Genomic DNA, 115343 nt, shown 5'->3' on the forward strand with positions numbered 1-115343 from the left:
TTCGGTGGAGGGGGTATCTGAAATTAATTTACCTTTTTGGACATTTAAAATGGCAGGTTTTACATCAGGAGCATGCTCAATGGTGAATTCAGATTGATTTAATAGTGTCAAAGATGAGCGACATTTGTTTTTATCAATTCGCTCGTCCTTCCCTTTGAAATATAACTTGATTAAGTGGGGAACTCCGTCAATTTTTAATCCTAGTTCTGGTGATGAACGAACAGTTATATATTCGCTATACCAATTGGATTTGCCTGGTTCAAACCATTCAACTTCTTTATTTTTAATAAATTTTAAATGTGCTTTAACTGCTTCAAGGTAATTTTTCTGTTTAGCTTCAGAAACCTTTTGAGCAATAGAAAGCAGATAATCATTACTAAATTTGTTCTGATGGAATTTTCGGATACCATCTCGTAAAGGTTTCCAGTAATCAAAAGCAGGATTGTATTCATCTTGATATTTTATTTGTCTAACCATTGAAGTTTTACCAGTAACGCCTTTGAAAGTAAAGTCTGTAAATTGAGTAAGACCGATCGAGACTTTTTTTGAAGACATTCATAACAACTCCTTAATTTGTAAATATTCGATAAAAGAAAGGACCCTTTAGAAGGTTTTACCTATGAATCAATTACAAATTATAGTGTATGACAACTGTCGTGTATTAACGACAGTTCAATTAGCTGATAGTTACAAAATCTAATGTAAAAAGTAATTTCAAAGAATTTCACTCGTAATAAAGATCGCAATAAAGAAGGGAAACATTTGATTCACCTTACTGAAGAGGAGTTAAACTATTTAAAGCCATTTATCAAAATGATAGTGGCTGTCATGATGTTCGGAATGGTGTTTTATCAATTTTAGGGGAAGGGTTTATATGGTGGATGCTATGACAATCCAACAACGAAAGACATTTTACGGAGCTATCGGTGCAATGGAAACAATTCTGATCATAGAAGATTATGACATATCTATATAGAGAGCATAAGACATCTTTCGTAAATTAGAGGCTACTGCCTAGTCAAAACTGGTTTATGTAGAAATGGATAAGATCTTCAATAGTCTTAAACAGTTGGAGGTGTAGAATGTTCAGGTTTAAAAAGAGGGACAAGCTTTTGTTGCAAGAACGGTTAAGTTTCTGTTAATGAGTGGTGGTTCCGATGGAGAAGTAGTTGGTGAACTATCTAAACATGGTTGTGATTCAAAAACAAAAGGAGTTTTGTGTGAAATGTGTGTTAATCGTTATAGTCATTGGTTTACCAATCATATTTCATGCTGGTAATAAAAAGTAAAGCTGCTTAACAGTTTCCTGTTAAACAGCACATGGATAATGTAAATATAAAACATAAAAAGGAAAAAGTCAACAGTTTTTTGCGCTTGCTAATTTTGTCAAGCAGTTCCTAACACCTTTTCTCAGATTGGTGAGCCAATACATTAAGAGTTGCTTGATGGTTAGGCCATATAAGATATGGTGTTAATGCTTAAAGCTGTAGGAAGCACTTAGCGATCTACTCCATGCCCATTTTCAAAATTAAAGATGAATGGCTAATGGTTTTAAAATAGGCAAGGTAAAGCTGCAGTTAATGAATGGTACAAACGTTGAAATAAATATGTACAAAAATGCTTGTTTAACTAAGTACATTTTTGATTTCCTCTGTATATTACAACTTTAAGGGGGTAGCGAGCATGAAAGCTTGACCAGTTAGCCATTGATGTTATTCAGAAAAAGGCCAGGGTTTGAATTTTTGCTATAATAATTGTATTATAATAATTTGTAATTTTAAGTTTCCTTATTTAGGATAAAAGAGGAGGATAATAAGTTCAAATATGGATTAGTTACATAAAAGTGGCTCATCACCATAAGTTGTGGATGACATTTTTAAAAATATATGCACTGTATATTAGTTGATTGGAGTGGAGACTGGGCGACTCCTAGGGGATTAGCGTCACAGATGAGACCCTGGAGCGAGCAACGCGAGTGAAGCGGCTCATCGGACGCCCCCTGGAAAGCGCCCAGTCGGAACGGAAATCAACCACACGTATTTGGTGAAGAGCCTTAAAAGTGTAGAGGGAGGAATTAATTATGAAAGAAGCTAAAGACTTTGTATTTTTCTGGGGAAAGCAAGATGTATTTTCTAACTTTTATTACTCACCATTTAAGCATCAAGGACAACTTTTTAAATGGAGTGAACAAGCTGTAATGTATCGTAAAGCTAAATTGTTCGGTGCTGATAAAATCGCACTACAAATTATAAGAGCGCAAACACCGGACGAATGTAAGAAGCTTGGACGCAGCAGACAAATTCCATTTGATAATAAAGTTTGGGAAGAAAATCGAGAAAAAGTATATTATGAAGTACTAGTTGACAAATTCTCAAATCCAAATTTAAAATCAATACTTACAAATACAGGTAGTAAAACGTTAGTAGAAGCTAGCCCATTCGATAAAATATGGGGAATAGGTATCGACTGTAATCATCCAGATGCAACAAATCCATCTAAATGGAGGGGATTAAATTTGCTAGGTAAAGTTCTTGAAAAAGTTAGAAAGACTATAATTGAAACGGAATAAACTTTAAGTATAAAGAAGTCTACAAAAATCAAAGAAGTTTAAATATTCGTTTAATGGCTCGCTGTTAAATCGATATTCGAAAAGAGAAGAAGATATTTACTGTTTGCAATAGATGATTACATTGGATCAGTCAGAGATTGCTTAGTGTTTGAACAGATAAACACCCAAAAGAAATCATTGAGTGTAAAAAAGGTTATAGACAGAATGTGTCCTTTAACAAATATAAAGGAGTATAATTTTAATGAAGAATAATTTGTTTGGGTGTTTTTTTCTTATTGCAACTCTCTTTATTGAAATTTTATTTTTAAGTATACTAGCTTCAAGTCAAGGAAACCCAATCGTATATCTTGTTATGACTGTCTTAGTGACTATTATTGTTTTAATATTAATAAAACTAAAAAAGAGTGGTATTGCACTATTGCTTGCTTTATTGTTTATAATGTCACTTCCTTTTCCAGTTTTTCTAAAACATAAGGAAGAGATGAAACTAAAGCATGAAGAAAAGTATAACCAAACAGAAACTGTAGACACACATAACACAGATATAAAATAAAGATTAAAACACGCTCAAAAAAATTCATAAAATCCCATATTCATTGGGATGGCCCAGGTAAAGAAACCAAGTAGGGCAATCGGGCCAAGTAAGAAATTATAAACCTTGGTTGGCAAGATTTTCCCGAATAAGCTTTAAAAATCGCTATACATACTACCATAACACAGGTTCTTTTGGGAAATTAGATTAATTATAAAACCTTAAAGCGAGTACAAGTTGCAAAAAAGCACAGTACTCGTTTTCTCTTTTGATCGTTAGCTAGCTACATAAAATGTCTAAACTAATAAAGCAAGGCACTCATGAAAAAAGTAAGTACCTGATGAAAATCCCATTTTTCAGTCGAAAGGTTGATGTGGAAGGGTATAACTTTTAATATGATAATTTGTAAATACATGGTGAAAAGGAAAGTGTTACATATGCGAATAAAGTCCATTTCTTTACAAACTGATCATTTAAAAGCTTTGAAAGAATTTTATATTAATCAATTAGGGTTTCAATTGATAACTGAAAATGAAGAAACCTTTCAAATTCAAACCGGTACTAGTATTTTAGAGTTTACCGATAGAGATACAGAAAGAAACCCCTTTTATCATTTTGCCTTTAATATTCCAGCGAACCAATTTAGAGAAGCGAAATCTTGGTTGAAGAACAAAGTCACGCTTTTAACAGAAGATGGAGAGGATGAGGCAAATTTTTCACATCTGCCAGCACATGCAGTTTACTTTGAGGATCCAGCGGGTAATATTGTTGAATTTATAGCTCGTTATGGTATAAACGAGGAAAGTTCAGAGCCTTTTACTATTAATAGTATTTTAAACATTAGTGAAATTGGTCTTATAGTTGATGATGTGTTAAAGGCTGGAGAAGAATTAAGTAAAGCTCATATATTCGAAAGAGATAACCAACCATTAAATGGTGAATTCTTAAATTTTATGGGAATAAGAGAATTAGGAGTTTTTATAATCCTCGCACATCCCGGAAGAAGATGGATTTTTTCAGACAGATTTTCTACCATTTTTCCTCTCAAGATTTCAGTCGATAACGGAAGAACAATAGTTGTCAATGATAAAGGTAATTTTATGATTAAAGAATGATTTTTTAATTTTTGGTTTCAGCCAATCGAAAATAAAATACGTCTTTGAAGCGGAAATTAAAAAACGGGGGAAGAATAAATTAAAGAATTGTTGGCACTAATCGAATAATTTCATCAATTTACAATGTCCTCATTTTGTATAAACATGTTGAAAAAAGAACATCTGTTTGGTAATATGAGAGTAAATAGTAAATGGGGGGAATATGATGAGTAATTGTAATCTTATACTTCGGAATGTAGTTGAAGATGATCTTCCTGTTTTTTTCAAGCATCAACAAAACCTTGAAGCAAACTATTTGGCTGCCTTTACTAGCAAGGACCCCAGCGATTGGGATAGCTTCATTTTACACTGGAACAAAATTCTTACAAATAAAGATATTATTAAGCAAACGATTATAGTCGAAAATAACGTAGTTGGACATGTTCTATGCTTTGAGCAGTTCGGAGAATCAGAAGTTAGCTACTGGATTGGAAATGAATATTGGGGAAAAGGGATCGCAACCAAAGCTTTACAGGAATTTCTAAAACATGTTACAAACCGTCCCCTTTATGCTCGTGCTGCTAAAGACAATATAGGGTCTCTAAAAGTTTTACAGAGATGTGGATTCACGATTACAGGCGAAGACATCGGTTTTTCCAATGCACGCAATAAAGACGTACAGGAGTTTATACTCACCCTCAATTAAAAATGAAAGTATGTTACTTTTTATTTAATAGGGGTATACGACGGTTACTAAAGAGAATTGGGATGAAGAAGTAGCGAAAAGGCTGCTTCTTTTTAGTTCGTGGATAATTTTTTATATTTTTCAGAAAAGTCTTGACACTATTTTCGCATATATTTATATTATATATAACCGAACAGTTATGTATGAAGTGAGGGATGATCATGCCAAATGTTTATCGAGCATTAGGGGATTCAACGCGACGCCATATTTTAAGTATGCTTAAACAAGGAAGTAAAACTCAAAAGGAGATAGTTGAAGCATTTGATATCTCTCAACCAGCAATTAAGAAGCATTTGAATATTTTATTGGAGGAAGGAATTATTTCAGAGAGCTTGAATGGGAAATATCGTATCTATTCAATAAATCTCGACACACTCCAAATTGCCTATCATGAAATGCTTCAAAACATCGGAGAACTACTTGATGATCAACTCATAAGTCTAAAAAATTATGTTGAAAAAGGAGAGTTTCGAGATGAAGAAAAATGAAAATTCTGTAAAGAGAGAAATTGTTGTTAACGCACCTTTGAATAAAGTTTGGGATGCATTGACTAAGCCTGAGCATTTAAACCTTTGGTATACAAAAAATGCTAACATAGAATTTCGTATAGGCGGAAGAGGTTATATGAATCATGGCTGGGGGGCAACATCTGAGGGTATATTCACAGAAATAGATACAATGAAACGCTTTGTACTTCAGAGCATTGATGGGGATTTTACTACTATTACATCTTTGGAAGAAATTGGGGATGGTATTAAAGTGAGTATTGAATATCAGGCTTCTTTTATTGGTGAAATGAATCAATCTACAAAGGAAAATATGTTATTTGGTACAAGTCAATTTTTAGAAAATCTAAAGAGCGTTTATGAAACTGGTACTGATAATCGTTCAAAGTTTTGGAAAGCATGGATTGGTATTGCACACACAACAAACAAGGGTGAGAGAGGGACAAGGGTTTTACAGGTGAAGGAAGGATCGGTAGCTGCAGCTGCTGGAATTAAACCTGAAGATATTATACTAGAAATAGATGGCGAAGCAATCGAAGGATATGAATCTTTCGAAAGAACATTGAATAATAAAAATGTTAATGGCAATGTTACGTTAACGATAGAAAGTAAAAATGAAAAATCACAGGTAAACTGTCTTGTAGATGCTTATCCTGTCCCTTATTAAATATTTAATTAAAATACGGGAATAGTAATTGCTTTCTTGGGTTCTTTTTTGAACGGCTAAAATAACTTTTGATATTATGGTTATAGGGGAAAAACAGAACAAGACGGTATCGAGGCAAACATTACTATAGGCTGTTGGTGGCGTAGGTGATCTAATTATACAGGAGGCAATTAGACGTTCAAAACCTAGTCGACAAGGTTACTGGTGATAGTGAGGTATAAGTGTATAGCTGGATGCGGGGCGGACGCTCAAAACATTGGATAGGTTAAATTATGGGGTTAAGTCATACACATATTCAAAATATTAAAGATAATATCGTTGAGCAGATGATGGGGTAAGTGATAAGGGGCTAAATTGCCCCTTTTTATACATCGACGGTTTCGATATAAAACTCAGTTATCTCAGTTTTTTCAGCATTTGTTTTAGCTTCGCAAAAAAGTATTATTGGACTTTCTACACCGTCAAACCATAAATATACTTCTGTACTAAAACCGCTATTATCATTATATTTGTATACATTTATGTCCATTTCTTCATCGCTAGGTGGTAAAGTAAGAGTACCTTGCATTTGAAAAACTTCTTTTAAAAACTCCTCATTTTCATCGTTAATTTTATTCTCTTCTTTAAGTTTATCGTAACGAAGGTTTACTAGATCAACGAGTGTTTCTTTAGTTAAATGCATTACTTTTTCTTCTAAAGTCATTAATAATTGTCTCCTAAACTATGAAATATTTAATATCATATTATCATTAATGAGCTACATATTACTACAGTTGCCATACTTCCACAGGGAGTAAGAGATGTTAATTGAAAGGGAGGTCGGACAGGTGAGGTTTAAGTCATTTATAGCAAGATTAAAATTAATGTCTACGGAGGAATGTAGAATGATAGAAGATTATACAATTTTAATTATGAGTGGATTAGCAACTATTAGCCGAGTACCAGCACGACATAAAGATGTAGACTTAGCAACGTTGGGGCTAGACTCTTTTAATTCCTCTGATTCTAAAAAAAATTGTTCCACATCTTGGCCATATACTTGTTCTAATGTCATTTTCTTTTTTTTGAAAATGATTTAATCATTATCATTCTTAATAATTTCCCACATCTTCCGTAACTTCTGTAAATCTTCTTCACGGCTCTTTGATAATTCCTTCTAGCATTTTTAGGGGAGGGCTGCTAGAAAAAGCCTGGAACTCAGCTCCGTATTTTTCAGGTCGTAGAGGAGAGTTCGGCTATTTGATTTATCTTAAAAAAATTTCTCTGTGTCTTCAATTTTAGAAATAAGGTTAGGTATGTCTCTAAATGATAGGTTGTTTAGACAACTTTTCAAAAAGTACGTAGTCTCATTATTTCTTTTATTTAATCTGGAACCTAATCGTGCGTTAATAAAACCAGTCTCTTTAAGAATAGGGTTTTCATCCAAAAATTTTTCTATTTCGTTTGATTTAACCGTATATAGTTTTATATCTTCCATTTGATTAACATACTGACCAATTAAATACCCAACTATAGTTGTACCCTGTGTTATAACGGATGAAATAAAGAAATCACTTAATGGATTACCTTTTTCAACTGAGTATTCTTCTGATGTTAGATTTAATAATTTTATGTAAGAATCTGGATTGGGCAGTACGATTGTTACTCCCTCGAACTCTTCAAACTTCCCTAGTGAATCAATTTCGTCCTGAGTATAGTAAATCTTTTTATCATCTTTTGTAATACCTTCTACTCTAGTAGCAGAAACTTCAGGAGGTCGTAATGTATCAATATTAAATTTTTCACTAATTACTTCAGATATTGCCTCTTGAATACTTTTAACTATTAAAGGTCGGGAGGTGTTGTCCTTTAATAGCACCATTATTGAGGGAGGATTTTATTTATATTGTTAGAAATGATGAATTTGTAATAAACGGAAATAGAGCATTTTGTAAAATACATCCTCAAGAAGAATTATTTCATAGACAATTTGACATAGAAAATCAAGATAAAGCATTTCAATTGTACCGAGAAGAATATGATATAATTTCACCCGATGAAATCAAAAAATTACGTGATAAATATAATTTAAATCAACGTGAATTTTCTCAATTACTTGGATTTGGAGAAATAACAATTTCAAGATATGAACGTGGTTCTCTACCTACATTAGCACAAAACCAAATAATAAAAGATAGTACTGATCCAAATACAATGTTAAAATTATTGGAAAAAAATTCAGAAAAAATTAGTGAAACAAAATCAAACGAATTAAAAATAATCTTAGAAAATTTGTTACAAGAGAACAAATATGAAGAAAGAATAATAAGTACTATTAGAGATATTTTTCACCATGATCCAGATATATATAGTGGGAACAAATCATTTGATTTTAATAAATTTTCTAACATGGTTTGGTTTTTTTCTAAAAAAGATAGACCGTATTTAACTAAATTGAATAAATTAATGTTTTATGCAGATTATTATTTCTTTAAAAAATATAGTGAATCTATAAGTGGAGGAAAGTATATAAGGGATTATTATGGTCCAGTACCTGAGAAATTTCAAACTCTTTATGATAACGTAAAAGACATAGAAATAGTTGAAAACGAACATGGATCTTATATAAATCCTATTAGCGATAAATCCGAAAAAGAAATATTTAATGATCAAGAACTAGAGATTTTGAATTTTGTTTATAAAAAATTTAAAAACATGTATGCAAATGAAATAAAAGATTTTTCGCATGAAGAAAAATGTTGGATTGAAATATCAAATAAAAGTTTAATTCCTTACTCTTATGCTGAAGATTTAGATATGAATAGAAATATAATATAACAGGTGTGTTGATTATCCATTTTTATACACCCCAAGAGGCTGATTTCCGCTACGGGCTACTCGCTTTCCTGCGGGCGAGCGTCGAGCAGCTTCCTCCGCTACGCTCCGTGAAGGTTCTCGCCTGTCTCGCTTTCGCGCGGGAGTCGAGTAGCCCTACGCTACAATCAGTTAAAATGGAAATTTATTGGCAAAACAGTGACGAAAAAACCTTTTATCGTTCAATAATAAACCTATTTTTTCCTAATCAACACGCCTAATAATTTATTAAGTCACGATATAAATATCGTGACTTTTTTTGAGTGCGCCCGGCATGCGCAACAACTTGGTGGTGAAAGTCCACTACAGACTTGGCAGTAGGAACTGTTAGCGAAAGACAAGGGTGTCCATAGTGACATGGAATCTGAAGGAAGTCGGACGCAAAATCTCGAACTGACGAACAGAAATCAGATACAAGGCTGAATTGGGACGGATGAGCTTGCTAAACAAAGTAAAGTCCAATACTGCCCGAATCCCATCCAGTAAATCTGGCAGTTACATGAGAGGAAAGTGGTTGTGATTACCCGGGAGGTCCCTTGAGGGTTATTGAATTAACAATCGCATTAGTGATAATCGGATGAATCAAGAGAAGTCAGCAGAGGTCATAGTAGCTTTCTAATAACCTTCTTCGTAACGCCAAGATTATAAAAGGATTCGGCTTTTCGACAAGCTATTTATTTCAACTTGTCTTTTGCCTCGTATTCCAGCACAAAAGCTGGTTTACCTTGCTTCAAAGTAAAAAAAGTGACCAATATCCAGGAAATGATACGGTTTATCGTTTCCTAAACTATTCGAAATTTGCATGGCGTCGATTTCTCACTCTATTCAGTGCACATACAATTCAAAAAGTGAGTGTGCTTACCAACGCAGACCGACCAAAGGTACTCATTGTAGATGACTCCATGTATGACCGTAATCGTAGTAAAAAGGTAGAACTACTAGCGCGTTGTCGAGACCATTAATCAACTGGTAAACGTTTCTATAAAGGCTTTCGGATGCTTACATTGGGCTGGTCAGATGGTGCCACATTTATGCCAGTTGTCGGGGCAGGGTTTTCTTTATAATGTGAATCGATCAGATTTTCAATTTCTTCTAAAGTGACAATCTGATGTGATTTCAATTCATTAAACTTGAAATTTAATTCATCAACAGAATTTTAGCAGATGCACTTTCAGTATAAAGCGTAAATGAAACAATTAAAGTTAATAAAAATAATAATTTTTTTGCAACTTTCATTAATATAATCTCCTTTTTCAATTATTTAAAAATATCTTGAAATGCTATTATAATCAGAATAAAACAAATGATTATAATAAATGAGAGAATAATTAGATTATATTTTTTAAAATATAATCGCAAGCTAATCAAAAATAAACTAAGAGAAAGTAAAATCAAAAAATATGGGAATACTAATATATTGTCACTAAGTAACATATATAAACCGAGTAAAACCAAAATAATAGTGGATGGTATTTGTAATTTTTTTATTTTTTCCTCAGTCATAAAACGTTGACACCTCCTACAAATCATCCGATTAATTACCGTTATAACATATTTTTGGTAAATTTTGAAATTGAATATCGATATTAATGATTAATTTATTTCAATTCAATTTACTTTATTTAACTATAGTGACAGTACCTAGAGTATAAAGACTGGGCTTTTTTTATTCCCATTAATTTATACTTGTCAAAACACAATCATCTGCTCCGATGTGATAACTTTAATCTATTAATTTAGTAACTGTTAAATTCTTAGTATGGATTAAAACCCATTTTTTAGGTGTGTAACGAGCATCGACCAAACGACCCACCGTTACACAAAAAAGTCACCAAAATCACGAAAAAGTCACATTTCCCTCGAAAACGCATGAAATCAGGCAAAAGGCAAGTCTTTGTACATTCGTGAATAACCTTGATATAATAACATTTGCGAATACATATGAAAGAGGGTAAAAGCATGAACGCTTACGATGAATATATGAAGCAGGTAGTGAAGCCGATGCGTGAGGAGTTAGTGGAGGCTGGTTTTACGGAGTTGACGACTGCTGATGCGGTGAATGAATTTATGGCGGGGGCGAAGGGGACTTCGTTGGTTGTGATTAACTCGGTTTGTGGTTGTGCGGCTGGGTTGGCGCGTCCGGCTGCTCGTGAGGCAGTGGAGGCGGTTAAGCCTGATCATCTTGTGACTGTTTTTGCGGGTCAGGATCCTGAGGCGACTGTTGCGATGCGTAGCTTTTTTGAGGATGTGCCACCAAGTTCACCATCGATGGCAATTTTAAAGGATGGGGAATTGGCTTACTTCATTCCGCGCGAGCAAATTGAAGGGTTCCCTGTGGAGCAGATTGTTACACATTTAACAGGTGTTTTAGAGCAAACATGCGAGAAGTAATAACCATTGTTACGACAGCGGGCAGACCAGACGATTTATCGTTGGCGCTCGCTGCTTTTGCATGTGAACAATTAGATACTTCGTTTGAGCCAAGGAAAAAGCGTTCTGTTCGGAAAATCTCTCAGGAATTGCATGCGCATGTGATAGTTGCTGGGAAAAATCGTTTTGAATATTATGCCTTTGGTGCAGAAGAGCCTTTTTTCTTCCATCCAAATTCTGCAGCTTTTCGCTTAAAGCGTGTGGCTCGTGGGGAAATGGAGCCTTTTTTAGAAGCGGCACAGCTTGAAAAAGGGGATTCGGTACTTGACTGTACGCTGGGACTTGCTGCGGATGCAATGCTGGCGGCTTATACTGTGGGTGAAGCGGGCCAGGTTGTTGGGCTGGAAGCGAATCCTAATGTGGCATTTATTGTTGAGCAGGGGATGCAATCCTATGATACGACTGAGCTGCCGTTAACGGCATGTATGCGCCAAATTGAAGTGGTGAAGACGGAAGCGGTTAGCTATTTGAAGACTTTACCGGACAATAATTTTGATGTTGTGTATATGGATCCGATGTTTGAAGAGATTATTGAAGAAGCGAATAATTTTGAGGCATTACGTGTAGCTGGGGAACATGTAACATTAACGGATGAGTGGGTACATGAAGCGAAACGGGTGGCGAGAAAACGGGTCGTGTTAAAGGCTCATTTTCGCTCAGAATGGTTTGCCAAATATCATTTTCAACAATATAAAAGAACAACTGCGAAATTTCATTACGGTGTTCTGAATGTGTAGAAATATTTTATTACTGAAAGAGGCTTGTTCATTTTGGACTTGCCTCTATTTTTTTATCTAAAATTCAAAATATGGTAATATGAAACAGTATTATACTGTTGATTTATTGGGATGTTCTATTTTCTAAAAATCAGGAAATGTACTACTAATATAGTAGAAAAATTTTAATTAGGGAAGAAGGGGGTGTCTAGATATGTCATTATCAAAAAAAGAAATAAGAACATCATTTGAACTTGATTTACTAAAAAAAGGCACAGTCAATGGAATTTACGAAACCACCTAGTCCGTGGGAACATGAAACGATTATTCCTGCATCTGGCGTATTTGCGTGTGGATGGGATCAAGATGAAAAAGTTGTTCTGATTAGCGGTTCGGGATACAGTATTACAGAGCCAATTACAGGTTCTCGTCTACATAGAGATTATGATGCTAATATGACTTATGACAGTATTAGTGAAGATAATTTATTTTTTAATATACCTTGTACTAAGGAAAAAATAATGATATTTGGCTTTGAAGCTGGCGATGGTATTCATGTAACAAACGATGGGTGGCAGCTTGAAGTCATTTATCCATGGTGGCCTCGAGCAACTGTTATCATCGAAAATGCTTTTAAAGCAAATCACCAATATTTAGAAGGAGTAACTGCAATTGATTTAGGTCGTTTAGATGCCCCGATTAAATGTGGTTTTTCTCCATCAGGTAATCATTTAATGATTATGGGTTCAGGAGGAGCTTTAATCTATTCTAGAAATGCCTGATGTATCTCTAAAAAAAGGATGTGACAAAGTGATTTTCAACTATTACGAAGAAAATAGCGGTTATGTATCGATTTGGGCTGGTAGATTAAAGAATAAAGAACAGCTTAATAACTATCTTGCGACGGTATACCAGCGTGAGGATGAGGCAGATGAAGAATTCTCCAAAAAGCTAGAGCAACTTTTCCTGCCCGAAAATCAAAACCGAGCGTGTGAAGTTGAATTGAAAGAGCTTTATGATGAATTTTACAATCAATTTGAATATGATTTTGGATTCACCTTTGATGAGGATTTTCGTGAGGCTCTTTATTATGAGTCATTTTCTACTAAACTTGATCAATTACTACATGATGATTTTTCTTATTCAGAACAATTTAAAGGTGAATTTATTTCAAAAGTAGGAAATGAACTATCCAAACCATACAATACGATAATTTTGTTATACGATGTTAATTATGATGGGCAAATTTCAACTGTCACCCATGATACAATCCACATCGATTTTCTTGGTACGATTTTTTGCGAGGAGGATAGGGGATAGCCATGAGAATTCTTTTTTGTAGTGATCCTTTAAACAACCGATCTGTTGATGTTGATTATGAATTAGAAATGAATACAGCGAAATCGCTTGGGTTTAAGGTTGATTTAATTCAACTTGAGGATATATTGGATCATAAAATTCAACAGGCACTGCGTCAAATTGAGCCTTCACATACACTGGAAACGGTCATATACCGTGGCTGGATGTTGAGTCCTGAAAATTATGAGAAGTTATATCAAGGATTGTTAAAGAAAAACTTGAAACTCATTAACAGTCCATCGCATTACGCTACATGTCATTATTTTCCGAACGCCTATCATGTTATTAAAGATTATACACCTAAAAGTAAATGGATTGACATAGAGGCTGTTCATCAAGATTACAATACAATCTACGAGGTTGTTGCTGAATTTCATCATCAACCGATCCTAATTAAGGACTATGTGAAATCAAGAAAGCATGAGTGGGAAGATGCGTGTTTTATTCCTGATGCGTCTGATAAAAAACAGCTTGATTTTGTTGTTAAAAATTTTATTGAGAGACAAGGGCAGGATCTCAATGGTGGGCTTGTCTTTCGAGAATTTATTCCATTAGAGAAGGTGGCTGAACACCCTAAGAGTGGTATGCCGTTGTCGAGAGAATATAGATTGATGTTTTACAATCGTCAACTATTACAATTGTTGGATTACTGGGAAGAGGTTACATATGATAATGAACCACCCAGTTTGGACGGATTTATTACGTTAGCTAGTCAGCTAAACAGTAACTTTTTCTCCATCGATATAGGGAAAACCGTTGATGGTAGATGGATAATTATTGAGGTTGGGGATGGGCAAGTGTCAGGGTTGCCTGAAAATGTTGTTGAGGTGGAAAAATTTTATAAATCTTTGAGCAATGAAAATTAAAATTTTAGGGGGATATGTATGAGCCAATTATATGAGGAAATCGAGCTGTTTTTGAAAAATCCATCTGTGGAAGAAGAAAGTTTTTGGGAGAGCGAAGTATTGGTTTGGGTTGATTGGAAAGATTTTGATGATTCTATTGTTGAATATTTTAACAATTTCTTACTTGAAGAAGATCTTATAGAATTTGAGATTATTGAAAATGATCAGCCAAGGGGCGTTGATATTTTTTTGATAAAAGATGAGGTAAAGAAAGCGATCCCGTATGATGAAGAAAGGACGGATAGGGACACAACCTTGAAAGCTGTTCAGGACTTTATTGCTCCGAAATATCAAATTCGTTGGTATATGGATTCACTCGGGGGAGATACTTTGGCTTTTTGTCTGCTACCAACTGAAAAGTGGTTGAAGTTAGAGAAAGAATATGGCGCAGAAAAAGTTACCTATTATTTTGCTTCTATAACACAAGATGCGGTGATGTTTGAGATGGATATAGACGAAATGTCTGATTTGTTGGAAAAGAGAAACAGTGGAGTTTAGAATGAAATGCGATATACAGGTGGCTTAGGCAAAGGTACAACAGTATACGACTGTGAGAACTTTTGTGGTGTGCGCAACATGGGTATCATATTGAATGTTCAAATTTTATACATTGGTAATCTGAAATGAAAGCTTTACTTTTTAAATACATTGTAGTATAATATGTATCGTGCTATTTTAGGTGGCATGTTTCCGTAATCTGGCATTCTGCTTTCTGTTTTTGAGGATACTTATTCACACTGGCGCATGCTTTGGGGCTGCAAGGACGCAAAAGAAGGTTGGGTTTGCGTTGCTTAAGTTAGAAAGCACACAGTGGAATTTTACCGCGGTGATGAAACATATTCTGTTTCAAGATAACATTCCCCAGATGATTGGGTTGAGACTTTACAATTTACGAAAAATGTTACCTATTAAATACTAAAGGGGTGGCTTCGCAAATGCGAGGCTGCCCCTTGTCTAATTTTTCGGGGAGTTTCGCTGAAATGAAAGATAAAATTAGCGAAGTGACGGTTAAAAGGGCTAAAATTACGATATAATCATCAAGAGACATAGATAAGAGCATTCAGTCAGTAGACAGATTTTGTCTACTGTTTTTTGTAAGCTGTCGTATTTAATGTAGTTCTTTTTTACCTGTTTATCGGATGAGCGTTCCGATATATTTGAACATATACGGAAAAATTACTATACTTTGAAACATACGATTCGTTTATAATTACCTTAAGAAATCAAGAACAAGTATTGCAATATGTCGAGAAAATTTTAGGACCGTTAGATATTTCAGACGCTAGAAGTATATTTTTTTCAAAATGGTAATACGTCAAAAAGGGTAAGCTTTTATTTAGAATAAAGAGACTGAAAATTCTTATAAATTTTAAGAGGGTAGGAAAATACTGCTACTATTATAGAAAGTTGTAAAGCTGATAAAAGGGAAAAAGATTGTGGAGGTGTAAATATGACATTAAAACAAACATTAACGATTTTAGATGTATTAGATCAGCATTTGAATAAATTATACGGTTCCATGTCATATCTTCAAACTTTAGGAGTGACTACAAATGAATAAAGTCGGTATATTAACAATCGGAGAATCGCCTCGTTCAGACATTACACCAACATTTAAAGAAATGTTTAAAGGAAATATTAAAATTGTGGAAAGGGGAGCATTAGATTCCTTAGACGAAGCGCAATTACTAAAAGTTATTCCGAAAAAAGAAAAGAATATCTATGTTTCGCGATTGCGTGATGGCAGATCGATAAGAATAAGTAGAAGAAAATTATTACCGTTATTACAAGATGAATTATCAAAGTTAGAACAAGAAGTTGATTGCGTCGTTATACTATGTACAGATGATTTTCCAACTTTAAAAAGTAGTAAGCCTATTTTTTATCCAAATCGAATAGTAACACAAGTTCTTGCTGCAATGGTCAAACATCAGAAGATAGGGTTAATCGTCCCGTTAGAAGAACAGCGGGAAGCGATGCTGGAAAAATGGAAGGATATTACGGATGATATAACTATTACTGTTGCCTCACCATATGATTATGGCAACTTTAAAGCAGCCGCTCAATACCTTAAAGATTACCGGGTCGATCTAATTATTTTAGATTGTATGGGATATAATGAAGGACATAAGCAATTAGTAAAAAAAGAGAGTGGTATTTTAACAATTTTGCCATGTACTTTAGTAGCAAGAATTCTGAGTGAATACTTATGAATCATTATAGCAATAAAGAAAAGTCCATGAGCTATGTAAAGTTCGCGGACTTTTCTTAATAAAATAAATAAAATAAATTAGTCTGTGAAGCATTAATTATATCAGCATAAATATTAATCCACCTAAAAAGCAACACCAGAATCAATTGCTAGTATCCAAGAGTTAGCTCAAGAAGTAAAGAGACAGAGGGAACTTTTGTTTGAGGTTTAAAGTAAAGCTGTCGAGCGTTTAAATTGTAAGTCGATTAAATCATAAAGCGCATAGAGAGGATATATTGTGCGAAGATAAGAAAGGGGTTAATCCCTGAATCATTGTTTAATGACTTTTAGGATAACCCCGAATTTTTCCTGGTTAATGTTGCGGAAGATAGTCTTGGCCGTTTATCGTCACTTTAGAAGCGGAGATAAGGATTTCTTTATTTGCTATAAAATATGGGTTTAAGATATTGTAAAGTGCTTCCCATTTTTCTTTACTTTTTTCTTGTTCTTCTTTTTCATCGAGAGCTAAGATTTCTTCATAAAGCTGTTTTAATTGCTTGCTATCTGCTTCACTCACTTCGAATTCAAAGTCAGCCATGTATTCTTCAAATGTTTGAGGCTTTTCGAACTGATTTAAGAGTCCATAGAATTCTTCGTGTAGTTTATCATACAACTCATTATTTTCATCTTTTAATGCTTTTTGTAAATCCCCATGAAGAGTTTTTAGTTTGGCTAAAGTTTCAGCGGGGATATCTATTAATTCCGTGAATTCCCTATAGCTATCCATAAATTCTTCAAATGTTTCTGGTGTATTTAGCTCGTCTAAATATGGTCCAAGGATTTTATAAAACTCTTTATATTTATCATTAGCCTTTTCTTCCTCGTCACTTTTCTCAAGCTTTATCCATTCTTCGTAGATAGCTTTAAGTTGAGTGTTATCGTTTTCTTTAATAACTATATTTGCCTCATTAAATCCAAAATCTTTCATATACTCTTCAAATGACTGTGGCTGCCAATTAGCTATTATATATGGCTTTCTGATTTTATCCATTTCTTTGTAAATTTTTTCGATTTCTTCATATTTCTTTTCAATCTCTTCTTCAGTCGCTTCTTTTTCTATTTCAGCCGACACTTCTTTTCTTAGCTTTTTGATTTCATTAAACATTTTTTCTAATTTTGTTAAATCTTCTTGTGTTACCTCTTTAGGTAAACCTTTTTTATATACGTCAAACGTGTAGAAGTCTGAATAATCTTCTGCTAAGCTACCTTCTACAGAAATTTCCTGTCCTTCTACTAAGTTCATTTTTTCTAATTGCTCATCTGAAAATTTAATTAAACTGATGAAGTAATTTTTACCATCAATTCCCTTAAGGATCATTCCATCGCTCTCGCTGTAGACTTTTTTAATAGTACCTGTAATTTTTTGTTCTAGTTGAACAGTAATACTGCTGCTTTCTGATGTTTCTACTGATGCAGCTCCTGCTTGAAGTGGTGTTAGCACAGCCATTCCTATTGTAAGTGCTGAAGCAATCATCCAAGTTTTTTTAATTGGTTTTTTCATAATTAGTTCTCCTCGTATTTTAGAAATTAGGTGTTACCAATAACTGGACGATTTACCATATGGGGAAGTTCCTTGTTTTTTAAAAAAAATTATAATGGAGAAATAATGAAAGACCACTCTGTGAAATTGACATATGAAATAGCACGCGTGTTGATTATCCGATTTCTTCCAATGAAAATTATACAAAAAGAGAGATTCTCATGTAAAATGTAAGTTACCACACAAACAATTACGAAATGAGGAATCTCTCTTGAACAAGAATAACACGATTTTTACGCTCATTCAAAACTTTCTTTCAGAGGCAGAATGGCAATCAATCTTAAGCGAATTCGGTTATGTAGAAACAGCACGAAAATGTACGGTTCCCACGCTCATTTCGTATTTAATTGGTGCTGCCACGAACGAGTGGAAAAGTTTACGCCACGCAGCGGATGTGGGTCCAAGTAACGGTCTTGTTTCGGTGAATCATTCATCGCTTTCTAAACATTTAAAGGCACTTGATTATGGCATCATCAAACGAATTTTTGAAGTGATTGTCGGGAAGCTCAACCGTGCAGCTCGTCGTAAATTGAAATTGCCGAAAAGATTATTAGCCGTTGATTCAACTACCATTACAGTAGGCAAAACAAGATTACCTTGGGCTGTCTATCACGGCGAACGTTCAGGAATCAAATTACATGTTAGTTTTACTAATGAAACTGCGATGCCCTTAAAAGTCGTAGAAACAACCGGTTTAAAACATGATGGTCCCATTGGCGAATTCCTTGAAGATAAAAGGTTTATCCTCGTTTGTGACCGTGCCTACTTTTCTATTGATAAAGTCGATCGCTACCTGAAAGAGCATCAACAGTTTGTGTTACGTTTAAAAGACAATGTGCAATTAAATCGTAAAAAATCGCTCCAAGGTAGTCGTACCAACGATTCCAATGTGACAGCTGATTTTACTTGCACGCTTGGGACACCACAAAAACAAAAAAAAACGCCATCGTGTCGTTCAATTCATGGATCATGAAGATAAAGAAATACGTGTCGTGACAAGTTTAATAGATATCACCGCTGAAGAAATTGCCAACATGTATAAGTCACGTTGGGCGATTGATAGTTTTTTCCGTTGGATTAAACAAAACTTGAACGTACCTGTTCTATTTGGAACAACAAAAAATGCTGTATTCAATCAGCTATTCGCAGCCCTTATTGCCTATGTTTGTTTGAAATTTCTTCATACACAAGGGATTAAGAAAAATAATATCAAACCCTTATCATTCGTAGGTTTTACACGGATGTTTCTTTGTGCTGCCCTGCCAATAGAATGGCGAATCAGGGTGAAAGAAATCCTGGTGTTTCATTGGAACATAAATCTTTCAACGACTGTATAATTTTGGTTAATCAACACGTGTGATGGAAAAACACTCTACTTTGGTTGGATTTTTAACATTCGTTGGTAGAATATAAGATTACTGGTATATAATACTGAGATATTATGTTTTTAAAATTGAGTAGGAGGAGAATAATGAAAAAATTATTTATTGTGTTACTAGCAGCATTTGTATTTGCGGTAATAAATCCAACAAAATCAGAGGCTGTCAGGTATGATGGAGCAGAAGTATTTAAAGACCAAACGGGGAAAATGACTTTTACAAAAGATATTAAGATTTATAAGAAAAATGAGGATGGTACATTTGATTCATTAGTGGTGAAACGCAATAATTATTTTAAAACGTATGAAATTGAAAAATATGATGGCAAAACATTTTATCAAATGGGGCCATATCGTGTACAAGCAACAAATCTAGTAGTTTTTAAAGAGATACCGATGAAAATTCGCGCATCTTTCTATCCAAATGTAACGTATATTAATATCAACCGTAATAGCGGCGAATATGGCAAACTCTTTACGGAATGGCGTGATACTTCCATCACGGATATGAATGGTGATCAAATGTTGAGTTATTGTAGGGACACAGGAAATGGGTTAAAGTGCGAAAAGCATTATCCTGGTTCAGATATGAAAGTAGCCGATACAAAATTTAGAAAAACCGGTGTACGTTATGAAGTAACGGAAGACTCTGAAGCGAAAACTTATCCATTAGTAGGTTCTAAAACGGAAAAAGCGATGCCGAAAGGAAGTATGGTTTATTCAGTGAGTGATTCCATTAATGCGTATTTATGTGTAAAGGAAGACTTAGAAGCTAATGATGAACAATGTACTTGGCTTCCAGTAGGTATTTTAAAGCCAATCTACTAAAGCCAGTTGAAGATGTGATAGATTATGAATTATTTAGCTCTCTAATTTATTTGATAGGGGGCTATTTTTTATGGTTTGTTGACCTACAGATAGGATGTTTGTCGATGTCTTAGGTTTAGATGAAAAGACCACTCCGTGATGGGTGGCCTTTTAGTTGTTAAGATAAAATGTAAGCGATAGCTACTATAGATGAAATAGTGTCGCTTTTTATATCTTTATAAGGAGATTTAGATGAATAAACAACAATTAAATGTAACTCTTTCAATACCAATACCAGAAGATATGGTCTTAATCTTGAGGCATTACAACAAGATAGATTGATCGGAGTCTATTGGACAATGGGCGACTTAGAAAATCGCATTGGCAAAAAACAAGTGTGGATCAAAGATAATATACTGTATCCACAAAAATTCAAACGACAGCTAGATGTTTCGCAAGGTGGCTTTGTTTACTATCCAAAAGCAAAAGGTGAAAAATGGAGTTTCTTGGCCTCTAAGATGTCTAGATTTCTTGAAGATAATTTTTATTTAATATTTAGTAAATAATGAAGAAACTCTTTCAACTGTGAAGTGACCTCAATTGTTTGATGGTGTGTCTAACAATTGAGGTCACTTCATATTGAGTGACTTATTTCTTCGTTTCTTCAATTAATCCTAATTCTTGTTTAAGTGTTGTAATCCCTGCAATACCTTTTAATAATTGACTATCAGAAGCTGTAATATCAGATTTTATCTTATCCATCTGAGAAGGAGTAAAGTTACCTTCATCAAACATTTTCATAGCCTTTTCTGCAGCTAATTGCCTTGAAGCAGCTGCATAATTTAACTGACTCATAGCTTCTTTAACGTCTTTTTTCTGTTCCTTACTTAATCCTTCGACTGGCAAAGAATTCTGAAGACTTAACTCTCTATATCCTTCCTTCAAGGCTTTCATATTATCATAAGCTGCATATACATCTTTACTTCCATTTCCTATTGCTTCAAAAGTTGGTTTCCAAATACTATTCCATAATAGGTCATATGTTTTGACCCACTTATCAATAGCTGGTTGAGTGTTTTTGGCGAAATACTCTTTTTGCTTTGTTAATTTTTCTTCTTCTTTTGATTTAGCTTTAGCCTCTTTTCCAGCTTTTTCCTTAGCTTCTTTTTCTTTATCAGCTTGTTCTTCTTTTAATTTCTCTTCTTCCTTCGCTTTCTTTTCAGCTTCTTTTTCTTTAGCTTTATCTAATTCTTCCTGAGTGTTATCTGTTCCTTCTGCTTTTTCTCCAGCACAAGCTGTAAGCAACAATGCAGACATGGCTCCGATGTAGATTAATTTTTTCATTATGAAATCACTCCCTCTATATTTCCATTTTAGGGAATAAGGAGATAAAAGTACATATAAAAAACAAGAACACCCGAATCAATGGGCGTCCTCTTTTTTATTCCACTCTATTTGCATTCCAATGATATCTGCAATTTCTTTAATTTCACTATATTTAATGGTACCACGCGTTAGCTTATTCAGATTTTTCGGCAGGCCTCCTCAAAAATGAGGAAACGTAAAATTTGACGAGTCCACTAATTTTTTTGACCTGTCCAAAATCGAGCGTATATTGCCAGCTGAATTTTCAGCCGCGAGTTTTTATAGTCGAAAATTCGGCAATGAAAAGATGACCACATTTTGGTTATGTATTTGACGGCTCAATTTTGAGGCATGAGATTCACGGTATAAACACAAGTGGAGTTAGAGACAATGAATATGTAGAAAGAAGGGAATGTATTGAAAACCATACCATCTAGTGAAACACAACAACGTATGCATGCTTTCTTCATGAAATTAAAGATCGTTTGGAAGAAGAACAAAAACGTAAAGAAATGGAATCTCAACAAAATACGAATAAAGATAAGTAATAAAATAAGCACTTGCTACGGCGAGTGTTTTTTTCGTCAGGAAAATAGTTAATTAAAGGAAATCCTTTCCTTTTGTCGAAATCAGTAGATAAAGGTAGGTGTCTTTTATGGAAATTATTGAAAATCGACTGAAACGTAATATTTCTATTATTAATAAAAAAAAAACTAGAGTTTATGGATATTCAAACAGGTAAATTAAATGGAAAACAACTGAATTTGTTTGAGATATACGATTTAACTTATCAAATAACGATGGAATTAATTACTTGGATAACAAATAGGGATGATTTGATGTGGGAACACTTCTCTTTATACCAAGTTGAAAAACGTAAGGACCGGAAAAATATGTCCAAAATACTTGGAATACGTCACGCTTTCAATTTGTTTAAACATGACATGGTTATTATAAGCTTAGAGGAAAAAAGGTATAGTCCTTTTATAAAAACAGAGGATGTAGATTGTGTGTTAGTGCAGAATGTGTGGTTGGACATAAAAGATATTCCTTTTGACCCTATATATAAGATTGCTCGTGAAGCATACGTGAAAAATCTTCAAGGGAAAACGTTATATGAAACGTTTCATAGCATTGTTGATTTGTTAAATAGACAATACGGAAAAGTAATTACTAAAAATTAGCACTCTCAATTGAGGGTGCTTTTTTTATATTTCATCACGTACAAAAAAGATTGAAGGAAATAGCTCCAATCTAGGTATTTCATCATCCATACAAACATGCCCACCAAAGCGTTAATAATTAGCCCCGATTAGCCCCAACTCAGCCCCAAATTAATGTTATTTAAAGTGTTTATATGCATTGTTGATAAAAAGTAAAAAGCCTACAGAATATTGATGTAGTAGGCTTTTGGGGAATTATATAGTGCTCTTTGCAAAATAATTTTATTAGTCCGTGAAGCATAAAGATGATAAATAACCTAACATTAATAAAAGACCAATACTCATTGCGATGTCCATGCTTGTACCTCCTTTTAAAAAACGACACATTTTTCCCACATATAACTGGAAGTAAATGCTTTAGTGAGTTTTCACTTTATACATAAATATTGTACAATGAATTATGGAAATATGAAACCTTTTATTGGCTTGTACGTATATATAAGTAGTAGAATTACCAATTTGTACATAAAGAGAAGGTGTTAATTAATGAAAAAGTGGGTTAAAAAGAGTATCGTCATAATGGTTGCGTTTTTAACATTAGGATTAATTACGCCAACACATGAAATATGGGATGCATTCGATCAAAATGCTTCGAATCGTTCATCAATTGATTCATCACCAGGGACAAGCAATGCCGTTGCAGCTAAACCAGTTGAAGATCGGACCGAAATACTTCAGGAACCGATAGACTACGGAGCATTGCTCGTTGATGCAGCTAAAGAGCAATCCTACATAAAGTTCGGCACAAAAATTGGACCGAAAATTAGCAATGAGTTTGACTCCATTATCTTCCCTAAAATGGAAGAAGCAATTGCGATGACTGTAGCGGGCTTAGACGATACATCATTAGCATCCCTATCAATTTCAGAAAAGCCAAGTGGTAACTATGGTGAAAAAATATTTAATATTACTAGCAATGAATCAGGTAAGGATTTAATTCGCTTCCACGTTCGTACAGAAAAAAGACCACAGGAAGGCTATTACTACAACTTCCACTACCACAGTGTCGAGGACGACTTTATAGCACACAACAATTTAGGGGATATTTACTGGGAGAAGAACACACCTCCAAAATGGCTATCCTAATAATCAAAAAACACTCGTTTAAAATACGAGTGTTTTTTTAATTTAAAACATGGATGTATCAATGTTTGAAATGAATTTCTAAATTATTTTTAAAATGCCATTCTTTATTAACTGGGTAATAAGGATAAAATAGGAAAACCTATTCGAAAGAGGTTGGGACATAAGTATATTTTTATAGCAAAGCGCGAGAAATCAACGTTTCTAATATTGCTTTCTCGCGCTTTTAAATTTTTAATCAGGTATGTCCCGGCTTCTTTTAATTTTTTCAGAGCAACTAACAACATAATAGGGGAAATTACAAAACAAATATATGTTGGAGGTGGTTTAGGAGATATGGCTAATTGGGATGAAATTAAACGGGAGTGGGAAACTACAAAAATTACACTGGCAGAACTTGCTAAAAGTATGAGATAAAATTCACTACATTGAAAAGCCGAAAGAGGCGTGAAAAATGGTCGAGAGATACAACTGCTATGGTTGTATCTATTCCTTGCAAGGATGCAACCAGAGAAAAACAGATAGCCCCTAAAGGCAATATTTATGCCGTTGAAAAAAAGGACACACTAATCCTCTAAACTAATTTGGAAAACGGAAATCTGCTGCTGAGAAACACATTTTCTTTTCGGAATATTTAGATAGAAGAAACACTCGAAATCGTGGAAGCAATGAATTAGTGTTCTCTAGCCGATGGTAAGAGTCTTACTGCCCGAAGAAGCCCAATTCTTTCAAATAATAATCAGTGGTGATAAAGTAGATCTCCACTGATTAAAGTTTTACTTTATATAATTTGGCTTACTTACTTTATCAATTAGTAGAATGCCATCATATTGATCGCGTGGAACTAGACTTTCCTCCATGACTCCCCAGCTATATGATAAGCGTGGCTCAAACATCCATGAGTTTCCTCGTTCATTTTGACGGTTTCGTAAGTCGATAAATGTGTATGGTTTATTTGTCGATGAAAGAATATCCTCGATAGATCCTTTTATTGGCGGTAAAACGGTCATAGGTTCACCTATATTATTTGCTGTTTCGCCACCAGCCATATAAAGGCCAAGTACATAGCTATATTTCTTGTAGATATCTGGTAGACGCTCACCCATTAATTTTATCGGATCAGAACCCATTACTTCGGATTGTGCTTTACGAATATGGTCATTATGAGCCCAGACGATAAACTTTTCAGTTGGATAAATTTCTTCTGCTAACCAAAGTAGGTTTTCCATCATCGCCTGGTCACGCCATTCCATTGTCTTTAAATATGAGTCAAATTTATCTTGTTCTAATTCAATAATTGTTTTAATGGATAGTTCTACATATTCGTCTGCTAAACGGATACGGTCAGCTAAAGTACGTTCCATAAGCTTTACAATATGAGGCTCGTTCGGATAAGCTGCTTTTAACTCTTTTTCTTTAAGCGGTACTTGTGATTTTACTTGTTTATATACTGCGATAATGCTTGGTTGTACTTTTTGATAGCCCTTTAAATCATTACTGAAGCTCCATTCTGCCAGTTGCTTCTCTGCATCACTGAACTGTTTCGCAAGCTGACTATTTTGTAGCCAGTCACCGTTTGTAAATGCACCTTGCAGTTGAATATCTAAGCCTGCTAATTTTAATGGTTTATCTGTATTCTGCGTTTTTTTAGTATATTCAAATAACGGTAGTGTTTCTTTCGTCCACCATACACCAAAAATAGCATCCTTCATCGTTTGTTGCGCTGTTTGTTTGTCGATATGTCCTTGGGCATTCATGACATTCCCTAAACCACTTTCAAAGGCAAGAACGTTATAGCCCATTTCTTGGTGTAAAAATTGAATAATACGTGTTTTTGCTAGGTTAAATTCAGCCACACCGTGAGAACTTTCCCCTAAAAAAACGATGCGCTTATCATGCAATAAAGGCTTAAGCATCTCTAAATCTTCAAATTTACTTGATGGAATCTTTTGTTTACTAAATGTTTCAGGTTGAATGGATGTCAAGCTGTAAGCATGGTCGTTTGTCCACTTTTTCCACTCCTGAAGTGTTTTATCGGATGTATGAGCTTGATTTGCTTCCAAATTGTTCTCTAATGCTATGCGCTCTTCTGTTGTCGGAACTGCTGCGGATGCATTTGATACTCCGTTAAACGCAACAAAACTTGTTAGCGCAATACTCCATGATAATAAAACCTTACGTTTCTTACCTTTTGTCATTCTCAATCAGTCCTTCTCTATATGTTAAGACCAATTATAAGCAAGTAAGTTTAAATTTCGCTTAAACTTTGTTTAAATTTGGCTTATTAATATAATTTTGGATTTGTTCTCATTGAGTATCTTTGGAGAAAGGCATGAAAAAACACCTCTATTAAGTGCAATAGGGATGGTAGGTGGATGGCTGTATTTTAATATAAAAACTGTGCTCCAATGCCGAAAAAGATCAATTAACAAAATTAGTAAATACCTATATGAAATAAACTATCAATATGATATACTATTTTTGTTTTACATATTTGGAAATTATTTTAAGGTTTGGAGGGAAAGCATCTTAGGGTGTGGGAGGCATGAAACAATTTTTGGGGAAATTAAATAAAATCGATACATTTTCACCGTATTTCTTTTTACCGTTTATTTTAATGCTCTATTTCTTTACGAGCATGTTTGATTGGCATAAGTTTGAACAGTTCAATATAACTGTTTCCATTTGGCCAGCTGTTATTTTATCGGTTATTTGCTATTACATAGGTGTGTACGTTATAGACAAACTGAAATGGACGATTCCTTCATTTGGTCTATCTTTTTTAAGCAAATATGTCATTCATTTTATTGTGTTTCTGACGTTACTTGGCTTAGGTGCCTTCATACTGATGACTTTTGAAGGCGGTCTTGGAATTTCGGATGAGTCAAATCGAAGAAATCTTGATCCAAAGTTGAACTTCTTTAGTCAATTACTATGGTTTGGCGTTTTATTGCTGCTATCGTATAAAATGATTATGGAAAAGAGTATGTCATGGAAAAAAGCGATTATCTATGGTTCTATCTTTGCAGGAGTCATCCTTTTATTCTTGTTAATGGCCTATCGAACGCCATTAATTATTATGCTATTTACAGGAATCATCATTTTCCACTACGTAGTGAAACGTATTAAATTAACGTGGTTTTTAACAACGCTGTTAGTCATTGGTCTCGCTTTCTCAATGTTTAGTTTTATTCGTGTAATAACGGAGGATCAATCATTAGAATTCAATAAACGAGAACAACCCGATGTAGAGCTGACGGAAGAGGATAAAGAGAAATTATTAACAGCTGAACATAAAGTCAACTTAACGCCTACTTGGATACGCGCTATCAATGAGGAAAGTGTGACTAGTCATATCGTGTTAAGTACAATTATTGAGTATACAAAAGAAAATGGTTATTTACACGGTGAAATCCATAAAGGAATCTTTAGTACAGTATTACCTGGAGAGCAAACTTCACCTCGGATGAAAATAACGGAGGTTGTGAATTCCGTGAGTGTGGAGAAGGGCAAGAATATTACACGTGAAAATCGCACAACGACACCAACCTTTATCGGTCAATTATTTTTAGATGGCGGCTATTTATTAGTGGCAATTGGCTTCTTTTTATACGGAGCTTTAATTTCACTGATCTACAATAAAGTGAAGCAGGAAGGTATTCGTAGCTTCCATACTGTCGCATATGCATTCACTATTACGGTATTTACGGTGTCTATGCATACAGGTCTACTCGATTTGATCATAATTTTAATGCTTGGTTTCGTCATTATTGCATCGTCTATTATGAATATGGAAGACAAAACAGCCTCGGTAAACTTGAAAAAGACGGCGTGGGCTAACAATATGTAGTCTTGAGTCATTGTAATGAAATTAGAAAAGTAGATATCAAAAAGCCTTCCCCGTCATGGAGAAGGCTTATATTTATTGTGTAATGCGCTCGAAAAATGCTTGTGTTTTTTCAATATCCGTTACATGTTGATTGCATTTTTGGCTATCTGCGCAAATGTAATTACTATGATTCGTGAACGTTCCAACGACTTGCCCTTTTACAGAAGTAGTAAATAGGCCAACATCAGAATGGCGGTTACATATTGCACATATTCCTTTAATTATATTGTTAGAGAAAATTCCCTTAATCGCTTTTAATTGTTCATCTTGCTCAATTACGACATATTTTCGATGTGTTCCATGATCATCCCAAGCTAAATAACAAATCTGCTGAAAATCCATATCTTCAAGCTTTGGTAGCTTTAGCTTTTTTTCCTTTTTAAATAGGCTTTTCAGTGTGCTTGCAGTAACTGCTTTGAACGGGATGACATATGGTTTTAATTGCTCTAAATAGTCTTCACCTTTTGCACGATCTGTAACACCGAGAAGTTGTTCGATGAGCTGTGCTTCCGCAGTGGGCAGTGCTAATTTTGCAGTAATTTCGCTATCAACTATGCCACGAACGGCAAGGATGACGCTTTTATCGTTTGTCGTAGCAAGTGTTTGTAAAATTTTATTCATTTGCTGCTCAAGTAAATGATAATTTGCGACCGTTAAAAACGGCTGAATTGTTTGTTTTTCCATATGAAGTCACTCCTGTATATTAGGCTTTAAATAAAGATTTGTGGCCTAAAGAGATCATCCAATTTATGTTATATTAATTAGCTTTTTCTAGACCTCTTTGACCTGTAAAGTGGTAGTTCTAGAGCAAGCATTACAAAAGAATGCATTCATTTAGATTCCTCCTTGTAAAGAAAACTATCATTATCATAGCATTTTTTAGGAAATAAATAAATGAAAAGGGTGTAGAATTTTGCAATTTTTCGAAAAGTTTATCGTGCAATAAATTGGTAAAATTGGTATAATAGTAGTATTGATTTGAAAAGGGGGAATTTTTATGAAACAGGTTATGTATTATAAAAATTTAGTTGTTTGGAGCGGGATAGAAATTTAGGGGATTAACAGGAGGAGCTAAATGCTAAATCAACAAGGATTTAATTTATGGGCTGACGGGTACGATAAAACGGTTCAGTTAAGTGAAGAAAGTAATCAATATCCATTTGCAGGATACAAAACAGTATTAAATACAATTTTTAACGAAGTCATGCACAGTCCAAAATCAACAATATTAGACATTGGCTTTGGCACAGGTGTATTAACGGCAAAGCTTTATGATAATGGCCATGCGATCAACGGATTCGATTTCTCCTCAAAAATGATCGAAATCGCCAAAGAAAAAATGCCAGAAGCAAACTTAATAGAGTGGGATTTGTCAAAGGGGCTGCCAGCAGCGCTTCTTCATCAAAAATATGATGCCATTATTAGCACCTATGCGCTGCATCATTTTACGGATGACATGAAAGTGCAATATATCACAGCATTATTACAGCAATTAACACCACAAGGAAAAATTTTCATTGGCGATGTCGCTTTTGAAACAAGAGCGCAACTTGAAAAATGTCGTCAAGACAGTATTGATTACTGGGACGATGATGAGTTTTACTTTATCAATGAAGAGCTAAGTCTTTTATTAAAAGATCTTTGTCAAATAGATTTTTACCCAATTTCGCATTGTGGTGGGGTTTTTGTTATTTCGAATTAATTATTCTCGATAAATCACAAAAAAGTTTCGATAAATCATATAAATTTCTCGGTAAATACACAATGTTAGTCGATAAATTTAGGATTCTTCTCGATAAGACGAATGAAGGGGCTGTCAGAAGGCAGCCCCTTTTCTTTATGCAAACATCGACATAATATACTTACCTGATATCATAAAAACTGCATAAACTGCGAGAGCGCTCATTATGGAAATGCTAGGTTTAAACCAGTTTGTTAATAAAAATGCCAGAACCGTAAAAAGTAGCATACCGACAGCCCCGAACACAGTATTTTGTAAGACGCTATGGAAAGTATCTTCCTTCATATTTTTCATCTGCATTCCCATATTGATTAGTGTTAGGATAGGCAAGGCTGTAATGATGCCTGATAAAAACAGATATTTTGATTGGCTTAACAGTAATGCTAATACCATGATAGAGCCGCCTACAATAAAATATAGAATATATAACATTTGTAACCCTCAAATTTTTTATATCAGAATAGTGTAATAATACTTTACGAAATACCTACTTACAAGTACCAGTTTTAAGTAATTAGCAAGAAGCTAAGAAAGATAGATTTTTATCAAAAAGAACGAGAATATTTTGGACGAAAATATCTGAAAATATAAACTTTAACTTACCTCTTTTTATATATCGTGTTATACGATATAATCGAATCGAACGATATATTAAAGGAGTAAATTTGATGATTACAGATATAAACAACTATTTTACATCAATTTTCTATCATCTACATACAACACATGAAGAAGTGATTTCACATCAAAGCGTGCGTATTTTGCAGATGATTCAGAAGGAAGATGAAGTAACTGTGCGTGATATTGCAGGCTTACTGAATATTTCTCAAAATACAGCGTCTGAGCATGTCAAAAAACTAGAGCGTAGTGGCTGGGTGAAAAAAGAGCGTTCCAACGATGATCAACGCAAAGTAATTCTTCATTTAACAGCTGAAGGTCTTCAAATCGTTAAGAAAAATACAGAATTGGATGAGGACAAACTACAGCAAGCATTAAATCAGCTATCAGAACAAGAACAACAAACGATTTTACAGGCATTTCGTCTATTATGTGAGGTGTCTAAATGATGTATACACTAGTGAAAATTCTCTGCTCGGCAGCCATAATTGGTATCGTAACAGAGGTTGCTAGAAGATTTCCTTCCTATGGTGGCATGATCGCAGCACTACCACTTGTCAGTATTTTAAGTATCATTTGGCTAACAGTACAAAGTGAGTCGAGTGAGCATATTCAGCGATTTACTTATGGTGTAATCGTTGGACTACCAGCAACTATGTTCATGCTATTTGTTATTTATATGGCGATGAAATCATCGATCCATATCGTTTTTGCCATTGGACTAGGGATTGTTTCGTGGGCAGTATTTCTTGGTATTCAAAAAGCGATTGCAGGTGTATTTAATATTTCTATTTAGGAGATTAATTTATGACAGTCATTCCTATTCAACAATTATCCAAAAATGATGTGTTGCATTTTTTTAAAGAGCATTGGGGAACTACAGAAATGGTCATTTCCAGCGGGGTTTATGACTGCAGCAAATTAGATGGCTTTGCCTATGTAGATGAACAAAACACAATTTTAGGTCTTGTGACGTATATTATTCGTCATAAAGAATGTGAAATTATTTCCCTTGATAGTATTGTAGAAGGAAAAGGGATTGGTTCATTACTTGTACAAGCAGTTGAACAAAAAGCATTCGAACAAAGCTGTACAATGATAACCCTTATTACGACAAATGATAATTTACACGCATTAAAATTTTATCAAAAACGAGGCTATTATTTAGTTGAAGTATTACAGAACGCTGTTGAGCAAGCAAGAGCATATAAGCCTGAAATACCTTTAATCGGCAATGATGGGATTCCAATACGTGATGAAATACGATTAGAAAAGCAATCTGGCTCATAATGAGTCAGGTTGTTTTCTTTTTCAAGGTTTCATCACCTGCCATTTCTCGCTATACTTGATGGAGAGATAGAAAGTGAGGAATTTAAATGAAAAAAATCCTATTTGTTTTATTATTTAGCGTTCTTATGGTGGGAGCGGGTTTCTTCATATATTTAAAAAGCAATCCACCACTTGTTATGAACGGCTTTACGAATCTGACTGATGATTCAACTACAAAAATTGTTGAAATAGAGAATAAAGGACTACAGGAGATAGAGCTTCAGCAAATACTCGTCAATGATAAACTGCCTGAAAATGCCGAGCTTGTCGTGAGTAAGTCTGAACCGTTTGAAGCGGAAACGAAGCTGGAGGATAACCCGAATATTACATATCATAAGTTAAGACAAGTTAATATTTTTCCTAGTCAATACATAGATCGTAAAGCCGTTGGAAAGCAGCCTCAGCATTATGCTGTAAAGGTTGAGGCACCCGATATTAAAACTATAACGATTAAATACAATTATTTGAAATTGCCGTTTACTCTAACAGCAGAGTTACAGACTACAAAATAAAGTGAAACAATAATCAGTGGGGTTCTTATCCCCACTGATTATTTGTCTTCACCAAATATAAGCAAACAACTATCCTATTTGGTGTTCAAACCATTTTTAAGGGAAGTTAATTCTGGATAGTTATAATTTTTAAGTGTCTAATGCACTATATACTAGTTTTTGTCTTATCATTTATGCCCGTGTCATTTCATAAGATTGTTTGGTGAAAAAATACTGTTCCTCCTAAAACGTGGTAATCTGATAGTAACTGTAATTGCAATGTTAGGAGGGACTAAATGGGGTTTGTCGTCATTGGTGCAGGTCTTTTGGTCTGTGTTTTCGCTATGGTTTTAGTGATTATTCGGAAGCATTCGAAGGGTGATGTTATGCTGGCAGTAACATCTACATATGAAGGGAAAAATGAATTAAATCAAGCAGTTATGAAGATATACTTTACGTTTTCAATTGGTAAACTGGCGCATCGTCAAAAAGAAATAATAGGCAGTATTGATTGGTCAGAAGGATGGATGCCCGTTTGCTATAATGTAAAGGAAAATGGAGCCTATCAAGAGAAACGATTACTCCATGCAACAAATGAGAAAACGTATACAACCTTCGAAATAAACGCTACAAATGCTATAGATCATCTTGGACGGGGTGAAGGGTATGTTGTATTAGTTCTAGAGGACCCGATCTTTACAGATAAATCTAGAGCAGGAGTGATTCTTGTGGTAACCGCCAATATGGGGACCTATCAGCTGTCTGATTCAACAAGTTGGAATAATGACTTTGCTGTCTATCATTAAATACTGACAAAAGCTATTCAAAGGGAGGAAATGGACTAATGAATAGTTTTTTTATTTGGCAGGAAAATAAAGGAACCTATTATAGTGAATTTCGTAGAATATAAAAAGAAAGGAGTGTATTTCTTGTATTCATTACTATACTATAAGAAAAATCACTGGGAGATTGAAAATGAAGAGGATTTATACAAATATGCTGCAAGTGTACAAAAGCACATCGCCATCCTAACCTATGGCAATCAGTTAAATAAAGAAGCCTTGGATAAACTTATTGCAACTTATTTAACGGAGGGAAACGGCGATGACCCAAATAAATTCAATATAAGATACGATACATATGATGCCGATGTGAAAAGTGAACATAGAAATAATTGGATTTTTGATATTCAGATGGATGATGGGCAGCTTTTGGAGTTTGAGACGGCTATCCAACGTATACATGGTACGCATGTCAGAATTCACCATAGGAGTAGAGGCCATTATGAAGTGAAAATTGATGACAAACTTTATTCCACAAGGGTTTATCGAACTAGAGATTGCTCGAAGATTTACCGAGAGCCCATAGAGGGGAGATATTTACTTTTTATCGATGAGGAGTCCGAAGATAATGAGTTGTTAAGAAGTAAGATGCATATGATGCCTAAGAAATTGCAATCGCTTTCTCTATCAGTGACAATTCCTCATGAAGAATGGGAAATATATGTACGAGATTGGATCAAACGATTACTCAAAATCATACAAAAGTGATAATCAATCAACAACAAAAAGAAGGTAAAATACTTTGGATATTTTGACAGATAAATTATTAATGATTGCTTTGTTCATTCTCATCATTCATTCGATAGAAACACTTGCGTATGCAGTTCGATTATCAGGTGCACGTGTAAAATTATTAGCCTCTGCTTTATCATTGTTTAATGTCATGGTCATGGTTTCAAGGCTTGCGAATATGATGCAGCAGCCATTTACAGGAAGCTTGACTGACACAGCACCAAAGGAAAACACGCTTGCATTTGTGGAGCAGCAGTTCCGCGTACTTATTGGCGCCGCTTCAATAGGTACATTGGTAGGCATTCTACTATTACCAACATTTGTAGCGATATTTTCAAGAGCCATTATTCATTTATCTGAGGAAAGAGGCTCTATTCCAGCATTATTCAAAAGAGGTTTTAGTATTGGATATGTCAAACGGGGAATAAAACATTTTCATATGCCAAGTTTTTCATACTTAAAGGGTATTAGTTGGCGTGATATACCTATTAAATTATTTATCGTTAATATCGCCATAACGGCCATCTATACAATTGGCGTACTATCTGCACTTTACGCCTCTTTACTAGTTCCTGAAAGATCGACAACTGCTGTGATGTCGTCAGGGCTTATTAATGGTGTAGCAACGATGTTATTGATTATCTTTATTGACCCTAAAATTTCCATTCTAGCTGATGATGTTATCAATCAAAGAGGCAGCTACTTAAATCTTAAGCGAGCTTCTGTGATGATGATGGCTTCAAGGCTGCTAGGCACATTTGTGGCACAGCTATTATTTATTCCTGGGGCAAAATATATTGCTTGGTTTACACAATTTATGACTTAGGAGGGTTTGCATGAATCAAGAATTATATGACCGTCCAACAGATTATTATGATAACCAACTTTTTACTATTGATGAACGATATATTGAAGTTGATAATATCATGATAACTTTCAAGGAAAGGGGAATCGTGTTCTAATGAAAAAATTTTGCTTCCTGATTTTGATGGTTTTTGTGTTAGCTGCTTGTAGTACGGATCAACAAGAAGATGTGCATTACATAGCGAAAAGTGAGCACTGGAAGGCGGTTTATAATAGTAATACTGAGGATGGCTTAAACATTTGCTATCTAGGTGAAAACAAAAACTTAGGTGATTTACAAATTTCGATTGAAGGTGCAAAAAATTCACTAGGGATGTCAGACGTACGCGTGAATACAGAAGGACAATTAACCTTAACGAAAAAAGAAAGTGAGCATATTTTTAAGGGGGACTCTACACCTAGCATTCATATTCAATGGCAGTCTTATGATGAGATTTTAGAAGTGCAGAATAACTAAAGTAATAGGGGAGAAGCCATTATGAGAGAGGAAGAACGAAATGATGTTGTTGTAATTAACGGACTTGAGATAAGTGGATTTATAGATAAAACAAAGAGGTGCTCTATATGTCAAAATCATACTATATATGATGATACTTTCGATGTATAGTTTTGTGCTACATGTAATGACTGGAAAGAAGAAAAATGCAGTGATCCCCATTGCCACTACTGTGTACAAAGACCAGAGCGTTCATTGGCAAGCAAATAGTTATTAAACTGAGTTGGTATATATTTTTTTTGTAAAATACACCATTCTTACAATTTATATTACGAAAAAAAATAAAATTTCAAACGTTGACAATTGCTGGAGCATTCGTTATAGTAAATAACAATTTCAGAAAGCAATGAAATTGGCGATGAGAAGGACACGAGTTTTGATGAACAATTCACAGAGAGGGAGGCATTGGCTGAAAGCTTCCTAATGCAGCAAGCAAAACTTACTACCTTTGAGCAGTGCTTGGAAACTTGCACCGTTTTTGCAACGTTACTGCAAATCAATGAGCCACTAGTGCATCTAGTGGGAATTTGGGTGGAACCACGGGTAATCAACACATGCTCGTCCCTTTATGGGGCGCGAGCATGTGTTTTTTTTATTTGTAACTTCTTTCAGTAGAAGACTCTCACATTTATAGGTTAAAGATGAGTGCGGTTTTAAGTCAATTTTCAGAGTCTGTCCAAACATCAACTGAAAGAAGTTACAGCCTCCGGCGGATGTCACGGAATCGGAAAGGAGTTCGCAAAGGATGTTAGCCTAAAATCATCGCATCCATGCGATAACGGCTAACTGACCTGCATCGTGCAGGCCTAAGCGCAAAGCCGATTCTGGACGCAATTATACCGAGGCATAATTGATAAAAAAGGAGTAGAGAACATGTCAAATCAATTAATTAACATTCAATTTCCAGATGGGAAACAACAAGCATTTTCAAAAGGTGTTACACTAACCGACATTGCACAAGCGATTAGCCCTGCTTTACGTAAAAAAGCAATCGTAGGGAGTGTGAACGGAACCATCATTGATTTGACGCGCCCGATTTTGGAGGATACACAAATTTCCCTGTACGATGCTAGCTCAAAAGAAGGAATTCAGGTTATTCGTCATTCAACAGCCCATTTGTTAGCTCAAGCAATTAAGCGTTTATACCCTGATGCAAAATTTGGGGTTGGGCCAGTAATAGAAAACGGGTTTTATTATGATATCGATACTGCGCATTCATTAGCGCCTATTGATTTACAACAAATTGAAAAAATGATGAAGCAAATTGTTCAAGAAAATATACAAATACAGCGCAAAGAAGTAACACGAGCAAAGGCACAGCAGCTATTTGTTCATGATGCGCTAAAGCTAGAGTTATTAGAGGATATTCCTGAACATGAAGCTGTGACGGTTTATGAACAAGGAGAATTTTACGATCTATGTCGTGGACCGCATGTACCTTCTACAGGAAAATTACAGCACTTTAAATTAATGCATGTATCAGGAGCATACTGGCGTGGAGATAGTGATAATCAAATGCTTCAGCGTATTTATGGTGTAGCATTTGCCTCGAAAGAAGAGCTTGCGGATTACTTTGTTTTCTTAGAGGAAGCAGAGAAGCGGAATCACCGAAAGCTAGGAAAAGAACTAGAGTTATTTATGTTTTCAGAAGAAGCCCCAGGGATGCCATTTTATTTAGCGAATGGTCAAATTATTCGAAATGAACTGGAGTCGTATTTACGTCATTTACAAGCAAAATTTGATTATCAAGAAGTTCGGACTCCGTTGATGATGAACCAGCGTTTATGGGAGCAATCAGGGCATTGGGATCATTACAAAGAAAATATGTATTTTACACACGTAGATGACCAAAGCTTTGCATTAAAGCCTATGAATTGCCCTGGACATATGCTGATTTTTAAAAATGATTTACATTCATACAGAGATTTACCAATTCGTATGGCTGAATTTGGTCAAGTTCATCGACATGAATTTAGTGGCGCATTAAATGGACTTTTACGAGTTCGTACTTTTTGTCAGGATGATGCACATATTTTTGTTACGCCACAGCAAATTGAAGATGAAATTGCACTTGCGCTGAAAATTATTGATGAGGTATACCAAGTTTTTGGCTTCCAATACGATATTGAATTATCGACACGTCCAGCTGATTATATGGGTGAACTTGAACTTTGGCATCAAGCGGAAGCGGCGTTAGAAAACGTACTAACAAATTTGGGCTTTCCTTTTACAATTAATGAAGGTGACGGAGCGTTTTACGGACCAAAAATTGATATTCATATTAAAGATGCCATTCAACGAAGTCATCAATGTGCAACGGTGCAGCTTGACTTCCAACTACCAGAGAAATTCGACTTAACATATGTCAATGAACACAATGAAAAAGTAAGACCTGTCGTTATTCATCGAGCGGTATTCGGTTCTATTGATCGTTTTTTAGGCATATTGATTGAGCATTTTGGAGGGGCGTTCCCAACGTGGCTTGCACCTCAGCAAGTAAAAGTAATTGGCGTTGCAGATGCGCATCAAGAATATGTACAGCAAGTAGTTGATGCTTTAAAAAAGGAACAAATCCGTGTAAGCGTGGACGATCGACAAGAAAAGCTAGGTAAAAAAATTCGGGAAGCTCAAATGAAAAAAATACCTTATATTTTAGTGCTTGGTGATAAAGAAATGGATAATGAAAATGTCACTGTTCGTCAATATGGTGAGCAAGCATTGATTGAAAAACCATTGCAACAGTTTATAGAGGAAATAAAGAAGGAAATACAGCAAAAAACTTTAAGCAATTAAACGATTTAGAAATAGCTCGACTGCTAGGGGCTTAAAAAGTCATTACCCCTAGAGTCGAGCTAAGTCAAGCCATGAAAGTATTGTTACGAAAAACTAATTTTGGGCTCATCATCATTGTATGCCATGTGTATAAGTTAATTGGAGTGGAGACTGGGGGACAGCGTTACTTATGAGACCCTGGAGCGCAAGCGAAGCGCGGCTCATCAAACGCCCCCAGTCGGAACAAAAATCAACCACACATTATGGTGATGATCCTATTTTTTAAAAAATGTTAGTTTTTTCATCGATTTCGCTACTATTAATCAATTTTCAAGCATACAATTAATTAACAAACGAACGAACTATTTAATGAGTTAGATTTAATAAGGGGTGCTATTACTTTGATAATTACTTTCTCCTAAAATGATGGATTGAGTGTCAGCGTCAATGACAAGGTATTTATGATAGATCTCCTGATTTGTTTGCTGATAGGATGCTAAAAAATAAACTTGTCGATTGGGATGAATAAAAGTATGTTGAGAGAGGTCTATTTTTTCACGTATAAAATTTGTTTTTAGATGAAATGTTTCCTCAGCCTTCGGTACGTCCTTAAAGGCTATTTTTTGACGAATGTTCAAGGTAGCATCGTTATATTCCTCGTAGATTGCCCGGTCTAATTGAAGATAAAAGTCGTCCTCAGTACGAAATGTTTTATATTGATTATTAGGATATTTATAAGATGTAGTTTCAGATGGTATGCAAAGTGTAGGTGCTACTGTGTTTTCTACTGAATCTTGAGGCTGCTGTAGTAAAAATCTTGAAACAACGACCAATGTTAAAAGCAATGCCTGCATGATTAGGCCTCCTTATTGTGTTACAAAGTAGAATTCCCAATTTTTTGATATATATACGCATCGTTACAATATCATCAGGATCTGGTGTGGCTTTATAACTGGAACCTAGTACAGGATAAAACTAGTCAAATTATTGAAATATTGGACTGGCTTTATTTGATCGATCGTTTAGTATCTTCAATAAAATGCTCCCTCGCTATTAGGAAGCTTTTGAATATTTATTTAGTAGGACATCTAGTTCTTGACTACAATTTACAACACTAGGATGGGTGAAGCCTAAATCCATTGCTTTTCTATACATAATCCTTCTTTTAACTTCAATCTCCATCTTCAAGAATTGTTTAACTGATATATTTACCAAAATCTTTTCCTCCTAATTTTTTCTCCATATTCTTGAAATACATTGACCTCGATTCAACTTTTTCATTGTATCTCACATAAAATAAAAAATATGTCACATTGTGTATAGGGTGAGAAATTCGTAATTTAGTCACAGAAAAATATCTTTACTCTTAAAAGAGGGGGAAAATAAGAAATTTTAATATTGGATATTTTAACCCATTTTAATTTACTTTTATTGTATTTTTTATATATTCTATTACCCTATAACAAAAATATTAGGGTTTTTTTATTGCTAGTTTTAAAAAAATAAACAGAGAAAGATTTAATAGATTACTAACTTTTTTACTATAAAGATTTATATTTACGTCGATTGAATTTAAAATGAATTTCGTATCTTGTCACAATTTATCAAATAAACTTTTTTGTTGTTTGTTATTGAGGAGATTTTATTTTGGTTGAAAATGTTGAGAATTTTCGAAATATATAGAATAATAGGTAAACGGGTTTCTCGAATCTATTAAATGATAGGGGAGGTATACGATGTTGAAGGTAAGGTTGCCATTATTAAGCGTTATTATCGCGGCTATTTTAATGTTAATAGCATGTTCAGAAGTGACAACAAAAACAGGAGAATCTTCAGAATCAAAAGAAATTACTAACCATTCCGTTCAACACGTGGAAGAATCTAAAACGAAACCTCCAGTTATTGATAGGGATTATGATTTTACATATTTAGAGGAATTGCCAGAGGAAAAACAAGCTTTTTATGAAGAATTCTTAAGCAAAGGGGATAGTAATAGTTTAAAGATTTTTACACCAGAGGAAATAGTGTTAATTATGATGAATTTAATACTTGAGCATAATTTCGATAAACTATATGCAATTACCTACAATAACAATGAGCTTCCAAATAAAGAAACCTTTATCAAAGAATACATCAATTATTTATTAGATGAGCAAATACAGGATTATTTGATGTACAGATACTACGATAATATTTCATTGGATAAAGATACTAGCACCGAAAATGTAGCAGTTGTTAAATTAGAAATTATTTTTGGAAGTTCCCATTTTCTCAAGACATTTGCCTTGCTAAAAGAAAATGGTACGTGGAAAATTGATTTATACAATAATATGAAAGAAAAGAAGGCGAAATCTGAAGAAAAATAGAGGAGATAATAATGACCGTAATATACTTTGTTAGACATGCCCATTCACACTATACAGCTGATGAGTATAATCGACCGCTATCTGACAACGGGTTTAAGGATAGGGATCGTGTCACAAAATTATTCGAAAATAAAATGATTCACGTAATTTATTCAAGTACATATAAAAGGGCCATCCAAACGGTGGAAGGCATTGCGCAAGAACATCATCTACAGGTTAATATCGTGGATACTTTTAAAGAAAGAACATTGTCTAATAAAAAGATAATGGATTTTGACGATGCGATTCGTCAATTATGGAGTCATCCAAACTTTGCATTTGAGGGTGGAGAATCAAATGAAACCGCAATGGAACGAGCTATTACTACCTTGCAAAAGATAGTGCTAGCGCATCCAAATGACAATATAGTGATTGGTACACATGGCAATATAATGGTCTTAATGATGCAATATTTTGATATTCAATATGATTATTCGTTTTGGAAAAAGCTGTCAATTCCAGATGTCTATCAACTTACATTTCAAAACTTCGTGTTAGTTGATGTTCAGAGAATTTGGAAAGAGTAGGAGAAGAGGATTGTACAAGAATTAAGGGAACAAATATTGAAGCTAGAAAAGCAATTAATGCATTATCGGAAAGTGGATTTTGAGAATATCGAGAATTTGGTAGTTCGAGCACAAAGTATGATAAAGTTTTACAATTAAATTCGCTGGAAAACGAAGATGGAATATCCCATTTGTAGCTAGGGATTTTGCGATTCAGCAAGTGGCACCTCATGTCGTCCATACTACATATTGCACAACGTCCATTACAAACGGCAAAAAACCATTAAGAAGCTTCATTTAGGTGTTGCACGACACAGAGTGGAAAATGTATTTTCATCAGGGAACCCCAACTATAAACGCCCGTATGTAATAAGACATACGAGCGTTTTTTGAAATTGGCCGAAGAAGTGACAGCCCATTATTTTGTTTTATTGAGAATCAGCTTTGCCATTCTTCTCGTAATAAACCAAATAAAACTACATCATGAAATTGACCGAAGCGGAAAATCTCATTTCGTAAAATACCTTCTTTTGTAAAGCCACACTTTTCATAGGAACGAATAGCTGCTTTATTAAAGCTAAAAACCTGAAGTTTAACTTTATTAATAGCAATATAATTAAAAATAAAATGAATAAGAGTTTTCATTGCATCCGTTCCAAGTCCTTTACCTTGCCATTGTTCGCCGATTGAAATGCCTACAAAGCAAGTACTATTTTGCCAGTTGATTGAATAGACACCACAGGAGCCGACAAGCTCATTTGATGTTTTTTCAAAAATTCCGAAGATAAACTCCTCTTTTTTCCCACTGATACTTTGAAAGAATGAAGTATGATCCTCAAAGGTATTTGGAAAGGGGATTTCATCATTGGCAAGTAGCAACGATTTCTTTTCACTTTCCATTTTTACAAATGCTTCTAAGTCGATGGAAGTCATTTGCTGTAAAGTAATAGTTTGACCTGTAAGAAATTCTTTAAAATAATTTTCCATTTGTATTCTCCCTCGTTCAAGGGCTGCAGTTAGAGTTACATCCCTTGGATAATTTGTTGTATAAACAAAGCATCTACTGCAATTTTCGCACTCATATGCACAACTCCTTATGTTTAGGTAACTTTATAGTAGCATTTTTTGGAATAAGTAGAAATAAATATTTTTATCAGGTGTGTTGATTAACCATTTTTATCCACCTTAATTAAATTAGAAGGATCTGATTTCCGCTACGGGCTACTCGCTTTGTCGCTGACGCTTCGCTTTCGCACAGATAAAACATTTTGTCGCTGACGCTTCGCTTTCTGCACAGATAAAACATTTGTCGCTGACGCTTCGCTTTCGCACAGATAAAACATTTGTCGCCGACGCTTCGCTTTCGCACAGATAAAACATTTGTCGCTGACGCTTCGCTTTCGCACAGATAAAACATTTGTCGCTGACGCTTCGCTTTCAGCGCAGATAAACAATTTGTCGCTGACGCTTCGCTTTCGCACAGATAAAACAATTTGTCGCTGACGCTTCGCTTTCGCACAAATAAAACAATTTGTCGCTGACGCACAGAGCAAGGCTTTCTGCGAGCGAGCATCGAGTAGCCCTACGCTGCAAGCGCCTTCATCATAACATGTGGTTGATTTCTTTGATAGAAGAGCTTGTTTTTCGATAAAAGCCCAAATAGTTTCGATAAAGAGCGATTTTGTTTCGATAAAAGCCCAAATAGTTTCGATAAAGAACGATTTTGTTTCGATAAATCTTCAAAGTATCCCTATAAAACGAACAAAAGTAGCTTTAGCGATTCTGTTTTGAGGCTCGACACTAAATAGTAACAAGAAAAACCCTTTCATCGATCAATAATAAACCTATTTTTTCCTAATCAACACGCCTTTATTTTTATTATAGTTTTTTTGAAGGGCGCCAATTTGTCTGCTGCTCTACATCTTGTTGTTTCATCCAATCAAGAAAATCTTCTGTGCATTGAGTATCGTAGTCTAACACAGCTTCATAGACATAAATCGAAGGAAGTATTATAGATTTCTTTAGCAGTTCTTCTTTAATTTTCAAAATAACCTTTCGACTATCAATTGTTAGGGAATCGTTCATTAACGATATTAAATCCCTTGATAACGGTCCATTTCGTGTTTCAGAAAACAGCCACATATCAATATTCCAAATTTCTAAAGGCGTATGCTTATATTGAATTTTAAAATAGTAACCATTAAATGGTGATTCTAAATAATTTCGGTATTTTAACTCTAAAACCTTTGGATTGCTAGTTAGATCCGATAAAATCGACATGGCTTCAGTTGCATTAGGGCTGACACTAAAGGTTTCGATATCGATATCTGGATCCACTAGTAAATCATAGGCTGTAGCTCCAACAACATAAGCTTGTCCGATTTTATTCCATTTTTCTAATAACTCCAATTCGTTTAGAATCGTCAGGGCTGTTTCTTTTCGCTCTTGCGCTCTTTTTAATAGTTCCAAAATTTACACCTACCCTTAAATTAATTTCTAAATCATGTTAGAATACATTATATTTGGCAATTGTTCAATACATTATTATGCAATGAAAATAGCTTTCGTGTTCAAACAACAACTCTTAAAACAGAAAGAAGGAAGAATAGATGCGTACTTTTCATCCGTATTTTAGTGGTTTAATGAAATATTTACCTGAAGAGGAGCAGCTTCAATTACAACGTGCAATAGGAGCAACCGAGTCTCAACTTCAAGCATTGCTTAATGTGTTTCCTAACTGTCCAGAGTCACTTATTAATCTACTTAAAGATGTAAATGGAACATATTATTGTAAACATGGTGAAGAAACGATTTGTGTACTAGTGCTCGGCTCAGATCTTGGTGAATATCCGTATTATCTAAAGTCCGTAGAGCAAATTATTGCAGATTTCCGAGTAAAAGATAGTGAAAGTATTTATGAGCGTTATGAGGATTTTTTAGATTATGTGGAAGTGGATGAACGAATTAATATGCATGTACCGTTAAGAGAACGATTATGCTTTTCAGACTGTATGAACAATGGTGGTACATCCCGTTTGTATATTGATTTTAATCCGAATGAAGGTGGTCAAGTAGGGCAAATAATTCGCTACGTTCATGACCCAGATAGCTATGAGGTGATTGCACCGTCCTTTGAAGCATATTTACAAAAGCTTGTTGATACGGAGTATGAATTTACAGCACTTTATGAAGAAGAGGAGATTTGATGAAATTAAAATTTTATGAGGAAAATGATGTTTACTTAATTGATCGATATACCATAACTGAAGACCAGCTTCGATATACGATGTCTCCGAAAGAGAGCATTGAATTAGTGAAGCAGGATACCAACCGTCATGCCATTCTTGTATTAGATGAAGACAAACTCGTAACCTTCTTTGTGTTGCATGAAAATGAGGGGGTCAAGCCATATTCTTCTAATGAACAGGCGATCTTGATCCGCGCCTTTTCGACAGACTATTATGAACAAGGGAAAGGCTATGCAAAAGCGGCATTACAGTTTTTGCCTGACTTTGTTTTAGAGCATTTTCCAACTATCAATGAACTTGTGCTAGGCGTTAATATACCGAACACCGCTGCACAGTCACTTTATAAAAAATGTGGGTTTGCCGATGAAGGAAGGCTGGCAACAGGATTCAATGGTGAGATTAAAGTGATGAGTCGTTACATAAGGTGAGAGCATAATTGAAAAAATGTATCAGGAACGCTCTGCTTGATAATCAATCGCTTAATTATGCAAAAAAAACTGCGAAAAACAGCAACGAACTGTCAAAATAGAACAAAGTATTGCTAACAGGAACTAGTGTTTAATGTACCTCATCGTCATATGGTGTTTACGATCCCGAGGAGCTTCGAAATGTGTTCTTTCAGGATCGAAAATTGCAGGAGTTAAGTCAATTAGTTGCTCAAGTATTTGAATATTACCATCAAAATTGTTCTAAGAAACGTCGGCTAAAGCCTGGAATTATTACAGTCATCCATACATTTGGACGAGATTTAAAATATAATCCGCATTTGCATGTGCTTGTTACAGAGGGAGCGATGGATGCTCAGCGTGAATGGTATCCATTAGATTGGATTCCCTACGAATATTTAAGAAAATCGTGGCAGAAGGTGGTACTAGATTCAATGAAGCGAAGACAGATGATGTGCCAGCCTATGTGATTGGTGAATTTATGGTGGACAAGAAACCAGGAGAAGCTGTGTCACTGGAGTGTCCGTATTGTTCGGGAGAAATGTTTGAAGCTTTTAAACTATATAAATTGCCTTCCGAAGACTTTGTAATGGAGCTATTTATTCCTATTTAAGATTTTGTGAATAACATAATTCGTTGTTGATGTTTTATAGTGGTCTAATAGTAAGCCCATGCTATAATGATAGTAATAAAAAAGAGGTGATGCCTGATGAATCGAAAAGCAATACGAAGAATTCCGTTAGAAAAGCTTTTTGACTTGAAGGTTGATTTTGCCTTCAAGCAAATGTTCGGAAATGAAAAGAATAAAAAAATTACAGTTGTTTTTTTGAATGCGGTACTTAAACTTACAGGACGAGACACTATTAAAGAAGTAACATTCCTTAAACATGAATTGGGCGGTGAATATCAAGACGATAAACAATCCCGACTAGATATTCTTGTGAAAACACAAAATGGTGACTTCATCAATGTGGAAATTCAACTATCTAATCAGCATGATATGACAAAGAGAACGCTATATTATTGGGCAAAAATGTATGAGTCGCAACTAGTTAGAGGGATGGGCTATAGTGAGTTACGCCCAACAATCACGATCAATATTTGCAATTTCACAATGTTTAAAGACAACAAAAATTATCACAATACTTTTCATCTATATGAAGACACAACATTATCAAGACTAATGCCAGAAGAAGATGTGATGGAAATTCACTTTATAGAGATAAACAAGTTTATTTCGCTTTGGTATGAAGGAAAGTTGAATGCTCTTGAGGACCTATTAATTCGATGGTTGTTATTACTTGGTATGGTCGATGGTCGTAATAAGAAAGTATATGCAGAGATATATCGTGAATTGGAGGAGTTAGCGATGAAGGATGAAAACTTACGTGCAGCATTTGATACATGGGAAGAAATCAGTCAATCCCCTGAAACAATTCTTGCTTATCAATCTCGCTTAAAGTATATCCTAGATGAAGAAGCCCGTTATATTGATGGAATAAACAAGGGAAGAGAGCAAGGGAAAGCAGAGGGAATGAAAGAAGGACTAGAGCAAGGACTAGAACAAGGGCGTAAACAAGAGCAAATAGAGTTAGTGAAAAAATTGATGAAACGACATGTAACCGTTGAAGAAATAATGGATTTAGTAGGCTTATCGAGAGAAGAAATTGAAAGAATAAAGGATCTAGATTTACCTCAAGATTAACACATATAAAGCATGACTAAATATTTTGTCTATTCACTTTTCACAATAAAGATAGCTACCTGATGCTTGATTTTATTAAAAGTCAAGTTTTTACGCTGAAACTATTTAAAATAGTGCATTCTTATATAATGTCACACATTATATGTATAAAAATTAAAATTTTGGCTCTTCACCATAACTCGTGGTTGATTTTCTGTTAATTCAATAATTTTACATTTTACTATAGAAAAAAAGCGAAATCTCACGTATCGTAATCATGTTTTGGTGAAGAGTCCTTTTATTTCAATTTTTAATAAGATGTAGGTAGAGTCATGCCAACTTTTGTAATTCGCCATCTATTTTTATATAGATGGTTTTTTTTTGATATGAGGACGTCTTTTAGAGTTTACTGTAAGTACTTTCCGTGACATAAAATTGTAACAATTCAAAAAAATAAAAGTGTTTTAAGGGAAATGATGGCACTTCTTGTAAATGAATGACGTTATTTTTATTGGAAACAAATATTTAGTTTCCCAAATAATACATTGGAGGATTTTACATTGAGTAAAGAAGAATTATTAAACTTGAGTAGTAATTCATTGTTTGTAGCATTTATATTACTACTAATCGCCATCATACCGATTGGGCTTGCCGTGAAATCAAAAGGAAAAATGTTTGGAAAAGTAGGGCTTACACTTACGTATATTGCTTTTATTTTACAGCTAGTTTATTTCATTTTAAGGTGGATTGCGGTTGATCATGCACCTGTAAGTAATATGTACGAGTTTATGACGTTTTTTGGCATCATGCTTACTGGTAGCTATTTGATTATTCATTTTTTATATAAACAAATAGTGGTAGGCTTGTTCACCATTCCTGTGTCATTAATTATTCTCGGTTATGGAAGTGTTTTTACAAAAGAAGTTTCACCACTTGTGCCATCGCTGCAAAGTCATTGGTTAACGATCCACGTTATGACAGTTGCATTTTCAAGTGCCATATTATCGATATCGTTCGCAACAGGTATTATTTATTTATTAAGAACATTAGATGTTTCTAAATTTTCGATTCGTACATTTGCCTTGGAATTTGTGATGTATTGTCTAATTGTCGTAATTGGCTTTATCGGAGTGGCTACTTATTTTAACTTTTCAGGAGATAAACTCGAGGTTCAGTTTGAAAATGTACAAGGTCAGGAAGAAACAGCAGTTTATACGATGAAGCCGCTCATTGTCACGAAAGACGCAGTAACATCTAGTGGGGAACAGGTTGGCGTTTTACAGATTACAAATAAGATAGATGCGAAGAAATTGAATTCTATCGTATGGGCATTTATAGGTGGAACGGTTTTATATGCTGTGATTTTACTCATTGCGAGAAGACCGTTAATTGTTTTATTAAAGCCATTAACAAACCGTGTACAACCAGCATTAATGGATGAAATTTCATATCGAGCTGTTGTCATAGGCTTTCCGCTGTTCGCCTTAGGAGGACTTTTATTTGCCATGATTTGGGCGCAGATTGCGTGGAGTAGATTTTGGGGCTGGGATCCTAAGGAAGTATGGGCACTTATTACATTTTTATTTTATGCTGCTTTCCTTCATTTACGACTATCTAAAGGCTGGGAAGGCGAGAGGACAGCTTGGTTAGCGATTGTTGGATTTGGCATTATCGTTTTTAATCAGGTATTTGTGAATTTAGTAATTGCTGGTTTACATTCTTACGCGTAAGGGGCTATGACTGAATATAATTAACAAATCAAAAAGAGACATCCGCAATTTGGATGTCTCTTGAATTTTGCACTGTTTATTCTAAAGCCGAAATTAAAGCTTTACAACATTAGTTGCTTGTGGTCCGCGGTTACCTTCTTCAACGCCGAATTCCACTTTTTGGCCTTCTTCTAAAGTTTTAAAGCCATCTGATTGAATAGCAGAGAAATGTACAAATACATCATTTCCACCTTCTACCTCGATAAAGCCAAAACCTTTTTCTGCGTTAAACCATTTTACTGTACCTTGTGTCATGTGAACAACCTCCCAAAAAAATTCAACAATCATATTCCTTCAATCGCTCGCAAAAAATCACGTATTCAAAAGCCGTATTACTTTTGAATACGTGATTTTAATGGTTAAGACGAAGTAATGTAATTATTATTGTTTTAATTATATAACAGTTCGAGACATTTATCCAGTATATTCCGTTTTTAGTAAGAAAAATTTACATTGGATTGTTTTTTACTATAATTTACAGGCGTGTTGATTAACTATTTTATCCATTGGGATTAGAAGACGCTGATTTCTGCTACAAGTTACTCGCTTTCCTGCGGGAGTCGAGTAGCCCAATACTACAATCAGTTAATTAATCCATGCTTTCTCTTTAGCGACAATGACTGCCTCTGCACGAGATTCTACATTAAGTTTGACAAAAAGTTTGGATAAATAATTTTCGACGGTGCGTTGAGTAACCCCAATAGCGGAAGCGATTGCTTTATTTGTGCATCCTTGTGATACTAGCTGTAAAATCTCTTGTTCTTTATCACTAAGTAAAATGTCTTGCTGGGTATTTGATAGATTGGTACGTTGTTGTACAAAGTCTAAAAAATCTGCTGAAAGTAAGATTTCACCTCTTAGTGCAGCTTGAATAGTTTGAATAACTTGCTCCTTTGTAGCTAGCTTGGATAGTAGTCCGTCGATTTTTTTCTCAACCAATAGTTCGTAATAATCGGAAAGCTCGTATCCTGTATAGAGTAAAATAAGTGCTTCTGGTTGCTTTTTTTTAATCATTTCTGAAAGCTGGATGCCATTGATTGGTTTCATATTAATATCGATCAAAAATAATTGGAAATTTTGAGCATCCATTCTCGACAGTACAGAAGCACTATCCTGCTCTGTATCTATACGAACGTTTGTTAAATCCTGTAATAATGTTTTTGTACCATCTAAAACGACAGGATGGTCATCTACAATAAGAATATCAATCATATGATTCCACCTCCTCTTGTATTTGAATAAATATATGCATTCCTTCATTTTGACTGGAGGTTAGGGCGATATTTCCATTAAAAGCACGGACACGTTCTCGGATACCGTTAATGCCCATTGAAGTTGAAGATTGCATTAAATCTTCAATATTACAGCCAATACCATTATCGTCGTATTGGAGGATAAAACCACGAGGGATCGCTTGTAGTCTTAGTGAAACCTCGGTTGCCTCAGCATGCTTTATTGCATTATTTAAAAGTTCTTGTACTAAGCGATAAACGACTAAATGTAAGGTTGCATCATGGAATTGAACACGTTCTATTTGAGTAGTTAACATAAAATCTGCCCGTATTTTCACTTTTTGTATCAGTTTTTTTAAGGCCATTTGTAACCCAAATGTATCAAGCAAAGGGGGACTTAGATTCTCGCAATATTCACGTAAATCTTTCGTTGCATTTAGTAATTGCTCCCGGATATCTAATACCTTTTCTTTTTTTATCATCGTTGAGCCAGCTAGGACATCTAACTCTCTCGCTATATGAAGCTGCTCTTGCAATACGGTGTCATGTAATTCCTGTGCTAAAATACTCTTTTCTTTTTCAGTGATAGTCCATAACAATTTATCGAGCCAAGGAAGCTGTGTATCGTTGTTATCCTTCATATGCTGTATTTCACACACTAAATCTTCAATGAGTTTTAAATTAACTATAAACATGGAAACATAGAGTGCAAGTAACTCCAACCAAAGAAGCTCTTCTTTGTGTAGAGCATGTCTAATTATCAAAATAATTTTTTCTTCACCCGTATCGTGTAATAGTAGATTAGTCATTTCAGTCTCTATGCTAACTTCACCTGGGCTGATTGGTACACCTTCGGATATTGTTGTAATGGTAAAAGATGCAGTACCCAGCTTTTCTATTATTTCATATTTAAACAAATTAAGTAATTCCTGCTGATTTTTTGCTTTACTCATGCGGTTAACGGCAGCATATAAATTATGTACATAATTGCCACTAGATGAAAAGATAACTTTTCGATACTTATAATCAAGCTGCTCCTTAATATAGAAACAAGCAATAAAACTAAGGAAAACAAGGATAAAGACACTCGTCATTTTAACAATCGACAATTGGTCTAAAAACACTATAATAATGCCTGAAGTTAATATTAAAGTGCTGAAAAAGGCTAGTGTTGAATAATAACGTAAACGAGATAATTGATATTCAATATCGAATAATCGTTCATTCAGTTGAATGAAGATAAAAGAAAAAGGAATAAACAATAAAAATAATGCAGCTAAATCTGCATTTAATATAGTAGTGTGACCCAGAATTTCAGGGACGACGAAAAAAAGTAAAAACGGTAAGAAAGGCGTGATAAACGCAATAGCGATAAGACGGATCTTAGCCAATTTTGTTCGTAAATAACTTGTTAGTAAAATATAGACGGCATAAAGTACAAGTAAAGCAAACAGACCTAGAGTAATTAAAATGGATATATTTCTAATGTCAAAATTAAATTTTTCAATGAAATAACAGCAAGGTCTAAATAATAGTAATAAATACAGCCATTTGGTATTTATATATGGCCATTTTATATGAAGATAACAGAAATAACATTGTAAAAAGTGAATAAAAAGTACTAAGCATAAAACCATACAATTATTAATTACAAACATTCCAATTGGATTCCCTCTACTTGAGGCTCCCGTACTTATATAGGCCAATGAACATGTTAATAAAAATAATATTAATAATTTTGTGAGTTGATTATCTTTCTTCCTTTGCCATAAATAGATGGCAACGACAAAAGATAATATGAAATAAAACAGTGGAAAGATAATTTGCAAGTATAATTCTTCGGGAATATCTTTATGCTGAACTGTAATATTATGAATTTCGCCATTTGGCTTAGTAATTGTTAGCTCATTCGCACTTCTAGCGAGAGAATGGCGTTGGATTGACCTATTATCTTGTGCTGGTTTGCCATCGAGTTCCAGTAAAATATCACCTTTTTCAATATTTTGTTGCTGTGCCCAGTGAGGATAATAGAAGTCAACAATAACAGGTTGGCCGCTAGTTGTGTCCACTGAAATACTAATAAAAGGTACTCGTATTGCCACGACAAGTACATAAATACCGAGAAGTAGGTATGTTATAAAAATACTATATGTCCATTTACTCATAGTTTTCGCTCATTTATTTGCATGATCATAATGCCCCATTTCATCATTAAGTATGCTTATATTATCCATAATTTTTGGTAATTTTGGAATACCGAAATATGGTGTTTCGGAAAACCACTATTACTTTTTCGGAATAACGAAATAGTTTTTTCGGAGAAGGATGTGATAATGTAAATCTAGCATATGTGACGAAAAGGGGGAGCGTTGCATGAAAAAGAGTGGATTAACACTGATCCTTTTTTTTCTAATCGCTATCATGTCGTACCCAATGGCAACAATCGCTAAAAACTTTGAAAATGATGTGGTGAAAGTAGATATTTGCATTACCGGGGGTGACAATCATTTTATCTATAAGATTCCAAAGCATTTACATAATAATACGCCGTATTATGAAATGAAGAATAACATTGAATCTTCTTTAGCTAGGCATTGGAAGGTCGGAAATGCTCATTATGAAGCCCAACAGTCAGATGTTATATATACTTTTTTTATTAATGATTTAATTCATGAACAACAAGATGGGCAGATGAAAGTAGCAATTCCATATAATATTTTAGTAGGAATGTTTGATAAAAATGAGCCCATTCAATTACGGATTTTGGCTAGCAAATTAACCAACTGGAAAGTCAATGCAAAGGATTGGGCAACTCTCGGCTTTGAGGAACCACTCAATTATTTTAGTGATCAGGAATATGTTTTTGAGGGAGCGGTCAACGAACTATTACAGCAACGGGTAGGACATTTTAATGGTACAGTTATGAAAGGTCAAATGGTGCTGAAAAGTGTAATTTATTTTAACTTTATGATCGCACAGCTTATTGCCTGTATAATTTTATCAAGGCGTTTTAAAAAGAGAATTATTGAAGATCCAGAAACGATGCATCAGTTCCGAAAACTTAACTATATGTATCAAATCATTCCGTTAATGATTATTGTTATGCAAATTGTTTTTTTAGTTATGTCAGGGTTACTGACTGCGTTTAGTCTCTATTTTAACCCAGGCATTGACATATTACTTATTGTTGGCCCCATTATAGTTAATATTATTTTGTTGCCAATGTTTTTCGTCACGACTGAAAGCGAAATTTCAAAGGAGCTAGAATACAATTCCTTTGGCACAGGCATGTAAATATGGAATGATTGTTTTTTATTTTTTGACGACCAAATGTAGTTATTAGATGTTATAATGGTCAACAGCATACTTGAAGGAGCTGTTGAATGACATGACGCATCCAGAAATCGCGTACTTAAACTTACTACAACATATATTAGATAATGGAGTTAAAAGAGAAGATCGTACAGGAACAGGTACATATAGTGTATTTGGCTATCAAATGCGATTTGATTTGAGCAAAGGTTTTCCTCTTTTAACGACCAAACGTGTACCATTCAAGCTTGTAGCAAGTGAGCTACTTTGGTTTATTAAAGGGGATACAAATATTCGTTATCTACTGCAAAACAACAATCATATTTGGGATGAATGGGCTTTTAAAAAATGGGTTGAATCTGATCAGTATACTGGTCCTGATATGACAGATTTTGGTCGCCGTTGCTTAGTGGACGAGTCTTTTAATGCTGTCTATCAAAAAGAGTTAGCATCATTTTGTGAGCGAATTTTAACAGATGATGAATTTGCACGTCAATACGGGGAGCTTGGGAATGTTTACGGTAAGCAGTGGCGTAATTGGACAACATCGACAGGGGAAAATATTGACCAATTACAAGATGTGATCCATCAAATTAAGCACAATCCAGATTCACGACGTATCATCGTCAATGCATGGAATCCTGAAGATGTTATCAATGCTGGCGCAAAGGGCAGTAAAGCTGCATTACCTCCGTGTCATGTAATGTTCCAATTTTATGTCGCAAATGGCAAGTTGAGCTGTCAGCTAATGCAAAGAAGCCTTGATACATTGTTAGGCTGTCCATTTAATATTGCTTCATATGCATTACTGACACATTTAATTGCACATGAATGCGGATTAGAAGTTGGCGAATTTATTCATAGCATTGGGGATGCTCATATATATTCAAATCACGTGGAGCAAGTGAAAGAACAGCTATCACGCGAGCTTAGGGACCTACCAACCTTAAAAATTAATCCGGATAAAACGTCAATTTTTGACATAGAACTCGAAGATCTTTCTATCGAGGGCTATGATCCACATCCAGCAATTAAAGCACCAATTGCCGTGTAAACTAAAACAGCAACCGATTTTGGTTGCTGTTTTTTTTATGTAGGCCGAAGTGATGGATTAAAGAGCTAGAGTGATGGGAAGAAGAGTTAGAGCGATGGATAAAAGGGGCAAAGTGACGGAAGGAAGAGCCAGGGCGATGGATAGAATACAGGGCGATGGATAAAAAGGCCGGAGCGACGGATAGAATTCATAGCGATGGATAAAAGGGCCAAAGCGATGGAAAGAATCAGAGCGACGGATAAAAGAGCCAAAGCGACGGAAAGAATACAGAGTGACGGATAAAAGAGCCAGAGCGACGGATAAAAGGACCAAAGTGACGGATAGAATTCATAGCGATGGATAAAAGGGCCGAAGCGACGAAAAGAAGAATCGAAACGACGGAAAGAAAAGCTAGAGCGACGGATAGAATACAGATCGACGGATAAAAGGGCCAAAGCGACGGAAAGAAGAATCAGAGCGACGGATAAAAAAGCCAGAACGACGGATAGAATACAGAGTGACGGATAAAAGGGCCAAAGCGACGGAAAGAAGAATCGAAACGACGGAAAGAAAAGTTAGAACGACGGATAGAACCGCCAAAAACGTGGATAGAACCGCCAAAGCGACGGATAAAAGGACCAAAGTGACGGATAGAATTCATAGCGATGGATAAAAGGGCCGAAGCGACGGATAGAATCATCAAAAACGTGGATAGAACCGCCAGAAACGTGGATAGAACCGTCAAAAACGTGGATAAAACCGCCAAAACGACGGAAAAACCGCCAAACCGACGGATAGAACCGTCAAAATGCCAGATAGAACCGCCAAAGCAGCCAAAATAGAGATCCATATTTTATAAAGAGCCAAATTTTCTAGCACTTTATATAAAGGATGTTTTAATTTTTGAAATTTCTTCCGATATAAGTTTTAATCTGGAAATTTTAACGAACAGTAGAGGTGAATGATGTGAGGAGATCATTGGTTTTTCTAATAGACGGAAGAGAGCGTGAGCGGCATTTAAGGACGAAATTGCTTACGAATACTCCTCAAATAAAAGTGGAATCTGAGCTACCCCACATCTCTACAAAATTAACACAGGAGCAAATACATATAATGATGCAGGTCATTGAGGAAATTCGCCTTCAACCTTATAAAGAAAGACTATAAATGTAAGCGCCTTCTAAGCTATAATAGCTTAGGAGGTGTTTTATGATGAACGTGATATTTATCGAAGCGTTTTCAGGTACAGAGCTTTTACAAATGGTGTCACATGATGTGGCAGGCATATTAGCAGCGGCACAGGGGGAAAGTGTGACGTTCCCAGTTGGCCATTTTAAGTATGAATTTCATAATTTAGACTTTTATGAGGAAGATGGAGAAATACGACAAGAATTAGTCATTTATTTGAAGAAAGTATAATCATCGTATAGTACTTCTCAAAACGGCAGGGATAAATAGAGCAATTCATTTGCTTATATTTCAATCTGTAACTATAATAGTTACAACAGGTGGTGATACATATGGTGAACAGTCGATTTTCGGTAGCGATCCATATACTTTCGCTCATTGCAACAACATCTGATAAAAGCCAGCTGACATCTGATTATATCGCAGGGAGTGTTAATACAAATCCAGTTGTCGTGCGCCGAATGATCGGGGTATTGAAAAAAGCGGGTTTGCTTTCATCTCAATCAGGTATTGCAGGCTATGACCTATTAGTAGAGCCAAAAGATTTAACGCTATTAGCCATTTACCATGCGATTAATGGGCCACAGCAGCTATTTGCGATTCATGATGAGCCAAATCCAGATTGTACGGTTGGTCGAAAAATCCAATGTACTTTGGAAGATGTTTATACATCTGTCTGGCATGCAATGGAAGAACAGCTTCAAGCACAAACTTTACAGAATGTGTTAGATCAACTTCGTTAAATGACGAAGTCGGTCTTTTGTATCTAACCTGTAACTAAATCGGTTACAACTGAAAAATGGGAGGAATTATGAGTATGAAAATTGCAGTAATTGGCGCAACAGGGAAAGCAGGGCAAAAAATTGTAGAGGAGGCACTACAGCGAGGACATGATGTAACTGCGATTGTCCGTTCAGCTTCGAAAGTAACAACAAATATTCATGTTCTTGAAAAGGATGTTTTTGCATTATCTCAAGAAGATGTGAAAGGCTTTGACGTAGTCGTAAATGCGTTTGGCGCTCCTTTTGGTCAAGAGGAATTACATGCGAAAGCTGGCCGTCATGTAATTGATATTTTCACCGGCATTGATACAAAATTAGTTGTTGTCGGTGGTGCTGGTAGTCTGTTTGTCGATCCAGAGAAAACGATACGCGTAATGGATACACCAGATTTCCCAGAAATGTTTTACGCGACAGCTAAAAACCAAGGTGAAAATTTACATGACTTGCAACAATCCACTATTACTTGGACATTTTTAAGTCCATCTGCTTTCTTTGATCCAGAGGGTCCACGTACAGGTAGCTATACGGCTGGAGAAGATCAATTATTAGTGAACGATGCTGGAGAAAGCTATGTCAGCTATGCAGATTACGCCATTGCGGTATTAGATGAAATTGAAAAACCTAAGCATGTAAACAGCCGATTTACAGTGACTTCTAATAAATAATTAAGAAATCGAGTATAAAGTAAGTGTATTATTAATTATTTCATTATAATAATTTATGTTAAAGACAGAATGACGCATTTATGTTGATTCTGTCTTTTTCCTTTAATACCTATAAATTTTGAGGATGTTATATACTATTTTTAAAAATGGGAAACAAGGGGGAGAATAAACAATGGAGATATGTTTAGTTCGACATGGAGAAACAGATTGGAATAAGGAAGGGAGATTACAAGGGCGTACGAACATTCCTTTAAATCAAGCAGGAGTTGATCAAGCAAATGAATGTGCTAATCATTTGTCGACAACAAATTATGATTTGATTATTACAAGTCCATTACTTCGTGCAAAACAAACAGCTGAAATCATTTCAGAAAAAATGTCAGTACCGATTTTAGAAATGAATCATTTTATTGAGAGAAATTATGGTGATGCAGAAGGATTGACAGTTGTGGAACGTACATCTAAATTTCCTAACAGAAATTACCCTAATCAAGAACCAAGAGATAGCTTAACGAAGCGTGTAATGGAAGCACTACATTTTATTTATCAAAGTGAGAAAGATAAAAGAATTATTTTAGTATCACATGGAGGAGTGATAAATGCTATTTTAGCAGCTATTTCAAATAATGAAATTGGTTCAGGTAAAACAAAGTTAGGAAACGCCTGCTTATCTGAAATTAAATTTGAAAAAGATAAATGGACGATTCAATACTATAATCAAACTAGTCATTTGTCTATGATGAGATAAGTTGTATTAATTAAGCGTTTTGGCACAATTTTCAAGATAGTTGACTAAATTTGGTGCAACTCTCTTGTTATCTTTACTTTAGCTGTTCGAATTAATTGCCGATATTTTTTTGAATTTTCGAGGAAATTCCTTATCTATTCATCAATTCTTCTTTTGAAAGCGATTTTTACTGTATATTAATGTTAATAGTAGCGCTTAGTTTATGAATTTTTCATTTTACAGATAAATGACTGTTTACAACACGGCATTTATTAGCTACTATCAAGTGTGAGTAAAACATCAAAGGAGACGACAATTATGTCCACACAACGTATTGAAAAAGACTTTTTAGGTGAACGTGTATTACCAGGCAATGCTTATTACGGAATTCAAACGCTTCGTGCAACTGAAAATTTCCCAATTACAGGTTACACGATTCACTCTGCTCTTATTAAAGCAATGGGTATTGTAAAAAAAGCAGCTGCATTTGGTAATATGGAGGTACACTTACTTTCAAAAGAAATCGGAGATGCAATTGTCGAAGCTTCACAAGAAGTTATTGATGGCAAGTGGGATGCAGAATTTATCGTAGACCCAATCCAAGGCGGTGCTGGCACATCTATTAATATGAATGCCAACGAAGTCATTGCTAACCGTGCCTTAGAGATTTTAGGTAAGGAAAAAGGGGACTACCATACAATTAGCCCAAACAGCCATGTTAATATGTCACAATCTACAAACGATGCTTTCCCAACAGCTATTCATATTGCTGTGTTGAATTTGATAGATGAATTACTTCTTACAATGGAAAATATGCAAGCGGTGTTCCACCAAAAAGCGGAGCAATTTGCGCATGTTATTAAAATGGGTCGTACGCATTTACAAGATGCTGTGCCGATTCGATTAGGACAAGAATTTGAAGCATACTCTCGTGTTATCAGCCGTGATATTGTTCGCATTCGTCAAACTCGCCCAAATTTATATGATGTGAATATGGGGGCAACTGCTGTTGGTACAGGATTAAATGCATTCCCTGATTATATTCAATCAGTAGATGTTCATCTTGCTGAAATTTCAGGTTTGCCACTTAAAGGCGCTTCCCATCTAGTGGATGCAACACAAAATACAGATGCTTATACAGAAGTATCAGGCGCATTAAAAATCTGTATGATTAACATGTCGAAGATTGCCAATGACCTTCGTTTAATGGCTTCAGGTCCACGTGCTGGCTTAGGGGAAATCATTTTACCAGCTCGTCAACCTGGTTCGTCTATTATGCCAGGGAAAGTAAATCCTGTTATGCCAGAGGTTCTTAACCAAGTTGCTTTCCAAGTAATTGGTAATGATCATACAATTTCATTAGCATCTGAAGCAGGACAATTAGAGTTAAACGTAATGGAGCCTGTACTTGTTTTCAACTTAATTCAATCGATTAGTATTATGAATAATGTTTTCCGAGCATTTACGCAAAATTGCTTAAAGGATATTGAAGCAAACGAAGATCGCATGAAAGAATATGTGGAAAAAAGCGTTGGCGTACTAACAGCAGTAAACCCACATATTGGTTATGAAGTAGCTGCACGACTTGCGCGTGAAGCAATCCTAACTGGTCGTTCTATTCGTGAGCTTTGCCTTGAACAGGGTGTATTAACAAAAGAGCAATTAGATTTAATTCTAGATCCATATGAGATGACACATCCAGGTATTGCAGGATCAAGTATTATGAAATTAAAATAATGTTTATAAAAGCACTTTGTGAGAGCAAAGTGCTTTTTATATGTCTTTCACCTTACAAAAGTTGGACTTTTTTTCTGTTAATTTTAGGATAATTCGACTATAATAAGTACGTTGGAATAATATTATAGTTGGAGGAGATTAGTATGAGTTTACGAAAAAGAAGTGTCATTGGCTTTACTATTTTAAATGTTCTAATGATTGTTATTTTAGTTATAGATCTAACAAATATTAGATCATTAGAATGGCTATCTACTGTTTTAACGATGCTAGGGATTACTATAACAATATCCTATATATTCTATGTAAAATATAAAATTATTAAGCCGATTAATGAATTAGCAGCATCTGCTCAAGCGATAGCTGAGGGGAATTTACATACTGCTCCTATTGAAGTGAATTCCAATGATGAAATTTCAAAGTTAGCTAAAGCGTTTCTAGAGATGGATGAACAAATACATACGATGACTCAAAAAATTGCGAGTAGTTCTACAGACCTATCATCGAGCATCGAGGAGCTATCAGCAAGTACAAATGAAATTACGATTGCCATTGATGAGGTTGACTCACAAGTAGGGAAAACGACAGAAGGTCTTAAGCAAGCTGCACAGTCTGCTAACGAAAGTGCCATTTCTATGCAGGAAACAGCTGACGGCATTGAACGCATTACCGTGGCAACGCAAGACGTATTTGATCATGCAAAAGAAGCAAATGAAATTGCGGGTAACGGAGCGGAAATTTTACACGTAGCTAAAAATCAAATGGAATTTATTTCAACTTCTACTGAAAAAACAAGCGAATTGATGCAACAATTATCTAGCAAAATGACGGATATTAAATCCATGACAGACATGATTACCGCTATTACAGATCAAACGAATTTGCTTGCATTGAATGCAGCGATTGAAGCAGCTCGTGCTGGAGAACATGGTAAAGGCTTTGCAGTGGTAGCGGAGGAAGTTCGGAAATTGGCAGAGCAATCCAAGCATTCGGCTACCCAAATTGTCGAGCTAGTAGTGGGCATTGAAAGCGATACAAAACAAGTAGCAACTTCTGTCGAAGAGGATTTGAAAAACGTTCAACAGGGTGTCTACGTCATTGATGAGGCTACAAAATCATTTGGTACGATCTCTCAGCATGTTAGCAAAATGACAAACCAGCTAGAGGATATTTCTGCCACAGCTGAAGAGCTTTCAGGTAGCGCGAATGAAGTGACAAAATTAGTATCAACGATCGCCAATGGAATGGAAAGTTTGTCTAACTATACAGAAGTCGTTCTGCAATCAGTAGATGAGCAAAGTGCCTCCATGCAAGCGGTCAATACGGTGGTATCAAATGACTTATGTGAACAAGCTGAAAATTTACAAAAACTTACACAGCGATTTAATGGACAATAATGTGTGATGAATGAAATATAAAAAAGGCTATTTTGCAGGGATAGATTATCTGCAAAATAGCCTTAATTGTAATTAAAAATGAGGATTGACAATTTTCTAGAGCAAAAGAGATATTGTCAATCCTTATTTATGTTTAGTTTATTAAAGTTCTTTATACATTATAATATGAAGACCAATAGGAGGATAATCAAAAACTTCACCATATGCTTTAAAACCCAATTTTTTATAATATTCCACTGCTGAGACTCTAGCTTTACACCATATTAAATCAGAATTATGTTCCTTTATAATATTTTCAGCAAATTTTACAATTGAGCTTCCAGCACTTAAATTTCGAAACTCTTCGAGAGTTGCCATTTGTCTTAAGCGATATTGTTTTTTTAGAGAAAAATTTGGATTCTTGTCAATAACAAAGGTTGCAACACTTATTAGTCTTGCTTGATAAAATGCCCCAACATGAAATGCATTTTCTGTATGATCTGTATCATACATTGAATCCTCAACTGGTTGTAATGGTCGTAGAACAGCCTGCCTAATATTGTAAGTCAATTCTGGTTCAATTTTTCTAATATCCAGCATATTCTCCCTCCAATATAACTAAATCATTTCTATATATATTACCATTTAAAATATTTTTCATATAAATATCACACGTGTTGATTAACCAAAATTATACAGTAGTTGAATGATTTATGTTCCAATGAAACACCAGGATTTCTTTCACCCTGATTCGCCATTCTATTGGCAGGGCAGCACAAAGAAACATCCGTGTAAAACCTACGAATGATAAGGGTTTGATATTATTTTTCTTATTCCCTTGTGTATGAAGAAATTTCAAACAAACATAGGCAATAAGGGCTACGAATAGCTGATTGAATACAGCATTTTTTGTTGTTCCGAATAGAACAGGTACGTTCAAGTTTTGTTTAATCCAACGGAAAAAATTTTCAATCGCCCAACGTGACTTATACATGTTGGCAATTTCTTCAGCGGTGATATCCATTAAACTTGTCACGACACGTATTTCTTTATCTTCATGATCTATGAATTGAACGACACGATGGCGTTTTTTCGTTTGTTTTTGTGGCGTCCCAAGCGTACAAGTAAAATCAGCTGTCACATTGGAATCGTTGGTACGACTACCTTGGAGCGATTTTTTGCGATTTAATTGCACATTGTCTTTTAAACGTAACACAAAATGTTGATATTCTTTCAGGTAGCGATCGACTTTATCAATAGAAAAGTAGGCACGGTCACAAACGAGGATAAACCTTTTATCTTCAAGGAATTCGCCAATGGGACCATCATGTTTTAAACCGGTTGTTTCTACGACTTTTAAGGGCATCGCAGTTTCATTAGTAAAACTAACATGTAATTTGATTCCTGAACGTTCGCCGTGATAGACAGCCCAAGGTAATCTTGTTTTGCCTACTGTAATGGTAGTTGAATCAACGGCTAATAATCTTTTCGGCAATTTCAATTTACGACGAGCTGCACGGTTGAGCTTCCCGACAATCACTTCAAAAATTCGTTTGATGATGCCATAATCAAGTGCCTTTAAATGTTTAGAAAGCGATGAATGATTCACCGAAACAAGACCGTTACTTGGACCCACATCCGCTGCGTGGCGTAAACTTTTCCACTCGTTCGTGGCAGCACCAATTAAATACGAAATGAGCGTGGGAACTGTACATTTTCGTGCTGTTTCTACATAACCGAATTCGCTTAAGATTGATTGCCATTCTTCCTCTGAAAGAAAGGTTTGAATGAGTGTAAAAATCGTGTTATTCTTGTTCAAGAGAGATTCCTCATTTCGTAATTGTTTGTGTAGTAACTAACATTTTACATGAGAATCTCTCTTTTTGTATAATTTTTATTGGAAGAAATTAGATAATCAACACGCGTGTATAAATATATTTCTATAAACAAAAAAATAATCCTTCTTCATTTAGTGTTAAATTAACCTGAATTATTCATAGTCATATAAGTTTTGTGGATTTTCATGAGTTTTTTATAGATGTCTCGTTTTTGGTGAATGCAATACGTGTATTCATCTTTTTACTGTAGATGATTGTCAATGATTTGAGAGAAGCCGATTTTTTCGTCAAATTCATGAAAGACAAGATGAGCGGTATCCGAAGAAAACGCACCTCCATCATTAGATAATTTGATAGAACGATTAAAATGTAAGGGAATTTGCGATCATAAGAATCCTTTCTTTGATGTTTGTTTAGTCGCAATAACCTTAACAGAAATGGATTCTTTTTTCATCTTTTAAGTGAAATGGAGAATCCCAGTGAAAAGCCAACAAGTCAGCTTCTCACTGGGATTTTGTGTTGGTTGGTGAATAATCTAGGTTGAATCAAAAAGGCTTTAAGGAGGGGGTGTAAATATTAACATTTATCGTATTATTTAGTCCTTTATATGCAATATTTATTTGGCAATTCAAAGGACTTGTGCACATGAGTTAAATCATACGCACAAGTCCTATTTTGATGGATATGTTGTTCATTCCTGTTTCGGGAGTTGAAAGATACAAAATTGCACCTTTTATTGCACTTGTTGAATCGCTTCATCAGATTTTTTTATCAAATCACCTATTTTTGCAAATATATAAACGAATCCATAGGTAATAGTGAAGTAGATGAATTTATTAGCAATATCACTAAATTGTACAAGTGAAAAATTAGATACCATTAAATCCATATAAAAGAGAAACAAGGTAAATTGAATAATTTGAATCAAAAAATAGATTCCCTTATTTTTCATACCTATATGGAGGGCAAATGATTCTAATACAATGCTTATTGGTATTAAAAGAATAAAACCAATGATGATTCCAATTGATAAAAAAATCGAGCTATATATGCTTGTGAATTTAAAATCTAGAACAAGACTAGCTACATATTGAACGCCCATTAGTAAACTAATAATAATGGCTAACACAGCAACCAAAAAAACAGGAATTAAAAAATAGTCTCTTGTTTTCATAATTTTTAGTCAAACCTTTCTTAGCATTATTTCACGATTGAATTGAAATACTGAAAACTGCGTACGTTTACTTACTTCTCGTAGCAATTAACATTCTAAGTTTGCGTAAGCCTAAACCAAGGAAGTTCCTATGCAAAAAACATATAAATCAATACACCTTTAAGGTTCATAATTACTCCTCGTTATTCCCTTTACTTAACACACTGTAAATTATATCCACAAAGGAATCATAACATAGCAGAGCATTAGTTGGTAGTTTAATGGTAAATTCGCATCTGCAATTGTTGCAAGTGACAGTAGCACCTGTGCGCGTTTAGAATGAAGTAGGGGATTCATTTACACAAGGTTTTCTAATTATTTGCTACAGGAGCGGTTAATATAAAAATAGGACTTGTGTGTAATTTTATGCACAAGCCCTATGGTTGTTGTGTGATGGATTATTGTTGAAAGGTAGTTTCATTATTGGTGCCATTCATATTTATATAACTGATGTAATTCGGATTTATATAATAAAATAATGAAATCATTTCCATTATGGTGTTCACCATAGTAATAATAGTCCCCAACTTCTGCTTCAACATCATATTGATTAAAAATATCAACAATTTCTTTAGAATTTTGACGAATATCAATTGTTTTTTTTATGAATTGCGCTATTTTATTATTTGCATCAGATATTTCATTGGAAGTAAGTTTTACTAAGCCTGTATTACTAAAATCAATCGGTTTTGAATAATCGAATAATGCAAACCATTCCCCATCACCTTGAAAACTAGCGTCTGTTGTTAGTAAATTTTTTTTCTCATCTGCTTTAGGTAAATAAATGTCCCAATTACTTTCGAGTACTTCATATTCATTTGGGAGTAGGCTATTAATTAGTAAAGTACACCCTGAAAACAATAATCCAATTGCTACAAAAAACGTAATTAACCATTTTTTCACAAAATCACCTCGATTTAAAGACGAATGCCTTTTTACATGGTTGCATGCTGTAACTAATGGTAGGCCAATTCCTTTCCTGGTGGCTTATGGAGCTGAATACGAGCGCAAGAAAATGCTACAACTACTTGCGGTTGCCAAAGCACAGGGGAAACATTTAGGCAGATCGTAATTAAACCTTAACTCGTTGACAAAGCAACAACGAGAAGACTTAAAGCTAACTATCATTGCCTGGAAATCGAAAGAATTGTCAGGAGTGTATAATTAATGGGGATCTTAGGACTGAAAAAGAGTTTTTGCTACAAGATTATCAAAGAATGCAAGGAAACAATTCAAAGAGAAACGATTGATTCATGGGGCTTTGCTGTATGTTTACTAAGAATCATTCACACAAGCTATCTAATTTCATTGCTAGAGCCATTTATGAAGCTATGGGAGCTTTTATGAATGCATAACGAAAAGGCTCTGTGTGTAATTTTACGCGCAAGCCTCTTAATTGCTATGTGAAGCGGGGTAAGGAGTGATTGATTATAGCCCCATATCTAATTAGTTGAAATATAACCAACCTTTTCTAGTAATTTCAATGTCGTATAATTTAAATTTGGGAGTTTGTCCAAAGGGAAATATTCTAAATTTTTACTTTCCTCATTTTGTGTAATAATGCCTTTTACAGCAGTTGCTTTAAAAATTGCAGTAGCATTATAAATTTCATCCCCATGTGGAAATTTATAATATAACTCTCTCCCTGAAGCTAAGCCAAGCAATTTCAATTCTTGGGCAATTAAGCCTGTTTCCTCATACAACTCTTTTTGAGCAGTTTCTTCAAAACTATCTCCAATTTCCATTCCACCACCCGGAAGCCCCCAATCATTTGTATCTGAACGTAATTGCAAAAGTATTTCATTCTTTTCGTTTAAAACAATGATTGCGGAACCTGGTGCAATAATAGGACTTGTTCCAACATATTGTCGTAAAGATTTTATATAATTCATGTTTCCTCCAATTGTTCTTTTCTTAACTAAATGAAAAATTCTATCTGTAAAGAATCATAACATAGCGGAATTTTGTTTGGTAGATAAATGGTAAATGTGTGAAGAAGATTAATTTTTACAGCTTGGCGAGACGATAAGATCTAAATAGTTTCAACTTTGAGATAGCTTACATGAGTAACTATTGCGATCTCCTAGAGCCTCTTACAAAGCCTGTGAGGATTGAGAATGATTTAGAAGAAGGTAGTCTATGATTGCTAAGTGTGGAACTAAGGGAGCGTATTGTGTGAAAGTGTTAGTGCATAACAAAAGGACTTTCATATATGAGATTCAATCATACATACAAGTTCTATACTTATTGAAATAAAGCTCCCCGTTTGTAAAAAACTTTTAAAATTATGACTTTCAAAGTCACTGGAATAATCCAATTACCCACACAATTAGGTAAATTGGAATTGCAACTATTAACATACCAGCAATTAAGTACCCCAGGCATTTTAATACAACCTTTATAACATCGTATACTGCACCGGCCAAGTCTTCAATAAACTTTGCGATATGAATCCACCTCTTTACTATCTCTTTTTAAGTGACTACTTTAAAGATATTTTCGTACGTTATAAATAGCATGAAGCCTATAAAACAACTGAGAAGATTTAGGATAAAGTCATGTAACATTGATATGTATATAATAAAAATTCATTTCCAATAAATTTTAAACATCCTTGAAAATTCCTGTCCTTCACTTATTTTACTGAAAATGTTTCGTTAAAAATTGTAACATAGCAGAATAATTGATGATAGAGGAAAAGTAGATGTGTAGATTTAAAGAAGCGCTTAGAGGGAGCTTAGAGACTGTGATCATTGATAGGGGAGTAGAGGAATCACTGACACAGGATGTACCCACGCGTACCAGGAGAATATCCGCGAAATCAGGGCGAATACCCGCGAAGCCAAAGCAAATACCCGCGCGTACTAGGGAAATACCCGCGGAACCAGAGCGAATACCCGCGGAACCAGAGCGAATACCCGCGCGTACCAGAGAAATACCCGCGAAATCAGAGCGAATACCCGCGCGTACCAGGGAAATACCCGCGGAACCAAAGCAAATAACCACACGCTAACATAAAATCCTCGCTAAAAAACAGGACAATGATCTAACAATCACGTCCTGTTTTTTTAATGTGAATTATTTAATGCAATGCATCGCTGCCTCAGCTTCTTCCCATGGAACTGAGTAGCCCTTGCCTTTTGCACAAAAAATACTGGAGGATGTATATTCAGGATCAGCATTTTTATCGTAGCCGATTTGCGTGATAACCTCTTCCGTATTATGGCACGCATCATAACCATCAAATTGCAGGGAGAGTACGCCCTTTCCGTTGGTGTAGGCGGCAAAGGTTGTGCTGTAGCTCATAAATGTTGCAACAGGGGCACGGCCAGTTAAAATCGCATCATTTTCGGTTAGGATTGGTGCGTCAAATGTACCTGACGCTTGCTGAATATCGGTCATCATGCGGCCGATAAAATCACTAGGAGCTTTGAGCTTAAAGCGGTAATAAGGCTCTAGTAATATATTTTCTGCTTGCTCAAGACCTTGCCGTAAAGCACGGAATGTTGCCTCGCGGAAATCGCCACCTTCAGTATGTTTAATATGTGCACGTCCTGTTAAAAGCGTGAAGCGAATATCTGTCACGGGAAAACCTGTTAACAGCCCATGATGATCGCGCTCGAATAAATGCTTTTCAATGAGTCGTTGGTGCCCAACCGATAAATCGTCCGCATGGCATGCATTGACAAATGTATTGCCAGTACCACGTGTATTTGGTTCCATCAATAAATGTACTTCTGCATAATGCTTTAATGGTTCAAAATGACCGTAGCCTGTCACAGTTGTTGAGATTGATTCCATATATAAAATCTGTGGTTCGCCAAATGAAACGTTTAGTGAGAAACGGTTGTTGAGTACTTCGACAAGAACCTCGAGCTGGATGACACCCATAATATGTACATGAATTTCTTGAAATTTTTCATGCCATAGTACACGTAATGATGGTTCCTCTGCTTCAAGCATGCGAAAAATTTTTAAAACTTCTTTAATATGCTGATCGCCTTCATATTGTACTTTTGCCTGCAACGTTGGTACTAACTCGTAGGGCTGCGGGTTGCTTGAACGACCAATGATATCGCCGATGTTTGCTTGACTAATCCCTTTGACTGCGAAAATATCCCCGGCTTTAACCTCCTGCACAGTTTCATAACGGCTGCCATTATATAGTCGAATCTCCGTCACTTTTTCTGTCATATCTCCAAACGAAAATTCATCCCGCACGTGCAACGTTCCTTGTAATGCCTTTAAAAATGTTAAGCGTTGATGTCCATCATGACGAATTTTAAAGACTTCACCTTGAAACGCTTCATTATCGTTAAAATGTGTCTCTGTAAGTAGGGGGAGTTGTGCTAGTAATTCCTGTATCCCAGTATCTTTTAAAGCAGAGCCAGTAAAACATAAAAAGGCCTTTTCTTGTTTAATCATCGCCTGCAGATGAGTAAGGGAGCTAAAGCTATCCAAAGTTTCATTAAGAAAAGCATCGAGAAGCTGTTCATCACGTTCAGCAAGCCACTCCATAATATGATTGGAAACATAATCAGAATGGAGCGGTTCGTCCATTAATAAAACATCCTCAGAGCAATCCTTTTGAAGCTGTGTCATAACGGCTTCTACATTTGCACCTTCACGATCCATTTTGTTGATAAAGAAGAAGGTTGGGACGTGATATTGGCGTAAAAGTTGCCACACTGTTTCGGTATGGCCTTGCACTCCTTCGACGGCACTTATAACAATGATGGCATAATCCATAACACGAATAGCACGTTCCATTTCTGGTGAAAAATCGACGTGCCCAGGTGTATCAATTAACGTATATGTATCATTTCCAATCGTCATACGACCTTGCTCTGCAAAAATTGTAATACCTCGCTGACGCTCTAGCTCATGATTATCTAGAAATGTATCCTGGTGATCCACTCGTCCGCGGGCTTGAATACTTTTTGTATGAAATAGTAACTGCTCAGAAAATGTAGTTTTTCCTGCATCAACGTGAGCGAGTACACCAATTGTTACATGCATAAAAAAATCCCCGTTTCTATTTTTCATCTTTCACCATTGTAACAGAATTACTAGAAAAAGATTTCGTGTAAAATAGTTAGTATTTATGTCGAAATAGTGCTAATATATTCATGATTATGATTTTATGGATTTTTTGTGAGATTGCGACCAAAAATTTCTTTTGCTAGTTTATCAATATCATTGACAACAAAAAATATAACGACTTATTGGTGCAAATGACTTTTATTATTTGCTTAAAAGGGAAATCGGTGCGAATCCGATGCTGTCCCGCAACTGTAAATGGGGAGTCTATACGAGATACCACTGTAGCCATGCTATGGGAAGGTGTATAGATGATGAACCTAAGCCAGGATACCTGCCAATGTGTATTTTTTACTTAAACCACGAGGATGGGGATAGTGAATAGGTTGAAGAACCTTTCTTTCACTATGCTAACCTCTTGGAAACAAGGGGATTTTTTTATGCCCTTTTTAACTTAAATCAGCGAGTGTCATTCAGGTAGCAAAGGAGTCAAAAGATTTCTTTCTATATAGTTAACAGCAAAGGAGAAGAGGACATGAAGAAATGGAAAAGCTTGTGGCTTGTCATTGCGATATCGTTAATCGCTATACTTGGCGCGTGTAATGCAAAGGACAAACCAGAATCAGCAGCACAAGGTGAGAAGGTAGAGCCTTCGCAAGCTGAAACGACAGAAATTACGATTGAAAATAATGGAACAACACAAATATATAAGGAAGCACCAAAAAAAGCGATTAGCTTAAATCAGCATGTCACAGAAATAATGTTAGCGTTAGGCTTGGAAGATTCAATGGTAGGGACGGCATACTTAGATGACAAAATTTATGAGCCCCTACAAGCTGCATACGATAATGTGCCGGTGTTAGCTAAACAGTATCCTTCAAAGGAACAGGTTATTGATGCAGAAGCAGACTTTATATACGGAGGTTGGAAAAGCGCCTTTGGGGAGAAAGGTGTTGGTACACAGGAAGAGCTAGAGGCATTGGGGATTCACACTTATTTACATACAGCCTCAAATATGACGAAACCAACTTTAAAAGATATTTTCACAGATATTCGAAATATCGCAAAAATTTTTCGCGTTGAGGATCGTGGAGAAGCTTTAATTGAACAAATGACGAAGGATGTAGACGCTGTTCGTGCAAAATTACCACAAGATAAGAAAGACCTACGCGTTTTAGTTTATGACAGTGGTGATAAAGATGTCTTAACCACTGGACAAAACTTTATGAATGAGCTTGTGACGATTGCTGGCGGTAAAAATATTTTTGGTGATGTGGAATCAGGATGGACTACGGTATCAAAAGAAGATGCAGTAGAGCGTAATCCAGAAGTCGTTGTTGTCGTTGATTACGGAGAAAAAACGGCGGAAGAAAAAATAAAATTCTTAAAACATGATCCAGCGTTGAAAGAAATGGAAGCAGTTAAAAATGAACGTTTTGTCATCTTACCACTTTCTGCTGCGTCAGAAGGGGTTCGTGCTGCAGAAGCTATTCAAATATTAGCTAAGGGCTTCTATCCTGAGAGCTTTGAAAACTAGAAAAAAATTTGGGGTTAGCAAAACGCTAGCCCCTTTTTTATAAGGAGCGTTAAACAATGAATGCATTCCATACGAATATACCGGACAAAACCTTTGAAAAGTTAAATAACAATGGCGATTTTACTCGTCTTGCAGTAAGCCCCGGTATTATAAATAAGCATTATACTCCTGCACAATTCCAAACAATTGCAAAGGTTGTAGGGAAGACTGGTGCTATCAAATACTCTGCCTCGTATAGCATATTACTATCAATTCCAACAGAAGATGTAGAAGATACGATTGAGGAACTAGAAGACGCTGGCCTGTATGTGGCAAAGCAAGGACCGATTGTGGCGATGAAGGCCTGTGATTTTTGCGATGGAGATAAGATGGAGGCGGCACCGATTACTGAACAGCTATATCATTCATTAGAAGGAATATCTGTACCTACAAGATTACGTATAAACGTAAATGGCTGTGCCTCGGCCTGCTACAATGCGGTGTACGATGATATTGGGCTTGTCTATCAAAAGGATAGCTTTGATGTCTATTTAGGGGCAGTACCAATGGGTGTAAATGCACAAGCGGGTACTCTGTTTGCGAAAAGGGTAGGAGTTGAGCATATTGAAGTTTTTTTAAAGCGGATCATTAGCCTCTATAAGGAACATGCTCGCCCAAATGAACCCTTTTATAAATTTTATCGCAGAACAAATTCGGCTGATTATTGGGAAATGTAAAAAAGGTGATGAGAAAATACTCTGCTTTTGAACATCCTTTCGTATGACAATCACCAAAAATTGTAGATGACATTTGTTAAGAATGTATGCCTGTATATAGGTTGACTTCCGTTACGACTGAAGGCACGCAGGAAAGCGCTTAGGGGGAACGGAATTCAACCACACGTTAAGGTGATGAGCCCTTCGTTTTACAATGGAATATTACGTAAATTAATTTACATTATTAAGTAATTATGTTTGAATTTAAGAGAATAATAAAGAGCGAGGGGGGGAAAATAATGAAAAAATTTTTTACTGTGTTACTAGCAGCTTTAATATTAGCAGTAATTAATCCAACAATATCAAATGCGAAAGTGATATATGATGGAGCAGAAGTTGTAAAAGGACAAACAGGAAAAATGACCTTTAAAAAAGACATCAAGGTATACAAGAGAAATCCAAATGGTACGTTTGATTCGTTAGTGGTTAAGCGAAATAACTTCTTTAAAACGTATGACATTGAAAAATATGATGGCAAAACATTCTACCAGATGGGGCAATATCGGGTACAAGCAACTGATTTAGTAGTATTTAAAGAAGTACCGATAAAAATTCGTGCATCATTCTATAACGATCCAACTTATATTAATATTAATCGTGACCATATTAGTGATTTTAAACGTTATGGAAACTATTATCATAAAGATGATGAGGTCAGTAAAGAAGCGGTCAAAATTTCTTTCTTAAATGACGGACAAGTATTTTCTTATTGTTCTGCTGATTTAGAAGTAGGAGAAAGTTGTGTAGAATATCAAGGTACAGATATTAAAATAGCTGAAACGATAAAAAGAAAAGAAGGCGTGCGTTATGAGCTAACAGAGGATACACGAGCGCAACTTAGTCCAGTAAAAGGATACGTTGTTGATTGGGATAACAGAATGTATTTAAAGGGAACTGTTTTTTCTTCGCTAGGTACTGAAATTAATGGTTATCTATATGTAAAGAATGAATCGGATTCGAAAGTTAGCTGGTTTCCAGTAGAAATATTAAAGCAAGTAGGAGATAAGTGATAGAAAAGGAATTGTATACAACTATATTAAATGAACGATCTATTTAAAGAGGCTAGGATATTAGTATATTTTAAAAGCAAGTTTAAAGATTTCACATCAGGCGTGTTAATTAGGAAAAAATTGGTTTATTATTAATCGATGAAAGGGTTTTTCTTGTTACTATTTAGTGTCGAGCCCCAAAACAGAATCGCTAAAGCTACTTTCGTTCGTTTTATAGGAATACTTTGAAGATTTATCGAAACAAAATCGCTCTTTATCGAAACTTTTTAAGCTTTTATCGAAACAAAATCTCATTTTATCGAAACTATTTGGGCTTTTATCGAAACTACGCTCTTTCTATCAAAGAAATCAACCACATGTTATGATGAAGAGCTTGTAGCGTAGGGCTACTCGACGCTTGCTCGCAGGAAGCCTTGCTCTGTGCGAAAGCGAAGCGTCAGCGACAAATTGTTTTATCTGTGCGAAAGCGAAGCGACAGCGACAAATTGTTTTATCTGTGCGAAAGCGAAGCGACAGCAACAAAGCGAGTAGCCCGTAGCGGAAATCAGATCCTTCTAATTTAATCAAGGTGGATAAAAATGGTTAATCAACACACCTGATTTTACATCAGAAAAGCGCGAGAAATCAACGTTTCTAAAATTGATTTTTCGCGCTTTTTAATATTTTGATCAGTTATGTCCCAGCCTCTTAATATTTATGTTTAGTTGTTTGTATTTCTAATATTGAGTGTCTGATGAAAAGTCTTTAGTCTCGTTCTACATACTTTCCGTCATTTTGGCTGTCATTATCTTTGTATGATACATACGCTTGAATGACTTTACCATTTTCAACTTTATAAACATAAAGTACTGTTGGTTCGTCATCAAATATCACTTTTATTGCGTATCCAAATGATGTTGTTAATAAATCTTCTTTGTCAAAACTAGTTTCCCAAGATGCATTAGGGTATTTCTTTTCTAAATGATCTTCAACCATTTGAGTATATTTATCATATGTTGCGTTCTGTATATGTGGACGAACAGTTAGGAATACTGCATAGCTGATAAGGATAATAACTATAAAGCTATACAAAATTATTTTTCCTCTTTTTTTAAAAAAGAATGAAATTACGAAAAAGAAATAAATAGATCCAATCACAAAAAATAACTCTATTGCATTTGAAGCCATATATTCATCTCCTAATTAAATCTATTTTAATAAGGTTTTTCTATTTTTATTATAGTCTATGTAATAAAACATCGCCCAAAAAGTTGAGGTTACAATAAAATTGTAGGGGATTAAATATTCTCTTGGCCAAATGTTCAACTAATCCTTTCGCGAGTTTTTGTAAAAGTTTCTTTATCGGAAATCAAGCGTACGGTCAACTGCCTCGTGAAACTTTTTCTCACGTCTTTGCAAATAGAGGACAGTATAGGAGAAAAATCTGCCTACCATTTCATAGCTTATGCTTCATTTTTTATTCTGGATCACCTATTGTTTTCTGATTTTTCAGAATAATAATGATAATTTAACTATATTATGATATGGTGATAGAGAAAACGGTTTACGAAAACGTTTTCTCAAAGCATGATCCTATAGTAATAGTAGGTGAAGATTATGAAAAGATGGACCATTAAAGACATAGCGAAAAAAGCCGGTGTTTCTATTACGACTGTTTCGAGGGTGTTGAATCAAAAAGAAGAGGGAATGTCTCAAAAGACACGTGAAAAGATACTTAAAGTGATGGAGGAAGTAGACTTCCAACCTAACCAATTTGCGCGAGGTTTAGTAACAAAGCAATCGAAAACATTTGGATTGATTGTTCCGAATATTTCTAATCCGTATTTTCCAGAATTATGTCGAGGGGTGGAAGATGAAGCGAATGAAAGAGAATATAGCTTAATCATCTGTAATTCTGATGATCAATCTGATAAAGAAAAGCGATATTTACGACTATTAGAAGAACAACAAGTAGATGGTATCATTTTTTCGGCAAAAGATTATTTGGATCCATCCGATGAGGAGCAGTTGTCACGTGCGAAAATTCCTTTTGTTCTCATTGATAGGGGAAAGAATGAAAAAAAACATTCCTGTGTCTTTTTAGATAATGATAAAGGTGGATATTTAGCAGGAAAACATTTAATAGAGCTAGGACATAGAAAGATAGGATGCATTATAGGGCCAAGGTCCATTTCTTTAACTAATGAACGTTTAGAAGGTTTCAAGAGAGCACTGTCTGAATCAGGTGTTGAACTTTTGCCAGCACATATTATTGAAGGCAATTTTCAGATGGAAATGGCATACGATAAGTCCAAAGACCTTCTTATGAAAAAAGAAGTAACGGCTATATTTGCTTTTAATGATGTAATGGCATTCGGTGTTTACCGTATGGCTCATGAGCTTGGTATTCAAATACCAACGGAATTATCCATTGTAGGCTTTGACGACATTCCGTTTGTATCTGTATTAATACCTAAACTTACTACAATTCGTCAGGATACTTATCAGATGGGGCGAGAGGCTGTAAAGCTTTTAATCCAAAAACTTGAAAATGCCGAAACGAAATCCGTTATGTTTAATCCGACTCTGATAGTACGAGAAAGTAGTACCTCACCAAATCTATTACTATAACTCTAACAATGTAGTTTAACTAAAGGAGTGAAATTGATGAAAAAAATACCAGTAATTATTGATTGCGACCCAGGAATTGACGATGTCATGGCACTTTTATTAGCTTTTTCTCGTGATGATCTGGATATTAAGTTAATTACAACGGAGCCGGGAAATCAAACTCAAGATAAAACAATTTACAATGCTAGAGCCTTCACAAGCTATATGAAACAAAATATTGAAATCGCGAGAGGGTTGGACGCTCCTTTTTTCCGTAAACTTGAGGTTGCTGATGAGGTTCATGGGGAAAGTGGGTTAGGAGATGTCATTTTACCGGAGCCGGATTTACTTGAAAGTGATCGAACAGCTATCAATGCTATAACAGATGTTTTAACTAAAAGTGAGGAACCAATCGTTTTAATCGCAACTGGCCCTCTTACAAATATCGGAGCATTGCTGCTTGCTCATCCAGAAGTAAAAGGAAAAATCAGTTATATTTCGTATATGGGTGGCGCAGCTGTTGCCGGCAATATGAGTCCTTTTGCAGAATTTAATGTCTATGTTGATCCGCATGCAGCCGATATCGTTTTTCGTTCAGGAATTCCTATTGTCATGAGCGGACTTGATGTTACTCATAAAGCGTATGTCAATATGGAAGAATTGGATCAAATTGAAAGCATGGGTACAGATTTATCACATAAAATTAGTTCTATGCTTCGTTTTTATATACAAAATGCCAAAAATACTGATTTCCGAGAAACTGATTTTGAAAATGGTATTCGTTTACACGATTTATGTGCTGTTTCATATGTTGTCACTCCAGAACTTTTCAAAGGGGAAGATTGCTTTGTGGCGGTTGAAACAGAAGGGCGTCATACGGCTGGTGCGACCGTTGTCGATTACATGCACCGTTCCGGCAAACCTCATAATGTAAAAGTATTACACTCGGTCAATCATGAAGCTTTTGTCAATCAATTTATAGAAGCGGTTGCAAAAATGAGCCGTCAAATCAGTCAATAATAAAAAAGGTGGGAAACCAAGATGAAACGTAGTTTTAAAGATGACTTTAATATGATGTCTATGCTTCTTATTCCAATTGGTGTAGCAGTTAACATTGTCGGTTTTCAAATTGCTAACGTTTTAAGGCTCCCTATTTTTCTTGATACGATTGGAACCATTTTAATCGGGGTCGTTGCTGGTCCATGGGTAGCATTACTTGCTGGATTAATTACAAACCTTATTAATGGCATTTTCAATCCTACGTATTTTCCGTATGCGATTACATCGATGGCGATTGGTTTAGGAGTAGGGTACTTGGCTAAAGGCGGAATGTTTAAAAATATTCCTAAAACGATTATTTCAGGTATTGTCATTACATTCATTGCTGTTATCGTATCTGCCCCGATTACAGTGCTTGTTTTTGGAGGAGCTACTGGAAGTACAGGATCGCTTCTTACAGCTACATTCCTTGCTTCAGGACAAAAAATTTGGAGTGCCGTATTTGCTTCATCTTTTATCTTTGAAATTGCGGACAAAGTAGTATCTGTTCTAATCGTATACTTTATTGTAAGAAAAATGTCTGATCGCTATTTATCAAAAATGAATTACGGAACGCTATATATGAAACGTGAAAGCAATAACTAATTGTTTCATAAACTCTTTCCGCTCTGCCTGAGCGAAAAAGATTCTACTTTTTCTAAGGAGGGTTCACAGTGCAAAAAAATTTCATTCAGCAGCTGCATCCATTGACTAAATTCTTCTTTGCATTGTTTGTATCAGCTTCCGTTCTTATTATTCCCGGGTTCATATTCTCATTTTTAGTTTTTCCAATGTTACTTCTGATCGCTGTTGCTGCAGGTGTTGCGAAAGAATTTTTTGGAACGGTCATGAAAGCTTTGTTATTTTTACTAATTATCGTTTTCTTCATGCAGCTCTTTTTCTATCCAGGTGATCATTTGATTGGACAATGGGGAATATTTAAATGGACTGAGGAAGGCTTAAATTACGGATTAACGCTTACTTCTCGTATTCTTGCTATGGGCTCTGTCTTCCTATTATTTTTCCGTTTGACAGAAGTTCGTGACTTTGTGAAATCGCTTGAAGACGCTGGTCTACCTCCGATGGGAGCGTATGTTGTTTTATCAACACTACAAATTATTCCTGAAATGCGACGTCAGGCGAACACAATTATGGATGCTCAAAAAACACGTGGGGTCGAAACGGAAGGGTCCATGTTGACTAGAGCGAGAGCATTTATCCCAACCTTAACTCCTCTCATATTATCATCGATATCAAGTACTGAAGAACGAGCAATTACTCTAGAATCGAGAGCGTTTTCTGCGCCAACAAAAAAGACAAGTTTGCATAAGCTGACAAAAAGTACAGCTGATCGAATTCTACCATTCATCTACTTGATTATTTTACTAGGAATGGTGTTATGGAGGATACTTACATGAATTCCATCATTGAAATGAAAAATGTCTCGTATCGATATCCAGTCAGTGATGATTGGATTATAAAAAATGCATCTTTTACAATTGAAAAGGGAAAATTTACAGCCATTATCGGCAATAATGGTTCCGGTAAAACGACTCTTTGTAATATCATTCGTGGATTCATTCCACATTTTTATAAAGGAGTGCTTGAAGGGGACGTTATTGTAGATGATAAAAAAATAATAGAGTATCAATTAGGTCAATTAGGAGAAAAAATTGGCTATGTTTTTCAAAATCCTTTCATCCAAGTATCAGGAGTAAAAGATACGGTTTTTGAGGAAGTAGCATATGGGCTCGAAAATTTAGGGGTAGAAGAAAATGAAATTATAGACCGAGTAAATGAAATATTACAGCTTGTTAAAATCGAGCATTTACGAGAAAAACATCCGATGGGACTCTCTGGTGGTCAACGTCAACGTGTTGCTCTTGCTTCAATCATCGTAATGAATCCCGATATCCTTGTTATTGACGAGCCTACATCTCAGTTAGACCCAATTGGAACGGAGCATGTTTTTGATATCATTCGCCTTATGAAAGAAAAGGGAAAAACAATTATTCTAGTCGAACATAAAATGGACTTAATTGCTGAATATGCAGACAATCTTATCGTCCTCAATGAAGGTGAAATTGTTTTACAAGGTCCGACGCGAGAAGTTTTTGCGGATCCACGATATGGAGACTGTAACATTCAATACCCTCATGTAACCGAGGTCGCTCTAAAATTACAAAAAAATGGTGTTAATTTAAAATATGTCCCAATTCGTAACGAAGAATTACCTGAAAGCATTAGTTGGGCAAGCGTAGGGGAGAGTGTTTATGACTGAACTTCAATTGAAAAACGTTAGTTTCGCTTATCCCGATGGAACAAAAGCGTTAGAAAACTTCACACTTACTGTTCCTGCTGGCCAACGTCTAGCTATTATTGGGCAAAATGGGGCCGGAAAAACGACCGCAGTAAAATTGATGAACGGTCTTTTAAAGCCAACTGAAGGTACGGTTTATGTTGGGGATTGGGATACAAGAGATTATACGACAGCTCAAGTATCCCGAAAGGTCGGCTATGTATTTCAAAACCCGGACGATCAAATTTTCCATAATGAAGTGGAATTAGAAGTTCAGTTTGGGCCAAAAAATATGGGCTTTGATCCAGAACGTGTAGCGCTGCTAACAGATTGGGCGATGGAGTTATGCGGAATTAGTAATGTTTCACACGAAAATCCTTATAATCTCCCATATTCCGTACGTAAATTTGTTACCATTGCTTCCGTTTTGGCAATGGATTCCGATGTAATTATTTTGGATGAGCCGACTGCTGGACAGGATCGGATTGGATTAGATTTATTAAGTAGGCTTTTAGACGAATTGGAGGGCAAAGGAAAGACTGTTATTACAATTACACACGATATGGAATTTGTCACGGAATATTTCTCCCGAATCGTTGTAATGGCAAATCGAAAAATTATTGCAGATGATGATTCAGAACATATTTTTTATAACCATGCGATATTAGAAGAAAGTATGCTGAAACCGCCTGCAGTTGCTAAAATGGCCAACATATTGGGCTTGGAGAAAGGTATTTTGACAAAAGGTCAATTATTATCCGTATTAAAGACAAGAGATTTTAAGAGAGGATGATAATTGGTGGATATTGCATTAGTCGGGAGCATCAATATAGATCTGGTCTATCGTGTTCCTTATATTGTAAATAACGGTGAAACGCTTCACAGTGTTTCCCATAGTGTTCATTTTGGTGGAAAAGGTGCTAACCAAGCTGTAACTGCAAGCCAACTAGGAGCAGATGTTCATTTTATTGGAAAAGTAGGCGAAGATGAATTCGGGGAACATGCGATAAAAAATTTACAAGATAAAGGCGTTTCTGTTGATTCCGTACGTAAGGAAGGGGCTACTGGGCAAGCGATCATCCAAGTGACAGATGTTGGTGATAATGCAATCGTTTTATTTTCCGGTGCAAACTTTTTAGTGACACCTAAACAAATTGAACAGGAAGCTACTATCATTTCTTTAAGTAAGGTCCTCCTTCTTCAGCTTGAAATACCGCTTGATACAGTTGAAAGGGCCGTGGAAATCGCATCTCAACATGGAAAAATCGTTATCCTAAATCCAGCACCTTCACAAAAATTACCGAATTCTTTATTGAAGAATATTACATTTCTAACTCCGAATGAAACAGAACTTGCGCAGTTGACGGGTATTGAAACGACAACGGAAGAAAATATTCGCTCCGCTTGTAGTTTATTGCTGGATAAAGGGGTTGGAACGGTAGTCGTTACACTTGGATCCAAAGGCTCTTTTTATATGAATCGTAAAGAAAGTGGCTGGGTACAAGCGTTGAGCGTTGACACGATCGATACAACTGGTGCGGGAGATGCATTTAATGGAGCATTGGCAGTAGGGCTATGTAGGGGAGATTCACTTCGAAGTTCGATTGAGTTTGCCACGAAAGTTGCCGCTTATGTCGTGACTCAGAAGGGTGCTCAACCACTTATCCCAGATTCAATTTTGGAATAAATGATAACCGTAGCACTTCGTCGGAGTGTGGTTGACAGACCTTTCAGGATGTCTTTAGACATGGCTCAGTCCACCAGCCGATTCCATTTAGTTGTATCAGGGGATAATGGTAGTAAGAAAAAGATTTTGACTATACTTAAGGAGAATTGGGAGCTTTAATTAGGAGGTCTAAATCTTTTAGTCAAAAATTAATAAAATTTGTTGTATTAATAATTAATTTAAAACATGGTGTTTTAGACAGAATTACAAAGATGTGATTCTGTCTTCTTCATTATTTGGTCTCCTAGGGTAAATATTTTACCCAGTATATTCAAGGAAAATAAATACTCGATGTCGAATTATCCTATATAGAAAAGTATATTATTTTGGGTGTTAATTGTGACTATGGTTATTAGGCGTAATAAACGTGATAGGAATGGTTAGAATACTTGCTTTCTGTAGATGTGATTTGCAATATTAAAATTTAGTAAACTGTAAAAGAGAAGATACTTATGAGTGAGGATAAAACTTTGTATTCGTGTATATTCCAAATAACCATAATTATGCATATTTCTTTCTAGAAACAAAAAATAATTTTTTGGGAGGTGTTTGGCACATGGATTCAAAGGAAAAGGAAACACCAGAAGAAAAAAGAGAACGTTTAAGACAAAGTGAATTAAAAAATAATCCTACTGGTTCTCTAAATGATGGAGTAAATAGAGGAATTGGTGGGAATTTAGCTGGTATGGGTTGGAAAGATACAGTGGTATTGATTTTAGTGTTATTTATAGGATATATTGTATACAAATTAATTAATAGGTAAAAATAAATAATTTTCAGAAAATTCATCCTTTTTCGACATCTGTGTGTTGATATAAAGAAAATCAAAGAAAGGATGATAATAATATGTTCAAAAAAATCTTTACTTCTATTTTTGCACTGTCTCTTTTCGGATTTTTGTCAATGGGTACAAGTTATGCAAGAGACGATTTATCAAACTCTAAGTTACTAGATGATGCTCAAGTTAAAGTCAGTATTACTAATGATGAAACGGGAGAAACAATTTTTTAGATCCAATCATTTTAAAAAATAATCTGAACGTTAAATCTTTTAAGCTTGACAATGAATCAGAAGTTTTCGGTTATGATGTTTTTATTCCTATAGAAAATCAGAACTCTCTAAATTTTACTCCTTATGATGTCGGTGGGGGTTTAACAACTGAATCTGGAATCACTGCTAGGTTATACAGTGAATATAATTTAAGATCAAATAACTCAGAGATTAAATTAAATAAAGTATATGGCGGTTGGTCTCCGAGTAACCAAATGTTTAGATTATCAAATAGATCAGTTAACGCACATTCTGGTTCTGCACTTGGTACTAGCCTTCCTGCGAAAAATCCAACGTCAAATAGTTTCAATTATACTACTGGATTTGGATGGAATATGTTTGGGGGTGGAGATGGTAGTCCAAGAGCTTGGTCTTCAGTAAAAGTTTCAATAACTGGAATGACTTCAACATCAACTGTTAAATTGGACATCACATTCCCTAATAAATAACAAGTAAAAGACCTTTTAGATTTTTGAGAACGAGTATAATATTCAAAAGCTAGTATAACAGGAGATTGGGACAAAACTAGTAGATATCCATGGAAAAGAGAAATCGATATTCATTCGATTTCTCTTTTTTCTTAGATTTGATTATTCTATTTTCTATATCCAATTTCGCTGTTAATAGGCGTGTATTTCCGAAGATTTACTGCCTTTAAAGTAAATTAGCCTTCAGGAATCCAAAAACTGGATCGACATCGATTTTCCGATGTCGATAGATAGCACCTATTTTTTCTTCTGAAAGCATTGATGGCGTAGGTGATTTCAATTTCTTGAAGTTTTATTTCTATATCTAGCGGTAAAACAATTTGATTTATTTTATACTTTATAAACAAATATAAGGACACTTCTTCCAATTGGTTATTGTGTGGTAACTTAATTTTATTGAAGATGTCCTTTCTTTTTTATCAAAATTTATATGTTCAAATACAAAGCCCGGAAAACTTTACTGTTCGTAAAATTTCCGAGCATCTTACTATATTTCACTTTTTATTGACGTTTTATCCCAAATCCCTCTGATTTACCTATCTCTTAAAAATAAATATAAGTAGCAATTCACCTGTTGGAATTCTCGCCACTGTTAAATCCTCTCTGAGTAAAAAAAAACTTTCTCCTTAAAAGCAGGAATAATACTTAGGGGATCGAAATAATGTAGTATGTAATGAAATTTCAACACAAAGGGGATAAAAATATGACATTGAAACAAGGGATAAAACCAGAGGATCTATATCAATTAAAATCGGTGGCGGATCCACAAGTATCACCTGATGGAACAGAAGTTGTCTACGTAGAAACATATATTGATGAGAAGAAAAAGGACTATGTGTCTAATTTATTTTACATAAACTTGAATGAAAAAAAGCCTCAACAATGGACATTTGGTGAAGATAAAACGAATTCACCTGTTTGGTCTCCAGATGGCAATAAAATTGCGTTTGTGTCAACGAGAAATGGCAAGCCACAAATTTTTGTTCTTGCTAAAGCAGGTGGGGAAGCGCAACAAGTGACTAATTGTAAAAACGGTGCGACATCACCTACTTGGTCGCCGTGTGGAGAGAAAATTGCCTTCTCTGTCAAGCTTGGTAAAGATGAAAACATTGATGATAAAGCTGAAAAGAATCAGAAAGAAGACAAAGAACTAAAACCTCTTGAAATTGAGAAGATGAAACATAAATCAGATGCAGCTGGATTTTTGGATATGGAGCAATTTTCTCAAATTGCAATCGTCCATCTTGAATCTGGCGAATTAGAGCTAGTGACGGAAGGGAAACATAATTTACAGCTTGGCACATGGTCTCCGAACGGTAAATATCTTTCTTACACTGCAGACTTAACAGAGGATCTAGACTTTTCATTCATAAGTGATATTTACTTATTGGATTTAGAAACGAAACATGGTCGTAAGCTAACGGAAGGAACAGGGGTATTTTATCAAACTTCATGGTCTCCAAACAGCCGTTATATAGCATATGTTGGAAGTGAAAGAGAATTTGAAAATGCGACGCATGCAAAGCTATGGATTTATGATTTGGAAAATAACAATAAGACATGTGTAACGAGTGAATTTGACGTACCTGTTGGTGATTTTGCCATTGGCGATTTCCTTCAAGGCGTAGTTGCTCCGCATGTCCAATGGTTGGAGGATAATAAAAGCTTTTATTTCCAAGTGACTGATCGCGGAAATACAGCTATTTATTTTGGCAATCTATCGGGAGAATTATATCCAGCTATACATGATGATCAGTATGTATACGGTTTTTCGCTTGATCATAAAAATGATAAAGCGGTAGTGGCAATCAGTACGACGACAAATCCTGGTGATCTATTTTACGTAAATTTAAATACAGGTGAAAAGGAACAGCTTACTAAAGTTAATGAAGAATTTTTAAAGACGAGAGAATTGTCTGTTCCGGAAGCAGTTGAATTTGAAGGGGCAGATGGCTGGAAAGTAAGCGGCTGGATGATGAAGCCAGTCGGATATGAGGAAGGGGAAAAATATCCACTTATTCTTGAAATCCACGGTGGTCCGCACGCTATGTATGCCAACACCTATTTTAACGAATTCCAAATCCTTGCTGCACAAGGTTTTGCGGTTCTGTATACGAATCCCCGTGGAAGCCATGGATATGGTCAAAAATTTGTGGATGCAGTCCGTGGTGATTATGGCGGCAATGATTATAATGATTTAATGGCGGCTGTTGATTATGCATTGGAGCATTATGATTTCATTGACCAGGACCGTCTTGGTGTTACAGGTGGGAGCTATGGGGGCTTCATGACAAACTGGATTGTCGGACAGACAAATCGCTTTAAAGCAGCAGTTACGCAACGTTGCATTTCTAACTGGATAAGCTTTTATGGCGTAAGTGATATCGGCTATTATTTCAATGACTGGCAAATCCAGGCGGGACTAGACAATATAGAGAAGCTATGGAATCATTCGCCACTTAAATATGTAGACAATGTGCAGACGCCACTGTTAATTTTACACAGTGAAAAAGACTATCGCTGTCCGATTGAACAGGCAGAGCAATTATTTATCGCCTTAAAACATCGTAAAAAAGAAACAAAATTTGTCCGCTTCCCTGAGTCTAATCATGAACTTTCAAGGAGCGGAAAACCAACGTTAAGAATTAATAGACTTGAATATATTAGGGATTGGTTTGTGGAATATTTATAGGAGAGATATTGGTGGCTTAAGAAGTGAAAATACTTCTTAGGCCACCTTTTTTTCAATCCGAATAAAAACACGTTAAAGAGGTGTAGTTTAGTTATCCTTTCAAATTCAGTTTGTAGAAAGCACAAGATTTTGTCAGTTTGATTCAGACTATAAAGAACTGAAATTCGATTATTGTATATGTTATGGAACTAGATGAGCGGAAACACATTTTTGAGAAACGGTGCTGCGGAATTATTCATTAATAATTCCGTAATATACTATATCCTCGTATTTACCGTCTTTTATGACATGATCCTTTAAAATTCCTTCTTGTTTCATACCAAGCTTCTCCATTACTTTTCCAGAAGCGGGGTTCGATGAAAAATATCGTGCAAATACTTTATGCATTTTCTTTTCTTCAAAGGCAAATTGTAAAATCGACTGTGCTGCCTCTGTTGCATAACCTTTTCCCCAATATTGCTCACCAATCCAATAAGCTATTTCTCCTTGGTTAAAAGGTTTATTGTTCGATAATCCAATTGCTCCATATAAGTCCCCAGTTTCTTTATCTGTGACTGCAAACTCGTATGAAAAATCCTCGATAAAATTATCATAATGGAATTCTATCCATGATAATGCATCATCTAAATTATACGGAAAAGGTAGGTACAACGTGCTTTTATAAATATTATAATTATTGCAAAGTGTCGCAACCGTTTCTGCATCGGATGTTTGAAATAATCTAAGAACGAGCCTTTCTGTTGTAATCATTAATTTTTCAGGAACATATCCCATTCAATCATCTCCATTAATTAATAATTTCGCACTCATCACCAAAAGTTGAGGGTGACATTTGTTAAAACTTATGTCATGTGAGTAGATTATTTAGAGTAGAAACAGGGCGACTCCTTGGGGATTAACATTACAGATGAGACCTTATATCAGAGGAACGAAAAAAACAACACATCCTGTGATAACGCCTTCGTGGCCAACATCCTAATGCCCAAAGTAGATCATCGGACGCCCCTAGGAAAGCGTTCGGTCGAAACGAAAATCAACTTATATAATGGCGATGTGACTATAATTTGTAAATTACATTATATGATAAGTGGGAAATTCAAACAATGACAAGAGAGGGGGTTAGCAAAAATATTTCTCCCAAACAAAAAAAGACAGAATTCTAAGAAAGCAATTCTGTCTTTGTATCATTTAGTTGAGTTTTTCAATAAAAACAACTTTTAAATAATTGAATTCAGGATATTCACGTGGGGCACGGAAATCCTTTGGTAAGCTGAATTCTTCAACAATTTTATAGCCTGTTTTTGTTTGCTTAAATGCTTGGTCAATAAAGCTCTTGAACTTTTTCATCCCAAAGCTTGCGTTGTTCGTTGAGGCAACGATGATACCATTTTTCTCGGTAATGGCGATTGTATCCATGAGTAATTTAGGATAGTCTTTCGCCGTTGAGAATGTTCTTTCCTTCGTACGTGCAAAGCTAGGTGGATCTAACACAACTAGGTCAAATTTTAAATTGTGGCGCTGAGCATATTTAAAATAGTTAAAGACATCCATTACTTTAATATCCTGTGATTCGTAATCAATGCTATTGACGCTAAATTGCTCAATTGTTTTGGCTAAACTACGCTTTGCTACATCCACACTTGTCGTTTTTACTGCTCCTCCAAGTGCCGCCGCAACAGAAAATGCACCAGTATATGAGAACGTATTGAGCATATTTTTACCTTCTGCATAACGTTCACGAATGGCAAGTCTCACTTCTCGTTGATCGAGGAAAATACCTGTCATGGCGCCATCGTTTAAATTAACAGCGTATTTCATATTATTTTCCGATACGATAATTGGAAATTCGCCAGGCGTTCCCATGACAAAATCGTCCTGTTCCATATACTGACCTTTCGTATCGAAACGTTTTTTCTCATAAATGGCTTTGTAGTTTACGGTCTCAGCAAGGGCTTCATATACTTCTTCTTTAAATGAATAAATGCCGGCGCTATACCAGCTTACCATATAGTAAGAGTCGAAAAAGTCAATGGTTAAACCGCCTATGCCATCACCCTCGCCATTAAAGATACGAAAGGCTGTTGTGTGAGGATTGTTGAAAAATGCTTCTCGATTTTGTATGGCCTTTTTAAATTTTTTCATGAAAAAGGCTGTGTCTATATTTTCGTTAGCATCGGTTGTTAGTACCCAACCAATACCTTTGTTTTGCAAGCCATAGTATCCTGTACCGATAAAGCGGTTATGATTATCCATAAGTCTTAATAGTGCGCCTTCCTCTTTTGGAAGATGACGTGCATCAACGGCATCCTTTGAAATAAGAGGATAGCCTTTTCTTAATTGATCGGAAAAGGGATTGTTAATTTGTAAAGCAATTGTTTGTGTCATGTTGTCATCCTTTAAAAAAACATTTTGCTCTATTATCGCACTATTTTATATGGATAGACAAACTTATTTCACGAAATTAGCAATTTTTTCAGTCGTTTCAATAGTTGCTTGTTCGAAAAAATTCATTTTGCTAAAGTAACTATGGATTAAACCGGTCATATTTACATGCTCAACAGTCACTCCTGCATCCGCGAGCTTATGTGCGTAAGCAAGACCTTCATCGTAAAGGACATCTGCTTCTGCTGCAATAATAATCGTTTTTGGTAAAACGCTTAAGTCCTCAATCTGAAGTGGGGAAACATATGGATTTTTATAGTTTTGTCTATCTGCGTAATGACCTGCAAACCATTGCATTCCTTCTTTGTCTAAGCCATAGTTTTCCCCGTAAGCACTGTAGGAAGCCGTTGTAAAATCAACATTGACTACAGGATAAATCAGTGCTTGAGTTTTAATCGCAGGTCCATTTAATGTAGCAGCTAAGTAGGCGACAACAGTTGCTAAGTTTCCACCTGCGCTATCACCAGCTACTGTTAGATTTGCTGTATCTCCGCCAAAATGTTGGATGTTCTCATAAACCCATTTTAAAGCGTCATAGGCATCGTAGAGCGGAGTAGGGAATGGGTATTCTGGTGCTAGGCGATAATCGACCGATACTACGATTGCTTGGGCTTTTTTTGCTAATAGCTGACAGCCTGCATCCGTGGAGTCTAAATTCCCAAAAACCCAACCTCCACCGTGATAATATACAATGACAGGAAGTTTTTTGTCTAAAACAGGTTTATAAATGCGCACATTAATTTGCGCACCATCTCGAACTGATATTTTTCTATTTTCAATTGCCGCAAGCTGTGGGCTATATGGTGACGTCCATTTTGGCACTATTCGAATGGCTCTTACTTCTTGTGGTGTTAAATCATAGTACGGTTTAGAAGAATCACTTGCCTTAATATAACGGATCGCTTCATCTCTTAACTTCGTCATCTTCATCAATCCTTTTAATTTCATTTGGTAATCTTATTATAAACTATTCTTATAATATTACTATGAATTAATGTTGGAAAAGAAAATAATTTAATTTCTAAGCAGAAATAATCTGATTGTAAAGTAAAATTATGTTTATAATATAGAGAACGATAGTATTTGGAGGGACAATATGATTTCTTTAATTGTGGCACATGATAATAATTATGTGATTGGTTATGAAAATGGCATGCCGTGGCATTTGCCTGGAGATTTAAAATATTTTAAGGATAAAACGATGGGGAAGCCAATGATTATGGGGCGTAAAACATTCGAATCCATCGGTAGACCGCTTCCTGGTCGTCGCAATATTGTCATTACTCGTGACGCAAGTTATCATGCGGACGGGATTGAAGTGGTGACAAGTTTAGAGGGTGCCCTCGCCCTTGCTGGAGATGTTCCAGAAATTATGATAATTGGTGGCGAGCAAATTTTCCGTTTATGCATGGATATAGCTGATCGCTTGTACATTACAAAAATTAACCATTCGTTTAATGGGGATACATATTTCCCGAATTATGAACAGAATTTTGAACAAGTATCCTCTGAGGAGCCGGAAACAGCGCCAGAAGGTTACACATTCCAATATCAGATTTTTGAACGTAAGAACTAAATAAAATAGGTACTACGAAGCACGGTGATAAAATGACCGTGCTTTTTTGGCGTTACAAAAAAATAAAGGTTTTTGGAAATATTTGTAGAATAAATGATTGTAAGGCTCATCAGCATTATGAGGGCTTGATTTTCGTTCCAACTGGGCGCTTTAAATTCGATAATCCTATCGTAGTGCCGAATAGAAACATCAAGTGACGGAAAGAAACGCCGGAGTGACGGAATGAACCATCAAAGCGACGGATAGAAATGTCGAAGTGACGGAAAGGACCATCGAAACGACGGAAAGGAACTTCGAAGTGACGGAAGGAGCCCCTGAAGCGACGGATAAAAATGTTGAAGTGACGGAAAGGTCCATCGAAACGACGGAAAAACAATCAAGCGACGGAATGAACCTTCGAAGCGACGAAAAGAGTCATCAAAGCGACTGATAGAAATGTCGAAGTGACGGAAAGGACCATGGAAACGACGGAAGAACGATCAAGCGACGGAAAGAACCGCCGAAGCGACGGAGAGAGTCATCAAAGCGACGGATAGAAATATCGAAGTGACGGAAAGGACCATGGAAACGACGGAAGAACAATCAAGCGACGGAAAGAACCGCCGAAGCGACGGAGAGAGTCATCAAAGCGACAGATAGAAATATCGAAGTGACGGAAAGGACCATCGAAACGACGGATGAACAATCAAGCGACGGAAAGAACCGCCGAAGCGACGGAAAGAGCCATCAAAGCGACGGAAAGAGTCGTCGAAGTGAAGGAAAGAGCTATCGAAACGACGGAAGAACAATCAAGCGACGGAAAGAACCATCAAAGCGACGGAAAGAAACGTTGAAGTGACGGAAAGGACCATCGAAACGACGGAAGAACAATCAAGCGACGGATAGAAATGTCGAAGTGACGGAAAGAATCATCAAAGCGACGGATAGAACCGTCGAAGTGACGGAAAGAGCTATCGAAACGACGGAAGAACAATCAAGCGACGGAAAGAGCTATCAAAGCGACGGATAGAATTATCGAAGTGACGGAAAGGACCATCGAAACGACGGATGAACAATCAAGCGACGGAAAGAACCGCCGAAACGACGGAAAGAGCCATCAAAGCGACGGATAGAACCGTCGAAGTGACGGAAAGGGCCATCGAAACGACGGATGAACAATCAAGCGACGGATAGAACCGCCGAAGCGACGGAGAGAGTCATCAAAGCGACGGATAGAAATGTCGAAGTGAAGGAAAGGACCATCGAAACGACGGAAGAACAATCAAGCGACGGAAAGAACCTTCGAAGCGGCGGAAAGAGCCATCAAAGCGACGGATAGAAATGTCGAAGTGACGGAAAGAGCCATCGAAACGACGGATGAACAATCAAGCGACGGACAGAACCTCCGAAGCGACGGAAAGAACCATCAAAGCGACGGAAAGGAACTTCGAAACGACGGAAGAACAATCAAGCGACGGAAAGAACCGCCGAAGTGACGCACAATGCCCGGTCGAATTCGGTATCGAAATTGCCGATTTAACTCCTAATGCAAAATTAACGATTTTTGAACAGTCTAATCATAACCCGTTTATTGAGGAAGAAGAAGTTTTTAAAGAATTTGTTCAATTGACTTTATAATTTTTACATTTCAATATTAGATTCAATCAGAAGGGGAGCATCTGTGAGAAAAATAACTTTATCAAATGGAAAAACAGTAGAAGTGGAATGTTTGAGCTGTGAAATCACGAGTGGACGCATTGAACCAGATGGAGGCGTGGTGATTGAGACGGACTATTTTCATGCTCATCAAGATGTTGCTTATCCGATAAAGGGATTAATCATTCTAGCTTCTAAGCGCCATATTACATGTTTTGATGAGCTAAACGATGAGGAAAAAATGGATTATATAAATCTATTATCAAAAATCAGAAAAGCTCAAAGGGACGTATTAGGGATAGAGCATGTTTATTATTTTTACAATGAAGATACGACACATCATTTTCATACTTGGATGGTGCCTCGCTATGAATGGATGTATGAATTTGGATGTTCCGTAGAATCAGTTAGACCAGTTCTACTTCATGCGAGGAATAAAATGAATAATAAAGAGAATATGCGTGATGTCATGCATGCATTGAAGGTATTAACGAAGGAGTTAAAAGATTGACCCCTATAACAATATAAAAAATCGCTCCTTTATATGTGAAGAGAGCGATTTTTTGTCAATTTTATAAGTAAAAATAAACACAAGCATACATCGAGCCACAACCAGCTAACACAAAGAGGTGCCAAATTGTATGATTGTAGGGCAGGGATCGCCATGCGTAAAAAATGGCTCCAATTGTATAGAAAAGCCCACCTGCTAACAGTAAAGCAAAACCATTAAAGCCTAAGTAAAGATAAACAGGTTTAATCGCAAAAATAATCAACCAACCCATACCGATGTAAAAAATTAAAGAAAGCTTCTCAAATCGATGAATAAAAAAGCATTTAAAAATAACGCCTAATAACGCAAGTGACCAAATAATACATAGTAAAGTAATACCTAATGTCCCGCCGACCGCAATAAACAGAAACGGTGTATACGTTCCAGCAATTAAAATATAAATTGAAGAATGGTCAAGAATGGCGAAAATGTGTTTATATTTTTTAGGCATACTATGTAGCAGCGTTGACATTAAAAATAAAATAATAACTGAGGCACCAAAAATACTAAACGTTATAATTTGGACCGCACTTCCGGTTTGTACAGCTGCTAAAATAAGTACAACTAGCGCTGGAATACTTGCGATAAATCCAATGCCATGGGTAATGGCATTCCACAATTCTTCTTTCCATGTTTTATAGTCAAATGAATCTAGCATATCGAACACTCCTTTTGTGCATATATTTACTATACGCCAATAATTTTCATCTTGCTATTCACATTTGTCATGTTTTCATTATCAAAATTGTCATAGTGATGGTTAATTGTTTGGAGGTCTTTGTTAGACAAGTACCCGACAAAACGTTATAGTATGCAAGGTAGCGGTTACAAAACAGACTAAATAGGGTGATGTCTAATGACAATTGTCATGTTTACATAATGATTCGTTAGTCTATATAATTAATTTTAATGATGTAAAAGGATGTGTCGAAGTGGGACGAATTCATATAGTAACAGACTCAACTTGTGATTTAACAAAAGAGGAAGTAGCGAAGCATGGTATACATATTGTGCCTTTAACGATTCAAATTGATGGAAAAACATATACAGATGGTGTTGATATAGAGCCACAATCTTTTTTAAGCTCCATGCAGAATACCGAAAATTTGCCTAAAAGCTCGCAACCTGCACCGGGGAAATTTAAAGAATTATATGATGAGCTAGGTAAAAATGGAGATCAAATTTTGTCAATTCATATGACTGGTGGCATGAGTGGAACAGTTGAATCAGCTCGTCAAGCAGCGCAAATGACGGATGCAGATGTAACTGTTATTGATTCACGTTTTATCGCCTTTGGTCTAGCGTTTCAATTACGAGAGGCAATTCAAATGCGTGATGCAGGTGCTACTGTCGAGGAGATTATGGAACGTCTGGACAAGGTGCGAGAAAATACGTATTTGTATGTTGTTGTCGACACACTTGATAATTTAATTAAAGGCGGACGTATTGGGAAAGGTAAAGGTCTAATCGGTTCTTTACTGAATATCAAAGTCATTGCAAACTTAGAAGGTGGCGCATACAATCCCGTAACCAAAGTACGTAGCCATAAACAGGTTGTGAACTACCTATTTAAACAATTCCAAGCAGATACTGCCGGAAAAACAGTAAAGTCAGTTGGGATTTCTCACGCCGATGGAATGGTAACGATGGGGGGACCCTTAAAAGAATTGGTCGAGGGAACAGGTTTTAATGACGTAGGAGTTGCCTTTACTTCACCAATCATTTCGACACATACTGGTCCAGGTGCAATTGGATTTATGTATTTTGCAGAATAATAGATAAGAGCTACTACATAAGTAATTGTAGTGGCTTTTTATTTTCATGTGGAATGGATAAGTGCAAAACGGTATACAATTGGAGAAAAACAACTTAAACGGACACATTTTGAGGAATACTTAGGTATAGTCACTTTTCATTGCAGTATAAACTATTCTATAATAGAAGAAACAGCAAATGATGGAAGGTGGTCAAATGAACATTTGGCGAATACTCGTTTTGTCATGTTTGACCGTCTTAGTACTTAGTAGTTGTGCAATATCAATAGATGAACCGAATCCGCAAGCTGAACCGGGAGGGGAGCAAGCAGGGACGGAGCAAGATAAGAGACAGGATGAGCAACAAACAGAAAATGAGGAAAAAACCTCAAGGAATGTATTTACGCAGATTTTTGAACATTTTTTTGAGCCAACTCCTGAGGATTTACGGCAAATTGATGATGAAAGCGCAAAACAACTAAATTATTTGGCACTCGGCGATTCTTTAACAGCCGGTGTCGGTGATGAGTATAATCAAGACGGTTTTGTAGGTAGATTAACAGATTCATTAACAGCTTGGCCCTCGATCTCTGACGTTGAGGTCGATAATCGAGGGAAAAGAGGAAGACGTAGTGATCAGCTATTAAAATTAGTGGAAAAAGGGCATTATGATGAAGAGTTGCAAGAAGCACAACTCATTTCAATTACAATGGGTGGAAATGATGTTATGAAGATAGTCAGAAAGGATCTGTTGAATTTAAAACGAGATGCTTTTGATAAAGAATTGCTGGCGTTTAAGGAACGCTATAGTAAAATCATTTCCGGTATTCGAGAAAAAAATCCAACAGTGCCCTTAATTCTTATCGGTTTTTATAACCCATTCTCGATCGTGACAAATGAAGCCAATGAATTTGAAACGATTATTAAGGAGTGGAATAAGGTCATTGAAGACATAGCGAATGAAGATGTGAATGCTTGTTATGTATCAGTGGAGGACTTGTTTGATTCGAATAAAGAGCTCGTTTATCATACGGATTTCTTCCACCCAAATGCAAAAGGATATGAAAAAATGACAGAGAGAATTTTAGAAGCAATGGAGAAATGTAGTATGGAACAAAAGATTAACAAGGAAATAGGCTTCGAGGAGTGACAAAATGAATAAATGGAAATTCGCATTTTTTGCCTTGGCGGGCACAGTGCTTTTTGCAATCCTCCTCGTCGTTTATTTAGCAACTAGACCAGTAAATGTAGCAAATTTAGCGGAGAGTTCAGAAGGTGAAAGTGAAGTAAAAGGAAATATTCTCGTTGTCCAAACAACAACGAAGGAATTGGAATCTATATCGAAAAAGTATTTAAAGGATGCTTCTAAAGGATCACCATTACCGTTGGACTTTACCATTGATGATGATATTCAATTAACAAGTAAATTAACGGTGTTCAATACAGACATCGATATTTCTATGAACTTCGATCCTGTTGTCGATAAGAAAGGTAATATTATTTTAAAACAGACAGGAATGAATGTTGGGCTTTTAAATATTCCGCCAGAGACAGCCATGAAAATAATGCGAGACTCGGTGGAATTCCCTTCATGGATTACAATCAATCCAAATAAAGCGGAAATATATATTGACTTATCACGTATTAACATTGATTCAGGAACTCGTGTCCGGGCAAAGGAATTAGACTTATCGAAAGATCAAATTTTACTGGAGATTATCGTTCCTGGTGAATAAGGAGTGAAATGAGTGGCAAAGCAGTATGCAACATTTGCAGGTGGATGTTTTTGGTGTATGGTCAAGCCCTTCGACGAAACACCTGGTATTGAATCGGTGATTTCAGGCTATACAGGTGGACATGTTGTCAATCCAACATATGAACAAGTATGCTCTGAAACGACAGGGCATGTTGAAGCGGTTCAAATTACGTTTGATGATGAGTACTATTCTTATGAGCAATTACTTGCGACATTTTGGACATTAATTGATCCAACTGATGCGGGTGGACAATTTTATGATCGTGGGGAGTCCTACACAACTGCGATTTATTATCACAATGAAGAGCAACGTGAATTAGCAGAACGTTCTAAAGCAGATTTAGAGGAATCAGGTAAGTTCGATAAGCCTATTGCAGTAAAAATTTTACCAGCAAGTACGTTTTATTCAGCTGAAGATTATCATCAATATTATTATAAGAAAAATCCAATGCACTACGAGCGCTATGCTGTCGGTTCTGGTCGCAAGGCGTTTCAGGAGCAACACTGGGGGCTAAAAAATGAATAAGGCACAACGATTAAAAGAACTAACGGACATGCAGTATTATGTGACACAGGAAAATGGCACAGAGCAACCGTTCCGTAATGAATTTGATAAACACTTTGAAGAAGGTATTTATGTAGATATCGTTTCAGGCAAGCCATTGTTTAGTTCCTTTGATAAATTCGATTCAGGTTGTGGTTGGCCAGCGTTTGCAAAGCCAATTGAAAAGGAAGAAGTCACAGAGCATTTCGATACATCACATGGTATGCGTCGCGTAGAGGTTCGCAGTAAAGAAGCTGACTCTCATTTAGGACATGTTTTCCCTGATGGACCGAATGAACTTGGAGGCCTACGCTATTGTATTAACTCCGCTGCTCTCCGCTTTGTTCCGAAAGAGGATTTAGAAAAAGAAGGCTATACAGAATATCTTTCATTATTTAAATAACAACAACTCCTAGCAGGATATATCTTGCTAGGGGTTGTTTGTTTTAAGATGTTTTTTTTGTATCAAGAGCGACGGATAGACTTGTCAAACCGACGGAAAGAACTATCGGACCGACGGAAAGAATAGCTGAAGTGACGGAAAGGGCGATCGAACCGACGGAAGAACAACCAAGCGACGGATAGACTCATCAAACCGACGGATAGAACCATCGAACCGACGGATGAACAATCAAGCGACGGATAGACTTGTCGAACCGACGGAAGAACAACCAAGCGACGGATAGACTCATCAAACCGACGGAAAGAACTATCGGACCGACGGAAAGAACAGCCAAAGTGACGGATAGAACCATCGAACCGACGGAAGAACAATCAAGCGACGGATAGACTTGTCAAACCGACGGAAAGAACAGCCAAAGTGACGGATAGAACCATCGAACTGGCGGAAGAACAACCAAGTGACGGATAGACTTGTCGAACCGACGGAAAGAACTATCGGAACGACGGAAAGAACAGCCAAAGTGACGGATAGAACCATCGAACTGACGGATGAACAACCAAGTGACGGATAGACTTGTCGAACCGAAGGAAAGAACTATCGGAACGACGGAAAGAACAGCCGAAGTGACGGATAGAACCATCGAACCGACGGATGAACAACCAAGCGACGGATAGACTTGTCAAACCGACGGAAAGAACTATCGGAACGACGGAAAGAACAGCCAAAGTGACGGAAAGAACAGCCAAAGTGACGGATAGAACCATCGAACCGACGGAAGAACAACCAAGTGACGGATAGACTTGTCAAACCGAAGGAAAGAACTATCGGAACGACGGAAAGAACAGCCAAAGTGACGGATAGAACCATCGAACCGACGGATGAACAATCAAGCGACGGATAGACTTGTCAAACCGAAGGAAAGAACTATCGGAACGACGGAAAGAATAGATGAAGTGACGGAAAGAACCATCGAACCGACGGAAGAACAATCAAGTGACGGATAGACTTGTCAAACCGAAGGAAAGAACTATCGGAACGACGGAAAGAACAGCCAAAGTGACGGATAGAACCATCGAACCGACGGAAGAACAACCAAGCGACGGATAGACTCATCAAACCGAAGGAAAGAACTATCGGAACGACGGAAAGAACAGCCAAAGTGACGGATAGAACCATCGAACCGACGGATGAACAATCAAGCGACGGATAGACTTGTCGAACCGACGGAAAGAACTATCGGAACGACGGAAAGAATAGCTGAAGTGACGGATAGAACCATCGAACCGACGGAAGAACAACCAAGCGACGGATAGACTCATCAAACCGACGGAAAGAACTATCGGACCGACGGAAAGAACAGCCAAAGTGACGGATAGAACCATCGAACCGACGGATGAACAATCAAGCGAGGGATAGACTTGTCAAACCGACGGAAAGAACTATCGGAACGACGGAAAGAACAGCCAAAGTGACGGATAGAACCATCGAACTGACGGATGAACAATCAAGTGACGGATAGACTTGTCGAACCGACGGAAAGAACTATCGGAACGACGGAAAAAACAGCCGAAGTGACGGATAGAACCATCGAACCGACGGATGAACAATCAAGCGACGGATAGACTTGTCAAACCGACGGAAAGAACTATCGGAACGACGGATAGAAAAGCTGAAGTGACGGATAGAACCATCGAACCGACGGATAGAACTTCATAATTGTTTAGGAATATTAAATGATTGATCGTGCAATTCTAAATCCGATATCATCAATAAAGAAATCAGGCATACTCTTACGTCGACAAGTAGCTCCACATCCACGTTCTTCTTCAGCCCAACTTCCTCCTCGAATTATTCGGTAATTACCAAATATCTCTTCATCGTATAAGTCCCAGCACCACTCCCAAACATTTCCTATCATGTCGTACAAGCCCCATTCATTAGGTATTTTTTCACCAACTTGGTGTACATGTTCATTAGAATTATCTTTATACCAAGCAATTTCATCAATATTACCATACCGATATCCTGTTGATTTTGCTTTACATGCATATTGCCATTCAGAATCTGTTGGTAATCGAAAACCATTAGAACTAGGATTGCATACAACTGATTTACTTTTCTTATCACAATCATAAAACCTATCATAGCCTAGAGCGTCAGACAATGAATTACAAAAATTTACTGCATCTATCCATGAAACATTAACAATTGGTTTATGATCCTGTATTGTTGTTAAAAATTTCTTCCCCGTAATAATCGAATAAAGTTCTTCAGTTACAGTATATTTGGCAAGATAAAATGGCTTTATCTCAACATTCCAAATAACTTCTTTTAAATTTTTTCTTATACCCGGCATTCCAAATTTATAGTTTGAACTAATCCATTTTTGCTCGTTTCGATAATCTCGTAGGTGGATTTCTCCTTCTGGAATATACACCATTAATTCTTTTAAGTAATGATTTAAGTTAGTTTTCATTGTTCTCTCCAAATCTTTAACTATTGTTTTTAGACATTACTTTCATAGTCTCCATCCATGGATTAAGGTAAAATGCTTGTTTATATTAATTACCTATCGTCCATACAATAATGACAAACGATATCTAAAAACTCCAGCGCTAGATCATGTATCTGCTTCATTTATAATGAACATCTTTCCGGACATTAAACTTTAAATTCACTAACAAGATTCCGCAGACTATCTGCTTGTTGAGCAAGCTCTATGGCCGCGGCATTAATTTCCTGCATGGATGCAGTTCCTTGGGTTGCCGTAGCTACAGAAGTGAATGTGTTGGCCGCTGATTGTTCAGCGTAGGCATTCACATGGACAAAATCATTCGCTACAGCGTTGCTATAATCAAGAGTTATTGTAATTTCCTCTACCATAGCAGCGATAATTGTCGTCGTTTCATTAGTATGCGTTAAAATATTGGCTAAAGATTGATTTGTTTCATTCGTTACTTCAACGCCACGAATAACGGACGTGACACCTTCATAGTTTTGAGAGATGATAGATGTCACTTCCTCTTGAATTGACGTTACAATGGATGTGACTTCTTTTGCGGCACTTTGAGATTGCTTTGCTAGCTTTCGAACTTCATCAGCTACAACAGCAAAGCCTTGTCCGTGCTCACCAGCGCGTGCTGCCTCAATTGCAGCATTTAAGGCAAGTAAATTTGTTTGTTCAGAAATCGCTGTAATCGTGCCGATAATGGATGTAATGTCGGCAGATTTTCTACCAAGTGCTTCTACTGTGGTAGTAGTGGAGGCCATCGTTTCTTCAATAGATTGCATCACTAACGAAGATTGTTGAACAGAGCGACTACCTTCATCAGCTGCTTGTCGCATTGACAAAGATGCATGTTGTACAGCTTTTGCTTGCTCATTTAACTTGTGCACAGAATGCTCAAGATCACTCATTTTTTGTTGAGCGCTAGTCATACTAGAAATCGTATTCTCACTATCACTAGCGATGTCAGTAGTGGTATCTGCAATATTCTGTATAGTACGGGCATTTTCATCTGCTAATGACATTAATTCCTGACTACTGCTTGATACATGGTCCGCCAGTCCGCTGACACGTTTAATCAAATTAGAGATTGATACAATTAGTATATTGGTTGAAGCGGCAATAGTTGAGAATTCATCATGATTACGAACGTTAACGCGTCGTGTCAGGTCTCCGCCAGCCTGTGCAATATCGAGAATGGAATGGTTAATAGCTTGTGTATTGTTTTTTAATGATTTAAATAACATATAACCAAAAATAATGATTGCGATAAATCCTATTAGTGAAATGAAGAAGAAAGAAGTAATAGATAGTGTAACCTGCTTGTTAAGCTTATCTAATTTTGTTTTATTTGCATCATCCATAACCGAATTAATAGACTCAATATTTTTATCGATATGCTGCTTCATCGATTCTCCAGTACCGCCCATCATAAGTTTGCGAGCTTGCTCAAGACCGAGTTCATTACGCATTGTCATGACCTTAGTAGAGTATTCAAGATAATTTTTATAATATTGATCGATTGCCTGTATATGACCTAGCTCTAGCTTTCTGTCTGTAAACTGCTTTTCTAGGGCAGTAATTTTTTTATCTATGGAATCAATTTTCATATTGTAAGAAGTAGCATAACTCCCATTCCCACTAATTAAATAGGCCTGTTCTAAATTGGTAAGTAGCGCAATTTCATACGCAAGTTGGTTGACAGTTAGTTGTTCTTGGACGTTTTTCTCAGTGAAATTCTTCATTTGTTTTTGTAAATTCTGTATATTGGCATACGACATTATGCCCATCGTGCCATTAATGATGATAAGGAGAGAAAATATAATAAGCACTTTGCCTCGAATTAAATGGTAAAAACGTTGTCGTTTTTCTTTAGTGAGAGGGAGATTATGCCTACTATCCTCTAAATCATTTCCTTTCATTTTTGAAAAGCTATTTTTAAAGAGAAACAGGCGTTTTTGTACGGAATTGCTGGATTTATGAGAGTTTTTCATCGTCATCACCTTCCTGTTTTTGATAGTTGATTTAAATTTTACCTTATTTTTCTAGGTATTTCTATTGTTTTTTCGCAAAATTCTTATTTCTTGAACTGCAAAGAATAGTTTTTTTGTGTGACGAAAGTCTATAGAGGATAAGAAAATAGTGCTGTTATTTCTAATAGGAGAAAATGCTTAATTGGTTTTGTTTATCTTCATTCAGTAAATGTTTTATGTTGCAAAAGCAAGTAAGGTTGGTGGAAGATTAACTTCCCATAAAAGCCTGATTGTAGAAGACTTAGATGATATTTTTTGATAAACTAGCGAAAAGCAGATGAATAAAGAGGGGAATTCTAAGTATGAAAAAGAGCTTTTATTTGTATGTACTAACTTTCAGAGGAGGGGATTGGTCAGATCCGAAGGTACGATTTGCGGAGGAAGTGTTCAACGAGCATAATTTTCCGAAGCAAAGTACAGACTTTGATGAGCTATCTACTTATATTGAATCGTTCGCCACTGACAATTTAACAACAGAAATGTTTGATGAATTATGGTCTTTATATGTAGAGCAAGGATGAAAATAGCTTAAAACAATATAATTTATTAAAAGTTGCTAGACGTCTAGCGTTGCGAAAATATGAGAAACACAGTATTATTTATAGTGACAACTGACAGAAAAGAGGGATTGCAGTATGAGTATTCATATTAATGCAAAAAAAGGCGAAATCGCTGACACAATTTTACTTCCAGGAGATCCATTACGTGCAAAATACATTGCTGAAACGTTTTTAGAAGATGTTACTTGCTATAACGAAGTTCGTAATATGTTTGGATATACAGGTACGTATAAAGGTAAACGTATTTCTGTACAAGGTACTGGTATGGGTGTGCCTTCAATTTCGATTTACGCTACAGAATTAATGCAAGAATATGATGTTCAAAAATTAATCCGCGTAGGTACTTGTGGTGCAATTCAAAAAGATGTAAAAGTTCGTGACGTTATTTTAGCGCAAGCAGCAACATCTGATACACGTATGAACCAAATCATTTGGGGCGGCGCTATCGACTTCGCACCAATCTCTGACTTTGATTTATTATTAAAAGCGTACAATGCAGGTAAAGATGCTGGTTTAAACTTACAAGTAGGTAATATCTTCACAGCAGATTTGTTCTATTCTGATGAGCACCAAAACGAAAAATTAGCTCAATACGGTGTACTTGCTGTAGAAATGGAATCAGCAGCACTTTACACATTAGCTGCAAAATACGGCCGTAAAGCACTTTCTATCCTAACAGTAAGTGACCACATTCTAACTGGTGAAGTAACAACATCAGAAGAGCGCCAAACAACGTTCAACGACATGATCGTTGTTGCTTTAGAGGCAGCTATTCAAGAATAAGCGTAGCAAGGGTTTGTAGTTTGGAAGAAATTTCAAAGGGACTACACTAAAAATTAATTAGATTTTTTATCCTCAATAGGTGACTCGATAAATGAGAGCCTGTTGAGGTTTATTTGTTTATAAAGAGTTAAAAAGCTCCGTAGCTCCTTTCTTTTGGTCTTGATCAACATGAGAGTACGTATTCAGTGTTTCATGTATTGTAGCATGTCCTAATTGCTCTTGGATGACTTTGCATGTTAACGCCTTTAGAAAGCATGTAAGAAGCAAATGTATGTCACTTTTTGGGTATGTCTATCAAAACCAAGGAACTATCTAAAAATGAGGAAGAACGTAAAGCTCAGCTTGAAGCTTTTGGATTCACTTATGAGCCACCTGAAGTACGAGCAGAACGTGCCAAGCAAAGGGTTGCGAGAAGATTAGAAAAGTAAGGTCTTGATTTGGATTTAGCACCTTTCTTTTGAAGGGTGCTAGATGTGATTATGTGCCTATAAAGTAATGTGACACTTATTTCTTAAAAATTTAAAGCTGTTTTCTTATAGATTGTTGCTATTTGTTATGTGAAACAAGGGAGGAATATTTTTGATTGTATACACTGTTCAACCTGAATATCTTTATAAAAAAATGCGAGAGCAAGGATACTTAGAAGGAGACAAGAAATTTGCTATGTTTCCCGAAGCCTACGAATGGATGGTAGGTCAAATGAAAAAGCGCATAGCTAGTTGTAACATAGAAAATTTTCCCGTGTGGTTATGGCAAAGAAGACCAAGCGGAAATGAAAAAGCGCTTGCAACAAAAGGTGAAAGATGGGTTATTTTAAAATTAGATGTTCCTGAAGATAATATTTTATGGTCATCATTTGATGAATGGCATAGCATTTTAAATAATAGTCCAATAACTTATGATGAAAAAGAATGGGATTATTTCCAAGAGAGAGGATTCCAAAAAGAAGAAGTAATAAATACTTGGGAACGGCTATTTGACCATGAATGGTTAGCTAGTAGACCAATTGATTGGGCTGGAGATTATAAGAAGAATTGGTTTCAAGGTGTTACGCCTAGAATTACTATGGATCAAGTTAAGAAAGTTTCAAGATTTATCGGTAAAGGATAATGAAATGTGATTGAAGGTTTGACTGACAATATCTCTCTTGCGGAAAAACGTCAGATTTTAAATAAAGTGGTTCGCTCAGGTTGATGAAGATTTTAATAATAAGGAGGAGTGATTTACATGTCAAAAAATAGGGATTTGCCCCCGATGAAATTTAAGTTGGGTGATAAGGTTCGATTCACATTCAATGGCAATGAACTGGTTGGAATAGTTGAAATAGCAGACTTTGGCGGTTCGATTAAAAATGATTACCATTCGTATGATATTTTTGCTGAAGGTTGTTTGTATAAGCATATTCCTGAAGAAGTTTGTAGAATTGCTTGCTTTTAATGAGATTGAACAGCGCTCAATGTAATCGAGTATTAGATAGACGTATACTTGGTTGCTTAGATTACGCTCAGGTCGGTTGTTTGATTGGAGCAACAAAGTTAGCAGGAGCGATTGAGGAGCATAACAAAAGGACTTGCGGATATGGAAGTTAATCATAAAAACAAGTCCTATTCTTGATGGCTATGTAGTTAAAATTCGTTCTTGTTTTGAGAATCGACTCTTTAAAAATAGGTGGCTGTTAAATTTGTTTTTTTCTCTTTTTAAAAGCATAAATGCTAATTAGTACTATTCCCGCCAAAATAAACAATGCAGAAGGAATATATAAACTATTGTTTAGGGGAGTCGGTTCACCCATATAAGTTGCTAAATGCCTTACTGCACTACTAACGAGTAAATGTAAAAATAGCATTAAACTTCCTAAACAAAAGAAAATAAGTCCTGTATAATACATCTCTTTCATAATCAATCCTCCAATTAATAACCTGCCCTTTTTCTTGACTAACTGAAAATTATTTCCAAATATAAATTATCAGGTGTGTTGATTAACCATTTTTATACATTCGAAGAGGCTGATTTCCGCTACGGGCTACTCGCTTTCCTGCGGGCGAGCGCCGAGCCGCTTCCTCCGCTTCGCTCCGTACAGGGTCTCGTCTGTCTCGCTTTCCCGCAGGAGTCGAGTAGCCCTACGCTACAATCAGTTAAAATGGAAATATATCAGCAAAATAGTAACAAAAAAATCCATTTACCGCGCAATATTAAACCTATTTTTTCCTAATCAACACGCCTGATAAATTATAACAAAATATAATTTTGTTTGGTAGTTAAATGGCAAATGCACAATGAAGAGGATTGACTGTTACAAGTAAGGAGTAACAACCTCTTAGGAGCATTTAACAAGCCTGTGAGCGTTGAAAGGGAAGTAGAGGATTAATTTACAGAGGTTGTCTAATCATTGCTACAAAGCCTTGAATGGAGCTATAGGGGCTAATGTGAGAGCATAACAAGAGGACTTGCATACATGAAGTTTAATCATGTTCCTATTGGAGGAAAGCACTCGTTAGCCATCCATGTAGCGCTAAAACCAGCGCTACACCACAGAAAATGAAAGATGATTGCGTTCTTTCATGGGAGTTGAGTAGCGAAAAGTATTACTCAATTTTTATGAACAACGTGTAACTGCATGGTCAACATCTTTATTCTTTATTAAAACATTATTATCGTTATCAACTTGATAAATAATTTCTTCAGTATTTAAACATATGAACAAAGATTCCCTCAATTCATCATTCATATTTTCTTGGTGTGCAAATACAACAAATTCATCTTTGTCGACTTTTTGTTGATTACATGCAGTAACAAAACTTAGTAACAACATAAGTGCAATAATTGGTCTAAAGTTTTTCAATTTTCTAGCCTCCTTGAATCTATATATTGGCAAACCTTTTCAACGCTCAAATTTCCCAATAAACAATCTAGAACTCTTTAATAAATGCATTTAGTTTAAGAACCAAAATCGCTAATACAACACAAATATTTACAATGACTATACCAATTTTGTTATCATCTTTATCTTCCTTATGCTGTTGTTTTCTCTTTCTATATAAACCTTGAACCTTTTTTTTGCATTTGGACTTTATCTTGCTTATTTTGGCTCAAACATTTCCCCTCCTTTTTCAGGTCTTTATTCCCAATTGACTGAACATTCCCTCTATAGGGTGATTATAGCATTGTGAAGTATAAATTGGTAGATAAATGGAAAGTGTGCGACGAATGAAATTTACTGTTAAAAGAACCAAGTAGCAAGCTCGCAGCACAGTTTAACGAGCCTGTGAGCGTTGATATTGAAGCAGGGGAATCAATGACAGAAGGTTGTTTGATTGGTGCTACTAAGCTCGTATGCAAAGCTACAGAGCGTTAATATGAGTAAGACATACTCGTATTTGAACGATAAGCAGGTCAAGACTAGCAGAGAGGATAAAGCCTAGATTGACCTTATCAATCAAGCTAAAAAGGCTCATAATGAGAACGCAATCAGAGCGTTACTCACTAAGAGCCAATGGACAACATTCAGAAAGCATTTCAAAGAGTGTCGTGACGACATAGAGCAGGCGTACATTGAAAACAGTCACATCATGTATGACTTTTTATTATCACAGCATTAATTGTTGTGCTTTTTGAATGGAGAAAATATACAATATATGTAACCTAGAAAAGAAAGTGGGTATTTTAATGAAAGACATTAATGAAATAGTTGCTAGTTTACGTGTACATGGTGCTGTGGAATCTTATCCAAGACTACAGGGTTTACAGTATTTCAGAAGATTAAATGACTTTATAGAGAATACTTGCAATGAAAATATAGAGGAAATTAATGATAGAAATAATAGTAGAAATAAAGAAGGGGAAATTACTCCTCAACGACTCCTTGAACTTAATGAGGGAAAGAAATACAAGTCTTTTCAGAATTTCATTAGACCATCTTTATTAATTACGTTATGTTCTTTTATAGAGGATGTTTTCACAAACCGTATTAATTCTGATAAAGAGTTAAAAAAGAAATTTAACAATCTACCAAAAGAGAAAATAGGCTGTATAAATAAAGCAAATAATTTTTTGGTTAATAATGGATTTGTGGAGTTAAATAACATAGAGGGAATTACTTATGTTTACGAGATGTATCTGATTAGGAATAGGTTTGTACATAATAAAGGAGAAGCTACAAAGAAAATTAAAGAAATGCAAAAGAAATATGATTTTACAATCGAGAAAAATAAGATATTGCTTGGTGAAAAGTTTATAGAAAACTATATTGCTCATTTAGAAAAGTTTGCTGTAGAAGTAGCAAAAATTATTTATGTAAAAAAGAGTAGGTTTTCAAAATTTCAAAAAGATAAATCTTATATTGGTGATATTAAATAGGGTTAAGGCACATCACAACTAGGTTGGTGTGCCTTTTATATTGAAGGAAAGCACCCCTTAGATTTCTTCACAAACTTGTATTTTTAAACTTAATTAATTATTACTGTTCACACGCTTCTTTATTTTCCTTATGTCAATTATAATCCATTTTAAGATTGCAATTATTAGTACTAAAAGTGGTGTTGCCTGGGCTATGAGAAACCCTATCCAAAAATCATTCATAGTACTGGTCGGAGAAGCTGTTGCCATTCCACCTACAAATAAGGACATTGGGATTGAGATTACATTGAATCCCAGACTAATCATAACAAATGATAATCTTTTACTTGTAATCTTCGGTAACACAGCTGACCAAAATAAAATTCCTGCAACTAACAAAATCAAAATAAGACAAATACCCCAAACCATCAAATACCTCAAAGCCTCTACCTCCTAACTAAACGATAGCCCATCCCACTTTCTTGTAAAGATTAAGATGCACCTACAGTCTACTATTTTACCACAAAAACCCATATCGTTATTCAACTAAACTGTCCGTTAGTTCAATAACTGAATAATAAGTCGTTTGGTATAGTTTAACGCATTTACAAATATTGGTATATGGAAGAATGAGCTTATAAAGCAAGGTATGCTGAGAGTGCGGTAGCACATCATTAAGCTGATGTGCTTTTTCTATATGAATAAGATTAATGAATAAATATAAGAAGCGACAAAGCAAACACAGGCTCTTGGTTGTAATAAGGGTGTGGCAAAGTTCTATTCTTTCAACTTTGAGTCAGCTTTACAACAACAATCGTAGTCAAGCTTACAGAGCAATTTAACGAACCTGTGAGTAAGTTAGTGGAGCAGAGGGAAACATTTACACAGGTTGTTTGACAGGTGCTACAAAGCCATGTATAGAGCTATAGGAATGATTGAGAAAGCATAACAAAAGGACTTATGAGTAATTTTACTCACAAGCCATAGATTGATGTGTGATGGAATGTTGTATCGTTAGTTGAATTCGGGGGTAATATCCCACATTATTCATTATGTTTAAACAGTAAGCCTTTACCGACATATTCTTTATATCCCCAAATACTAATCAGCATCATTATTATTCCAATCACTAAAACAGAAATGGAAACTCCTGATAAACTTCCGTTAATTATATCAAAAATAGACATACCTATAAGAATCCCACTGATTGCTGAAATAAATGACCAAAAGAATCGTTTCATTGAAATCATCCTCCTTTTTTAGGTCTTTATTCCTGAAAAACTGAACATTCCGTCTGTATAGCAATTATAACATTGTGAGGTGCGAGTTGGTAGATAAATGGGGATTCACGACAAAAGAGATTGACGGTTATAAGAACTGAATAACACCTCTTAGAATCGTTTAACGAGCCTGTAAGCGTTGATAGGGAAGCAGAGAAAGCATTTACACAGGTTGTCTAATCGTTGCTACAAAGGCTTGAATGGAGCTATAGGAGCAATTGTAGGGGGCATAACAAAAGGACTTGGGTAAATTTTAAACAAAAGCCCTAGATTGATGTGTGATGGACTATTGCTCTTCTTGTTGAAAAATGACTCATAAAATTATTTTTTCTCCAAGATTATCTAAATCTCTTTTTAAGTTGAAAATAATAAGTATTCTATGAGACCTTTCTGTAACTCGACCAAAATCTACAACTTGTTGTATTTCAACTATGTCATTTGTATAAATTTTTTGTGAGTCTCTAACTTCGGTAATCTTTACGCCTAAATTGTCAATAGAATCCCAATGTACAATGTTAAGTTCAACTACTCCTTGATAAGAAGCTTTTATACTCAAATCATCATCTCCCTGCATCTCGAATAACTGAAAATTCTGCTAATAAAATTGTAACATAGAAATTCATGCAGTGGTAAATAAATGGTAAAAATGCAACAAATGAGATTGACTGTTACTTCTAAGCGAGACGAGCGTGTCTAAATGCCTTAAAGTTTATTCATTAATTATCCATGAAGAAACTCAGGAGAAAACCTGTATAGATTGCTCTGTTGGTTAGCAGGTTATAGAGTAGTGATTTACAAGTCGAAATGTATCATTATTTAAACTGTGTGAGTGAATACAGATTTTTAATAGAGGAACTAAGGTCTTGGCGAGAGGGGATGCGAAAGCATCAATATAAGTTTATAAAGGCATGCCTTTAGCAACCACCTCGAATGGACGGAATTTGCGTTTGTAAAGGGTGCTAATGCGAATGCCATCTGTTTAAGTTTGGCTGAAACGGCAAAAGCAAACGGCATCGATTTCTATCAATACCTAGTGACCTTATTGACAGAACTGCCAAATTTACCGATTCACAGCCAGAGATTTTAAAGAATTACATGCCTTGGTCGAAAAAAATCCAAGCAACATGTGCAAAATAGCCGTTTACCTGAAATTTTTTTCAGATAAACGGCTATTCGTTGTGCGTACCGAAAAGGTGCGCTTTTTTATATTTCGGGCTTACGTTGCTTTTTCTTTCATTGTTAAGTGACTACAGGTTTTTTCTAATCAAAAAGCGCACGGAAATGCGCGAGAAATTAATTGTGCTGGTGCTTACATTAATAAGCACATTGGATTGTACATGCGTCTTATAAACAAATATTTGTGACTACCTGTTTAATAATCTCTTTTTGTTTTAGTTTTCAAATAGTGACATATAATACCATTAGTATTATGATTAGTGTAGATGGAGGTGAGGTAGATAGAAACAAAAGCACAAATTAATTTTATCGAGTTTGTAAAAAACACTATCAGTAATAACGGCCAATCGATCGAAACACGTCTTAAACAAAAGCACAAAGGATTTGAAAACGGTTGGAAGATGGATGGAAACGAAGTTGTGTTTTGGGTTAGCCCAACAGTGAGGATTAGTGATTACACAGGAACCATATTGAATGAATTTAGGTTCATTATAGATTTTGACGAAGATAAAAATAAGTTTACTGTATCAGGTAAAAGTGTTAAGTCTAAAAATTTATTATAAATCATTAAGTCACATCTAACTAGGTGTGGCTTTTTATATGCCTCTTATCTCTAGCAATGACATGTTCCGATATAGTTATGAATCAAGTAGGGGCTATTGTTCGAAAGCTATGCATTATTGACGGTCTGCACTTTGAAGTATAGTGAACTGCCAGCATGACTTTAACATGGATTCTTTTAGACGGCATGTATTAAGCATATGTGTGCCGCAAGCTATGAAATTGCTGGCAAGCGGTATTGACGCACAATATCATTCAAGTGAATTTGTGATAGCCTTAAAAAAGGACTTATATGTATGAGTTGGATTCATACATACAAGTCCTAGAATGTGGTCAATATCAAAATTCATTTCTTGTTTCATAGGATTAAATGTCTAGCATTCGCACACAATTAAATCAAGTTCCGCCGCTAACAAAGCGAATACCGCCGCTAAAACGTCAAGTTTCGCCGCTAAGCAAGTGAATATCGCTGCTAAAACATCAAGTTTCGCCGCTAAAACTTCATTTTTGCAAAAGCTACTAGTGTTCCTTTGTCGCAAGAATCAAAACCATTCTTTTCATAAAAATGACGAACATCAGGAGCTTCTTCTGTTAAAAGAACTTTTTGGCGAACATCTTTATATTTTTCTAAAACATGATTCATCATATTAGTTGCAATGCCTCGATTTTGATGGCTATTCAATACTAAAATATCCTGTATATAAAGGATTGTGAGACCATCACCTACAACTCTTGTTAAACCAATTAATTGATCATTTTCCCATGCAGATAAGACAAATATTGAATTTAGCAATGCTTGCTGTAATTGATCTAAATCTTTTGTATATGCATACCATTCTACATCTTCATAAAGAGCTTTTAAATCGTTTTTATGAATATACTTTTCTTCTTTAAATACAATTGTCATTAAAATTCCTCCTCAAAATTTTATTTTGAAGAGTGTAAACGTAATTTATCCACTGTCTTAAACCACCTTTCAAACTTCTTCTGCATTCTTATAAATTAATGAGCTATGTTCATAGTAGAGAATAGCCCTTTTCTTTTTCTATCTTTGATGAAATTGTAACATAGTAGAGCAATTGATGGTAGAGGATTGGAAATGATGCACACTTTTATCAGGGGTGTTAATTAACTATTTTTACCCATCCTATTAATTGGAAGGCTTGATTTCCGCTAAGGGCTATAATTGGTTAAAAGTGGCTCATCACCAAAAGTTGTGGATGACAATAGTTAAAACGTATGCTATGTATATAAGTTGATTGGAGTGGAGGCTGGGCGACTCCTTGGGGATCAGCGTCACAGATGAGACCCTGGAGCGAGCAACGCGAGTGAAGCGGCTCATCGGACGCCCCCAGGAAAGCGCCCAGCCGGAACGGAAATCAACCACACGTTTTGGTGATGAACCTTAAAAGTGGGGATGTAACGAAAAAATCCTTTTATAATATTACCTATTTTTCCCTAATCAACACACTTATTAATCTATTTTAAGTTTTGTCACCAACCACCCAACTTATTGATGAAATTAATGAAAGTTTTATAGAGTTCTTAATTACTATTACCGGATTTTGGGGTACTGCTAGTAAGATGAGCATCAAACATATCTATTATTTCAAGGAACCTATCAGCTTCTCTAAAAACATGGTCTGCTAATAGTGGATGAATAATACTTTTTATTTTACATTGTTCAATTAAATCACGTGCTGTTTTCTTAAAGTCTCTAAGAGATGAGACTGATACACGATTTTGATCCAGAAATTGATCCAATAGAGGAACTGTTTGAGATTGTGGTCTCATAGATTCTAAATCTTTAGCTTGAAACAATAATTGATCAAAATCATTACTAAAATTCCGAGCTATATCAACTAATTTTCTTTCAGATGGATCCAGCAAATGACCGATAAATTTTGCATGGTCGGCCATAATCCTTAAGAAAAATACATTTTCTTTAATAATAGCGTCTGGCAGTGCGTTCAATTTGCCTTCATTTAATTCGAGTAATCGCTTTCTAAAATAATTAGCTTCCCTACTTACATGATCAACTAGTAGCGGAAAATTATTTGCTCCTGGCATTTTACAAGTCAAAATTAGACCTAGCACTTTTCGTTTAAACATATAAATGCTAGTTGCAGCTTGTTGGACTTCTGTGTTAAATCTTCTAATTTGCTCAGGATCAGTTTGAGTGGTAAATACATGTGCAGTTTGCTCAATTTGTTCAAATAATTTATAAAATTGATTAGCTTCTTGAATTAGTTGAGTATCTTCTGCTCTAAATCCTAATTTTAGAAAAAGTGAATGCTCTTTCATAATTCTAGACCAAAAACGAATTTCATTTAACGATCGCTCAACAAATAATTCAGAAGTAACACCTGTATCAGCATGTAAAAAGGATTCATCTCCTCTCATTCCAATACCCCCCTCGTAAATAATACAATCCTTCTATTCTTATTATCAAAGCCATTTAAATATACTTACAGGGATCAAGGGATTAATAGTTGGAAGAAATTGCTGACGCTACGTTACGATCAATTGAAAATGGGAATATATTAGCAAACTAGCAACAAAAAAATCCTTTTATAATAAACCTATTTTTTCCTAATCAACACGTCTACACTTTTATATTGTTTTGAGTGTCGATGGGTGAAAATAAGCTCTTCATTTTATATCAAATCATCTAATAATAAGAAATCTATAACTATTTAATTATGTATGTATGTTTGATTTCATTACTAACTCGTACTTCCGTTTATCATCAATCCCAGGGATAATCTAACACTGAAAATTTTTTAATGAAGCTATAACTTCTAAAGATGAAATCTACAATGATTTAAGTGGGGTAGACACAATAGAACAGACTATAGGCAAATGCGTAGACTAACAATCCATGTATTGCATAACCTATATCGAAATCGAAAGGAGGAAAAAATTATGCGTTACGACTACAATTATGACAATTATGGAGGACAAAATAGGGGTAGTCATCCATATCATCCGGCTCACCCAATGCATACCTACCCGATGCATACCTATCCAATGCATTACTACCCAACTCCAACTCATGCTTATCCATCTTACTATCACCATCCGCACCACCATCACCACCATCATCCGCATCACCGTCCGTACCCAACTCCATATGGCTACCAATGAGAATAAAGCAGCACTTACTATAAAAAACGAAGTAACAAAAATTGCATAAAAGTTTGTTGTTCCAACTCGTTAATAATCATTTTAAAAGTGCGACAACGGATGCTTTATTGGCAAAGGATTTGTAAAGTGTAAAATAATCAACTAGCCAAATAACGATTCCGAAAGAAATTCTTTTAATTTGATGGATTTTTTTACAAACTTATAGTTCGGCATTTGACTAATCATGATGTTCCAAAATATTTGGAACAACACAACGATATTATGATTGTTTCTTATAAATCTAGCTTGTATTAAAGGTTTATATGTTAATAAGGGTCACCGGAGGAAAGTGACCCTGATTTTTAAATAAAAATGTAAAAAACATGAAGAGAAATATAGTTAGGTGTTGATTAAAGTCATATCCACAAAAGGGTATGACTTTTTAATATGAATTGTGGGACCGCAAAATAAAGCGTGCTATGCCGAGGCCATTAAAGAGCATTATTAAGGAGCTTACAGTAAGGCTATGAGCGTTTAAATAAATAAAGAAAACGTTCAATTCTGTTCTACAACGGACTTAATAGACGTGATAGTCGAAAACATTAAAAGAGTAGAACAGAAGTAGAAAATTCGCTGGACTGATGATTGATTTTTGAAATAGGGGAGGGAGAGGTTAAATAGGATGGACGTCTATTCGACAATCGTCATTGAAGGTGAGAAGGCCCTAATTTGAGCAAACGAAGATCGCTTGTGTAAAAAATAGGCAAATGCATAGACTGTCAATCCTTTATAGCATATCTTAAACCGAAATCGAAAGGGGGAAAATTATGCAATATTATGACCGATACGACCAGGACTATGATTATGACAGTTATGGAAGACGTCGGAGAAGGCGGCACCGATACCCGTTTTACCCAATCTATCCATTCTTCCCACCATTCTATCCACCATATTATCCGCCATATCCATATTACCCGCCATATTATCCACCATACTATGGAAGTCCATACGGCTATTAATAATCAATATATCTACTTAAAAAAACTAGAAACGACAAAATCTTAAGTAGAGAGTCTGTCGTACTAGTCCGTTAATAATAATCATTTTAAGTATGGGAAGAAACGGAGTGCTTTGATACTTAAGCCTTGTATAAGTGCAAGATAAGTGACTAAAAATAACTGACCAAATATTAACTTGATTGATATTGAAGAAAATACGATAGGATGGTTGTTGAATTAAAGGCAGCTTTTCAAATTTTAAGAAGACAGGAATATAAAGCAAGGTCACTCTGAAAAAGTGACCCTGAATGAAGAGGAGTAAGGCTTAGAAGCTTTACCCTCTTATTTATTTCTAAATTTGATAGTTCAACTTTGAAAATTAATACATGAAAGTAGCGCCGACAATAATTAATAGTATAAATAGAACAACAATTAGAACAAATGTTGAACTGTTATTGCCACCTCCATAGCAATAACCCCCGTAGTAACAACTGTTGTTGTAATTGCCCATATTTCCGCAGTATCCCATGAAGCATTCCTCCTTTCTACGTCTATAATATGTATCGCCATAAAAGCAAGAGGAGATATTTATCCAACTAAAATCCTTTAGAATTAGAAATTTGGAAAATGATTTTAACGTACTTTAAAAATAAAAAGGGTCACCCGTATGGAAGGTGACCCTCAGTAACGATTCAAGGCGGTGCAAGCTAAAAATTAGCTTGATTTATTATTATGACGAGTCAGCTACTTTTGCATGGTGGATTGCCTTAGAGAAAGATTTAAAAATGAAAATGTTGAAAATAGGAGTATACCATTGGAGCATAAATTTTTGTGTAAAGTCACTCTTGTTGCTTTTTTATCATTTCGTATTAGATGGGTGAAGTGGTACTGTTGAATTATAGGAATTATATAGTCTTCCTGGCAGATCACTATAGTGTGTGTTTGATTTTCGTTCCGACTAGGCGCTTTCCTTGGGGTGTCCGAAGATTATTTTGAATTTAACATTATGTAGAGAAATTTTGGTCGTCTAGAGCATATGAAAATATAACAAAAGCACTCGCATGAACGAGCCTTATTCATACACATTATGCTATTGTTTCTAAAAATCGCCCCAAATTATTTCATTACTGCTTTTATTTTATCCGGTATCATAATTACTTCGGTTTTCAAATCGACGGGTCGATACGTTTTATCATACATTCGTCCCAATAAGCTAAATGCTTCTGATCAATCCGATGTTCTGAATCTTTCATCTCGAACAGAATACCAATATAAGTATTCTTCATCCTCTGTTATTTTTTCTCCATCCAGCGTCACCATAGTATCGTTTAAAAATTGCAACCATTCATCTACTTTCGATGATTTTCCTTGTATGACTTTTAACATACTAACTCTCCGCCGCTCCCTCAATTATCTGAAAACTGTTTCTTTATCAAAATTGTAGCGCAGTAAAACATGTTTTAGTAGTTAAGTGGTAAATGTGTAATCTTCTATTAATCATAAGTATAAAAAAATTCCCTTAGTACATTATAACTAGAGAAAATAATCACAATAAAGTAAGTGTATAGAGAGGTGAAAAGTTTAAATAAATGGATATCATCCTAGCGATATTACCAGCTCTCTTTTGGGGAAGTATTGTGCTCTTTAATGTTAAGCTTGGTGGTGGTCCTTATAGCCAAGTACTTGGGACAACATTTGGTGCACTTATTTTCTCCATAGGTGTTTATTTTGTTGTAAAGCCTGTATTAACTCCTGTAGTGATTGGAGTCGGAATTGTATCGGGCTTATTTTGGGCATTAGGGCAAGTCAATCAATTGAAAAGTATTGATTTAATAGGAGTTTCCAAGACGATGCCCATTTCGACAGGGCTACAGTTGGTATCAACAACTTTATTTGGAGTTATTGTGTTTCATGAATGGTCGACAACAATGTCGATTATATTAGGTGTTCTTGCACTTATTAGTATCATTATTGGGATCGTGCTTACATCGCTTCCAAATCCAGAAGAGAAAAAACAAGAACATGGAGGTAATTTTAAAAAAGGAATTTTAATTTTACTTGTTTCAACTTTTGGTTACTTAGTATATGTAGTGGTAATTCGCTTATTTAATGTAAGTGGGTGGTCTGCTTTATTTCCGCAAGCAATCGGAATGGTTATAGGTGGGATTTTGTTAACATTTAAACATAAACCATTTAATAAGTATGCGATTCGCAATATTATCCCTGGTTTAATTTGGGCTGCTGGAAATATGTTCTTATTTATATCTCAGCCACGTGTTGGAGTCGCAACAAGTTTTTCTCTTTCTCAAATGGGAATCGTCATCTCAACTTTAGGTGGGATTTTTATTTTAGGTGAGAAAAAAACAAAAAAGCAATTTATAGCGATTATGATCGGAATTGTATTTATAGTTGCAGCTGGAATTATGTTGGGGATAGCGAAAGGATAAAAGGGAGGACATAGTAATGTATTCAGATTTAGAAGGGAAAGTTGTTGTTATTACAGGTGCTGCAACGGGACTAGGAAAAGCAATGGGAATGCGCTTCGGAGCAGAAAAAGCGAAAGTTGTCATTAATTATCTCTCAAATGAAGCTGAGGTAAATTCTGTTGTTGAAGAAGTTAAAAAAGCAGGCGGGGAAGCCATTGCTGTACAAGGTGATGTTACAGTTGAAGCGGATGTCATAAATCTTATTCAGACAGCAGTGAAAGAGTTTGGCACACTTGATGTGATGATTAATAATGCAGGTATTGAAAATCAAGTACCTTCACATGAAATGCCGTTAAGTGATTGGAATAAAGTAATAAATACAAACTTAACTGGTGCGTTTTTAGGAAGTCGAGAAGCCATTAAATATTACGTCGAGAATGATATTAAAGGGACAGTTATCAATATGTCTAGTGTTCACGAGAAAATTCCTTGGCCGTTGTTTGTGCATTATGCGGCTAGTAAAGGGGGCATTAAGTTAATGACAGAGACATTAGCGCTAGAATATGCCCCAAAAGGAATTCGTGTTAATAATATCGGTCCTGGAGCGATCAATACACCTATCAATGCTGAAAAATTTGCAGATCCAAAAAAACGTGCAGATGTGGAAAGTATGATTCCCATGGGGTACATTGGAAAACCAGAAGAAATTGCCGCAGTCGCAGTGTGGCTTGCTTCATCACAAGCTAGTTATGTAACGGGGATTACTCTATTTGCAGATGGTGGAATGACTTTATATCCTTCCTTCCAAGCTGGCCGTGGATAAGTATTGGTAAGAGGTATCAAGAGCTTCTTGATGCCTTTTTTAATGTCAAAGCAATTTTAATGAGGTTCAATTGTAGAGTATAAAATAAAAACCTTTTGAATAGTAGAGTTGAATAATTTTTTTATTTTCCTTATAATTAGCACCAGATAATAAAATGAGGTTATAAAAACATTTTAGTTATAGGCTTACAATTATTTTGTTTAAGATGGTCATAAATAACATAACGTCCAAACAAAAAGTAGAAAATACAGAGTTTAGACGTATTAATTACTTGTGTAATAATTATTGTCTTTTTATTAGTATCAAGTAATAGTACTTAAATGTATAAAAGGAGAGGGATTGTAAATGAATAACGTTCAATCTAAAGCTAGAATAACGGCCATTGGTACCTATGTTCCCGAAAAAAAACTAACAAATGATGATTTAGAAAAGCTAGTGGAGACGAGTGATGCATGGATTGTACAAAGAACTGGCATAAAGGAAAGAAGAATTACGAGCGAGAATGAATTTGCATCAACATTAGCCTTGAAAGCTATAGAAAATTTAGTCGAACAATATCAAAAGGATCTTTCGGATGTAGATTTAATTTTGGTTGCAACAACTACACCTGATTATGTCTTTCCTAGTGTAGCCTGCCAAATTCAGGAACACTTTAATATTAAACAGGTAGGTGCACTAGATCTTCATGCAGCTTGTGCTGGTTTTACATATGGATTACATATTGCGAATGGATTAATTACATCAGGGCTCCAACGTAAGATTTTATTTATTACAACAGAAGTTTTATCTAAGGTGACGGATTATACAGATCGAACGACATGCATCCTTTTTGGAGATGGCGCTGCAGCAGTTTTAATTGAAAAAGATGAGGAAATGCCAAGCTTTATCGCTAGCCAT

The 115343-nt window shown here is 35.7% G+C and carries 129 protein-coding genes, 5 pseudogenes and 1 riboswitch (2 of these 135 cut by a window edge); of the genes and pseudogenes, 82 read left to right on the forward strand and 52 right to left on the reverse strand.

Going from position 1 to position 115343, the window contains the following annotated elements:
• Positions 1-555 carry the 5' portion of a hypothetical protein gene (locus QUF91_RS12700; protein WP_285400046.1) on the reverse strand. The gene continues 63 nt to the left of window position 1, outside the view, so the window shows 555 of its 618 coding nt (coding positions 1-555); the start codon lies at positions 553-555; the stop codon falls past the left edge of the window.
• A gap of 1525 nt (positions 556-2080) precedes the next feature.
• Between QUF91_RS12700 and QUF91_RS12705 the strand changes: the two genes are divergently transcribed.
• From QUF91_RS12705 to QUF91_RS12730, 6 genes are all read left to right on the forward strand, one after another.
• Positions 2081-2569: a riboflavin biosynthesis intermediates N-glycosidase gene (locus QUF91_RS12705; protein WP_289418007.1), complete on the forward strand. Its 489-nt coding sequence runs from the start codon at positions 2081-2083 to the stop codon at positions 2567-2569.
• Between the two features lie 241 nt (positions 2570-2810).
• Positions 2811-3122, forward strand: coding sequence for a hypothetical protein (locus QUF91_RS12710; protein WP_285400043.1), 312 nt, complete (start codon positions 2811-2813; stop codon positions 3120-3122).
• Between the two features lie 416 nt (positions 3123-3538).
• Complete coding sequence (locus QUF91_RS12715) at positions 3539-4216, forward strand: VOC family protein (RefSeq protein WP_289418008.1); 678 nt, start codon at positions 3539-3541, stop codon at positions 4214-4216.
• Positions 4217-4421: 205 nt separating this feature from the next.
• Positions 4422-4901: a GNAT family N-acetyltransferase gene (locus QUF91_RS12720; RefSeq protein ID WP_289418009.1), complete on the forward strand. Its 480-nt coding sequence runs from the start codon at positions 4422-4424 to the stop codon at positions 4899-4901.
• A gap of 200 nt (positions 4902-5101) precedes the next feature.
• A complete protein-coding gene (locus QUF91_RS12725) occupies positions 5102-5428 on the forward strand; it encodes a metalloregulator ArsR/SmtB family transcription factor (protein ID WP_289418010.1) in 327 nt (108 codons plus the stop codon).
• The gene (locus tag QUF91_RS12730) at positions 5415-6113 is read left to right on the forward strand and encodes an SRPBCC domain-containing protein (RefSeq protein ID WP_289418011.1); all 699 of its coding nucleotides are present in this window, start codon (positions 5415-5417) and stop codon (positions 6111-6113) included. The genes QUF91_RS12725 and QUF91_RS12730 overlap by 14 nt, the downstream gene beginning before the upstream one ends.
• 364 nt (positions 6114-6477) lie before the next feature.
• Here the strand turns inward: QUF91_RS12730 and QUF91_RS12735 are convergent, their stop codons facing one another.
• Entirely contained in the window at positions 6478-6816 is a 339-nt protein-coding gene (locus tag QUF91_RS12735) for a DUF7668 domain-containing protein (RefSeq protein WP_289418012.1), read from the reverse strand.
• 124 nt (positions 6817-6940) lie between these two features.
• Between QUF91_RS12735 and QUF91_RS12740 the strand changes: the two genes are divergently transcribed.
• On the forward strand, positions 6941-7192 hold the full coding sequence (locus QUF91_RS12740; RefSeq protein WP_289418013.1) for a hypothetical protein: 252 nt from the start codon (positions 6941-6943) through the stop codon (positions 7190-7192).
• Positions 7193-7362: 170 nt separating this feature from the next.
• On the opposite strand, the gene QUF91_RS12745 is transcribed toward QUF91_RS12740, so the two are convergent.
• Complete coding sequence (locus QUF91_RS12745; protein WP_285400033.1) at positions 7363-7974, reverse strand: hypothetical protein; 612 nt, start codon at positions 7972-7974, stop codon at positions 7363-7365.
• 2 nt (positions 7975-7976) lie between these two features.
• Here QUF91_RS12745 and QUF91_RS12750 point away from each other — a divergent pair, with 2 nt between their 5' ends.
• From QUF91_RS12750 to QUF91_RS12790, 9 genes and pseudogenes are all read left to right on the forward strand, one after another.
• Positions 7977-8930: a type II TA system antitoxin MqsA family protein gene (locus tag QUF91_RS12750; RefSeq protein ID WP_289418014.1), complete on the forward strand. Its 954-nt coding sequence runs from the start codon at positions 7977-7979 to the stop codon at positions 8928-8930.
• Positions 8931-9592: 662 nt separating this feature from the next.
• Positions 9593-10006 (forward strand): annotated as a pseudogene (locus QUF91_RS28310) (transposase); the annotation flags it as partial.
• Positions 10007-10925: 919 nt separating this feature from the next.
• Positions 10926-11357, forward strand: coding sequence for a BrxA/BrxB family bacilliredoxin (locus tag QUF91_RS12760; RefSeq protein WP_285399621.1), 432 nt, complete (start codon positions 10926-10928; stop codon positions 11355-11357).
• A complete protein-coding gene (locus QUF91_RS12765; protein ID WP_289418015.1) occupies positions 11345-12133 on the forward strand; it encodes a class I SAM-dependent methyltransferase in 789 nt (262 codons plus the stop codon). Before QUF91_RS12760 ends, QUF91_RS12765 begins: the two co-directional genes overlap by 13 nt.
• A 260-nt stretch (positions 12134-12393) precedes the next feature.
• On the forward strand, positions 12394-12894 hold the full coding sequence (locus tag QUF91_RS12770) for a hypothetical protein (protein ID WP_289418016.1): 501 nt from the start codon (positions 12394-12396) through the stop codon (positions 12892-12894).
• A gap of 28 nt (positions 12895-12922) precedes the next feature.
• Positions 12923-13432, forward strand: a complete 510-nt coding sequence (locus QUF91_RS12775; RefSeq protein ID WP_289418017.1) for an immunity 22 family protein — start codon at positions 12923-12925, stop codon at positions 13430-13432.
• A 2-nt stretch (positions 13433-13434) separates the two neighbouring features.
• Positions 13435-14337 (forward strand): ATP-grasp domain-containing protein, encoded by a 903-nt coding sequence (locus QUF91_RS12780; protein WP_289418018.1) that lies wholly within the window; start codon positions 13435-13437, stop codon positions 14335-14337.
• 18 nt (positions 14338-14355) lie between these two features.
• Positions 14356-14874, forward strand: coding sequence for a hypothetical protein (locus tag QUF91_RS12785; RefSeq protein ID WP_285399629.1), 519 nt, complete (start codon positions 14356-14358; stop codon positions 14872-14874).
• Positions 14875-15929: 1055 nt separating this feature from the next.
• Complete coding sequence (locus QUF91_RS12790; protein ID WP_285399630.1) at positions 15930-16589, forward strand: AroM family protein; 660 nt, start codon at positions 15930-15932, stop codon at positions 16587-16589.
• Between the two features lie 351 nt (positions 16590-16940).
• Here QUF91_RS12790 and QUF91_RS12795 read toward each other — a convergent pair whose 3' ends face one another.
• On the reverse strand, positions 16941-18128 hold the full coding sequence (locus QUF91_RS12795; protein WP_285399632.1) for a hypothetical protein: 1188 nt from the start codon (positions 18126-18128) through the stop codon (positions 16941-16943).
• 250 nt (positions 18129-18378) lie between these two features.
• On the opposite strand from QUF91_RS12795, the pseudogene QUF91_RS12800 reads away from it, so the two are divergent.
• The 3 genes and pseudogenes from QUF91_RS12800 to QUF91_RS12815 all read left to right on the forward strand — a co-directional run bounded on the left by QUF91_RS12800 (position 18379) and on the right by QUF91_RS12815 (position 20918).
• Positions 18379-19514, forward strand: a pseudogene (locus QUF91_RS12800) (IS4 family transposase).
• A gap of 124 nt (positions 19515-19638) precedes the next feature.
• Positions 19639-20373, forward strand: a complete 735-nt coding sequence (locus QUF91_RS12810; protein WP_285400493.1) for a hypothetical protein — start codon at positions 19639-19641, stop codon at positions 20371-20373.
• 338 nt (positions 20374-20711) lie between these two features.
• The gene (locus QUF91_RS12815) at positions 20712-20918 is read left to right on the forward strand and encodes a DUF771 domain-containing protein (protein ID WP_353957847.1); all 207 of its coding nucleotides are present in this window, start codon (positions 20712-20714) and stop codon (positions 20916-20918) included.
• Positions 20919-21000: 82 nt separating this feature from the next.
• Here QUF91_RS12815 and QUF91_RS12820 read toward each other — a convergent pair whose 3' ends face one another.
• Complete coding sequence (locus QUF91_RS12820; RefSeq protein ID WP_285400491.1) at positions 21001-21696, reverse strand: hypothetical protein; 696 nt, start codon at positions 21694-21696, stop codon at positions 21001-21003.
• 743 nt (positions 21697-22439) lie between these two features.
• Here QUF91_RS12820 and QUF91_RS12825 point away from each other — a divergent pair.
• The 3 genes from QUF91_RS12825 (at position 22440) to QUF91_RS12835 (ending at position 24440) form a co-directional block, all read left to right on the forward strand.
• On the forward strand, positions 22440-22901 hold the full coding sequence (locus QUF91_RS12825; protein WP_289418021.1) for a hypothetical protein: 462 nt from the start codon (positions 22440-22442) through the stop codon (positions 22899-22901).
• A gap of 525 nt (positions 22902-23426) precedes the next feature.
• Positions 23427-24026 (forward strand): YpjP family protein, encoded by a 600-nt coding sequence (locus QUF91_RS12830; RefSeq protein WP_285400487.1) that lies wholly within the window; start codon positions 23427-23429, stop codon positions 24024-24026.
• A gap of 153 nt (positions 24027-24179) precedes the next feature.
• Entirely contained in the window at positions 24180-24440 is a 261-nt protein-coding gene (locus QUF91_RS12835; RefSeq protein WP_289418022.1) for a hypothetical protein, read from the forward strand.
• A 359-nt stretch (positions 24441-24799) separates the two neighbouring features.
• On the opposite strand, the gene QUF91_RS12840 is transcribed toward QUF91_RS12835, so the two are convergent.
• Positions 24800-26221 carry an erythromycin esterase family protein gene (locus QUF91_RS12840; protein WP_285400483.1) on the reverse strand — a complete coding sequence of 474 codons (1422 nt, stop codon included), beginning with the start codon at positions 26219-26221 and terminating at the stop codon, positions 24800-24802.
• Positions 26222-26568: 347 nt separating this feature from the next.
• Between QUF91_RS12840 and QUF91_RS12845 the strand changes: the two genes are divergently transcribed.
• Positions 26569-27873, forward strand: a complete 1305-nt coding sequence (locus tag QUF91_RS12845; protein ID WP_289418023.1) for an O-antigen polymerase — start codon at positions 26569-26571, stop codon at positions 27871-27873.
• A gap of 72 nt (positions 27874-27945) precedes the next feature.
• Here the strand turns inward: QUF91_RS12845 and QUF91_RS12850 are convergent, their stop codons facing one another.
• Positions 27946-28596: a FusB/FusC family EF-G-binding protein gene (locus QUF91_RS12850; protein WP_285400481.1), complete on the reverse strand. Its 651-nt coding sequence runs from the start codon at positions 28594-28596 to the stop codon at positions 27946-27948.
• Positions 28597-28987: 391 nt separating this feature from the next.
• Here QUF91_RS12850 and QUF91_RS12855 point away from each other — a divergent pair, with 391 nt between their 5' ends.
• On the forward strand, positions 28988-29614 hold the full coding sequence (locus QUF91_RS12855) for a class I SAM-dependent methyltransferase (RefSeq protein WP_289418024.1): 627 nt from the start codon (positions 28988-28990) through the stop codon (positions 29612-29614).
• A 135-nt stretch (positions 29615-29749) separates the two neighbouring features.
• On the opposite strand, the gene QUF91_RS12860 is transcribed toward QUF91_RS12855, so the two are convergent.
• On the reverse strand, positions 29750-30085 hold the full coding sequence (locus QUF91_RS12860) for a hypothetical protein (protein ID WP_285400477.1): 336 nt from the start codon (positions 30083-30085) through the stop codon (positions 29750-29752).
• A gap of 236 nt (positions 30086-30321) precedes the next feature.
• Between QUF91_RS12860 and QUF91_RS12865 the strand changes: the two genes are divergently transcribed.
• The 10 genes from QUF91_RS12865 to thrS all read left to right on the forward strand — a co-directional run bounded on the left by QUF91_RS12865 (position 30322) and on the right by thrS (position 37818).
• The gene (locus QUF91_RS12865) at positions 30322-30720 is read left to right on the forward strand and encodes a MarR family winged helix-turn-helix transcriptional regulator (RefSeq protein WP_289418025.1); all 399 of its coding nucleotides are present in this window, start codon (positions 30322-30324) and stop codon (positions 30718-30720) included.
• A complete protein-coding gene (locus QUF91_RS12870) occupies positions 30720-31067 on the forward strand; it encodes a DUF3147 family protein (RefSeq protein WP_285400496.1) in 348 nt (115 codons plus the stop codon). The genes QUF91_RS12865 and QUF91_RS12870 overlap by 1 nt, the downstream gene beginning before the upstream one ends.
• Positions 31068-31078: 11 nt before the next feature.
• Positions 31079-31561 carry a GNAT family N-acetyltransferase gene (locus QUF91_RS12875; RefSeq protein WP_285400474.1) on the forward strand — a complete coding sequence of 161 codons (483 nt, stop codon included), beginning with the start codon at positions 31079-31081 and terminating at the stop codon, positions 31559-31561.
• A gap of 86 nt (positions 31562-31647) precedes the next feature.
• On the forward strand, positions 31648-32112 hold the full coding sequence (locus QUF91_RS12880) for a hypothetical protein (RefSeq protein ID WP_285400472.1): 465 nt from the start codon (positions 31648-31650) through the stop codon (positions 32110-32112).
• A gap of 275 nt (positions 32113-32387) precedes the next feature.
• A complete protein-coding gene (locus tag QUF91_RS12885; protein WP_289418026.1) occupies positions 32388-32897 on the forward strand; it encodes a hypothetical protein in 510 nt (169 codons plus the stop codon).
• 123 nt (positions 32898-33020) lie between these two features.
• A complete protein-coding gene (locus tag QUF91_RS12890; protein ID WP_289418027.1) occupies positions 33021-33641 on the forward strand; it encodes a hypothetical protein in 621 nt (206 codons plus the stop codon).
• Positions 33642-33702: 61 nt separating this feature from the next.
• Entirely contained in the window at positions 33703-34491 is a 789-nt protein-coding gene (locus QUF91_RS12895) for a lipid II flippase Amj family protein (RefSeq protein ID WP_289420072.1), read from the forward strand.
• A 10-nt stretch (positions 34492-34501) separates the two neighbouring features.
• The gene (locus QUF91_RS12900) at positions 34502-34627 is read left to right on the forward strand and encodes a hypothetical protein (RefSeq protein WP_285400469.1); all 126 of its coding nucleotides are present in this window, start codon (positions 34502-34504) and stop codon (positions 34625-34627) included.
• Positions 34627-34986: a membrane lipoprotein lipid attachment site-containing protein gene (locus QUF91_RS12905; protein ID WP_289418028.1), complete on the forward strand. Its 360-nt coding sequence runs from the start codon at positions 34627-34629 to the stop codon at positions 34984-34986. Before QUF91_RS12900 ends, QUF91_RS12905 begins: the two co-directional genes overlap by 1 nt.
• Before the next feature lie 912 nt (positions 34987-35898).
• Positions 35899-37818 (forward strand): threonine--tRNA ligase, encoded by a 1920-nt coding sequence (thrS, locus tag QUF91_RS12910; protein ID WP_289418029.1) that lies wholly within the window; start codon positions 35899-35901, stop codon positions 37816-37818.
• A gap of 359 nt (positions 37819-38177) precedes the next feature.
• Here the strand turns inward: thrS and QUF91_RS12915 are convergent, their stop codons facing one another.
• Both QUF91_RS12915 and QUF91_RS12920 read right to left on the reverse strand, forming a co-directional pair.
• Entirely contained in the window at positions 38178-38651 is a 474-nt protein-coding gene (locus QUF91_RS12915) for a hypothetical protein (RefSeq protein WP_289418030.1), read from the reverse strand.
• Between the two features lie 199 nt (positions 38652-38850).
• Complete coding sequence (locus tag QUF91_RS12920; RefSeq protein ID WP_285400459.1) at positions 38851-39012, reverse strand: aspartyl-phosphate phosphatase Spo0E family protein; 162 nt, start codon at positions 39010-39012, stop codon at positions 38851-38853.
• Between the two features lie 521 nt (positions 39013-39533).
• On the opposite strand from QUF91_RS12920, the gene QUF91_RS12925 reads away from it, so the two are divergent.
• Both QUF91_RS12925 and QUF91_RS12930 read left to right on the forward strand, forming a co-directional pair.
• Positions 39534-40163 carry a hypothetical protein gene (locus QUF91_RS12925; RefSeq protein WP_289418031.1) on the forward strand — a complete coding sequence of 210 codons (630 nt, stop codon included), beginning with the start codon at positions 39534-39536 and terminating at the stop codon, positions 40161-40163.
• Positions 40164-40174: 11 nt separating this feature from the next.
• Positions 40175-40729 carry a histidine phosphatase family protein gene (locus QUF91_RS12930; protein WP_289418032.1) on the forward strand — a complete coding sequence of 185 codons (555 nt, stop codon included), beginning with the start codon at positions 40175-40177 and terminating at the stop codon, positions 40727-40729.
• Between the two features lie 417 nt (positions 40730-41146).
• Here QUF91_RS12930 and QUF91_RS12935 read toward each other — a convergent pair whose 3' ends face one another.
• The 3 genes from QUF91_RS12935 to QUF91_RS12945 all read right to left on the reverse strand — a co-directional run bounded on the left by QUF91_RS12935 (position 41147) and on the right by QUF91_RS12945 (position 43177).
• Positions 41147-41695, reverse strand: a complete 549-nt coding sequence (locus QUF91_RS12935) for a GNAT family N-acetyltransferase (RefSeq protein ID WP_289418033.1) — start codon at positions 41693-41695, stop codon at positions 41147-41149.
• 202 nt (positions 41696-41897) lie between these two features.
• Positions 41898-42281, reverse strand: coding sequence for a hypothetical protein (locus QUF91_RS12940; RefSeq protein WP_289418034.1), 384 nt, complete (start codon positions 42279-42281; stop codon positions 41898-41900).
• A gap of 305 nt (positions 42282-42586) precedes the next feature.
• On the reverse strand, positions 42587-43177 hold the full coding sequence (locus tag QUF91_RS12945; protein WP_289418035.1) for a hypothetical protein: 591 nt from the start codon (positions 43175-43177) through the stop codon (positions 42587-42589).
• Between the two features lie 140 nt (positions 43178-43317).
• On the opposite strand from QUF91_RS12945, the gene QUF91_RS12950 reads away from it, so the two are divergent.
• The 5 genes from QUF91_RS12950 to ccsB all read left to right on the forward strand — a co-directional run bounded on the left by QUF91_RS12950 (position 43318) and on the right by ccsB (position 47816).
• Complete coding sequence (locus QUF91_RS12950) at positions 43318-43914, forward strand: SMI1/KNR4 family protein (protein ID WP_285399215.1); 597 nt, start codon at positions 43318-43320, stop codon at positions 43912-43914.
• On the forward strand, positions 43914-44384 hold the full coding sequence (locus QUF91_RS12955; protein WP_289418036.1) for a GNAT family N-acetyltransferase: 471 nt from the start codon (positions 43914-43916) through the stop codon (positions 44382-44384). The genes QUF91_RS12950 and QUF91_RS12955 overlap by 1 nt, the downstream gene beginning before the upstream one ends.
• Before the next feature lie 182 nt (positions 44385-44566).
• Entirely contained in the window at positions 44567-44872 is a 306-nt protein-coding gene (locus tag QUF91_RS12960; protein ID WP_289418037.1) for a transposase, read from the forward strand.
• A 239-nt stretch (positions 44873-45111) separates the two neighbouring features.
• Complete coding sequence (locus QUF91_RS12965) at positions 45112-46107, forward strand: Rpn family recombination-promoting nuclease/putative transposase (RefSeq protein WP_289418038.1); 996 nt, start codon at positions 45112-45114, stop codon at positions 46105-46107.
• Between the two features lie 539 nt (positions 46108-46646).
• Positions 46647-47816: a c-type cytochrome biogenesis protein CcsB gene (ccsB, locus tag QUF91_RS12970; protein ID WP_285399709.1), complete on the forward strand. Its 1170-nt coding sequence runs from the start codon at positions 46647-46649 to the stop codon at positions 47814-47816.
• Positions 47817-47909: 93 nt separating this feature from the next.
• Here ccsB and QUF91_RS12975 read toward each other — a convergent pair whose 3' ends face one another.
• The 3 genes from QUF91_RS12975 to QUF91_RS12985 all read right to left on the reverse strand — a co-directional run bounded on the left by QUF91_RS12975 (position 47910) and on the right by QUF91_RS12985 (position 51252).
• Positions 47910-48110 (reverse strand): cold-shock protein, encoded by a 201-nt coding sequence (locus QUF91_RS12975; protein ID WP_053592785.1) that lies wholly within the window; start codon positions 48108-48110, stop codon positions 47910-47912.
• Positions 48111-48440: 330 nt separating this feature from the next.
• Positions 48441-49067, reverse strand: a complete 627-nt coding sequence (locus QUF91_RS12980) for a response regulator transcription factor (RefSeq protein ID WP_285399706.1) — start codon at positions 49065-49067, stop codon at positions 48441-48443.
• On the reverse strand, positions 49060-51252 hold the full coding sequence (locus QUF91_RS12985; RefSeq protein ID WP_289418039.1) for a sensor histidine kinase: 2193 nt from the start codon (positions 51250-51252) through the stop codon (positions 49060-49062). The genes QUF91_RS12980 and QUF91_RS12985 overlap by 8 nt, the downstream gene beginning before the upstream one ends.
• Positions 51253-51460: 208 nt before the next feature.
• On the opposite strand from QUF91_RS12985, the gene QUF91_RS12990 reads away from it, so the two are divergent.
• Positions 51461-52381, forward strand: a complete 921-nt coding sequence (locus tag QUF91_RS12990) for a hypothetical protein (protein ID WP_285399703.1) — start codon at positions 51461-51463, stop codon at positions 52379-52381.
• A 94-nt stretch (positions 52382-52475) separates the two neighbouring features.
• Entirely contained in the window at positions 52476-53453 is a 978-nt protein-coding gene (locus tag QUF91_RS12995) for a thymidylate synthase (protein WP_285399702.1), read from the forward strand.
• Positions 53454-53539: 86 nt separating this feature from the next.
• Here the strand turns inward: QUF91_RS12995 and QUF91_RS13000 are convergent, their stop codons facing one another.
• Positions 53540-53887 (reverse strand): hypothetical protein, encoded by a 348-nt coding sequence (locus QUF91_RS13000; protein ID WP_289418040.1) that lies wholly within the window; start codon positions 53885-53887, stop codon positions 53540-53542.
• A 17-nt stretch (positions 53888-53904) separates the two neighbouring features.
• Entirely contained in the window at positions 53905-54282 is a 378-nt protein-coding gene (locus QUF91_RS13005; protein WP_289418041.1) for a hypothetical protein, read from the reverse strand.
• Between the two features lie 362 nt (positions 54283-54644).
• Between QUF91_RS13005 and QUF91_RS13010 the strand changes: the two genes are divergently transcribed.
• The 6 genes from QUF91_RS13010 (at position 54645) to QUF91_RS13035 (ending at position 59925) form a co-directional block, all read left to right on the forward strand.
• On the forward strand, positions 54645-54851 hold the full coding sequence (locus QUF91_RS13010) for a thymidylate synthase (RefSeq protein WP_285397719.1): 207 nt from the start codon (positions 54645-54647) through the stop codon (positions 54849-54851).
• 101 nt (positions 54852-54952) lie between these two features.
• Positions 54953-55363 (forward strand): Rrf2 family transcriptional regulator, encoded by a 411-nt coding sequence (locus tag QUF91_RS13015; protein ID WP_285397720.1) that lies wholly within the window; start codon positions 54953-54955, stop codon positions 55361-55363.
• 74 nt (positions 55364-55437) lie between these two features.
• Positions 55438-56067: an NAD(P)-dependent oxidoreductase gene (locus tag QUF91_RS13020; RefSeq protein WP_285397721.1), complete on the forward strand. Its 630-nt coding sequence runs from the start codon at positions 55438-55440 to the stop codon at positions 56065-56067.
• Between the two features lie 172 nt (positions 56068-56239).
• Entirely contained in the window at positions 56240-56815 is a 576-nt protein-coding gene (locus tag QUF91_RS13025; protein ID WP_289418042.1) for a histidine phosphatase family protein, read from the forward strand.
• 297 nt (positions 56816-57112) lie between these two features.
• Positions 57113-58531 carry an aspartate ammonia-lyase gene (aspA, locus tag QUF91_RS13030; protein WP_285397723.1) on the forward strand — a complete coding sequence of 473 codons (1419 nt, stop codon included), beginning with the start codon at positions 57113-57115 and terminating at the stop codon, positions 58529-58531.
• Between the two features lie 143 nt (positions 58532-58674).
• On the forward strand, positions 58675-59925 hold the full coding sequence (locus QUF91_RS13035; RefSeq protein WP_289418043.1) for a methyl-accepting chemotaxis protein: 1251 nt from the start codon (positions 58675-58677) through the stop codon (positions 59923-59925).
• A gap of 141 nt (positions 59926-60066) precedes the next feature.
• On the opposite strand, the gene QUF91_RS13040 is transcribed toward QUF91_RS13035, so the two are convergent.
• The 4 genes from QUF91_RS13040 to QUF91_RS13055 all read right to left on the reverse strand — a co-directional run bounded on the left by QUF91_RS13040 (position 60067) and on the right by QUF91_RS13055 (position 63858).
• Positions 60067-60504 (reverse strand): GNAT family N-acetyltransferase, encoded by a 438-nt coding sequence (locus tag QUF91_RS13040; protein ID WP_289418044.1) that lies wholly within the window; start codon positions 60502-60504, stop codon positions 60067-60069.
• A 91-nt stretch (positions 60505-60595) separates the two neighbouring features.
• The gene (locus QUF91_RS13045; RefSeq protein ID WP_289417678.1) at positions 60596-61723 is read right to left on the reverse strand and encodes an IS4 family transposase; all 1128 of its coding nucleotides are present in this window, start codon (positions 61721-61723) and stop codon (positions 60596-60598) included.
• 752 nt (positions 61724-62475) lie between these two features.
• The gene (locus tag QUF91_RS13050) at positions 62476-62916 is read right to left on the reverse strand and encodes a hypothetical protein (protein ID WP_289418045.1); all 441 of its coding nucleotides are present in this window, start codon (positions 62914-62916) and stop codon (positions 62476-62478) included.
• A 459-nt stretch (positions 62917-63375) separates the two neighbouring features.
• A complete protein-coding gene (locus QUF91_RS13055; protein ID WP_289418046.1) occupies positions 63376-63858 on the reverse strand; it encodes a hypothetical protein in 483 nt (160 codons plus the stop codon).
• 264 nt (positions 63859-64122) lie between these two features.
• Here QUF91_RS13055 and QUF91_RS13060 point away from each other — a divergent pair, with 264 nt between their 5' ends.
• Entirely contained in the window at positions 64123-64302 is a 180-nt protein-coding gene (locus tag QUF91_RS13060; RefSeq protein ID WP_285400435.1) for a hypothetical protein, read from the forward strand.
• Between the two features lie 95 nt (positions 64303-64397).
• On the opposite strand, the gene QUF91_RS13065 is transcribed toward QUF91_RS13060, so the two are convergent.
• On the reverse strand, positions 64398-64847 hold the full coding sequence (locus QUF91_RS13065; RefSeq protein ID WP_289418047.1) for an NUDIX hydrolase: 450 nt from the start codon (positions 64845-64847) through the stop codon (positions 64398-64400).
• A gap of 1186 nt (positions 64848-66033) precedes the next feature.
• Complete coding sequence (locus QUF91_RS13070) at positions 66034-67974, reverse strand: elongation factor G (protein WP_289418048.1); 1941 nt, start codon at positions 67972-67974, stop codon at positions 66034-66036.
• A gap of 190 nt (positions 67975-68164) precedes the next feature.
• Positions 68165-68351: riboswitch (cobalamin riboswitch) on the forward strand.
• Between the two features lie 179 nt (positions 68352-68530).
• Between QUF91_RS13070 and QUF91_RS13075 the strand changes: the two genes are divergently transcribed.
• From QUF91_RS13075 to QUF91_RS13085, 3 genes are all read left to right on the forward strand, one after another.
• A complete protein-coding gene (locus tag QUF91_RS13075; RefSeq protein ID WP_289418049.1) occupies positions 68531-69532 on the forward strand; it encodes an ABC transporter substrate-binding protein in 1002 nt (333 codons plus the stop codon).
• A gap of 56 nt (positions 69533-69588) precedes the next feature.
• A complete protein-coding gene (locus QUF91_RS13080) occupies positions 69589-70248 on the forward strand; it encodes a precorrin-3B methylase (protein ID WP_289418050.1) in 660 nt (219 codons plus the stop codon).
• 278 nt (positions 70249-70526) lie between these two features.
• Positions 70527-71297 carry a hypothetical protein gene (locus QUF91_RS13085; protein WP_289418051.1) on the forward strand — a complete coding sequence of 257 codons (771 nt, stop codon included), beginning with the start codon at positions 70527-70529 and terminating at the stop codon, positions 71295-71297.
• A 744-nt stretch (positions 71298-72041) separates the two neighbouring features.
• Here the strand turns inward: QUF91_RS13085 and QUF91_RS13090 are convergent.
• Positions 72042-72464, reverse strand: coding sequence for a hypothetical protein (locus QUF91_RS13090; protein ID WP_289418052.1), 423 nt, complete (start codon positions 72462-72464; stop codon positions 72042-72044).
• Positions 72465-72893: 429 nt separating this feature from the next.
• Between QUF91_RS13090 and QUF91_RS13095 the strand changes: the two genes are divergently transcribed.
• From QUF91_RS13095 to QUF91_RS13140, 10 genes are all read left to right on the forward strand, one after another.
• Positions 72894-73907 carry a LacI family DNA-binding transcriptional regulator gene (locus tag QUF91_RS13095; protein ID WP_289418053.1) on the forward strand — a complete coding sequence of 338 codons (1014 nt, stop codon included), beginning with the start codon at positions 72894-72896 and terminating at the stop codon, positions 73905-73907.
• Positions 73908-73943: 36 nt separating this feature from the next.
• A complete protein-coding gene (locus tag QUF91_RS13100) occupies positions 73944-74906 on the forward strand; it encodes a nucleoside hydrolase (protein ID WP_289418054.1) in 963 nt (320 codons plus the stop codon).
• A gap of 21 nt (positions 74907-74927) precedes the next feature.
• Positions 74928-75530 carry an ECF transporter S component gene (locus tag QUF91_RS13105; protein WP_289418055.1) on the forward strand — a complete coding sequence of 201 codons (603 nt, stop codon included), beginning with the start codon at positions 74928-74930 and terminating at the stop codon, positions 75528-75530.
• A 68-nt stretch (positions 75531-75598) separates the two neighbouring features.
• The gene (locus QUF91_RS13110; protein ID WP_289418056.1) at positions 75599-76342 is read left to right on the forward strand and encodes an energy-coupling factor transporter transmembrane component T family protein; all 744 of its coding nucleotides are present in this window, start codon (positions 75599-75601) and stop codon (positions 76340-76342) included.
• Entirely contained in the window at positions 76339-77205 is an 867-nt protein-coding gene (locus QUF91_RS13115; RefSeq protein WP_289418057.1) for an energy-coupling factor ABC transporter ATP-binding protein, read from the forward strand. The genes QUF91_RS13110 and QUF91_RS13115 overlap by 4 nt, the downstream gene beginning before the upstream one ends.
• Entirely contained in the window at positions 77198-78016 is an 819-nt protein-coding gene (locus tag QUF91_RS13120; protein WP_289418058.1) for an energy-coupling factor ABC transporter ATP-binding protein, read from the forward strand. The genes QUF91_RS13115 and QUF91_RS13120 overlap by 8 nt, the downstream gene beginning before the upstream one ends.
• A 6-nt stretch (positions 78017-78022) precedes the next feature.
• Positions 78023-78910, forward strand: coding sequence for a ribokinase (rbsK, locus tag QUF91_RS13125; protein WP_289418059.1), 888 nt, complete (start codon positions 78023-78025; stop codon positions 78908-78910).
• A gap of 595 nt (positions 78911-79505) precedes the next feature.
• A complete protein-coding gene (locus tag QUF91_RS13130; RefSeq protein ID WP_285397229.1) occupies positions 79506-79712 on the forward strand; it encodes a DUF6366 family protein in 207 nt (68 codons plus the stop codon).
• Positions 79713-79795: 83 nt separating this feature from the next.
• Positions 79796-79960, forward strand: a complete 165-nt coding sequence (locus tag QUF91_RS13135; RefSeq protein WP_289418060.1) for a hypothetical protein — start codon at positions 79796-79798, stop codon at positions 79958-79960.
• Positions 79961-81190: 1230 nt separating this feature from the next.
• On the forward strand, positions 81191-83179 hold the full coding sequence (locus tag QUF91_RS13140; RefSeq protein WP_289418061.1) for a S9 family peptidase: 1989 nt from the start codon (positions 81191-81193) through the stop codon (positions 83177-83179).
• A gap of 231 nt (positions 83180-83410) precedes the next feature.
• Here the strand turns inward: QUF91_RS13140 and QUF91_RS13145 are convergent, their stop codons facing one another.
• The 3 genes from QUF91_RS13145 to QUF91_RS13155 all read right to left on the reverse strand — a co-directional run bounded on the left by QUF91_RS13145 (position 83411) and on the right by QUF91_RS13155 (position 86545).
• Positions 83411-83953, reverse strand: coding sequence for a GNAT family N-acetyltransferase (locus tag QUF91_RS13145; protein WP_285397232.1), 543 nt, complete (start codon positions 83951-83953; stop codon positions 83411-83413).
• Positions 83954-84367: 414 nt separating this feature from the next.
• Positions 84368-85564, reverse strand: a complete 1197-nt coding sequence (locus QUF91_RS13150) for a class I SAM-dependent rRNA methyltransferase (RefSeq protein ID WP_289418062.1) — start codon at positions 85562-85564, stop codon at positions 84368-84370.
• Between the two features lie 63 nt (positions 85565-85627).
• Positions 85628-86545 carry an alpha/beta hydrolase gene (locus QUF91_RS13155; protein WP_289418063.1) on the reverse strand — a complete coding sequence of 306 codons (918 nt, stop codon included), beginning with the start codon at positions 86543-86545 and terminating at the stop codon, positions 85628-85630.
• A gap of 172 nt (positions 86546-86717) precedes the next feature.
• Here QUF91_RS13155 and QUF91_RS13160 point away from each other — a divergent pair, with 172 nt between their 5' ends.
• Positions 86718-87197, forward strand: coding sequence for a dihydrofolate reductase (locus QUF91_RS13160; protein WP_289418064.1), 480 nt, complete (start codon positions 86718-86720; stop codon positions 87195-87197).
• A gap of 115 nt (positions 87198-87312) precedes the next feature.
• Here QUF91_RS13160 and QUF91_RS13165 read toward each other — a convergent pair whose 3' ends face one another.
• From QUF91_RS13165 to QUF91_RS13190, 6 genes are read right to left on the reverse strand one after another with little or no spacing between them, the layout of a single operon-like run.
• Positions 87313-87573, reverse strand: coding sequence for a hypothetical protein (locus QUF91_RS13165; protein WP_289418065.1), 261 nt, complete (start codon positions 87571-87573; stop codon positions 87313-87315).
• Positions 87574-87614: 41 nt separating this feature from the next.
• Complete coding sequence (locus QUF91_RS13170; RefSeq protein ID WP_289418066.1) at positions 87615-87779, reverse strand: hypothetical protein; 165 nt, start codon at positions 87777-87779, stop codon at positions 87615-87617.
• A gap of 41 nt (positions 87780-87820) precedes the next feature.
• Entirely contained in the window at positions 87821-87985 is a 165-nt protein-coding gene (locus QUF91_RS13175) for a hypothetical protein (protein ID WP_289418067.1), read from the reverse strand.
• 20 nt (positions 87986-88005) lie between these two features.
• Entirely contained in the window at positions 88006-88170 is a 165-nt protein-coding gene (locus QUF91_RS13180; protein WP_289418068.1) for a hypothetical protein, read from the reverse strand.
• 38 nt (positions 88171-88208) lie between these two features.
• The gene (locus QUF91_RS13185; RefSeq protein WP_289418069.1) at positions 88209-88355 is read right to left on the reverse strand and encodes a hypothetical protein; all 147 of its coding nucleotides are present in this window, start codon (positions 88353-88355) and stop codon (positions 88209-88211) included.
• A 41-nt stretch (positions 88356-88396) separates the two neighbouring features.
• Complete coding sequence (locus tag QUF91_RS13190) at positions 88397-88561, reverse strand: hypothetical protein (protein ID WP_289418070.1); 165 nt, start codon at positions 88559-88561, stop codon at positions 88397-88399.
• Between the two features lie 103 nt (positions 88562-88664).
• Between QUF91_RS13190 and QUF91_RS13195 the strand changes: the two are divergent.
• Positions 88665-88814 (forward strand): annotated as a pseudogene (locus QUF91_RS13195) (alpha/beta fold hydrolase); the annotation flags it as partial.
• A 43-nt stretch (positions 88815-88857) separates the two neighbouring features.
• Positions 88858-89343 carry an HIT family protein gene (locus QUF91_RS13200; RefSeq protein ID WP_289418071.1) on the forward strand — a complete coding sequence of 162 codons (486 nt, stop codon included), beginning with the start codon at positions 88858-88860 and terminating at the stop codon, positions 89341-89343.
• Between the two features lie 61 nt (positions 89344-89404).
• Here QUF91_RS13200 and trhA read toward each other — a convergent pair whose 3' ends face one another.
• Positions 89405-90040 carry a PAQR family membrane homeostasis protein TrhA gene (trhA, locus tag QUF91_RS13205; protein ID WP_285396953.1) on the reverse strand — a complete coding sequence of 212 codons (636 nt, stop codon included), beginning with the start codon at positions 90038-90040 and terminating at the stop codon, positions 89405-89407.
• 274 nt (positions 90041-90314) lie between these two features.
• Between trhA and QUF91_RS13210 the strand changes: the two genes are divergently transcribed.
• From QUF91_RS13210 to msrB, 5 genes are all read left to right on the forward strand, one after another.
• The gene (locus tag QUF91_RS13210; protein WP_289418072.1) at positions 90315-91157 is read left to right on the forward strand and encodes a DegV family protein; all 843 of its coding nucleotides are present in this window, start codon (positions 90315-90317) and stop codon (positions 91155-91157) included.
• A 196-nt stretch (positions 91158-91353) separates the two neighbouring features.
• Positions 91354-92286 carry a GDSL-type esterase/lipase family protein gene (locus QUF91_RS13215; RefSeq protein WP_285396951.1) on the forward strand — a complete coding sequence of 311 codons (933 nt, stop codon included), beginning with the start codon at positions 91354-91356 and terminating at the stop codon, positions 92284-92286.
• Between the two features lie 4 nt (positions 92287-92290).
• Positions 92291-92872, forward strand: a complete 582-nt coding sequence (locus tag QUF91_RS13220) for a YpmS family protein (RefSeq protein WP_289418073.1) — start codon at positions 92291-92293, stop codon at positions 92870-92872.
• 12 nt (positions 92873-92884) lie between these two features.
• Positions 92885-93418: a peptide-methionine (S)-S-oxide reductase MsrA gene (gene msrA / locus QUF91_RS13225; RefSeq protein ID WP_285396949.1), complete on the forward strand. Its 534-nt coding sequence runs from the start codon at positions 92885-92887 to the stop codon at positions 93416-93418.
• Positions 93411-93839, forward strand: coding sequence for a peptide-methionine (R)-S-oxide reductase MsrB (gene msrB / locus QUF91_RS13230; RefSeq protein ID WP_285396948.1), 429 nt, complete (start codon positions 93411-93413; stop codon positions 93837-93839). Before msrA ends, msrB begins: the two co-directional genes overlap by 8 nt.
• Positions 93840-93901: 62 nt before the next feature.
• Here the strand turns inward: msrB and QUF91_RS13235 are convergent, their stop codons facing one another.
• The 8 genes from QUF91_RS13235 to QUF91_RS13270 all read right to left on the reverse strand — a co-directional run bounded on the left by QUF91_RS13235 (position 93902) and on the right by QUF91_RS13270 (position 98339).
• Positions 93902-94210 (reverse strand): hypothetical protein, encoded by a 309-nt coding sequence (locus QUF91_RS13235; RefSeq protein WP_289418074.1) that lies wholly within the window; start codon positions 94208-94210, stop codon positions 93902-93904.
• Positions 94211-94230: 20 nt separating this feature from the next.
• Positions 94231-94479 (reverse strand): hypothetical protein, encoded by a 249-nt coding sequence (locus QUF91_RS13240; RefSeq protein ID WP_289418075.1) that lies wholly within the window; start codon positions 94477-94479, stop codon positions 94231-94233.
• Positions 94434-94706, reverse strand: a complete 273-nt coding sequence (locus tag QUF91_RS13245; RefSeq protein ID WP_289418076.1) for a hypothetical protein — start codon at positions 94704-94706, stop codon at positions 94434-94436. Before QUF91_RS13245 ends, QUF91_RS13240 begins: the two co-directional genes overlap by 46 nt.
• Positions 94707-94763: 57 nt before the next feature.
• Positions 94764-94997, reverse strand: a complete 234-nt coding sequence (locus tag QUF91_RS13250) for a hypothetical protein (protein ID WP_289418077.1) — start codon at positions 94995-94997, stop codon at positions 94764-94766.
• Positions 94970-95221 (reverse strand): hypothetical protein, encoded by a 252-nt coding sequence (locus tag QUF91_RS13255; protein WP_289418078.1) that lies wholly within the window; start codon positions 95219-95221, stop codon positions 94970-94972. Before QUF91_RS13255 ends, QUF91_RS13250 begins: the two co-directional genes overlap by 28 nt.
• A gap of 57 nt (positions 95222-95278) precedes the next feature.
• Entirely contained in the window at positions 95279-95446 is a 168-nt protein-coding gene (locus tag QUF91_RS13260; RefSeq protein ID WP_289418079.1) for a hypothetical protein, read from the reverse strand.
• Positions 95447-95568: 122 nt separating this feature from the next.
• Positions 95569-96315 (reverse strand): formylglycine-generating enzyme family protein, encoded by a 747-nt coding sequence (locus QUF91_RS13265; RefSeq protein ID WP_285396945.1) that lies wholly within the window; start codon positions 96313-96315, stop codon positions 95569-95571.
• Positions 96316-96500: 185 nt separating this feature from the next.
• Positions 96501-98339 (reverse strand): methyl-accepting chemotaxis protein, encoded by a 1839-nt coding sequence (locus QUF91_RS13270; protein WP_289418080.1) that lies wholly within the window; start codon positions 98337-98339, stop codon positions 96501-96503.
• 341 nt (positions 98340-98680) lie between these two features.
• Between QUF91_RS13270 and QUF91_RS13275 the strand changes: the two genes are divergently transcribed.
• From QUF91_RS13275 to QUF91_RS13290, 4 genes are all read left to right on the forward strand, one after another.
• Positions 98681-98899 (forward strand): YozE family protein, encoded by a 219-nt coding sequence (locus tag QUF91_RS13275; protein ID WP_285396943.1) that lies wholly within the window; start codon positions 98681-98683, stop codon positions 98897-98899.
• A gap of 114 nt (positions 98900-99013) precedes the next feature.
• Complete coding sequence (gene deoD / locus QUF91_RS13280) at positions 99014-99721, forward strand: purine-nucleoside phosphorylase (RefSeq protein WP_285396942.1); 708 nt, start codon at positions 99014-99016, stop codon at positions 99719-99721.
• A gap of 579 nt (positions 99722-100300) precedes the next feature.
• Positions 100301-100831 (forward strand): DUF3841 domain-containing protein, encoded by a 531-nt coding sequence (locus QUF91_RS13285; RefSeq protein ID WP_285396940.1) that lies wholly within the window; start codon positions 100301-100303, stop codon positions 100829-100831.
• A gap of 117 nt (positions 100832-100948) precedes the next feature.
• Positions 100949-101158 (forward strand): hypothetical protein, encoded by a 210-nt coding sequence (locus QUF91_RS13290; RefSeq protein WP_483308087.1) that lies wholly within the window; start codon positions 100949-100951, stop codon positions 101156-101158.
• Positions 101159-101396: 238 nt separating this feature from the next.
• Here the strand turns inward: QUF91_RS13290 and QUF91_RS13295 are convergent, their stop codons facing one another.
• On the reverse strand, positions 101397-101618 hold the full coding sequence (locus QUF91_RS13295) for a hypothetical protein (RefSeq protein WP_289418081.1): 222 nt from the start codon (positions 101616-101618) through the stop codon (positions 101397-101399).
• A 699-nt stretch (positions 101619-102317) separates the two neighbouring features.
• Complete coding sequence (locus QUF91_RS13300; RefSeq protein ID WP_285396937.1) at positions 102318-102563, reverse strand: hypothetical protein; 246 nt, start codon at positions 102561-102563, stop codon at positions 102318-102320.
• Between the two features lie 824 nt (positions 102564-103387).
• On the opposite strand from QUF91_RS13300, the gene QUF91_RS13305 reads away from it, so the two are divergent.
• A complete protein-coding gene (locus QUF91_RS13305) occupies positions 103388-104077 on the forward strand; it encodes a hypothetical protein (RefSeq protein WP_289418082.1) in 690 nt (229 codons plus the stop codon).
• 93 nt (positions 104078-104170) lie between these two features.
• On the opposite strand, the gene QUF91_RS13310 is transcribed toward QUF91_RS13305, so the two are convergent.
• From QUF91_RS13310 to QUF91_RS13320, 3 genes are all read right to left on the reverse strand, one after another.
• Positions 104171-104497, reverse strand: coding sequence for a hypothetical protein (locus tag QUF91_RS13310; protein ID WP_285396934.1), 327 nt, complete (start codon positions 104495-104497; stop codon positions 104171-104173).
• 602 nt (positions 104498-105099) lie between these two features.
• The gene (locus tag QUF91_RS13315) at positions 105100-105297 is read right to left on the reverse strand and encodes a hypothetical protein (RefSeq protein WP_285396933.1); all 198 of its coding nucleotides are present in this window, start codon (positions 105295-105297) and stop codon (positions 105100-105102) included.
• A 352-nt stretch (positions 105298-105649) separates the two neighbouring features.
• Complete coding sequence (locus tag QUF91_RS13320; protein ID WP_285396932.1) at positions 105650-105892, reverse strand: hypothetical protein; 243 nt, start codon at positions 105890-105892, stop codon at positions 105650-105652.
• A 399-nt stretch (positions 105893-106291) separates the two neighbouring features.
• Between QUF91_RS13320 and QUF91_RS13325 the strand changes: the two are divergent.
• Positions 106292-106473, forward strand: a pseudogene (locus QUF91_RS13325) (transposase domain-containing protein); the annotation flags it as partial.
• Between the two features lie 1093 nt (positions 106474-107566).
• Here the strand turns inward: QUF91_RS13325 and QUF91_RS13330 are convergent.
• Positions 107567-107980, reverse strand: coding sequence for a GNAT family N-acetyltransferase (locus tag QUF91_RS13330; protein ID WP_289418083.1), 414 nt, complete (start codon positions 107978-107980; stop codon positions 107567-107569).
• 376 nt (positions 107981-108356) lie between these two features.
• Here QUF91_RS13330 and QUF91_RS13335 point away from each other — a divergent pair, with 376 nt between their 5' ends.
• The gene (locus QUF91_RS13335; protein ID WP_289418084.1) at positions 108357-108482 is read left to right on the forward strand and encodes a hypothetical protein; all 126 of its coding nucleotides are present in this window, start codon (positions 108357-108359) and stop codon (positions 108480-108482) included.
• Positions 108483-108618: 136 nt separating this feature from the next.
• Here the strand turns inward: QUF91_RS13335 and QUF91_RS13340 are convergent, their stop codons facing one another.
• Positions 108619-109476, reverse strand: coding sequence for a DUF2935 domain-containing protein (locus QUF91_RS13340; protein ID WP_289418085.1), 858 nt, complete (start codon positions 109474-109476; stop codon positions 108619-108621).
• A gap of 1587 nt (positions 109477-111063) precedes the next feature.
• On the opposite strand from QUF91_RS13340, the gene QUF91_RS13345 reads away from it, so the two are divergent.
• Positions 111064-111264, forward strand: a complete 201-nt coding sequence (locus QUF91_RS13345; protein WP_289418086.1) for a hypothetical protein — start codon at positions 111064-111066, stop codon at positions 111262-111264.
• A gap of 312 nt (positions 111265-111576) precedes the next feature.
• On the opposite strand, the gene QUF91_RS13350 is transcribed toward QUF91_RS13345, so the two are convergent.
• Complete coding sequence (locus QUF91_RS13350; RefSeq protein ID WP_285396927.1) at positions 111577-111726, reverse strand: YjcZ family sporulation protein; 150 nt, start codon at positions 111724-111726, stop codon at positions 111577-111579.
• Between the two features lie 587 nt (positions 111727-112313).
• Positions 112314-112583 (reverse strand): annotated as a pseudogene (locus tag QUF91_RS13355) (DUF6176 family protein).
• A 203-nt stretch (positions 112584-112786) separates the two neighbouring features.
• Between QUF91_RS13355 and QUF91_RS13360 the strand changes: the two are divergent.
• The 3 genes from QUF91_RS13360 to QUF91_RS13370 form a co-directional block, all read left to right on the forward strand.
• Positions 112787-113644 carry a RhaT/GlcU family sugar-proton symporter gene (locus QUF91_RS13360; RefSeq protein ID WP_285396926.1) on the forward strand — a complete coding sequence of 286 codons (858 nt, stop codon included), beginning with the start codon at positions 112787-112789 and terminating at the stop codon, positions 113642-113644.
• Between the two features lie 16 nt (positions 113645-113660).
• Positions 113661-114446 (forward strand): glucose 1-dehydrogenase, encoded by a 786-nt coding sequence (gdh, locus tag QUF91_RS13365; protein ID WP_289418087.1) that lies wholly within the window; start codon positions 113661-113663, stop codon positions 114444-114446.
• A gap of 345 nt (positions 114447-114791) precedes the next feature.
• Positions 114792-115343, forward strand: partial view of a ketoacyl-ACP synthase III gene (locus tag QUF91_RS13370; protein ID WP_289418088.1) — the 5' portion only. It continues 441 nt past the right edge of the window; only the first 552 of its 993 coding nucleotides appear in the window; it begins with the start codon at positions 114792-114794; its stop codon lies beyond the right edge, outside the window.

The organism is Lysinibacillus sp. G4S2, assembly GCF_030348505.1.
Classification (GTDB): Bacteria; Bacillota; Bacilli; order Bacillales_A; family Planococcaceae; genus Lysinibacillus.

Coding starts and splice junctions, on each gene's coding strand:
- QUF91_RS12935 (WP_289418033.1), bottom strand. CDS start 41,695: ATGGAAAATTATTTTAAAGAATTTCTTACAGGTCAAACTATTACTTTA.
- QUF91_RS12715 (WP_289418008.1), top strand. CDS start 3,539: ATGCGAATAAAGTCCATTTCTTTACAAACTGATCATTTAAAAGCTTTG.
- QUF91_RS12885 (WP_289418026.1), top strand. CDS start 32,388: ATGGGGTTTGTCGTCATTGGTGCAGGTCTTTTGGTCTGTGTTTTCGCT.
- QUF91_RS13135 (WP_289418060.1), top strand. CDS start 79,796: ATGTTCAAAAAAATCTTTACTTCTATTTTTGCACTGTCTCTTTTCGGA.
- QUF91_RS13080 (WP_289418050.1), top strand. CDS start 69,589: ATGAATGCATTCCATACGAATATACCGGACAAAACCTTTGAAAAGTTA.
- QUF91_RS13155 (WP_289418063.1), bottom strand. CDS start 86,545: ATGACGAAGTTAAGAGATGAAGCGATCCGTTATATTAAGGCAAGTGAT.
- QUF91_RS13245 (WP_289418076.1), bottom strand. CDS start 94,706: ATGGTTCTATCCGTCACTTTGGCTGTTCTTTCCGTCGTTCCGATAGTT.
- QUF91_RS13295 (WP_289418081.1), bottom strand. CDS start 101,618: ATGAAAGAGATGTATTATACAGGACTTATTTTCTTTTGTTTAGGAAGT.
- QUF91_RS13035 (WP_289418043.1), top strand. CDS start 58,675: ATGAGTTTACGAAAAAGAAGTGTCATTGGCTTTACTATTTTAAATGTT.
- QUF91_RS13160 (WP_289418064.1), top strand. CDS start 86,718: ATGATTTCTTTAATTGTGGCACATGATAATAATTATGTGATTGGTTAT.
- QUF91_RS13360 (WP_285396926.1), top strand. CDS start 112,787: ATGGATATCATCCTAGCGATATTACCAGCTCTCTTTTGGGGAAGTATT.
- QUF91_RS13105 (WP_289418055.1), top strand. CDS start 74,928: ATGAAACGTAGTTTTAAAGATGACTTTAATATGATGTCTATGCTTCTT.
- QUF91_RS12940 (WP_289418034.1), bottom strand. CDS start 42,281: ATGCTCGCTCGCAGAAAGCCTTGCTCTGTGCGTCAGCGACAAATTGTT.
- QUF91_RS12705 (WP_289418007.1), top strand. CDS start 2,081: ATGAAAGAAGCTAAAGACTTTGTATTTTTCTGGGGAAAGCAAGATGTA.
- QUF91_RS13215 (WP_285396951.1), top strand. CDS start 91,354: ATGAACATTTGGCGAATACTCGTTTTGTCATGTTTGACCGTCTTAGTA.
- QUF91_RS12840 (WP_285400483.1), bottom strand. CDS start 26,221: ATGACAAAAGGTAAGAAACGTAAGGTTTTATTATCATGGAGTATTGCG.
- QUF91_RS12765 (WP_289418015.1), top strand. CDS start 11,345: ATGCGAGAAGTAATAACCATTGTTACGACAGCGGGCAGACCAGACGAT.
- QUF91_RS13265 (WP_285396945.1), bottom strand. CDS start 96,315: ATGAAAACTAACTTAAATCATTACTTAAAAGAATTAATGGTGTATATT.
- QUF91_RS12730 (WP_289418011.1), top strand. CDS start 5,415: ATGAAGAAAAATGAAAATTCTGTAAAGAGAGAAATTGTTGTTAACGCA.
- QUF91_RS13255 (WP_289418078.1), bottom strand. CDS start 95,221: ATGGTTCTATCCGTCACTTTGGCTGTTCTTTCCGTCGGTCCGATAGTT.
- QUF91_RS13065 (WP_289418047.1), bottom strand. CDS start 64,847: ATGAATTATATAAAATCTTTACGACAATATGTTGGAACAAGTCCTATT.
- QUF91_RS12980 (WP_285399706.1), bottom strand. CDS start 49,067: ATGATTGATATTCTTATTGTAGATGACCATCCTGTCGTTTTAGATGGT.
- QUF91_RS13005 (WP_289418041.1), bottom strand. CDS start 54,282: ATGGATCTCTATTTTGGCTGCTTTGGCGGTTCTATCTGGCATTTTGAC.
- QUF91_RS13070 (WP_289418048.1), bottom strand. CDS start 67,974: ATGCATGTAACAATTGGTGTACTCGCTCACGTTGATGCAGGAAAAACT.
- QUF91_RS13290 (WP_483308087.1), top strand. CDS start 100,949: ATGTCAAAAAATAGGGATTTGCCCCCGATGAAATTTAAGTTGGGTGAT.
- QUF91_RS12955 (WP_289418036.1), top strand. CDS start 43,914: ATGAAATTAAAATTTTATGAGGAAAATGATGTTTACTTAATTGATCGA.
- QUF91_RS12770 (WP_289418016.1), top strand. CDS start 12,394: ATGGAATTTACGAAACCACCTAGTCCGTGGGAACATGAAACGATTATT.
- QUF91_RS12845 (WP_289418023.1), top strand. CDS start 26,569: ATGAAACAATTTTTGGGGAAATTAAATAAAATCGATACATTTTCACCG.
- QUF91_RS13340 (WP_289418085.1), bottom strand. CDS start 109,476: ATGAGAGGAGATGAATCCTTTTTACATGCTGATACAGGTGTTACTTCT.
- QUF91_RS13220 (WP_289418073.1), top strand. CDS start 92,291: ATGAATAAATGGAAATTCGCATTTTTTGCCTTGGCGGGCACAGTGCTT.
- msrB (WP_285396948.1), top strand. CDS start 93,411: ATGAATAAGGCACAACGATTAAAAGAACTAACGGACATGCAGTATTAT.
- QUF91_RS12985 (WP_289418039.1), bottom strand. CDS start 51,252: ATGAGTAAATGGACATATAGTATTTTTATAACATACCTACTTCTCGGT.
- QUF91_RS12760 (WP_285399621.1), top strand. CDS start 10,926: ATGAACGCTTACGATGAATATATGAAGCAGGTAGTGAAGCCGATGCGT.
- QUF91_RS13050 (WP_289418045.1), bottom strand. CDS start 62,916: ATGAAAACAAGAGACTATTTTTTAATTCCTGTTTTTTTGGTTGCTGTG.
- QUF91_RS13040 (WP_289418044.1), bottom strand. CDS start 60,504: ATGCTGGATATTAGAAAAATTGAACCAGAATTGACTTACAATATTAGG.
- gdh (WP_289418087.1), top strand. CDS start 113,661: ATGTATTCAGATTTAGAAGGGAAAGTTGTTGTTATTACAGGTGCTGCA.
- QUF91_RS12930 (WP_289418032.1), top strand. CDS start 40,175: ATGACCGTAATATACTTTGTTAGACATGCCCATTCACACTATACAGCT.
- QUF91_RS12785 (WP_285399629.1), top strand. CDS start 14,356: ATGAGCCAATTATATGAGGAAATCGAGCTGTTTTTGAAAAATCCATCT.
- QUF91_RS13330 (WP_289418083.1), bottom strand. CDS start 107,980: ATGACAATTGTATTTAAAGAAGAAAAGTATATTCATAAAAACGATTTA.
- QUF91_RS12990 (WP_285399703.1), top strand. CDS start 51,461: ATGAAAAAGAGTGGATTAACACTGATCCTTTTTTTTCTAATCGCTATC.
- QUF91_RS12950 (WP_285399215.1), top strand. CDS start 43,318: ATGCGTACTTTTCATCCGTATTTTAGTGGTTTAATGAAATATTTACCT.
- QUF91_RS12735 (WP_289418012.1), bottom strand. CDS start 6,816: ATGACTTTAGAAGAAAAAGTAATGCATTTAACTAAAGAAACACTCGTT.
- QUF91_RS12860 (WP_285400477.1), bottom strand. CDS start 30,085: ATGTTATATATTCTATATTTTATTGTAGGCGGCTCTATCATGGTATTA.
- QUF91_RS13015 (WP_285397720.1), top strand. CDS start 54,953: ATGGTGAACAGTCGATTTTCGGTAGCGATCCATATACTTTCGCTCATT.
- QUF91_RS13240 (WP_289418075.1), bottom strand. CDS start 94,479: ATGGTTCTATCCGTCACTTCGGCTGTTCTTTCCGTCGTTCCGATAGTT.
- trhA (WP_285396953.1), bottom strand. CDS start 90,040: ATGCTAGATTCATTTGACTATAAAACATGGAAAGAAGAATTGTGGAAT.
- QUF91_RS12790 (WP_285399630.1), top strand. CDS start 15,930: ATGAATAAAGTCGGTATATTAACAATCGGAGAATCGCCTCGTTCAGAC.
- QUF91_RS13020 (WP_285397721.1), top strand. CDS start 55,438: ATGAAAATTGCAGTAATTGGCGCAACAGGGAAAGCAGGGCAAAAAATT.
- QUF91_RS13095 (WP_289418053.1), top strand. CDS start 72,894: ATGAAAAGATGGACCATTAAAGACATAGCGAAAAAAGCCGGTGTTTCT.
- QUF91_RS13130 (WP_285397229.1), top strand. CDS start 79,506: ATGGATTCAAAGGAAAAGGAAACACCAGAAGAAAAAAGAGAACGTTTA.
- QUF91_RS12965 (WP_289418038.1), top strand. CDS start 45,112: ATGAATCGAAAAGCAATACGAAGAATTCCGTTAGAAAAGCTTTTTGAC.
- QUF91_RS13345 (WP_289418086.1), top strand. CDS start 111,064: ATGACAGTTATGGAAGACGTCGGAGAAGGCGGCACCGATACCCGTTTT.
- QUF91_RS12815 (WP_353957847.1), top strand. CDS start 20,712: ATGGGCGACTTAGAAAATCGCATTGGCAAAAAACAAGTGTGGATCAAA.
- QUF91_RS12865 (WP_289418025.1), top strand. CDS start 30,322: ATGATTACAGATATAAACAACTATTTTACATCAATTTTCTATCATCTA.
- QUF91_RS12975 (WP_053592785.1), bottom strand. CDS start 48,110: ATGACACAAGGTACAGTAAAATGGTTTAACGCAGAAAAAGGTTTTGGC.
- QUF91_RS13270 (WP_289418080.1), bottom strand. CDS start 98,339: ATGAAAAACTCTCATAAATCCAGCAATTCCGTACAAAAACGCCTGTTT.
- QUF91_RS12810 (WP_285400493.1), top strand. CDS start 19,639: ATGAAAAAATTATTTATTGTGTTACTAGCAGCATTTGTATTTGCGGTA.
- QUF91_RS12795 (WP_285399632.1), bottom strand. CDS start 18,128: ATGAAAAAACCAATTAAAAAAACTTGGATGATTGCTTCAGCACTTACA.
- QUF91_RS13315 (WP_285396933.1), bottom strand. CDS start 105,297: ATGAAACGATTCTTTTGGTCATTTATTTCAGCAATCAGTGGGATTCTT.
- QUF91_RS13085 (WP_289418051.1), top strand. CDS start 70,527: ATGAAAAAATTTTTTACTGTGTTACTAGCAGCTTTAATATTAGCAGTA.
- QUF91_RS13145 (WP_285397232.1), bottom strand. CDS start 83,953: ATGGGATATGTTCCTGAAAAATTAATGATTACAACAGAAAGGCTCGTT.
- QUF91_RS13150 (WP_289418062.1), bottom strand. CDS start 85,564: ATGACACAAACAATTGCTTTACAAATTAACAATCCCTTTTCCGATCAA.
- QUF91_RS12925 (WP_289418031.1), top strand. CDS start 39,534: ATGTTGAAGGTAAGGTTGCCATTATTAAGCGTTATTATCGCGGCTATT.
- QUF91_RS12915 (WP_289418030.1), bottom strand. CDS start 38,651: ATGCAGGCATTGCTTTTAACATTGGTCGTTGTTTCAAGATTTTTACTA.
- aspA (WP_285397723.1), top strand. CDS start 57,113: ATGTCCACACAACGTATTGAAAAAGACTTTTTAGGTGAACGTGTATTA.
- QUF91_RS12895 (WP_289420072.1), top strand. CDS start 33,703: ATGATTGCTTTGTTCATTCTCATCATTCATTCGATAGAAACACTTGCG.
- QUF91_RS12905 (WP_289418028.1), top strand. CDS start 34,627: ATGAAAAAATTTTGCTTCCTGATTTTGATGGTTTTTGTGTTAGCTGCT.
- QUF91_RS12830 (WP_285400487.1), top strand. CDS start 23,427: ATGAAAAAGTGGGTTAAAAAGAGTATCGTCATAATGGTTGCGTTTTTA.
- QUF91_RS13060 (WP_285400435.1), top strand. CDS start 64,123: ATGGGGATCTTAGGACTGAAAAAGAGTTTTTGCTACAAGATTATCAAA.
- QUF91_RS12820 (WP_285400491.1), bottom strand. CDS start 21,696: ATGAAAAAATTAATCTACATCGGAGCCATGTCTGCATTGTTGCTTACA.
- QUF91_RS13090 (WP_289418052.1), bottom strand. CDS start 72,464: ATGGCTTCAAATGCAATAGAGTTATTTTTTGTGATTGGATCTATTTAT.
- QUF91_RS12710 (WP_285400043.1), top strand. CDS start 2,811: ATGAAGAATAATTTGTTTGGGTGTTTTTTTCTTATTGCAACTCTCTTT.
- QUF91_RS12875 (WP_285400474.1), top strand. CDS start 31,079: ATGACAGTCATTCCTATTCAACAATTATCCAAAAATGATGTGTTGCAT.
- QUF91_RS13115 (WP_289418057.1), top strand. CDS start 76,339: ATGAATTCCATCATTGAAATGAAAAATGTCTCGTATCGATATCCAGTC.
- QUF91_RS12745 (WP_285400033.1), bottom strand. CDS start 7,974: ATGGTGCTATTAAAGGACAACACCTCCCGACCTTTAATAGTTAAAAGT.
- QUF91_RS12855 (WP_289418024.1), top strand. CDS start 28,988: ATGCTAAATCAACAAGGATTTAATTTATGGGCTGACGGGTACGATAAA.
- QUF91_RS12720 (WP_289418009.1), top strand. CDS start 4,422: ATGAGTAATTGTAATCTTATACTTCGGAATGTAGTTGAAGATGATCTT.
- QUF91_RS13350 (WP_285396927.1), bottom strand. CDS start 111,726: ATGGGATACTGCGGAAATATGGGCAATTACAACAACAGTTGTTACTAC.
- QUF91_RS12850 (WP_285400481.1), bottom strand. CDS start 28,596: ATGGAAAAACAAACAATTCAGCCGTTTTTAACGGTCGCAAATTATCAT.
- QUF91_RS13140 (WP_289418061.1), top strand. CDS start 81,191: ATGACATTGAAACAAGGGATAAAACCAGAGGATCTATATCAATTAAAA.
- QUF91_RS13100 (WP_289418054.1), top strand. CDS start 73,944: ATGAAAAAAATACCAGTAATTATTGATTGCGACCCAGGAATTGACGAT.
- QUF91_RS12995 (WP_285399702.1), top strand. CDS start 52,476: ATGACGCATCCAGAAATCGCGTACTTAAACTTACTACAACATATATTA.
- QUF91_RS12780 (WP_289418018.1), top strand. CDS start 13,435: ATGAGAATTCTTTTTTGTAGTGATCCTTTAAACAACCGATCTGTTGAT.
- QUF91_RS13305 (WP_289418082.1), top strand. CDS start 103,388: ATGAAAGACATTAATGAAATAGTTGCTAGTTTACGTGTACATGGTGCT.
- QUF91_RS13275 (WP_285396943.1), top strand. CDS start 98,681: ATGAAAAAGAGCTTTTATTTGTATGTACTAACTTTCAGAGGAGGGGAT.
- QUF91_RS13025 (WP_289418042.1), top strand. CDS start 56,240: ATGGAGATATGTTTAGTTCGACATGGAGAAACAGATTGGAATAAGGAA.
- QUF91_RS13120 (WP_289418058.1), top strand. CDS start 77,198: ATGACTGAACTTCAATTGAAAAACGTTAGTTTCGCTTATCCCGATGGA.
- deoD (WP_285396942.1), top strand. CDS start 99,014: ATGAGTATTCATATTAATGCAAAAAAAGGCGAAATCGCTGACACAATT.
- QUF91_RS13075 (WP_289418049.1), top strand. CDS start 68,531: ATGAAGAAATGGAAAAGCTTGTGGCTTGTCATTGCGATATCGTTAATC.
- QUF91_RS12870 (WP_285400496.1), top strand. CDS start 30,720: ATGTATACACTAGTGAAAATTCTCTGCTCGGCAGCCATAATTGGTATC.
- QUF91_RS12825 (WP_289418021.1), top strand. CDS start 22,440: ATGGATATTCAAACAGGTAAATTAAATGGAAAACAACTGAATTTGTTT.
- QUF91_RS12900 (WP_285400469.1), top strand. CDS start 34,502: ATGAATCAAGAATTATATGACCGTCCAACAGATTATTATGATAACCAA.
- QUF91_RS12725 (WP_289418010.1), top strand. CDS start 5,102: ATGCCAAATGTTTATCGAGCATTAGGGGATTCAACGCGACGCCATATT.
- thrS (WP_289418029.1), top strand. CDS start 35,899: ATGTCAAATCAATTAATTAACATTCAATTTCCAGATGGGAAACAACAA.
- QUF91_RS12880 (WP_285400472.1), top strand. CDS start 31,648: ATGAAAAAAATCCTATTTGTTTTATTATTTAGCGTTCTTATGGTGGGA.
- QUF91_RS13010 (WP_285397719.1), top strand. CDS start 54,645: ATGAACGTGATATTTATCGAAGCGTTTTCAGGTACAGAGCTTTTACAA.